General features: G+C 73.7%; 95 protein-coding genes and 2 pseudogenes (2 of these 97 running past the window's edge). 44 read left to right on the top strand and 53 right to left on the bottom strand.

Annotation, left to right across the window (positions count from 1 at the left end; all coding sequences use genetic code 11):
* A protein-coding gene (locus ACFY00_RS09220; protein ID WP_388028945.1) for a M56 family metallopeptidase crosses the window boundary here: on the top strand, positions 1-79 show its end. It extends 902 nt beyond the left edge of the window; 79 of the gene's 981 nt are visible here — the last part of the coding sequence; its start codon lies off the left edge, out of view; it ends in the stop codon at positions 77-79.
* Positions 80-271: 192 nt separating this feature from the next.
* Positions 272-1654: a GAF domain-containing protein gene (locus tag ACFY00_RS09225; RefSeq protein ID WP_388028947.1), complete on the top strand. Its 1383-nt coding sequence runs from the start codon at positions 272-274 to the stop codon at positions 1652-1654.
* On the opposite strand, the gene ACFY00_RS09230 is transcribed toward ACFY00_RS09225, so the two are convergent.
* Positions 1573-2073, bottom strand: coding sequence for an SsgA family sporulation/cell division regulator (locus tag ACFY00_RS09230; RefSeq protein WP_388028948.1), 501 nt, complete (start codon positions 2071-2073; stop codon positions 1573-1575). The genes ACFY00_RS09225 and ACFY00_RS09230 overlap by 82 nt on opposite strands.
* A 305-nt stretch (positions 2074-2378) precedes the next feature.
* Here ACFY00_RS09230 and ACFY00_RS09235 point away from each other — a divergent pair, with 305 nt between their 5' ends.
* Positions 2379-3305, top strand: coding sequence for a hypothetical protein (locus ACFY00_RS09235; protein WP_388028950.1), 927 nt, complete (start codon positions 2379-2381; stop codon positions 3303-3305).
* Positions 3306-3443: 138 nt separating this feature from the next.
* Here the strand turns inward: ACFY00_RS09235 and pepN (ACFY00_RS09240) are convergent, their stop codons facing one another.
* Positions 3444-5936 (bottom strand): aminopeptidase N, encoded by a 2493-nt coding sequence (gene pepN / locus ACFY00_RS09240; protein WP_388028953.1) that lies wholly within the window; start codon positions 5934-5936, stop codon positions 3444-3446.
* Positions 5937-6074: 138 nt separating this feature from the next.
* Here pepN (ACFY00_RS09240) and ACFY00_RS09245 point away from each other — a divergent pair, with 138 nt between their 5' ends.
* The 4 genes from ACFY00_RS09245 to ACFY00_RS09260 all read left to right on the top strand — a co-directional run bounded on the left by ACFY00_RS09245 (position 6075) and on the right by ACFY00_RS09260 (position 9541).
* Entirely contained in the window at positions 6075-7295 is a 1221-nt protein-coding gene (locus ACFY00_RS09245) for a TerD family protein (RefSeq protein WP_388029204.1), read from the top strand.
* Between the two features lies 1 nt (position 7296).
* The gene (locus ACFY00_RS09250; RefSeq protein ID WP_388028955.1) at positions 7297-8208 is read left to right on the top strand and encodes a hypothetical protein; all 912 of its coding nucleotides are present in this window, start codon (positions 7297-7299) and stop codon (positions 8206-8208) included.
* 88 nt (positions 8209-8296) lie between these two features.
* Positions 8297-8860 carry a class IV adenylate cyclase gene (gene cyaB, locus ACFY00_RS09255; RefSeq protein ID WP_388028958.1) on the top strand — a complete coding sequence of 188 codons (564 nt, stop codon included), beginning with the start codon at positions 8297-8299 and terminating at the stop codon, positions 8858-8860.
* Positions 8861-8992: 132 nt separating this feature from the next.
* Positions 8993-9541, top strand: coding sequence for a hypothetical protein (locus ACFY00_RS09260; RefSeq protein ID WP_388028960.1), 549 nt, complete (start codon positions 8993-8995; stop codon positions 9539-9541).
* Positions 9542-9683: 142 nt separating this feature from the next.
* Here the strand turns inward: ACFY00_RS09260 and ACFY00_RS09265 are convergent, their stop codons facing one another.
* Together ACFY00_RS09265 and pruA are read right to left on the bottom strand one after the other, a co-directional pair.
* Positions 9684-10613: a proline dehydrogenase family protein gene (locus ACFY00_RS09265; protein ID WP_388028963.1), complete on the bottom strand. Its 930-nt coding sequence runs from the start codon at positions 10611-10613 to the stop codon at positions 9684-9686.
* 87 nt (positions 10614-10700) lie between these two features.
* The gene (gene pruA / locus ACFY00_RS09270) at positions 10701-12329 is read right to left on the bottom strand and encodes an L-glutamate gamma-semialdehyde dehydrogenase (protein ID WP_388028966.1); all 1629 of its coding nucleotides are present in this window, start codon (positions 12327-12329) and stop codon (positions 10701-10703) included.
* A gap of 277 nt (positions 12330-12606) precedes the next feature.
* Here pruA and ACFY00_RS09275 point away from each other — a divergent pair, with 277 nt between their 5' ends.
* The gene (locus tag ACFY00_RS09275; protein WP_388028969.1) at positions 12607-14217 is read left to right on the top strand and encodes a PucR family transcriptional regulator; all 1611 of its coding nucleotides are present in this window, start codon (positions 12607-12609) and stop codon (positions 14215-14217) included.
* A gap of 83 nt (positions 14218-14300) precedes the next feature.
* Here ACFY00_RS09275 and ACFY00_RS09280 read toward each other — a convergent pair whose 3' ends face one another.
* Positions 14301-15788, bottom strand: a complete 1488-nt coding sequence (locus ACFY00_RS09280) for an alkaline phosphatase PhoX (RefSeq protein ID WP_388028970.1) — start codon at positions 15786-15788, stop codon at positions 14301-14303.
* Between the two features lie 142 nt (positions 15789-15930).
* On the bottom strand, positions 15931-17043 hold the full coding sequence (locus ACFY00_RS09285) for a hypothetical protein (protein WP_388028972.1): 1113 nt from the start codon (positions 17041-17043) through the stop codon (positions 15931-15933).
* Positions 17044-17256: 213 nt separating this feature from the next.
* Between ACFY00_RS09285 and ACFY00_RS09290 the strand changes: the two genes are divergently transcribed.
* Positions 17257-18918, top strand: a complete 1662-nt coding sequence (locus ACFY00_RS09290; RefSeq protein WP_388028974.1) for a hypothetical protein — start codon at positions 17257-17259, stop codon at positions 18916-18918.
* 228 nt (positions 18919-19146) lie between these two features.
* Positions 19147-20469: an MFS transporter gene (locus ACFY00_RS09295; protein WP_388028975.1), complete on the top strand. Its 1323-nt coding sequence runs from the start codon at positions 19147-19149 to the stop codon at positions 20467-20469.
* Between the two features lie 45 nt (positions 20470-20514).
* Here ACFY00_RS09295 and ACFY00_RS09300 read toward each other — a convergent pair.
* The 9 genes and pseudogenes from ACFY00_RS09300 to ACFY00_RS09340 form a co-directional block, all read right to left on the bottom strand.
* Positions 20515-20928 (bottom strand): annotated as a pseudogene (locus ACFY00_RS09300) (RICIN domain-containing protein); the annotation flags it as partial.
* Between the two features lie 91 nt (positions 20929-21019).
* Positions 21020-21307, bottom strand: a complete 288-nt coding sequence (locus ACFY00_RS09305; RefSeq protein ID WP_051055973.1) for a metal-sulfur cluster assembly factor — start codon at positions 21305-21307, stop codon at positions 21020-21022.
* Positions 21308-21465: 158 nt separating this feature from the next.
* Positions 21466-21918, bottom strand: coding sequence for a Fe-S cluster assembly sulfur transfer protein SufU (gene sufU, locus ACFY00_RS09310; protein WP_285735340.1), 453 nt, complete (start codon positions 21916-21918; stop codon positions 21466-21468).
* Positions 21919-21928: 10 nt separating this feature from the next.
* Positions 21929-23191, bottom strand: a complete 1263-nt coding sequence (locus ACFY00_RS09315) for a cysteine desulfurase (RefSeq protein ID WP_388028978.1) — start codon at positions 23189-23191, stop codon at positions 21929-21931.
* Positions 23188-23952, bottom strand: a complete 765-nt coding sequence (gene sufC / locus ACFY00_RS09320) for a Fe-S cluster assembly ATPase SufC (protein ID WP_388028981.1) — start codon at positions 23950-23952, stop codon at positions 23188-23190. The genes ACFY00_RS09315 and sufC overlap by 4 nt, the downstream gene beginning before the upstream one ends.
* Before the next feature lie 7 nt (positions 23953-23959).
* Positions 23960-24277, bottom strand: a complete 318-nt coding sequence (locus ACFY00_RS09325) for a non-heme iron oxygenase ferredoxin subunit (RefSeq protein WP_033252501.1) — start codon at positions 24275-24277, stop codon at positions 23960-23962.
* Positions 24274-25506, bottom strand: a complete 1233-nt coding sequence (gene sufD / locus ACFY00_RS09330) for a Fe-S cluster assembly protein SufD (RefSeq protein WP_388028984.1) — start codon at positions 25504-25506, stop codon at positions 24274-24276. The genes ACFY00_RS09325 and sufD overlap by 4 nt, the downstream gene beginning before the upstream one ends.
* Before the next feature lie 58 nt (positions 25507-25564).
* A complete protein-coding gene (gene sufB, locus ACFY00_RS09335; protein ID WP_388028986.1) occupies positions 25565-26977 on the bottom strand; it encodes a Fe-S cluster assembly protein SufB in 1413 nt (470 codons plus the stop codon).
* Positions 26974-27831: a helix-turn-helix transcriptional regulator gene (locus ACFY00_RS09340; RefSeq protein WP_388028987.1), complete on the bottom strand. Its 858-nt coding sequence runs from the start codon at positions 27829-27831 to the stop codon at positions 26974-26976. Before ACFY00_RS09340 ends, sufB begins: the two co-directional genes overlap by 4 nt.
* A 124-nt stretch (positions 27832-27955) precedes the next feature.
* Here ACFY00_RS09340 and ACFY00_RS09345 point away from each other — a divergent pair, with 124 nt between their 5' ends.
* Both ACFY00_RS09345 and ACFY00_RS09350 read left to right on the top strand, forming a co-directional pair.
* Positions 27956-28873 carry an ABC transporter ATP-binding protein gene (locus tag ACFY00_RS09345; protein ID WP_388028990.1) on the top strand — a complete coding sequence of 306 codons (918 nt, stop codon included), beginning with the start codon at positions 27956-27958 and terminating at the stop codon, positions 28871-28873.
* A complete protein-coding gene (locus ACFY00_RS09350; RefSeq protein WP_388028993.1) occupies positions 28870-29640 on the top strand; it encodes an ABC transporter permease in 771 nt (256 codons plus the stop codon). The genes ACFY00_RS09345 and ACFY00_RS09350 overlap by 4 nt, the downstream gene beginning before the upstream one ends.
* Positions 29641-29717: 77 nt before the next feature.
* On the opposite strand, the gene ACFY00_RS09355 is transcribed toward ACFY00_RS09350, so the two are convergent.
* Complete coding sequence (locus tag ACFY00_RS09355) at positions 29718-31022, bottom strand: choice-of-anchor A family protein (RefSeq protein WP_388028996.1); 1305 nt, start codon at positions 31020-31022, stop codon at positions 29718-29720.
* Between the two features lie 253 nt (positions 31023-31275).
* Between ACFY00_RS09355 and ACFY00_RS09360 the strand changes: the two genes are divergently transcribed.
* A complete protein-coding gene (locus ACFY00_RS09360; protein ID WP_388028998.1) occupies positions 31276-32226 on the top strand; it encodes a heme A synthase in 951 nt (316 codons plus the stop codon).
* A gap of 77 nt (positions 32227-32303) precedes the next feature.
* Here ACFY00_RS09360 and ACFY00_RS09365 read toward each other — a convergent pair whose 3' ends face one another.
* On the bottom strand, positions 32304-32636 hold the full coding sequence (locus ACFY00_RS09365; protein ID WP_388029001.1) for a hypothetical protein: 333 nt from the start codon (positions 32634-32636) through the stop codon (positions 32304-32306).
* Between the two features lie 9 nt (positions 32637-32645).
* Positions 32646-33890: an FAD-dependent monooxygenase gene (locus ACFY00_RS09370; protein ID WP_388029003.1), complete on the bottom strand. Its 1245-nt coding sequence runs from the start codon at positions 33888-33890 to the stop codon at positions 32646-32648.
* Between the two features lie 83 nt (positions 33891-33973).
* Here ACFY00_RS09370 and ACFY00_RS09375 point away from each other — a divergent pair, with 83 nt between their 5' ends.
* The gene (locus ACFY00_RS09375; RefSeq protein WP_388029005.1) at positions 33974-34618 is read left to right on the top strand and encodes a DUF2461 domain-containing protein; all 645 of its coding nucleotides are present in this window, start codon (positions 33974-33976) and stop codon (positions 34616-34618) included.
* 25 nt (positions 34619-34643) lie between these two features.
* Here the strand turns inward: ACFY00_RS09375 and ACFY00_RS09380 are convergent, their stop codons facing one another.
* Positions 34644-35588 (bottom strand): heme o synthase, encoded by a 945-nt coding sequence (locus ACFY00_RS09380; protein WP_388029205.1) that lies wholly within the window; start codon positions 35586-35588, stop codon positions 34644-34646.
* Between the two features lie 402 nt (positions 35589-35990).
* On the opposite strand from ACFY00_RS09380, the gene tkt reads away from it, so the two are divergent.
* The 5 genes from tkt (at position 35991) to pgl (ending at position 42820) form a co-directional block, all read left to right on the top strand.
* A complete protein-coding gene (tkt, locus tag ACFY00_RS09385) occupies positions 35991-38087 on the top strand; it encodes a transketolase (RefSeq protein WP_388029008.1) in 2097 nt (698 codons plus the stop codon).
* A gap of 96 nt (positions 38088-38183) precedes the next feature.
* The gene (gene tal / locus ACFY00_RS09390; RefSeq protein ID WP_388029010.1) at positions 38184-39323 is read left to right on the top strand and encodes a transaldolase; all 1140 of its coding nucleotides are present in this window, start codon (positions 38184-38186) and stop codon (positions 39321-39323) included.
* Positions 39324-39393: 70 nt separating this feature from the next.
* Positions 39394-40953 carry a glucose-6-phosphate dehydrogenase gene (gene zwf, locus ACFY00_RS09395; protein WP_388029207.1) on the top strand — a complete coding sequence of 520 codons (1560 nt, stop codon included), beginning with the start codon at positions 39394-39396 and terminating at the stop codon, positions 40951-40953.
* Entirely contained in the window at positions 40950-42080 is a 1131-nt protein-coding gene (gene opcA / locus ACFY00_RS09400; protein WP_388029012.1) for a glucose-6-phosphate dehydrogenase assembly protein OpcA, read from the top strand. The genes zwf and opcA overlap by 4 nt, the downstream gene beginning before the upstream one ends.
* The gene (pgl, locus tag ACFY00_RS09405; RefSeq protein ID WP_388029014.1) at positions 42077-42820 is read left to right on the top strand and encodes a 6-phosphogluconolactonase; all 744 of its coding nucleotides are present in this window, start codon (positions 42077-42079) and stop codon (positions 42818-42820) included. The genes opcA and pgl overlap by 4 nt, the downstream gene beginning before the upstream one ends.
* Positions 42821-42892: 72 nt before the next feature.
* Here pgl and ACFY00_RS09410 read toward each other — a convergent pair whose 3' ends face one another.
* The 11 genes from ACFY00_RS09410 to uvrA form a co-directional block, all read right to left on the bottom strand.
* Positions 42893-43180: an RNA polymerase-binding protein RbpA gene (locus tag ACFY00_RS09410; RefSeq protein WP_014138616.1), complete on the bottom strand. Its 288-nt coding sequence runs from the start codon at positions 43178-43180 to the stop codon at positions 42893-42895.
* Between the two features lie 162 nt (positions 43181-43342).
* Positions 43343-43576: a preprotein translocase subunit SecG gene (gene secG / locus ACFY00_RS09415; RefSeq protein WP_388029017.1), complete on the bottom strand. Its 234-nt coding sequence runs from the start codon at positions 43574-43576 to the stop codon at positions 43343-43345.
* An 88-nt stretch (positions 43577-43664) separates the two neighbouring features.
* Entirely contained in the window at positions 43665-44450 is a 786-nt protein-coding gene (gene tpiA / locus ACFY00_RS09420; protein ID WP_388029020.1) for a triose-phosphate isomerase, read from the bottom strand.
* 7 nt (positions 44451-44457) lie between these two features.
* Positions 44458-45663 carry a phosphoglycerate kinase gene (locus ACFY00_RS09425; protein WP_388029022.1) on the bottom strand — a complete coding sequence of 402 codons (1206 nt, stop codon included), beginning with the start codon at positions 45661-45663 and terminating at the stop codon, positions 44458-44460.
* A 161-nt stretch (positions 45664-45824) separates the two neighbouring features.
* Positions 45825-46832, bottom strand: coding sequence for a type I glyceraldehyde-3-phosphate dehydrogenase (gene gap / locus ACFY00_RS09430; RefSeq protein ID WP_388029025.1), 1008 nt, complete (start codon positions 46830-46832; stop codon positions 45825-45827).
* 229 nt (positions 46833-47061) lie between these two features.
* Positions 47062-48042 (bottom strand): DNA-binding protein WhiA, encoded by a 981-nt coding sequence (whiA, locus tag ACFY00_RS09435; RefSeq protein WP_014138611.1) that lies wholly within the window; start codon positions 48040-48042, stop codon positions 47062-47064.
* Positions 48033-49082 carry a uridine diphosphate-N-acetylglucosamine-binding protein YvcK gene (gene yvcK, locus ACFY00_RS09440; RefSeq protein ID WP_388029026.1) on the bottom strand — a complete coding sequence of 350 codons (1050 nt, stop codon included), beginning with the start codon at positions 49080-49082 and terminating at the stop codon, positions 48033-48035. The genes whiA and yvcK overlap by 10 nt, the downstream gene beginning before the upstream one ends.
* A gap of 62 nt (positions 49083-49144) precedes the next feature.
* Entirely contained in the window at positions 49145-50023 is an 879-nt protein-coding gene (gene rapZ / locus ACFY00_RS09445; RefSeq protein WP_388029208.1) for an RNase adapter RapZ, read from the bottom strand.
* Between the two features lie 2 nt (positions 50024-50025).
* A complete protein-coding gene (gene uvrC / locus ACFY00_RS09450; protein ID WP_388029028.1) occupies positions 50026-52017 on the bottom strand; it encodes an excinuclease ABC subunit UvrC in 1992 nt (663 codons plus the stop codon).
* 208 nt (positions 52018-52225) lie between these two features.
* Positions 52226-52669, bottom strand: a complete 444-nt coding sequence (locus ACFY00_RS09455) for a Rieske (2Fe-2S) protein (RefSeq protein ID WP_388029031.1) — start codon at positions 52667-52669, stop codon at positions 52226-52228.
* Positions 52670-52769: 100 nt separating this feature from the next.
* Positions 52770-55646 (bottom strand): excinuclease ABC subunit UvrA, encoded by a 2877-nt coding sequence (uvrA, locus tag ACFY00_RS09460; RefSeq protein WP_388029033.1) that lies wholly within the window; start codon positions 55644-55646, stop codon positions 52770-52772.
* Positions 55647-55909: 263 nt separating this feature from the next.
* Here uvrA and ACFY00_RS09465 point away from each other — a divergent pair, with 263 nt between their 5' ends.
* Together ACFY00_RS09465 and ACFY00_RS09470 are read left to right on the top strand one after the other, a co-directional pair.
* Complete coding sequence (locus ACFY00_RS09465; protein ID WP_388029035.1) at positions 55910-56671, top strand: maleylpyruvate isomerase family mycothiol-dependent enzyme; 762 nt, start codon at positions 55910-55912, stop codon at positions 56669-56671.
* A 48-nt stretch (positions 56672-56719) separates the two neighbouring features.
* Positions 56720-57373 (top strand): MBL fold metallo-hydrolase, encoded by a 654-nt coding sequence (locus ACFY00_RS09470; RefSeq protein ID WP_388029037.1) that lies wholly within the window; start codon positions 56720-56722, stop codon positions 57371-57373.
* A gap of 58 nt (positions 57374-57431) precedes the next feature.
* Here ACFY00_RS09470 and ACFY00_RS09475 read toward each other — a convergent pair whose 3' ends face one another.
* From ACFY00_RS09475 to zapE, 4 genes are all read right to left on the bottom strand, one after another.
* Positions 57432-58415 (bottom strand): TerC family protein, encoded by a 984-nt coding sequence (locus ACFY00_RS09475; protein ID WP_388029039.1) that lies wholly within the window; start codon positions 58413-58415, stop codon positions 57432-57434.
* A gap of 244 nt (positions 58416-58659) precedes the next feature.
* Positions 58660-59244, bottom strand: coding sequence for a TerD family protein (locus ACFY00_RS09480; protein ID WP_388029210.1), 585 nt, complete (start codon positions 59242-59244; stop codon positions 58660-58662).
* Between the two features lie 213 nt (positions 59245-59457).
* Positions 59458-61548 carry an excinuclease ABC subunit UvrB gene (uvrB, locus tag ACFY00_RS09485; RefSeq protein ID WP_388029041.1) on the bottom strand — a complete coding sequence of 697 codons (2091 nt, stop codon included), beginning with the start codon at positions 61546-61548 and terminating at the stop codon, positions 59458-59460.
* 38 nt (positions 61549-61586) lie between these two features.
* Positions 61587-62543 (bottom strand): cell division protein ZapE, encoded by a 957-nt coding sequence (gene zapE, locus ACFY00_RS09490; RefSeq protein WP_388029211.1) that lies wholly within the window; start codon positions 62541-62543, stop codon positions 61587-61589.
* 179 nt (positions 62544-62722) lie between these two features.
* Here zapE and ACFY00_RS09495 point away from each other — a divergent pair, with 179 nt between their 5' ends.
* The 4 genes from ACFY00_RS09495 (at position 62723) to msrB (ending at position 66044) form a co-directional block, all read left to right on the top strand.
* Positions 62723-63499 (top strand): pyrimidine reductase family protein, encoded by a 777-nt coding sequence (locus ACFY00_RS09495; RefSeq protein ID WP_388029043.1) that lies wholly within the window; start codon positions 62723-62725, stop codon positions 63497-63499.
* A gap of 133 nt (positions 63500-63632) precedes the next feature.
* Positions 63633-64097 carry an indole-3-glycerol phosphate synthase gene (locus ACFY00_RS09500; protein ID WP_388029045.1) on the top strand — a complete coding sequence of 155 codons (465 nt, stop codon included), beginning with the start codon at positions 63633-63635 and terminating at the stop codon, positions 64095-64097.
* A gap of 99 nt (positions 64098-64196) precedes the next feature.
* Positions 64197-65603, top strand: a complete 1407-nt coding sequence (gene murC, locus ACFY00_RS09505) for a UDP-N-acetylmuramate--L-alanine ligase (protein WP_388029048.1) — start codon at positions 64197-64199, stop codon at positions 65601-65603.
* Positions 65604-65639: 36 nt separating this feature from the next.
* Positions 65640-66044 carry a peptide-methionine (R)-S-oxide reductase MsrB gene (gene msrB / locus ACFY00_RS09510; protein WP_285735374.1) on the top strand — a complete coding sequence of 135 codons (405 nt, stop codon included), beginning with the start codon at positions 65640-65642 and terminating at the stop codon, positions 66042-66044.
* 71 nt (positions 66045-66115) lie between these two features.
* Here the strand turns inward: msrB and ACFY00_RS09515 are convergent, their stop codons facing one another.
* On the bottom strand, positions 66116-66925 hold the full coding sequence (locus ACFY00_RS09515) for an alpha/beta fold hydrolase (RefSeq protein WP_388029050.1): 810 nt from the start codon (positions 66923-66925) through the stop codon (positions 66116-66118).
* Between the two features lie 164 nt (positions 66926-67089).
* On the opposite strand from ACFY00_RS09515, the gene ACFY00_RS09520 reads away from it, so the two are divergent.
* Positions 67090-69240: a restriction endonuclease gene (locus ACFY00_RS09520; protein WP_388029053.1), complete on the top strand. Its 2151-nt coding sequence runs from the start codon at positions 67090-67092 to the stop codon at positions 69238-69240.
* A 189-nt stretch (positions 69241-69429) separates the two neighbouring features.
* Here ACFY00_RS09520 and ACFY00_RS09525 read toward each other — a convergent pair whose 3' ends face one another.
* On the bottom strand, positions 69430-70350 hold the full coding sequence (locus ACFY00_RS09525; protein ID WP_388029055.1) for a GNAT family N-acetyltransferase: 921 nt from the start codon (positions 70348-70350) through the stop codon (positions 69430-69432).
* Positions 70351-70549: 199 nt separating this feature from the next.
* Between ACFY00_RS09525 and ACFY00_RS09530 the strand changes: the two are divergent.
* From ACFY00_RS09530 to ACFY00_RS09540, 3 genes and pseudogenes are all read left to right on the top strand, one after another.
* A pseudogene (locus tag ACFY00_RS09530) lies at positions 70550-71819 on the top strand (DUF692 domain-containing protein).
* Between the two features lie 187 nt (positions 71820-72006).
* The gene (locus ACFY00_RS09535) at positions 72007-73077 is read left to right on the top strand and encodes a TIGR04222 domain-containing membrane protein (protein WP_388029057.1); all 1071 of its coding nucleotides are present in this window, start codon (positions 72007-72009) and stop codon (positions 73075-73077) included.
* Positions 73078-73157: 80 nt separating this feature from the next.
* Positions 73158-73919, top strand: coding sequence for a TIGR04222 domain-containing membrane protein (locus ACFY00_RS09540; RefSeq protein WP_388029059.1), 762 nt, complete (start codon positions 73158-73160; stop codon positions 73917-73919).
* Here the strand turns inward: ACFY00_RS09540 and ACFY00_RS09545 are convergent.
* From ACFY00_RS09545 to hemG, 3 genes are all read right to left on the bottom strand, one after another.
* Positions 73916-74320: a bleomycin resistance protein gene (locus tag ACFY00_RS09545; protein ID WP_388029060.1), complete on the bottom strand. Its 405-nt coding sequence runs from the start codon at positions 74318-74320 to the stop codon at positions 73916-73918. The two genes, ACFY00_RS09540 and ACFY00_RS09545, sit on opposite strands and share 4 nt — an antisense overlap.
* 127 nt (positions 74321-74447) lie before the next feature.
* Complete coding sequence (gene hemQ, locus ACFY00_RS09550; protein ID WP_388029062.1) at positions 74448-75158, bottom strand: hydrogen peroxide-dependent heme synthase; 711 nt, start codon at positions 75156-75158, stop codon at positions 74448-74450.
* Positions 75155-76558: a protoporphyrinogen oxidase gene (gene hemG, locus ACFY00_RS09555; RefSeq protein ID WP_388029063.1), complete on the bottom strand. Its 1404-nt coding sequence runs from the start codon at positions 76556-76558 to the stop codon at positions 75155-75157. Before hemG ends, hemQ begins: the two co-directional genes overlap by 4 nt.
* Positions 76559-76742: 184 nt before the next feature.
* On the opposite strand from hemG, the gene ACFY00_RS09560 reads away from it, so the two are divergent.
* The gene (locus ACFY00_RS09560) at positions 76743-77813 is read left to right on the top strand and encodes a DUF4349 domain-containing protein (protein WP_388029065.1); all 1071 of its coding nucleotides are present in this window, start codon (positions 76743-76745) and stop codon (positions 77811-77813) included.
* A gap of 18 nt (positions 77814-77831) precedes the next feature.
* On the opposite strand, the gene ACFY00_RS09565 is transcribed toward ACFY00_RS09560, so the two are convergent.
* The gene (locus tag ACFY00_RS09565) at positions 77832-78182 is read right to left on the bottom strand and encodes a hypothetical protein (protein WP_388029068.1); all 351 of its coding nucleotides are present in this window, start codon (positions 78180-78182) and stop codon (positions 77832-77834) included.
* Positions 78183-78254: 72 nt separating this feature from the next.
* A complete protein-coding gene (locus ACFY00_RS09570; protein WP_388029069.1) occupies positions 78255-80123 on the bottom strand; it encodes an FtsX-like permease family protein in 1869 nt (622 codons plus the stop codon).
* Positions 80124-80266: 143 nt separating this feature from the next.
* On the opposite strand from ACFY00_RS09570, the gene ACFY00_RS09575 reads away from it, so the two are divergent.
* A complete protein-coding gene (locus tag ACFY00_RS09575) occupies positions 80267-81577 on the top strand; it encodes a sensor histidine kinase (protein ID WP_388029071.1) in 1311 nt (436 codons plus the stop codon).
* A complete protein-coding gene (locus tag ACFY00_RS09580) occupies positions 81505-82179 on the top strand; it encodes a response regulator (RefSeq protein WP_388029073.1) in 675 nt (224 codons plus the stop codon). The genes ACFY00_RS09575 and ACFY00_RS09580 overlap by 73 nt, the downstream gene beginning before the upstream one ends.
* Before the next feature lie 22 nt (positions 82180-82201).
* Here ACFY00_RS09580 and hemE read toward each other — a convergent pair whose 3' ends face one another.
* Positions 82202-83281 (bottom strand): uroporphyrinogen decarboxylase, encoded by a 1080-nt coding sequence (gene hemE / locus ACFY00_RS09585; RefSeq protein ID WP_388029075.1) that lies wholly within the window; start codon positions 83279-83281, stop codon positions 82202-82204.
* 185 nt (positions 83282-83466) lie between these two features.
* On the opposite strand from hemE, the gene ACFY00_RS09590 reads away from it, so the two are divergent.
* From ACFY00_RS09590 to ACFY00_RS09615, 6 genes are all read left to right on the top strand, one after another.
* Complete coding sequence (locus tag ACFY00_RS09590; RefSeq protein WP_388029078.1) at positions 83467-84120, top strand: DUF3000 domain-containing protein; 654 nt, start codon at positions 83467-83469, stop codon at positions 84118-84120.
* A gap of 373 nt (positions 84121-84493) precedes the next feature.
* Positions 84494-85234 (top strand): LuxR C-terminal-related transcriptional regulator, encoded by a 741-nt coding sequence (locus ACFY00_RS09595; protein ID WP_388029079.1) that lies wholly within the window; start codon positions 84494-84496, stop codon positions 85232-85234.
* Positions 85235-85459: 225 nt separating this feature from the next.
* Positions 85460-86695, top strand: a complete 1236-nt coding sequence (locus tag ACFY00_RS09600) for an HRDC domain-containing protein (protein ID WP_388029082.1) — start codon at positions 85460-85462, stop codon at positions 86693-86695.
* 137 nt (positions 86696-86832) lie between these two features.
* Positions 86833-88050 (top strand): acetyl-CoA C-acyltransferase, encoded by a 1218-nt coding sequence (locus ACFY00_RS09605; RefSeq protein WP_285735392.1) that lies wholly within the window; start codon positions 86833-86835, stop codon positions 88048-88050.
* 2 nt (positions 88051-88052) lie between these two features.
* Positions 88053-90179: a 3-hydroxyacyl-CoA dehydrogenase NAD-binding domain-containing protein gene (locus tag ACFY00_RS09610; protein ID WP_388029085.1), complete on the top strand. Its 2127-nt coding sequence runs from the start codon at positions 88053-88055 to the stop codon at positions 90177-90179.
* Between the two features lie 122 nt (positions 90180-90301).
* The gene (locus tag ACFY00_RS09615) at positions 90302-90886 is read left to right on the top strand and encodes an alpha/beta fold hydrolase (RefSeq protein ID WP_388029088.1); all 585 of its coding nucleotides are present in this window, start codon (positions 90302-90304) and stop codon (positions 90884-90886) included.
* A gap of 234 nt (positions 90887-91120) precedes the next feature.
* On the opposite strand, the gene ACFY00_RS09620 is transcribed toward ACFY00_RS09615, so the two are convergent.
* The 6 genes from ACFY00_RS09620 to ACFY00_RS09645 all read right to left on the bottom strand — a co-directional run bounded on the left by ACFY00_RS09620 (position 91121) and on the right by ACFY00_RS09645 (position 99520).
* Positions 91121-92638 carry an ArnT family glycosyltransferase gene (locus ACFY00_RS09620; RefSeq protein ID WP_388029091.1) on the bottom strand — a complete coding sequence of 506 codons (1518 nt, stop codon included), beginning with the start codon at positions 92636-92638 and terminating at the stop codon, positions 91121-91123.
* A 135-nt stretch (positions 92639-92773) separates the two neighbouring features.
* Positions 92774-94675: a 1-deoxy-D-xylulose-5-phosphate synthase gene (dxs, locus tag ACFY00_RS09625; protein WP_388029093.1), complete on the bottom strand. Its 1902-nt coding sequence runs from the start codon at positions 94673-94675 to the stop codon at positions 92774-92776.
* A gap of 201 nt (positions 94676-94876) precedes the next feature.
* Positions 94877-96130, bottom strand: coding sequence for a sugar ABC transporter permease (locus ACFY00_RS09630; protein WP_388029095.1), 1254 nt, complete (start codon positions 96128-96130; stop codon positions 94877-94879).
* Positions 96127-96915: an ATP-binding cassette domain-containing protein gene (locus tag ACFY00_RS09635; RefSeq protein ID WP_285735398.1), complete on the bottom strand. Its 789-nt coding sequence runs from the start codon at positions 96913-96915 to the stop codon at positions 96127-96129. Before ACFY00_RS09635 ends, ACFY00_RS09630 begins: the two co-directional genes overlap by 4 nt.
* A gap of 156 nt (positions 96916-97071) precedes the next feature.
* A complete protein-coding gene (locus ACFY00_RS09640) occupies positions 97072-98169 on the bottom strand; it encodes a sugar ABC transporter substrate-binding protein (protein ID WP_388029098.1) in 1098 nt (365 codons plus the stop codon).
* Between the two features lie 181 nt (positions 98170-98350).
* The gene (locus ACFY00_RS09645) at positions 98351-99520 is read right to left on the bottom strand and encodes an ROK family protein (RefSeq protein WP_388029099.1); all 1170 of its coding nucleotides are present in this window, start codon (positions 99518-99520) and stop codon (positions 98351-98353) included.
* A gap of 163 nt (positions 99521-99683) precedes the next feature.
* On the opposite strand from ACFY00_RS09645, the gene pepN (ACFY00_RS09650) reads away from it, so the two are divergent.
* The gene (gene pepN, locus ACFY00_RS09650; protein WP_388029100.1) at positions 99684-102248 is read left to right on the top strand and encodes an aminopeptidase N; all 2565 of its coding nucleotides are present in this window, start codon (positions 99684-99686) and stop codon (positions 102246-102248) included.
* Positions 102249-102444: 196 nt separating this feature from the next.
* Here pepN (ACFY00_RS09650) and ACFY00_RS09655 read toward each other — a convergent pair whose 3' ends face one another.
* Both ACFY00_RS09655 and ACFY00_RS09660 read right to left on the bottom strand, forming a co-directional pair.
* Positions 102445-103866 (bottom strand): sensor histidine kinase, encoded by a 1422-nt coding sequence (locus tag ACFY00_RS09655; protein ID WP_388029214.1) that lies wholly within the window; start codon positions 103864-103866, stop codon positions 102445-102447.
* Between the two features lie 110 nt (positions 103867-103976).
* Complete coding sequence (locus ACFY00_RS09660; protein ID WP_388029103.1) at positions 103977-104681, bottom strand: response regulator transcription factor; 705 nt, start codon at positions 104679-104681, stop codon at positions 103977-103979.
* A gap of 180 nt (positions 104682-104861) precedes the next feature.
* Between ACFY00_RS09660 and ACFY00_RS09665 the strand changes: the two genes are divergently transcribed.
* Genes ACFY00_RS09665 through ACFY00_RS09675 form a run of 3 tightly spaced genes read left to right on the top strand, consistent with a single transcriptional unit; the run spans position 104862 to position 107404 of the window.
* Positions 104862-106205, top strand: a complete 1344-nt coding sequence (locus ACFY00_RS09665; protein WP_388029106.1) for a ferric reductase-like transmembrane domain-containing protein — start codon at positions 104862-104864, stop codon at positions 106203-106205.
* Between the two features lie 12 nt (positions 106206-106217).
* Positions 106218-106676 carry an FMN-binding protein gene (locus ACFY00_RS09670; protein WP_388029109.1) on the top strand — a complete coding sequence of 153 codons (459 nt, stop codon included), beginning with the start codon at positions 106218-106220 and terminating at the stop codon, positions 106674-106676.
* Positions 106677-106711: 35 nt separating this feature from the next.
* On the top strand, positions 106712-107404 hold the full coding sequence (locus ACFY00_RS09675) for an FAD:protein FMN transferase (RefSeq protein ID WP_388029216.1): 693 nt from the start codon (positions 106712-106714) through the stop codon (positions 107402-107404).
* A 268-nt stretch (positions 107405-107672) separates the two neighbouring features.
* On the opposite strand, the gene psbW is transcribed toward ACFY00_RS09675, so the two are convergent.
* Positions 107673-107894: a photosystem II reaction center protein PsbW gene (gene psbW / locus ACFY00_RS09680; RefSeq protein ID WP_388029111.1), complete on the bottom strand. Its 222-nt coding sequence runs from the start codon at positions 107892-107894 to the stop codon at positions 107673-107675.
* Between the two features lie 21 nt (positions 107895-107915).
* Positions 107916-110069: a 4-alpha-glucanotransferase gene (gene malQ, locus ACFY00_RS09685; RefSeq protein ID WP_388029113.1), complete on the bottom strand. Its 2154-nt coding sequence runs from the start codon at positions 110067-110069 to the stop codon at positions 107916-107918.
* A 297-nt stretch (positions 110070-110366) separates the two neighbouring features.
* Between malQ and ACFY00_RS09690 the strand changes: the two genes are divergently transcribed.
* A complete protein-coding gene (locus ACFY00_RS09690) occupies positions 110367-114191 on the top strand; it encodes a beta-N-acetylglucosaminidase domain-containing protein (protein WP_388029116.1) in 3825 nt (1274 codons plus the stop codon).
* A 99-nt stretch (positions 114192-114290) separates the two neighbouring features.
* On the opposite strand, the gene ACFY00_RS09695 is transcribed toward ACFY00_RS09690, so the two are convergent.
* Positions 114291-114902, bottom strand: coding sequence for an HNH endonuclease (locus ACFY00_RS09695; RefSeq protein WP_285735408.1), 612 nt, complete (start codon positions 114900-114902; stop codon positions 114291-114293).
* A 309-nt stretch (positions 114903-115211) separates the two neighbouring features.
* Here ACFY00_RS09695 and ACFY00_RS09700 point away from each other — a divergent pair, with 309 nt between their 5' ends.
* On the top strand, positions 115212-115343 hold the 5' end (the start) of the coding sequence (locus tag ACFY00_RS09700) for a mechanosensitive ion channel family protein (RefSeq protein ID WP_388029118.1). 936 nt of this gene lie beyond the right edge of the window; only the first 132 of its 1068 coding nucleotides appear in the window; it begins with the start codon at positions 115212-115214; its stop codon lies off the right edge, out of view.

Below are 115343 nucleotides of genomic sequence, written 5' to 3' on the forward strand. Positions count from 1 at the left end.
CACCACCACCACCTGCGCCGCCGCCGAAGCGGGCCACGACTTCCACCACGCCGTCGAAACCGCCCAGGGCGACCGCTGACCGCCAGACCCGCCCGGCCCGCGGACAACCACCCGCGCCCCCGGCGCGCGCTCCGGCGCGCGGCGGGCGTGGAAACGGGAAACCGACCAGTCTGCATCATCTCCGGGGGCCCGGACGACTCTTTTTCCCGCCCCGGCGTGTCCGCCCGGAGCCCCCGTAGGCTGGCAGCCGGACGGGAGACGGGGGGATGCCATGCGGCGGGTCGGAGGCGGCGGCACGCCGCCCGCCCGGGCCGGGGGCCGGGGGCCGGAGCAGGTGCCGCAGCGCGGCGTCCGCCCGGAGATCGGGGACTCCTGGGCCCGGCTGCGCCGCCTCGGGATGGACCCGGATCGCGGCCAGGAGCCCCCGCGGCTGGGGGCCGGGGAGCTGGAGGAGGCCCGCCGGGCCACCGGCCTGGAGCAGGTGCTGCCGGTGCTGCGCTCCACCCTGTTCCTGCCGGGCGACGCCTCACCGGTGGTGCTGACGGTCTCCGACCCGAAGGCCCGGGTCCTGTGGTGGGACGGCGAGCGGAAGCTGAAACGGGACGCCGACTCGATCGGCTTCGGGGCGGGCGCGCTCTGGTCCGAGGACGAGGTCGGCACCAACGGCATCGGCCTGGCCACCCGCACCGCCCGCGCCAGCACGGTGCACTCCGTCGAGCACTACCTGCGCAGCCACCGCGGCTGGAGCTGCGTGGCCGTCCCGGTCCGGGACCCGCGCACCGGACGGCTGGCCGGAGTGGTCAACCTGAGCAGCCCGGCCGCCGAGAGCCACCCGCTGCTGCGGCAGTTGACGCTGTCCGCCGCCCGGCTCGCCGAGACCGAACTGCGGGCCGGGCACCTGGAGGCGCTGCACCGGCTGCGGACGGTCGCGGTGCCGCTGCTGGCCCGCTTCGGCGGCCCGGCGCTGGTGGTGGACGGCGCGGGCTGGACGGCCGCCGCGACCGGCCTGCCGGGGCCGCCCCGGCTGGCGCTGCCGCCGGACAGCTGGGGCGCGGGCGGGGTGCACTGGGTGCCGACGCTCGGCGAGTGCGCGGTGGAACCGCTGGCCGACGGCTGGCTGGTCCGCCCGGCCGCGCTGCTCCCGGCCGAGATCGCCGAGCGGGCCGAGTCCGCGGTGCTGGAGCTGGACCTGCGCCGTCCGAACGGCCCGGAGCTGCGGGTGCGCGGCAGCGCGGGCGCCTGGTCGCACTCGCCGACCCCGCGGCACGCCGAACTGCTCCTGCTGCTGGCCCTGCACCGGGACGGCCTGAGCGCCGCGCAGCTCGCCGAGGCGCTGTTCGCCGACCCGGCCCGCACCGTCACGGTCCGCGCCGAACTCTCCCGGCTGCGCCGGTACCTGGGCGCCCTGCTGGAGGCCCGGCCGTACCGGCTGGCGGCCTGCGCGGAGGTCACGGTGCTCGGCCCGGACGACCCGTACGACCTGCTGCCCGGGTCGGACTCGCCGACCGTGCGGCTGCTGCGGGCCGACCTGGCGCGCGGCGTGCTAAGGCTGCCGGACCGGGGCGACGGCGGTCAGCCCTCGGCCAACAGTTCGGCCAACTCCTCGTCGCTGGGCAGCAGTTCGGCGGCGGTGCCGTCCGGCACCAGGGCATAGGTGCGTTCCAGCCAGGCTCGCACCTGCGGCCGGGACGCCTCCAGCAGGGCGCTGCCGTGCGGGGACTCCAGCGCCAGGTGCAGGGTCGCCCCGTGGCAGGGGCAGTGCGCGGGCCACAGCTTGACGTCGCCCTGGCCGCTGAGCGACTCCAGGCCGTCCCGCAGCAGGTCGCGGGAGAAGACCCAGTCCGCTTCGTCGAGGCGCCCCAGGTGGAAGGTCAGGCGCACCTCGTGCGGCGCGGCGGCCGCGTACCGGAACCGGGTGCGCACCTCACCGACCAGGTCCTGCTCCAGCGCGATCCGCAGCACCAGCACCTCCTCCACCACCGAGGGGGGCACGGTGGCGCCGTCCCGGCCGCCGCCCGTGGGGGTGGCGGCGATCGGCTGGTCGGAAGGGGCGGACAGCGGGTCGCACGGCATGACGATCTCTCCGAAGCGGCTGGGTACGGCACCAGCGTGCTCCGGCGCGCGGCCGCCCGCAACGGTTGCAGGGGGTTGCACGGGGGCGCGCGGACGGTCCTGCCGGGCCGGTGGCGGCACCACCGGTGTGCCCCAACTCACCCTTCCGGCAAGGGACTCGATTTGACCGCCGGGTTTCGCCCGGGATCTGGCGGTCCGTCAGACCGCTGGTAGTCTCGTCCCTCCCGCCCCGTTCGTCCGGGCCCTTCCGGTCCGCGCACGGGGTGCGGCTACGCGTGCGGACCTGTACCAGGAAGGGGAGCCCGGTGGCGCTCCGCGAGCACTCCAGGCCCGTCACCGCGGGCCGGTCGGGGCGGCACGGCCGCCCCAGGCCCTTCGTCGGGTGGCTGCGGCTGCCCACCGTCCGGTTCTCCGGCGCGGCGATGGCGATGTCCACGGTGGTCGGGATCAGCCTCGCCACCACCTGGCTGCTGAACGAGCAGCAGCAGGTCGGCCGCCGCGCCGACGTCACCGTCGGCGGCCCGCCCGCGCCCAGCCCCGACGCCACGCCCAGCGAGACCCCGGCGCCCGCGCCGGGCACCACCGTGCAGGCCGCCCCCGCGACGGCGGGCGGCGCCGCGACCGGGGGCGCCCCGTCCGGGAGCCCCGGCGGCGTCCGCCCCGCCGAGGCCACCACGCCCGCCCCGCCGGTCCGCCCCGCCGAGGCCGCCGCCACCACCGCCCCGGCCGCCCCGGCCGTCACCGCGAACCCGTCCCCCTCGCCCGCGGACACCCCGTCGGCCCGGCCGGTGTCGCCGACCGCGCGCCCGTCGGCCCCCGCCCCGTCCGCGCCCCCGTCCCCCAGCGCCTCCGCACCCCTGCCGCGCACCCTGCTCGGCACCGCCCGGACGGACCTGATCGGCCCCACCGGCACCCGGCACACCCTGCGGCTCGACCTCGCCGAGACGATGACGGCCCTGCAGGTCGAACTCCGACTGAACCGTCCCACCAGCCTCCCCGGCACCGCCCCCGCCACCGACCTCCCGGACGCGGTCGTCACCATCGCCGCGGAGCGCGACACCCTGGTCTACCGCTTCGCCGCCCCCGCCGACCTGCCCCCCGGCCGCTACACCTTCACCGTCACCGGCGCCCTCCCCGCCCCCACCGCAGCCCCCACCGCCCCCGAAACCTGGACCGCCTCCGCCTTCGCCCTCCCCACCACCCGAGCCCTCGCCACCCGCGGCACCTTCTGACCCCCACCCGAGCCCCGTCAGGGGCCCGGGGAACGGCGGGCTCAAGCTGCTACCGGCCGGAGCCCACCGAAGGCCCGAGCTGCTTCGGGCCAGGACACCAACCCGAAGCAACCCGCACCCGCCCTCGACCCCGACCCCCTAGAAAGCCCCTCGCACCGCCCGCGCCCGCCGCAGGTCGTCCGTCGAGTCCGACAGGTTCCGCCGCAGCGAGGGCGTCAGCGCCGGATCGGCGAGCACCGCCTCCGCCGCCGCCACCACCTCGGGCGTGGCCTGCGCGTCCGGGAAGAGGGTCTGGCCCAGCAGCCGGGCGACGATGTCGCTGCGGCCCGCGGCCTCCACGATCCGCTCGAAGAAGCGCAGCGCGTACGCGTGCTGCAGCTCGGGCTCCCCGGAGGCCCAGAAGCCGCGGGCGGTGGCCTCCAGGACCCGGTTGGAGGTGGTGCCCGAGGAGTCGAACAGCAGCTCCCAGGCGCGGGCCTTGGCCGTCTCCCCGGGCCGGGCCGCCAGGGCCCTGGCGGCGCCGAACTCGGCCTCGCTGCCCGGTTCGCGCTCCACCTCGGCGGCGATCGCGTCCTCGTCGAGCTCGCCGAGCGCCGCCAGCCGGGCCAGCGCGGCCCAGCGCAGTTCCGGTCCGACGGTCAGCCCGTCCGGCAGTTCCTTCCCGGCCAACCAGCTCCGCAGCTCGGCGAGTTGCTCCTCACCGCTGCTGCTCTCGACCGCGACGCGCAGCGCGGCCAGCCGCAGCCCGTGGCCGCCGTCCCCGGCGAGCAGGGCACGGGCGGTGCGGCTGACGGCGGCCAGCGCCTCGGGGCGGCGCTCCGGGGGCAGGTAGTGGCCGACGACGTGGGTGCGGGCGAAGGCGAGGACGCGTTCGACGATGGCGTCGGAGGTTTCGGCGGGCAGGTGCCGCTCCACCAGGCCGAGGTAGGCGGCGGGGGCGAGTTCGGCGTCCCGGACGAGGTCGCGGGCGTGCTCCCACAGGACGGCGCGGGTGATCTCGTCCTCGACGGTGGAGAGCGACTCCTCGACGGCCCGCCAGGAGTCCGGGTCGAGCCGGATCTTGGCCCAGGTGAGGTCGCCGTCGTTGGGGACGACCAGGGTCGCCCCGGCCTCGACCAGGGCGGGCACGGCGACCCGGCGGCCGGGGCCGATCTCGACCGGGACGCGGCCGACGGGGACGAGGCGGCCGTGCTCGCTGCGGTAGCCGCCGATCTCGACCAGGTGCGGCCGGCTGCCCTCGTTGACGACGGTCAGCGCGGTGAGGGTGCCGTCGGCGGCCCGCTCGGTCTCGGCGCGCAGCGTGTCGACGCCGCTGGTGCGCAGCCAGGCGTCCGCCCAGGCGTGCACGTCGCGGCCGCTGCTGGCGCTCAACGCGGCCAGGAAGTCCGGGAGTTCGGCGTTGCCGTAGAGGTGGTCGGCGAAGTACGCGTTGAGTCCGGCGAAGAAGGCCTCGTCGCCGAGCCAGGCGACGAGCTGGCGCAGCGCGCTGGCGCCCTTGGCGTACGAGATGCCGTCGAAGTTGACCATGGCCTCGGCGACCGAGCGGGTGCCGTTCCCGGCGACGGGGTGGGTGGAGGCGCGCTGGTCGGCGTCGTAGCCCCAGCCCTTGCGCTGGGCGGAGAAGCCGGTCCAGGCGCCGGTGAAGCGGGTGGCCTCGGCGGCGACCCGGTAGCCGAGCATCTCGGCGAAGGACTCGTTCAGCCACAGGTCGTCCCACCAGCGCATGGTGACCAGGTCGCCGAACCACATGTGGGCCATCTCGTGGCAGACCACCATGGCGCGGCGTTCGTGCTCGGACTCGGTGGCCGGGGAACGGAACAGCATCTCGTCGCGGAAGACCACGCAGCCGGGGTTCTCCATCGCGCCCCAGTTGAACTCGGGGACGAACGCCTGGTGGTACTCGCCGAACGGGTAGCGCTCGTCGAAGAGTTGGTGCAGCCGGTCCAGCGAGGCGGCTGTCACCTCGAACAACTCCGGCGCCTCGCGGTCGAGTTCGGCGGCCAGCGAGCGGCGGGCGTGCAGGCCGAGCGGGATGCCGTCGTGCTCGCCGTGCACCGAGTGGAGCGGGCCGCCGACCACGGTGAACAGGTAGGTGGAGATCGGCTTGGTCGGCGCGAACTCCCAACAACCGTTCTCTCCACGGACCTTGGCGCCGTTGCCGACCAGGCTCCAGTCCGCGGGGGCGGTGGCGGTCAGCGTGAACGGGGCCTTCAGGTCGGGCTGGTCGAAGCAGGCGAACACCTTGGCCGCGAGGTCCGGCCCGCAGGTGGCGTACACGTACACCGCGCCGTCGGCCGGGTCGGTGTAGCGGTGCAGGCCCTCGCCGGTGCGCGAGTAGCGCATCTCGGCCTCGACCAGCAGTTCGTTCTCCGCGCGCAGGCCGGGCAGGGCGAGCCGGTTGCCGTCCAGGTCGGCGGGGTCCAGCGGCTGCCCGTTCAGGACGGCGCGCCGCAGCAGCGCCGGTTCGACGTCGACGAAGCTGTCGGCGCCGGGTTCGCCGCACCGGAACCGGATCGCGGTGGTGCTGACGAACCGGTCCGGGCCGTGGGTGAGGTCGAGGTCGACGGTGTAGCCGTCGACCTCCAGCAGGCGGGCACGGACAGTTGCTTCGGATCGTTGCAGTGCTGGCATGTCCGCATGCTCGCCGAGGTCACCCGGGGCGGGCAAGCGGGCCCGGGCCGGATTCGCTCGCGGCGTACCCCGGCGGGCACAACGGTCCAGCTAGGCTGGGAGCGGCGGCGATTCGAGGAGGAGCACGTGACGGCTGTTCTGGTCCAGGGCGGGAACGCACCCCTGGGGTCGACCCGGGTCGTGGTCGAGGTCACCGCGCCCAGGCAACTGGACGTGTCCGGGCTGCTGTTGACCGTGGCGGGCAAGGTCCGTTCGGACGCCGACTTCGTCTTCTTCAACGCCCCGCACGGCCCCGGCGTGACGCACCGCCCGGCCACCGGCGGCGGGCCCGACGCGATCGCCGTGGACACCGCGGCGGTGCCCGGCGACATCACCCGGATCGTGGTGACCGCCTCGCTCGACGACCGGCAGGCCACCTTCGCCGGGACGGAGCCCACCGCGACGATCCGGGACGCCGACACCGGCCGCGAACTGTTCACCTTCACCCCGCCGCGGCTCTCCCGGGAGACCGCCCTGGTGGTCGTCGAGGTCTACCGGCGTGGCGCCGAGTGGAAGGTCCGCGCGGTCGGCCAGGGGTACGCCAACGGGCTGGCGGGCATCGCCACCGACTTCGGCGTCTCGGTCGAGGACGCCCCCTCGACCGCCGCCGCCCCCGCTGCCGCGCCCGCCCCGCCCGCGGCGCCGCCCACCGCCCCGCCGATGCCCGGCAGCGCACCCCGCGGCGCGGCGCCCCAGGCCCCCGCCGGCCCGCCCCCGATGCCGTCCGGCTCGCCCGCCGTCGGCAAGATCACCCTGGACAAGGGGCGGGTCAACCTGGTCAAGGGCGGCTCGGTCTCGCTGGAGAAGGGGGGCAAGCCGCTGCTCTCCTCGGTCCGGATGGGCCTGGGCTGGGAGCCCGCCGGGCACGGCCGCAGCATCGACCTGGACGCCTCGGTGATCGCCTTCGACGCCCAGCGCAACAAGATCGACACCGCCTGGTTCATGAAGCTCGCCATCTTCAACGGCGCGATCGCGCACTCCGGCGACAACCTGACCGGCCGGGGCGGCGGTGACGACGAGGCCATCACCGTCCACCTCGGCGGGCTGCCCCCCGAGGTCTGCGGCCTGGTCTTCGTGGTCAACTCCTTCTCCGGGCAGAAGTTCACCGACATCAAGAACGCCTACTGCCGTCTGGTCGACGCCGGCACCGAGCAGGAGCTGGTCCGCTTCGACCTGGCCCAGTCCGAGCCGCACACCGGCGTCGCCATGTGCAAGCTGGTGCGCCAGTTCTCCGGCGAGTGGGTGATGACCGCCCTCGGCGAGTACGTCGACGCCAAGACCGCCCGCAGCATGGTCAAGCCCGCCGCCGCGATGCTCTGACGTGCCCTCCGGCGACCGCACCCGCTTCCACGTCCGCCTCCGGCCGCCCACCGTCCCGGCCCCGCCGGAGGAGCTCGACCCCTGCGACGAGGGGCCGTACGACCACACCGTCCTCACGATGATCGGCTGCTCCGACCTCGCCGCCACCGACGCGGCCGCCGAGGCGGGCGGCTTCGGCGCGCCCTGGCACTTCGACGTCTCCTACGACCTCTCCGCGTTCCTGGAGGACCTCGACCGGTTGCTCACCGCCTTCCACGACCGCACCCCGTACGCCCTGGACCTCTACCCACAGGGCGTGGAACGCACCCTCACCTTCACCTTCCCCGCCCCCGACCTGGTCGCCGTCCACTGCGCCTCGCGCACCGACTGGGTCCCCTCCCCCGCCACCGAGCACCACCCGTACGACCGGCTGCACTCCCAACTGACCACCCTGGCCCGCACGTTCGCCACCGCCCTGGAGACCGCCGGCTCCCGCACCGCCGCCCACCCGCCCTTCCCCGCCTGGCGCGCCGGACACTTCGCCCCCACCCCCGTCACCCTCGTCCACCCGGACGACCTCCCCCGCGTCCTCGCCGCCCGCGCCCCCGCCCGCCACCACCGCGTCGGCACCACCGGCGCCGCCTCCCTGGACGACCTCTACGACGCCGTCCGCCGCACCCTCCCCCTCGACCCGCCGCTGCACGGCCACAGCAGGAGCTGGGACGCCCTGGACGACTCCCTCTTCGGCGGCCTGCACGCGGACGACGACCGCGCCCCACTGATCACCTTCACCGACCTCTCCGCCCTCCCTCCCCTCGAACTCCGCTTCGTCCACCACGAGTTCACCTCCCTGGCGACCTCCCTCGCCAACCCCGCCCACACCCGGGGCCGCCCCACCCACGTCCAGTTCCTGATCGGCCGCACCGACGCCTGACCCCCGGTGGTCCCTCGTGGGGCGGACCGACCGGGCTGTTCGACGCCACGGTCGAGGACAGCACCCGCATCATCCGACGGAGGACCAGGTGGCCATCGAAGCCGAGCTGAAGGCGATCGTCCGCGACCCCGAGAGCGTGCTGGCCGCGCTGGAGAGGACCGCCGGGCCCGGCCGGGTCGAGGTGTACCGCGACACCTACTACGACGACGCCGCAGGTGCCCTGATGGACGCAGACCGCGAACTGCGGATCCGTACCGTCCACGGCCCGGACTCCACCCGCACGGTGCTCACCTACAAAGGCGCCCGCGTGGACGAGGAGTCCGGTTCGAAGCCGGAGTTCGAGACCCGGCTCGACGACCCGGGCGCCGGGCACGAGATCTTCCGCGGCCTCGGATACGTGCCCCGGATCGCGTTCGAGAAGCGCTGCCGCACCTACGAGTTCGAGCAGGACGGCCGCCAGGTGCTCGCCACGCTGGTCCGGGTCCCCGAGATCGACGGCACCTTCCTGGAGGTCGAGACGGCCGCCGCGGACGAGGCGGGGCTGCCCGCCGCACTCGCCACGGTGCGCGACGTGCTGCACGGGCTCGGCGTCACCGACGACGACCTCACCACCGAGCTGTACACCGACGCGGTGGCCGCCGCCCGCCCGTAGCCCGAAGGCACGACACCGCCCCGCCCGTTCCTCCGGAGGCCCGGCGGAGTGGTGTCACGAGTTGGGCACGCCAGCTCCACGCGACGTACCCGGCCGGTAGCGTCCCTTGCACACCAACCGCCAGGGGAGATCATGCGCCGCGCCACCATCGTCGCCACCGTCATCGGCGTCGCCGTAGCCGTGACCGGCTGCTCCAGCTCCGGCAGCCACGAGGCACCGGCCACCACCCCTGCCGCGAAAGTACCGTCGCGGGCCGCCGCCGACACGGCCGCACCGCAGCCCGCCCCCGCCGCGCCCCGCGACGCGAAGCTCGCGGTCGCGGCGCTCACCACCGCCGCACCCACCATCAAGGCCGTCAAGACGTACACCGTCGACGACGACCCGAACCACCTCCTCGGCCGCCCGCACCAGTACATCTCCAAGACAGCGTTCACCGATGCACGCATCCAGGCCGCGGACGTCACGGGCGAGGACGAGGACTCGGTGGCCCGCGGCGGGAGCGTCGAGGTGTTCGCCACGGAAGCTGACGCGAAGGCCCGAGTCGACTACATCGCCGGCGTCATCAAGAACATGCCCGTGTTCACCGAGTACGACTACGTGCACGGCACGGAGGTACTACGGGTGTCGAAGTTCCTGACGCCGGCCCAGGCGGAAGGGCTGGAAGCGGCACTGAAGGGCTGAGCGCTCCGACGAGTCGAAACGGATCCCCATCCAGGCTCTACGGCAGCCTGGGCTGTCGCCCTCCGGTCCAAGTGGTCAAGGCGCCTTCCATGACGAGCGGCGGGGCCGAATCCGACTCCGCCGCCGGTCATGTGGCCCGCCGTCAGCCGCGGGTGGCCATCGCGCGCAGGAAGAAGGTCAGGTTCGCGGGGCGCTCCGCGAGGCGGCGCATGAAGTAGCCGTACCACTCCTGGCCGTAGGGCAGGTACACGCGCATGGTGTTGCCCGCCTCGGCGAGGCGCAGCTGCTCCTCGGGGCGGATGCCGTAGAGCATCTGGTACTCGAACGAGGAGACGTCGCGCTTGTTCCACTCGGCGAGCTGACCGGCGATCTTGATCATGTTGGGGTCGTGCGAGGCGACCATCGGGTAGCCCTCGCCCGCCATCAGGACCTTGAGCGCGCGGACGTACGCGAGGTCGACGTCGCGCTTGCCCTGGAAGGCGACCGACTCGGGCTCCTTGTAGGCGCCCTTGCAGATGCGCACCCGCGAGCCCGCGTGGGCGAGGTCGCGGCAGTCGGCCTCGGTGCGGCGCAGGTAGGCCTGCAGGACGACGCCCAGCCAGGGGAAGTCGGCGCGCAGCTCGCGGGCGATGGCGAGGGTGGAGTCGGTGGTGGTGTGGTCCTCCATGTCGAGGGTCACGGTGGTGCCCGCGTCGGCGGCGGCCTCGCAGATGCGGCGGGCGTTCTCCAGCGCGATCTTCTCGCCGTCCACCGGGAGGAACTGGCCGACGGCGGAGAGCTTGACGGAGACCTCGGCGTTCGCGGCGAGGCCGGTCTCCTTGAGGGCGGTCAGCAGGTGCTCGTAGGCGAGGGCGGTGCCCGCGGCCTGGTCGGCGTCCTTGGTGTCCTCGCCGAGGTGGTCGAGGGTGACCTTGCGGCCGCTGGCCACCAGCTTCTCGGTGGCGGCCACGCCCTGGTCGAGCCGGTCACCGGCGACGAAGCGCTCGACGATCGCGTGGGTGGGCGGGAACTTCTCGACCATGGTGCGCACCTGCGGGGAGCGCGAGGCGGCGAGGAGGGCGGAACGGAGCATCGTGGACTCCCGGCGAAGCGGATCAGCTGAAGGAGAAGGGGGGACGGCCGGCCGGGGGTGGCGGCCGGCCGTCGGGGAGCGGGCTGGTCAGCCCATGTGCGGGTAGCGGTAGTCCGTCGGCGGGACGAACGTCTCCTTGATGGAGCGGGTGGACGTCCAGCGCATCAGGTTCTGCTTGGCCCCGGCCTTGTCGTTGGTGCCGGAGGCCCGGCCGCCGCCGAAGGGCTGCTGGCCGACGACGGCGCCGGTCGGCTTGTCGTTGATGTAGAAGTTGCCCGCGGCGTTGCGCAGGACGTGCATGGCGTGCTGCACGGCCTCGCGGTCCTGGGCGATGATCGAGCCGGTCAGGCCGTACGCGGACACCGACTCCATCTGCGCGAGCATCTCGTCGTACTTCTCGTCCTCGTAGACGTGCACGGCGAGGATCGGGCCGAAGTACTCGTCCTTGAAGTACTCGGCGGCCGGGTCCTGGCAGACCAGCACGGTCGGGCGGACGAACCAGCCGACCGAGTCGTCGTACGTGCCGCCGGCCAGCACCTCGACCTGCGGGTCGGCCTTGGCGCGGTCGATCGCGGCCTTGTTCTTGGCGAAGGAGCGCTCGTCGATGACGGCGCCCATGAAGTTGGCCAGGTCGGTGACGTCGCCCATGGTGAGCCACTCGACCTCGTCGCGGAAGTCGTCCTTGATCTCGGCCCAGATCGAGGCCGGGACGTACGCGCGGGACAGCGCCGAGCACTTCTGGCCCTGGAACTCGAAGGCACCGCGGGTCATCGCGGTCTTCAGCACGGCCCGGTCGGCGGACGGGTGGGCGACCAGGAAGTCCTTGCCGCCGGTCTCGCCGACGATCCGCGGGTAGGTGCGGTACCCGGCGATGTTCTCGCCGACGGTGCGCCACAGGTGCTGGAAGGTGGCGGTGGAGCCGGTGAAGTGGATGCCGGCCAGCGCGGGGTGCTTCAGCGCGACCTCGGAGACGGCCAGGCCGTCGCCGGTGACCATGTTGATGACGCCCTTGGGCAGGCCCGCGGCCTCCAGCAGCCGCATCAGGTAGTGCGCGGCGAACTGCTGGGTGGGGGACGGCTTCCAGATCACCACGTTGCCCATCAGCGCGGGCGCGGTGGGCAGGTTGCCCGCGATCGCGGTGAAGTTGAACGGGGTGATCGCGTAGACGAAGCCCTCCAGCGGGCGGTGGTCGGTGCGGTTCCACACGCCGTCCGAGGAGATCGGCTGCTCGGCCAGGATCTGCCGGGCGAAGTGCACGTTGAAGCGCAGGAAGTCGACCAGCTCGCAGGGGGTGTCGATCTCCGCCTGCTGGGCGGTCTTCGACTGGCCCAGCATGGTGGCCGCGGCGAGGGTCTCCCGCCACGGCCCGGCCAGCAGGTCCGCGGCGCGCAGGAAGATCGCGGCGCGGGAGTCGAAGGAGAGCGCCTGCCAGGCCGGTGCGGCAGCCAGTGCGGTGTCGATGGCCTCGCGCGCGTCGTCCTGGGTGGCGTTGCGCAGCGTGCCGAGCCTGGCCGCGTGGTTGTGCGGCTGCACGACGTGGATCTCGGAGCCGCCGCCGAGGCGGTGCTCACCGTTGATCGTCATGGTGAGCTGGATCGGCCCCTGGCCGCCCAGCTCCTTCAGCTTGGCCTCCAGCCGGGCCCGTTCGGGGCTGCCGGGGGCGTAGCTGTGGACCGGCTCGTTCACCGGCGCGGGGACCTGGGTCACAGCATCCATGGCGCGCACGCTCTCCTTCTCGTCATGGGAAGCCGGTGGGGGTCGCACACCGGCCGTGAAGAAACGCTATTCCCCGCTGCTACCCGCTTCTGTTGGCCGGGCCGCCAAATTCCCCCGCACGCCGTTGTCCGCCCGGACGAACAGCGTCACGCCCCGGTCACGGCCGCCGCCTCCTGTCCGTCTCGCTAAACTCGACCCCCGGATCTTGTCCGCCCCGCCGAACCCGCCCCGACCTCCCGAACGCCCCCGCCGAAGGACCCACCCGAAGGACCCGCCGATGACCGGCCTCCCGCTCCGCCAGCTGCTGATGTCGCTCGGCGAGCCCCTGGTGGAGCTGCAGGCCGCTCCCGCCGGGCTGGACGTCCCGGTGCGGCACGTGTCGATCCTCGACCCGGAGGACCCGCCCACCGCCGCCCCGGGCGAGCTGGTCCTCGCCATCGGCGCCCGCGGCCGGGCCGCGCTCCCCGCGCTGCGCGCCGCCGGACGGGCCCGGGCCGCCGCCGTCGCGGTCAAGCTGGACGGGCCGGGGCAGGCCGACGCGCTGCGCGAGGCCGCCACCGAGGCGGGGGTGGCGCTGCTGTCGGTGCGCCGGGAGACCCGCTGGGAGCACCTCGACTCGCTCGCCCGCACCCTGCTCTCCGGCGCGGACGACCCGGACGGCACCGGCGGCACCGGGCCCGGCGGGCCCGCCACCGGCGACCTGTTCTCGCTGGCCCAGACGGTGGCGGTGCTGACCGGCGGCATCGTCTCGATCGAGGACACCTCCAGCCGGGTGCTGGCCTACTCCCGTACCTCGGAGACCGACGAGGTGGACGACCTGCGCCGCCTGTCCATCCTCGGCCGCCAGGGTCCGGAGCCTTACCTGGCCAAGCTCCGCGAGTGGGGCGTCTTCTCGCACCTGCGCGGCTCCGAGGGCGCGATCGAGATCGCCGCCCACCCGGAGCTGGGCATCCGCCGCCGCCTGGCCATCGCGATCCGCTCCGGCGCGCAGCCACTGGGCACCATCTGGGTGCAGGAGGGCTCCCACCCGCTGACCGACACCGCCGAGCAGGCCCTGGTCGGCGCCGCCCGGGTCGCGGCGGGCCAACTGGTGCGCCGCCGCCGCGAGTTGTCGGCCGACACCCGGCTCACCCAGACCCTGCTGACCGGCCTGCTGGAGGGCTCCACCGGCCCGCAGTCACTGGCCACCCACCTCGGACTGGACCTGCGCCGCCCGGTCACCGTCCTCGCCTACGCCCCCGCCGCCACCGACGGACGGGACGCCGAACTCTCCCGCGAGGAGGTCACCGGCCTGATCTCGGTGCACACCGCCGCCCGGCACCGCGGCGCCCTGCTCGCCCCGGTCGACTCCCGGGTCTACGTCCTGCTGCCCGAACTCCCGCCCGGCCTGCCGCCCGCCACCCTGCGCGACTGGACCCGGGAGACCGTCGACGCCGCCCGCGACCACCTCGCCATCCCGCTGCGGGCCGCGATCGGCCCCACCGTCCCCGGCCTCGCGGACGTCCCCGCCTCCCGCGCCCAGGCCGACCGGATCCTCGACGCGATGGGCCGCGGCGGCGTCGTCCCGGACGTGGCCGCCCTCCAGGACGTCCAGGCCGAGGTGCTGGTCTCCGAGGTCCTCGCCCTGCTCCAGGACCGCCCCGAACTCCGCGACCCCCGGCTGACCGCCCTCACCGCCTACGACGCCCGCCACCACACCCGCCTGGCCGAGTCCGTCCTCGCCTACCTCGACGCCCTCGGCGAGGTCCGCACCGCCGCCGACGCCCTGCACATCCACCCCAACACCCTCCGCTACCGCGTCCGGCGGGCCGAACAGCTCACCGGCCTCGACCTCGCCCAACCCCAGCAGCGGCTCCTCGCCATGCTCCAGCTCCGCCTCCCCGACTGACGGCCTCCGCCCCCGCCAACGGCAGGGTCCGCCCGCGGAGAGCAGACCCCTCCGCGGGCGGACCCCCACCGATCAACGGCGCGTCACATCCGGTGCCACGGCCCCGTGATCGCCAGCATGATCCCCGGCTCCTGGATGTTCGCGAACAGCGTCCGCCCGTCGTGCGAGAAGGTCACGCCGGTGAACTCGCTGTACTCCGGCGCCTCCGCCGTCCCGTTGTTGAGCTCGTTGCGCGCCAGCGCGTACGTCCGCCCGTCCCTGGTGGTGCCGAACAGGTGCTGCAGGCCGTTGCCGTCCTCGGCGATGATCAGGCCGCCGTGGGGCGAGACGGTGATGTTGTCGGGGCCGTCGAAGTTGCCCTGGTCGGTCCAGATGTCGTTGTTGACGCCGAGGATGACCTTCAGCGTCAGGGTGCGCCGGACGGGGTCGTAGAACCAGACCTGCCCGTCGTGCTGCAGCGGCGACTCCTCGCGGGCGAAGGAGGAGACGAAGTAGATGCCGTTGTCACCCCACCACATGCCCTCCAGCTTGCGGGCCCGGGTGATCTCGCCGTCCTTGAACTGCTTGCGGATCGAGGTGGTGCGGGCGTCGCGGTCCTGGACCTTGACCCAGTCGGCGCCGTACGTGGTGCCGGGCTTGGTGGCCCGGGACAGGTCGTCGACCAGCTTGCCCCGGGAGTCGAAGGCCTTGAGCGCCTCCAGCACGCCCGCGTCGGCGGCCAGGGTGCGCAGTCGGCCCTTGCCGTGCCGGAAACCGGCCGGCGGGGTCCAGCGGTAGAGCAGGCCGTTGGGCTTGGACGCGTCCTCGGTCAGGTAGGCGTGGCCGCGCTTCTCGTCGATGACGACGGCCTCGTGGGCGAACCGGCCGAAGGCCTTGATCGGCTGCGGGTCCCGGTTGGCGTCCTGGTCGTGCGGGTCGACCTCGAAGACGTAGCCGTGGTCCTTGGTGAAGCCGTTGGTGCCCGCCTTGTCCTCGGTCTCCTCGCAGGTCAGCCAGGTGCCCCACGGGGTGGCGCCACCGGCGCAGTTGGTGGCGGTACCGGCGATGCCGACCCACTCGCGGACCTGCCGCCCGCCGTGCCCGTGCCCCTTGCCGTGCTCGTCGCCGTGCCCGTTGCCGTGTCCGGAGACCTCGACGACGGTGCAGCCACCGGCCGCGGCCGGGTCGTAGACGTGGCCCTCCAGCAGCGGCACGGGGTGCGCCCACTTGGAGCGCGGCCCGGCCAGCTCGTGGTTGTTGACCAGCAGGGTCGCCCCGTGGCGGCCCTCGAACGCGGCGGTGCCGTCGTGGTTGCTGGGGGTGGACTCGCCGGTGACCAGGGTGGTCCGGCCGGTACGGGTGATGACCTCGTACGAGAAGCCCTTCGGCAGCGCCAGGATGCCCTCGGGGTCGGACACCAGCTCGCCGTAGCCGACCGCGGTGTGCCCGCCCTTGGCGAGCGCGGCGTCCCCGCCCGCGGGGGCGGCGATCGCGCCGGGGGCGGTGGCCAGCACCTCGGCGCTGCCGGCGATCAGGACGCCTGCCCCGAGCATGGTCGAACGGTTCACGAAGTCCCGGCGGGACAGCGACATGACGGTCACTCCTGGAGGAGGGGGTGTGCTTCGGTGACCGTCAGGTTCCGGGCCGCGCGTGAACCGCGCGTGAATCGGACGCGGCGTCAGCGTGCCGATTTACCGACCATAGGACAATCAATGACCCACTCTTTACCGCTCTTCACCGCCTGACCCGGTGCTGGGTGCGCTCGACCCGCCACTGCTCCCAGGCGGTCAGCCAGGCCTCCTCGGTGCCTGAGGGCAGCTCGGGCGTGCCGCCCGCCCACAGCCGCTCCCAGGCCCGCTGCGCGGGCAGGCTCGGCACCTCGCTGGCGAAGGCCGTGTACCGGACGACCTCCTCCACGGCGGCCGCGCCCTCGATCGTGCCGCTCACCCAGTCCGCGTGGTGGGCCAGTCGGCTCAGGTGGTTGACCATCGAGGTGACGGCCTCGTCGGCCTCCTCCCGGGTCTCCGAGGCCAGCCGCATCTGCTGCCGCACCGCGCTCTCCCAGCGGGCCTGCCGGTCCTCCCCGCGCAGGCGCCGGGGCAGCCGGGCCGAACGCCCGGCCCGCAGCTGGGCGAGCATCGCGGCGGAGCGCTCGACGGCCTGCAGGACGAGTTCGCGGTGCGCCTGCAGGCCCAGCTCGGCCGGTTCCGGCTCGGGCTCGGCGGGGCGGCGGCCGGCCCGCAGCGCGGCGACCTGCCGCAGCATCACCGTCCGGCCGACGATGTACCGCTCGAAGTCGGTGATCCGGCGCAGCTCCACCGAGCCGGGCGCCAGGCCGCGCCCGGTCACCGTCACCGTGGTGGCGCCGACCCGCAGCCGGCCCGCCCAGACGGTGCCGTGCCCGGCCGCGGTCCGCGAGTCCTCGTGGACCTGCACCGGGTGCGGCTCGCCGTCCACCGTGATCCACTCGCGCAGCGCCCGCACGCCCCCGGCGATGTCGCCCTCGTCCACGCCCAGGTGCTCGTAGACCCGGTCGCGCTCGTCCTCGACCACGTCCTCCAGGTCGGGCAGCAGGGTGGTCAGTTCGGCCCCGGCCCGGTGGGTGCGGACCGTCACGTACGGACCGTGCACGGAGCTCCAGTCGCCCGAGCGGACCTCCACCGACTCCAGTTCGCCGTTGGCGACCCCGTACTCGGCCAGTACGTCCCAGCCCGGCACCCCGCCCGCCCCGTGCACCCAGCCGAACACCGGGAACCCCGCGCCCGCCAGCACCCGGCGGCCGTACGCCTCCTGGTCCGCATACACCGCTTCGAGGTCCCAGTCCCCGCTCGTGCCCTGCCGCTTCATCCCTCGCCGCACCCCCGGCCGCTCACCACTCCGACGCCGCCTTACCTTACGGCCCAACGGAGCTGTCGAGCCATCAGATGGACGGGGAGGGCTTGCGAAGACCCTGCGCCGGAAGCCCGCACGGCCCCCGCTGCCCCGCTACGCGCCCTGCGCGCGCAGCGAGCGCGCCTTGACCGCCGCGCGCCGGGCCTCCTTGGCGACCCTGCGGTCCAGGTGCAGTTCGCCGACGGCCTCCAGCACCTCGACCGTCATGGGGTGCGGCACCCGCCAGACCTCGCCGAAGTAGCTGGCCGGGTTGTCGGTCACCGGCAGGTCCGCGACCAGGGCCTGCAGGCGGCCGCCCTCGCCCGCGCTGAGCAGCATGACCGCGGCCATCGAGTCGACGACCCGCCAGAGCGCGACCTCGCGCTCCGCCGCGGCGACGTCCGCGCCGCGGGCGCGCAGCCACTCGCGGGCCAGCCCGCCCAGCTCGGGGTCGTCGACCACCTCCAGCACCGCGGCGGTGGCCTCCTCGCCGATCTCGCCCAGGCCCAGCGCGCAGTAGTAGCGGCGCACCGGCGACTGCACGTCGCGGCCGCGGGCCCCGGCGAGCAGGTCGCGGGCGGCGTCCAGCGGGGCCCGGGCGTCGATCCAGGCCTTCAGCTCGGCCTCGGCGAACAGCGGCCCGTCCTCGGCGAGGGCGCGCAGCAGCGCCGAGCCGTCCCGGTCGGCGAGGTCGCCGACCAGCGGGGCGTCGTAGCCCTCGGCGAGCAGCCACTCGCGGACGGCGTACTGGCCGAGCGGGGTGAGCCTGACGGTGCCGAAGCGGGCGGCGTCCTCGTCGGTGAGCGGCCGGTCGGTGTCCACCACCTCGGCGGCCTCGCCGTCCTCGCCCTCCTCGAACAGGTCGGGGTCGATCGGGCGGTGCTCGACCAGGCCGAGCTCGGCGAGGTCGCCGAGCATCGGGTCGAGGACGACCATCAGGTCGGTGATCTCGCCGAGCATCTCCTCGTCCGGCTCCTGCCCGTCCGGGACGACCAGCAGCGCGGCCAGCACGCCCAGCGGGACGGTCTCGGCGCCGGGCTCGGCGAACGCGGTGGTCTCGTAGAGGGTGTGCAGCGCCTCGTCGAGGATCTCGGCGGCCTGGTCGCGGGCGTCCTCGACCTCGGCCAGGCCGTCGGGGTCGTCGAGCCCGCTGCCCTCGACCACCTCGGGGTCGACCGACTCGGCCTCGGCGGCCAGCTCGCGCACCAGCTCCGCGGCCTCGAACCACAGGCCCAGGACGGCGGTGGGCTCGCCCGCCTCGATCGCCTCCAGGTCGGGGCCGGGGATGGCGACGTGCGCGCCCTCCGCGGTGGTGCCGGTCTCCACCAGGTCCAGGTCGCAGGCCAGCGCCCAGGCCCGCATCGCCTCGACCACGTCCTCCTCGCCCGGGTCCTCGGCGCCGAGCATCCGGGCGGCCTGCACCCGGTCGGCCTCGCCGAGGTCGCCGTGCTCGTCGACCTCGCGGTGCGGGGCGATCCAGCGGGCCAGCGCGACCACCCGGGAGATCAGCGGGACGGCGAGGGCGGCGGCGGCCAGCTCGGCGTCCGGGGGCAGGACGATCGGCGGGACGAGGACGGCCGTGTCGTCCGGGTCCTCGTCGGCGCTCTGCGCGCCGTACAGGTCGGCGAGGTCGTAGTCGGCGGGCAGCAGGCCCTCGGCCTCGGACGGCTGCTGATCAGGGGTGTTTCGGCTACGTCCGGCCATCGCGCGCGTTCTCCCGGGTGCGTCGCAGGGCACCGCCGCCCGTGGCGCGGCCCGCCCGGGGGGCGGCGGACGCGGGGAGCGGCGGAGCGGGCCGGTGCGTGTCGGCCCGTAAACCCAGCGTATCGGCCGCCACCGACACCCGCCTGAGCTGCGGGGGCGCCCGCCCGAACGAGTGGGGAGGTGCGTCCGAACGAGTGCCCGGGGCACGTATCCTTCGGTGGGCGACGCGCACCACCCCCGCGCGCGCCCCCCGGAACCCGGAGCGACGGCGCTCCGCGCTCCGCGTACCACGTGCACACCCGCACCGTCCGGGCCGCGCCGCCACACCCTGGTCCGGCGACGCCCTGCGGCGCCTTGCCACAGGAGACCCCTGCCATGGCGGACCTCTCCCCCGCCGGCCCCGGCCTGAGCACCGCTCAGTACGCCGGACGCCGACTGTCGGAGGCCCTGCTCCCGCTGGAGCTCGCGCCCCGCAAGCAGCTCCAGCTCGCCGCGATCAGCCGCTGGAACGCGCTGCGCGGCATCCGCGTCGGCCTGGTCGCCGCCGCCCTGCTGCTGATGCTGGTCGGCGCGAACCTCGCCACCCCCCTCTACCCGGTGCTCCAGCAGCGCCTGGGGCTGAACCCGCTCGACACCACCGTCCTGTTCACGGTCTACGTGTTCGCGCTCGTCCCGGTACTCGCCGCGGTCGGCCACTGGTCCGACCACCTGGGGCGGCGCGCCCTGATCCTGCCCGCGGTCCTCCTGGCCGCCGCCGGGGACGCCGTCTTCGCCACCGCCGGGTCCTTCTGGCAACTGGCCGCCGGACGGGCCGTCCAGGGCGTCGCGGTCGCTCTGTCCACCGGCGCGGCCGGTGCCGCCCTCGGCGACCTGCTGCCCGACCGGCCCACCCTGGCCGCCAAGCTCACCCTGGCCTGCTCGGCGGGCGGCGTCGCCCTGGGCCCGCTGGTCGGCGCCGCGCTGACCGACGACGCGCACCCGCTGCTGGGCCCGTTCCTGCCGCACGCCGTCGCGCTGCTCGCGCTGTGCGTCCCGCTGGCCCTGGTGCACCCGCGGATGCCCGGCCCGCACCGGCCCCCGGCCTCCCCGCCGCGCGTCACCACCCCCGCCCACCTGCGGCCCCGCCGCCTGCGGCTGCCCCGCACCGGACGCCGCGAGTTCCTGCTCGCGGCCACCGCGGGCTTCCTCTCCTACGCGGTCTTCGGCGTCTACCTGTCCCTGGCCCCGGCCTTCTCCGCCACCCTGCTGCACACCCGCTCCCCGCTCGCGGGCGCGGCCGTCGCCGCCCTGCTGCTGGGCTCCTCCGCCGCCGCCCAGCTGCTCGTCCCGCCCACCTCCGACCGGATCGTGGTCGCGGCCGGACTCACCGGCCTCGCCGCGGGCCTGGGCCTGCTCACCGCAGCCGCGGCCACCGGCACCCCCGCCCTCCTCTTCGTCGGCAGCGTGCTGGCGGGCGCCTGCCAGGGCGTCGCCTTCCGCTCCCTGTTCACCACCGCCGTCGCCGCCCTCGACCCCGCCCGCCGCGGCAGCGAGCTCTCCGCCCTCTGGGTGGTCGTCTACCTCGGCTCCTCGGCCCCGATCGTCGCCGTCGGCGCCCTCGTCCGCGCCCACGGCCTGCTCCCCGCCGTCACCGCCTTCGCCCTCACCGCCGCCACCGCCACCCTCGCCCTGGCCGCCACCGTCCTGCGCAAGGCCTGACCGCCCCCTGGCGCCCCGACGGAACCGCCCGGCGGGGCGCCGGATCTTCCAGGCCGTGGTGGCCGTGGCCGGGTGGCAGGTCCACTGCCGGACGGTGGCGCCGTTGTCCAGGCCGGAGCTCTCGACCTCCGGGCACTTGCCGCTATTGGCGTTGCGGATCTCCCAGCCCCCGGCGGTGCCGTGCAGCACCCACTGCACGGTGGGGTTCGAGGAGTACGTCCGCTGCTGGGCCCGGCCGCCGTCGGCGGTGGTGGAGTCGGCGATCTCCAGTGCCTTGCCGCTGTTGGCGTTCAGGATCCCGCCGCGCAGGTCGGCGGGCGGGGCCGAACCGGCCCTGCCCGCAGGCGAGTTGGCGGGCCCTGCCGAGGACGCGGAGGCCGACCACGGCCGCGATCCGCAGCCGCTTGCGCCGCAGGCCCTCCTGCTCGCGCTGCTCGGCCATCGCCCCCCGGAACCCATGGATCCGCAGTCCGGTTCGGGCCCGGAGCGCCGCAACGACCAGGGACGGACCCCCGGAGGCGCCCGTCCCTGGTCGTTGCGGCCCGACGGCTCAGACGTTGAAGCCGAGCGCGCGCAGCTGGTCGCGGCCCTCGTCGGTGATCTTGTCGGGGCCCCACGGCGGCATCCAGACCCAGTTGATCCGCAGGTCCTTGACCAGGCCGTCGGTGGCGGTGCGGGCCTGGTCCTCGATGACGTCGGTGAGGGGGCAGGCTGCGGAGGTCAGCGTCATGTCGACGGTGGCGGTGTCGTCCTCGTCGATGTGCAGGCCGTAGATCAGGCCGAGGTTGACGACGTCGATGCCCAGTTCGGGGTCGACGACGTCCATCAGGGCCTCCATGAGGTCCTCGGTGGAGACCGTCCCGGCGCTGGTGAACGCCCCGGGGCTGTCGGTGGCCTCCGCGGCGGTGGCCTCGGCGGCAGGAGCCTCCGCGGCGGTGGCCTCGGCGGCCTCGGCCGTCTCGTTCTCGCTCATGTGTACCAGTGTCCTTACGGGCGTCAGTCGGTGAGGGGGGGCTGGCCGCCGAGCGCCTTGGCGGTGGCGTCCTTCCAGGCCATCCAGCTGAGCAGGGCGCACTTGACCCGGGCCGGGTACTTGGAGACCCCGGCGAAGGCGACGGCGTCCTCCAGCAGGTCCTCGTCGCCCTCGGACTGGCCCTTGCTCTGCATCAGTTCGAGGAAGGCCTCCTGGATCTGCTGGGCCTCGCCGACCGGCTTGCCGACCACCAGGTCGTTGAGCACGGAGGCGGAGGCCTGGCTGATCGAGCAGCCCTGCGACTCGTAGGAGACGTCCGCGACGACGGCGCCGTCGAGCCGCACCCGCAGGGTGATCTCGTCCCCGCAGGTGGGGTTGACGTGGTGGACCTCGGCGTCCCCGTCCCGCAGCCCCTTGCCGTGGGGGTTGCGGTAGTGGTCCAGGATGATCTCCTGGTACATCGAGTCGAGCTTCATGGCAGCCACCTCAGCCGAAGAAGTTGCGGACGTGGTGGAGGCCGTCGATCAGCGCGTCCACCTCGCCGGGCGTGGAGTACAGGTAGAACGACGCCCTGGTGGTCGCCGGAATTCCGTACCGCAGGCAGACCGGCCGCGCGCAGTGGTGGCCGACCCGGACCGCGATGCCCTGCTCGTCGAGGACCTGGCCGACGTCGTGCGGGTGGATGTCGCCGAGCGTGAAGGAGATCGCCGCGCCGCGGTCGACGGCCGTGCGCGGGCCGATGATCCGCAGGTCGGGCACCTCGGTGAGGCGCTCGATGGCGTACGCGGTGATCGCGTGCTCGTGCGCGGCGATCTTGTCCATGCCGATCGCCGACAGGTAGTCGATGGCGGCGCCGAGGCCGACGGCCTGGGCGATCGGCGGGGTGCCGGCCTCGAACTTGTGCGGCGCGGGGGCGTAGGTGGACGAGCCCATCGTGACGGTCTCGATCATCTCGCCGCCGCCGAGGAACGGCGGGAGGTCCTCCAGCAGCTCCTGGCGGCCCCACAGCACGCCGATGCCGGTCGGGCCGAGCATCTTGTGTCCGGTGAAGGCGACGAAGTCGGCCTCCAGCGCCTGCACGTCGAGCACGGCGTGCGGGGCGGCCTGCGAGGCGTCGACGCAGACCAGCGCGCCGACCGACTGCGCCTTGCGGACGATGGCGTCCACCGGGTTGACGGTGCCCAGCAGGTTGGAGACCAGCGTCACCGAGACGATCTTCGTCTTCTCGGTGATCAGCTCGTCCATGTTGGACAGGTCGAGCCGGCCCTCGTCGGTGAGCGAGAACCACTTCAGCTTCGCGCCGGTGCGCTGCGCGAGCAGCTGCCACGGCACGATGTTGGAGTGGTGCTCCATCTCGGTGATGACGATCTCCGAGTCGGCGTCGACCCGGTACGGCTCGTCGGCCCACCCCAGCATGTTGGCCACGAGGTTGAGCGACTCGGAGGCGTTCTTGGTGAAGATCACCTCGTTGCGGCTGGGCGCGTTGACGAAGGCCGCGACCTTGTCCCGGGCGCCCTCGTACAGCGCGGTGGCCTCCTCGGCGAGCACGTGCACGCCGCGGTGGACGTTGGCGTTGTGCTGCTCGTAGTAGGCGTTGAGCGCGTCCAGCACCTGGCGCGGCTTCTGCGAGGTCGCCGCGTTGTCCAGGTACACCAGGGGCTTGCCGTCGTGCAGCTGCCGCGACAGGACGGGGAAGTCCTTGCGGATGGCGTCGGTGTCCAGCAGTCCGGTCAGATGGGAATGGGTCACTCGGAAGCGCCGCCCTTCACGTAGCTCTCGTAGCCCTCTTCCTCCAGCTTGTCGGCGAGCTCGGCGCCGCCGGACTCGACGATCTTGCCGCCCGCGAAGACGTGCACGTAGTCGGGCTTGATGTAGCGCAGGATGCGGGTGTAGTGGGTGACCAGCAGGGTGCCGACCTCGCCGGTGGAGCGGACCCGGTTGATGCCCTCGGAGACGATCCGCAGCGCGTCGACGTCCAGGCCGGAGTCGGTCTCGTCGAGGATCGCGACCTTCGGCTTGAGCAGCTCCAGCTGGAGGATCTCGTGGCGCTTCTTCTCACCGCCGGAGAAGCCCTCGTTGACGTTGCGCTCGGCGAAGGCCGGGTCCATCTGCAGGGCGGCCATCGCCTCCTTGACCTCCTTGACCCACAGCCGCAGCTTGGGGGCCTCGCCGCGGACGGCGGTGGCGGCGGTGCGCAGGAAGTTGGAGACCGAGACGCCGGGCACCTCGACCGGGTACTGCATGGCCAGGAAGAGGCCGGCCCGGGCGCGCTCGTCGACGGACATCTCCAGCACGTCCTCGCCGTCCAGCAGCACCTGGCCGCCGGTGACGGTGTACTTCGGGTGACCGGCCAGCGAGTAGGCCAGGGTCGACTTGCCGGAGCCGTTCGGACCCATGATCGCGTGGGTCTCGCCCTGCTTGACCGTCAGGTCGACGCCGCGCAGGATCTCCCGCGGGCCGCCCTCAGCGTTGACGGAGACGTGCAGGTCGCGGATTTCAAGCGTTGCCATGGGGTACTCAGTTCTCCTGGTTGACGGAGACGAGCACATCGTCCCCTTCGATCTTTACGGGGTAGACGGCGACCGGCCGGGTCGCGGGCAGCCCGGACGGCTTGCCGGTGCGCAGGTCGAAGCTGGAGCCGTGCAGCCAACACTCGATCATGCAGTCCTCGACCTCGCCCTCGGACAGCGAGACGTTGGCGTGCGAGCAGGTGTCGTTGATCGCGAACACGCCCTCGTCGGTGCGGACGATCGCCACCGGGACGCCGTTCAGCTCCACCTTCTTGGGCACGTCCTCCTGCAGGACGCTCAGCGCGCAGGCGCGGACGTAGCTCATGCCACGGTCTCTTCCAGCTCGGCCTCGATCTTCTCCAGCAGCCGGTCCTGGATCTCGGCGACGCCGATCTGCTGGACCAGCTCGGCGAAGAAGCCGCGCACCACCAGGCGGCGGGCCTCGTCGGCCGGGATGCCGCGGGACTGCAGGTAGAACAGCTGCTCGTCGTCGAAGCGGCCGGTGGCGGAGGCGTGGCCGGCGCCGACGATCTCGCCGGTCTCGATCTCCAGGTTGGGGACGGAGTCGACCCGGGCGCCGTCGGTGAGCACCAGGTTGCGGTTGAGCTCGTAGGTGTCGGTGCCGAGCGCGGCCGCGCGGATCAGCACGTCGCCGATCCACACCGCGTGCGCGTCCTGGCCCTGCAGCGCGCCCTTGTAGGCGACGTTGGAGCGGCAGTGCGGGGTGTCGTGGTCGATCACCAGGCGGTGCTCCAGGTGCTGCCCGGCGTCCGCGAAGTACAGGCCGAACAGCTCGGCCTCGCCGCCGGGGGCCGCGTAGGTGACCCGCGGGTGCAGGCGCACCACGTCGCCGCCGAAGGTGACGACCACCGACTTGAACGAGGCGTCCCGGCCGACCAGCGCGTTCTGCTGGGCGACGTGCACGGCCTCCCGCTCCCAGTCCTGCACGGAGACGAAGGTCAGCTTGGCGCCGTCGCCGACCAGCAGGTCGACGTTGGCGGCCCGGGTGCCGGTGCCGGTGTGGCCCAGCACCACGACGGCCTCGGCGAACGGCTTGACCTCGACCACCAGGTGGGCGAAGGCGGTGCCGCCCTCGCCGTGGACGTCGATCCGGACCGGCTCGGTGAGCACCGTCTCCTTGGGGACGGTCACCACCAGGGCCTGCTCGAAGGCGCTGAACGCCTGCGCGGCGACCCGGTCCACCGGGGTGCCGGCCTTGCCGACCCGGGCGTCGTCCCGGCCGACCAGCTCGGAGGTGACGCCCTCCGGCAGGCCCAGCTCGATCTTGTCCTCGCCCTTGGCGGCCGTGGCCGCCGTGCCGTCGTGCAGCCCGCCGAGGCGGTGCAGCGGGGTGAACCGCCAGTCCTCCTCGCGGCCGGTCGGCACCGGGAAGTCGTTGACGTCGAAGGACGGCTTGACGGCGACCCGGGCGTCGATCGGCTGCCGGACGGTGTCGCGCCCGGTGCCGGGGCCGGCGAGCTGCTCTCCGGCGCCGGCGGTGCCGACCTCGATCGAACCGGCGGTGGTGGAGCCGGGGGTGTTCTGCTCAGCCATGGCTGTTCGTGTTGCTCTCTTTCGGGAATGGTCGGCGGGTGGCGGGGCTGACGGCGCGTCAGCCGACCGCGCCCTCCATCTGCAGCTCGATCAGCCGGTTCAGCTCCAGCGCGTACTCCATCGGCAGCTCGCGGGCGATCGGCTCGACGAAGCCGCGCACGATCATCGCCATCGCCTCGGTCTCGCTCAGGCCGCGGCTCATCAGGTAGAACAGCTGGTCCTCGGAGACCTTGGAGACGGTCGCCTCGTGGCCCATCGACACGTCGTCCTCGCGGACGTCCACGTACGGGTAGGTGTCCGAGCGGGAGACGGTGTCCACCAGCAGCGCGTCGCACAGCACGTTCGACTTGGCGCCGTGCGAGCCCTCGCCGATCTCGATCAGGCCGCGGTAGGAGGTGCGGCCGCCGCCGCGCGCCACCGACTTGGAGACGATGTGCGAGGAGGTGTTCGGCGCCATGTGGACCATCTTCGCGCCGGCGTCCTGGTGCTGGCCCTCGCCCGCGAAGGCGATCGACAGGGTCTCGCCCCTGGCGTGCTCGCCCATCAGGTAGACGGCCGGGTACTTCATGGTGACCTTGGAGCCGATGTTGCCGTCGATCCACTCCATGGTCGCGCCCTCGTACGCCACGGCGCGCTTGGTGACCAGGTTGTAGACGTTGTTCGACCAGTTCTGGATGGTCGTGTAGCGGCAGCGGCCGCCCTTCTTGACGATGATCTCGACCACCGCGGAGTGCAGCGAGTCCGAGGAGTAGATCGGCGCGGTGCAGCCCTCGACGTAGTGGACGTAGGCGTCCTCGTCGACGATGATCAGCGTCCGCTCGAACTGGCCCATGTTCTCGGTGTTGATCCGGAAGTAGGCCTGCAGCGGGATGTCCACGTGCACGCCCTTCGGCACGTAGATGAACGACCCGCCGGACCACACCGCGGTGTTCAGCGCGGCGAACTTGTTGTCGCCGGCCGGGATGACGGTGCCGAAGTACTCCTTGAAGAGCTCCGGGTGCTCCTTGAGCGCGGTGTCGGTGTCCAGGAAGATGACGCCCTGCTCCTCCAGGTCCTCGCGGATCTGGTGGTAGACGACCTCGGACTCGTACTGGGCGGCGACACCGGCGACCAGGCGCTGCTTCTCCGCCTCCGGGATGCCCAGCTTGTCGTAGGTGGCCTTGATGTCGGCGGGCAGGTCCTCCCAGGACTCGGCCTGCTTCTCGGTCGAGCGCACGAAGTACTTGATGTTGTCGAAGTCGATGCCCGACAGGTCGGAGCCCCAGGTCGGCATGGGCTTCTTGCCGAACAGCTTGAGGCCCTTGAGTCGGAGGTCGAGCATCCACTCGGACTCGTTCTTCTTCGCCGAGATGTCGCGGACCACGTCCTCGCTCAGACCGCGCTTGGCGGTGGCTCCGGCGGTGTCCGAGTCGGCCCAGCCGTACTCGTACGTGCCGAGGCCTTCGAGCTCGGGGTGTGCGATGTCAGTCATGCGAGGTTCCTCCGCGCGGACGAGCCGTTTTCGATGGGGGACGTACCGGCAGTCGGCGCGGCACCGGGCGTCCGGGGGGACGACGGTGCGGCACCGGGTGCCGGCACATACGTGGTGCAGACCCCGTCGCCGTGGGCGATGGTGGCCAGCCGTTGCACATGGGTGCCCAGGAGCTGGGAGAAGACCTCGGTCTCCGCCTCGCAGAGCTGCGGGAACTGCTCGGCGATGTGCGCGACCGGGCAGTGGTGCTGGCAGAGCTGGGCGCCGGCCGGTGCGGCGGGCGCCGCGGCGGCGGACGGGACCCGCCGCACCGTGGCAGCGTACCCGTCGGCGCTGAGCGCCTCGGCCAGTGCCTCGGCGCGCCGCTCGGCGGCGGCCGCGGCCAGCGCGTCCTGGTAGCGCTCGCCCTGCTTGGCGAGCCGGGCCCGGGCGAAGGCGGCGACCGCCTCCTCGCCCGCGCTGCCGCCGCCGGCCGTCTCGGAGATCCAGCGCAGCGCGTCGGCGGCGAGCTGGTCGTAGGCCTGGTAGAAGGCGTCGCGCCCGCCGTCGGTGAGCGCGAACACCTTGGCCGGGCGGCCCCGGCCGCGGCTGCCGTAGACCCGCTGCTCGCGGGCGTGGACCAGCCCGGCGGCGGCCAGGCCGTCGAGGTGGCGGCGGACGGCCGCCGGGGTCAGGCCGAGGCGGCTGGCCAGGTCGGCGGCCGAGGAGGGGCCGTGGTCGAGGATCGAGCGGGCGACCCGGTCCCGGGTCGCCAGGTGGGCCTCGGCCAGGGCTTCCGGGGCCGTCGCGGGCACGGCACAGCCGGGAGCGTCGGGCTCCCCGGACTGGGTCGCGTGCTCGCGGATGTTTTTCACAACACGATTGTTGCGTAATTCGCCGACCGGAGACAAGCCGTGATCCACGCCTCACCGGTGGCGTCCGTCACGAAAGGCAAGCCTTACCCGAGGGGCGCCGTGAACTCCTCCTAGACTCGCCGGTATGCATGCAGACCCCGCCGTCGAGGTGACCGCACTGGTCAAGCGGTACGGCGACAAGACCGCCGTGGACGGGCTGAGCCTGACCATCGCCCGGGGCACCGTGACCGCGGTGCTGGGCCCCAACGGCGCGGGCAAGACCACCACGATCGAGACCTGCGAGGGCTACCGCCGCCCCGACGCGGGCACCGTCCGGGTCCTCGGCCTGGACCCGGTCGCCCAGGCCGCGCGGCTGCGGCCGCGGATCGGCGTGATGCTCCAGTCGGGGGGCGTGTACGCCGGTGCGCGCGCCCTCGAAATGCTCCAGCACACCGCCAAGCTGTACGCCCACCCGCTGCCGGTCGGCCCGCTCGCCGAGCGCCTCGGCCTGGACTCCTGCGGCCGCACCCCGTACCGCCGGCTCTCCGGCGGCCAGCAGCAGCGCCTGGCCCTGGCGATGGCCGTGGTCGGCCGCCCCGAGCTGGTCTTCCTGGACGAGCCCACCGCCGGCCTCGACCCGCAGGCCCGCCGCGCCACCTGGGAGCTGGTCACCGAACTGCGCGCCGCGGGCGTCACCGTCGTCCTCACCACCCACCAGATGGACGAGGCCGAGCAGCTCGCCGACGAGGTCGCCGTCGTCGACCGCGGCCGGGTCATCGCCCAGGGCTCCCCCGACGCGCTGCGCGGCACCGAGGCCCAGCTGCGCTTCGACGGCCCGCCCGCCCTCGACCTGGCCTCGCTGCGCAAGGTCCTCCCCGACCGGGCCGTGGTCACCGAGCCCGCCCCCGGCTCCTACCGCGTCGAGGCCGAACTCGACGCCGCCCTGCTGGCCGCCGTCACCGGCTGGTGCGCCGAGGCCGGGGTGATGCCCGACAAGCTCGCGGTGCAGCGCCGCAGCCTCGAAGACGTCTTCCTCGACCTGACCGGACGGGACCTGCGATGACCGCCACCGACCTCACCCCCCGCCCGGGCGCCGCCCCGGTCGGCCGGATGCTGCTCGCGCAGACCGCCCTGGAGACCAGGATGCTGCTGCGCAACGGCGAGCAGCTGCTGCTCACCGTGGTCATCCCGACCGTGCTGCTGGTGCTGTTCTCCGCGGTCGACGTGGTGGACGTGGAGGGCCCGGGCGAGCGGGTCGACTTCCTGGCCCCGGGCCTGCTGGCGCTGGCGGTGATGTCCACCGCGTTCACCGGGCAGGCCATCGCCACCGGCTTCGAGCGCCGCTACGGCGTGCTCAAGCGGCTGGGCGCGACGCCGCTGCCGCGCTGGGCGCTGCTGTCCGCGAAGACCGGCTGCGTGCTGGTCACCGAACTGCTGCAGGTGCTGCTGCTGTCCGGCATCGCGCTGGCGCTGGGCTGGTCCCCGCACGGCAACCCGCTGGCGGTGCTGCTCCTGCTGGTGCTGGGCACCGCCGCCTTCTCGGGCCTGGGCCTGCTGATGGCGGGCACCCTGCGGGCGGAGGCCACGCTGGCCGGGGCCAACCTGGTGTTCGTCCTGCTGCTGCTGGCGGGCGGCGTGGTCGTCCCGCTGTCGAAGTTCCCCGGCGCGGTGCGCCCGGTGCTGGAGCTGCTGCCGATCTCGGCGCTCTCCGACGGCCTGCGCTCGGTCCTCCAGCTCGGCGGCGGCGTCCCCTGGGCCGACCTGGGCGTCCTGGCCGGCTGGTCGGTGCTGGGCCTGGCCGCCGCGTCCCGCTTCTTCCGCTGGGAGTAGCCCTCGCCCCCGCCCCCGCACGGAGAACGGCCCCGGGAACACCGCTCCCGGGGCCGTCGTCCTTCTCGACTCACCGCTCAGGAGGCCCCGTTGGCCTTCTTGCGGCGCGCCGCGTAGACGATGCCGCCGCCCGCGGCGAGCACCACGATGCCGCCGACGGTCAGCGTGGTGATGCCCTCGGCGCCGGTGAACGCCAGGCCGCCACCGCCGCCACCGCCGCCGTTCGAGCCGCCGCCGGTGGAGCCGGTGCGGCTCGCCGACGGGGACGGGGCCGCGCTGCCCGACCCGCTCGCGCTCGGCTGCGGGCTCGCCGAGCCGCCGGGCGTCGCCGGGGCGCTGCCGGACGGGGCCGGGCTCCCGGGGGTGCCGGGGGTGCCGGTGCCGGTGCTCGCCGACGGCGAGGGGCTGCCCGAGGGCACGGTGGTGGTGGTGCCGGGCAGGCAGCCCGCGAACGGGTAGTGGTGGGTCTCGGCGCCGCCGCTGCCGGTCAGCGACTTGGCCCACACCGACCCGTTGACCGGGCCGCCGGTGCCGAGGTCGAACGCCGCGTTCGGGGCGAGGATGCTGCCCGGCCAGGCGTTGCCGCTGCGCTTGGTGACCGAGGTCGCGGTCGGGAAGTTCCACAGCAGCTTCGCGCGCTCGGCGCCGCCGTCCGCGGACTGCGACTTGTCGTCCTGGACGTACGCCGACTTGGCGTGGTCCCGGATCCAGAACCCGGTGGTCGGGCCCTTGTTCTGGTCGTACGCGCCGCCCGTGACGTTGATGACCGTGGTGGAGCCGGCCGGGACGTCGAGGTAGACGTCCCCGGCCTTCTGCAGCACCTCGGCGCTGACGGTGAACACGTTGGTGGTCGCGTCGGTGCCGGTGAAGGTGATCTTCTTGTCCTGGGAGACCGGGGCGCCACCCGTGGTCTTCGCCAGTTCGGTGGAGACGTGCCGCAGGTTGGCGAACTCCTTGCCGAAGTCGATCGGCGAGCTGCCCTTGGAGACGCCCTCCAGCTGGCCGCCGCCGACGACCTTGCCGGCGTAGACGCCCTTGCCCTTCATGACCTGGACGTGGGCGCCCTTCTGGATCAGGTCGCCGCCCACCACCAGCGCGTAGCCGCCGGGCAGGGCGTCGACCTCGGCCTTGGTGAGCTCGTTGCCCACGGTGAAGCCGGACTTGCTGAAGTCGGCGTTGCCGCCGATCGCGACCGCGCCCTCGGCGTCCGGGCTGTGGGTGTCGTCGCCCTCGATGAACTCGCCGTACTTCCCGGCGACCCCGAGGTCGAAGCAGGTGCCGCCCGTCGCGGGGGCGGCGGTCGCGGCGGTCGGGACGACCAGGGCCGCGAGGGCGAGCGAGCCGCCGAGCGCCACGGCGGCAGCGGATATGGACTTGCGCATGTGCAGGAGACTCCGCGTGTGGGTCCGGGCAGGAGTGTGAGATGAGCCAAACCCGGAAAAAGGTATGGACCAGGGCGCACTCTCCCGGCCGGTGACTCGGCAGGTCAAGGCCGTTGACCGACACGCTCGAAATGATCCTTTTTGTCTCCCGCCCGTACCGGAACGTTTCGCCCCCGGCCGCCCTCGGCCGCCCTCCGCCCGCACCGCCGCGCCCGCGGCCGGAGCACCGCGTAAGCCCGCCTACGATGGTCCGGTGACCAACCCGCTCTCCCTCCTCGCCGCCCGCTGGCACCCGACCCCGCAGCACGTCCGCCGGGCGGCGCTGGCCGCCCTGGTGATGAGCGTGGTGATCGTGGTGACCGGCGGCGCCGTCCGGCTGACCGACTCCGGCCTGGGCTGCACCACCTGGCCCGCCTGCACCGACGGCAGCGTGACGCCGACGCCCGAGATGGGCGTGCACGGCGTCATCGAGTTCACCAACCGGATGCTCACCTACGTGCTGTCCGCCGCGATCGGCTGGTTCATCCTGGCCGCCCGCTGCGCGAAGCCCTGGCGCCGCTCGCTGACCAGGCTCGGCTGGGCCCAGTTCTGGATGGTGGTCGCCAACGCGGTGCTCGGCGGCATCACCGTGCTGACCGACCTCAACCCGTACGTGGTGGCGCTGCACATGGTCGCCGCGCTGGGCCTGGTCTGGGCGGCCGTGCTCGGCTGGGAGCGCGGCAAGGAGGGCGACGGCGCGCCGCACCCGCTGGTGGCGCCCGGGATCCAGCGCTTCGCGCAGGTGCTGGTGGCCTCGATCGGGGCGCTGGTGCTGGTCGGCACGCTGGTCACCGGCGCGGGCCACCACCCGGGCTCGGCCGGCACCTGGCGCATCCCGCTCGACTACGACCGCCTCGCCCAGGCCCACGCCGACCTGGTGTTCCTCGCGGTGGGCCTGACGCTGGCCGCGCTGCTGGTGTTCGCCGCGGTCAAGGCCCCGCCCGCCGCCCGGGCCCGGGTGCGGGAGCTGTTCGTGCTGCTGCTGCTGCAGGGCCTGCTCGGCTTCGTCCAGTACTTCACGGACGCCCCGGAGGTCATGGTCGGCCTGCACATGCTGGGCGCCGCGGTGATCTGGGGCGCCGCCCTGCGCGTCCCACTGGCCCTGCGCACCCGGGCGGGCATCCCGGCCCAGTCCGCCGCCCCGTCCGCCGAACTGGTCGCCTGAGGCCCGGGCACGACGGAGGCCCGCCGGGTCCTTGGGTCCAAGGGGTTCCCGGCGGGCCTCCGTCGTGTGCGGGCGGGTCAGATCTGGATGCCCGCCATCCGCTTCCACTCGTACGGGCCGGTCTTCACCTTCAGGCCCAGCTCGCCCTCGAAGCTGTCGTGCAGGGTGATCCCGGCCAGCTCGGCGGCCCGCCGGCCGACCGGGTAGCTGGGCGCGACCTGGTCGCCCCAGGCGCCGTCCGCGCCGACCAGGACGATCCGGGTGGCGGCGGCGCCGACGTACTCCACGACGCCGTCGGCGCTGCCGCCGTGCCGCGCGGCGAAGCTGCTCAGGTGCTTGGCAATGCGCTTGGCGCGGCGCTCGGCGCGGGCGTCCGGCGCGGGGGTGGTGGCGGTGTCCGCGTTGGTCATGCCCGCATGCTACCGAGGGGTAGCGCCGGTGGCGACGGCTGCGCGCTGTGCCGGAGCCCACACCTCCGCGGCGAGCAGCTCCCCGGCCCCGGCGTAGGCGCGGGCGAAGGCGGTGGCCTCCGGACCGGGGCGGGCGATCCGGTGGATCCGCTCCAGCCGCAGCCGCAGCGCGAACTCGCGCTGCTCGGGCGGCAGGCCCGCGGGCAGGTGGAGCAGGTCGAGCAGTCCGTCGGAGAACTCCTGGGTGCGCCAGGCCGCCGCCAGCCGGCGCCGCTGGTAGCCGTCCAGCGCGCCGCCGTCGCCGTCGCCGTCGAGGTCCGCCAGCAGCGCCCCGGCCAGGTCGACGACGTCGGCGACGGCCGAGTTGAGGCCCTTGGCGCCGGAGGGGGTGACGGTGTGCGCGGCGTCCCCGGCCAGCAGCAGCCGCCCGTGCCGCATCCGGCGGGCGACCCGGCCGCGCATCCGCAGCACGCCGGTCTCCAGCAGCTCGCCGGGCACCGGGTCCGCGCCGCCGAGCTCCAGCCGGTGCGCCAGCTCGGCCCGGATCCGGTCCGCGTCCCAGCCGTCCAACCGCTCCCCGGCGGGCACCTCCAGGTAGAACCGGCCGATGTCGGCGGTGCGCGGCATCATCCCGGCGAAGCCGTCGGCGTGCACCGCGTAGCGGATCGTCCCCACCGGCCGGTCGATCCGGGCCAGCACGGTCAGCCAGTCGTACGGGTAGCGGCGGGCGGGCCCCTCGGCGCCGTCGGGGAGGGCGGTGGCGACCGGGCCGCGCGCGCCCTCGCAGCCGACCGCCCAGGCGGCGCGCAGCTCCCCGTCCGCGGTGCGCAGCACGGGCCTGCCGTCGCCGTCCACCGCCACCGCGCCGACCGGCGAGGAGAAGGCGATCGTGCCCCCGTCCGCCTCGTAGGCGGCGATCAGGTCGCGGACCAGCAGTTGCTGCGGGTAGACCCAGTGCCGGGCGCCGCCGGAGAGCGCGCCGTAGTCGACGGTGACCTTCTCGCCGAGGCAGGTGATCTCGCACCGCCCGTGCCGCTCCCCCGCCGCGACCAGCCGGTCCGCGAGTCCCAGCCCGCGCAGGTGCTCCACCACCCGGTGCTCCAGCACCCCGGCCCGGGCGGCGCCCTCCAGTTCGGCCCGGGAGAGCCGCTCGTGGACGGCGACGTCGACGCCCGCCCGGCGCAGCAGGTGCGCGAGCACCAGCCCGGCGGGCCCGGCGCCGACGATCGCGACGGTGGTGGTGCGGGGCGTCATCGGCGCTCTCCCGGTGCTCTCGGCGGACGTCCGCAACCTAGCACCTGACGGCGGGTCAGGTGCCCGGCGTGAATACTGTCCGAGTGAACGATTTCCGTGGCTGGCCGGCCGAGGCGCTGGAGTTCTACGAGCACCTGGAGGCCGACAACTCGAAGACCTTCTGGGCCGCGCACCGCGCGGTGTACGACGAGGTGGTGCGGGCGCCGATGGAGGCGCTGCTGGCGCGGCTGGAGCCGGAGTTCGGGCCGGGGAAGATCTTCCGCCCGAACCGGGACGTCCGGTTCTCCGCCGACAAGTCCCCGTACAAGACGCACATCGGCGGGTACCTGGAGTCCGGCGGCTACGTGCAGCTGTCGGCGGACGGGCTGGCCTGCGGGCTGGGCTACTACCACCTGGCGAGCGACCAACTGGCGCGCTACCGCGCCGCGGTGGCCGAGGACGTGCCGGGCGCCGAACTGGAGCGGGTGGTGGCGGCCGTCCGCGCGGCCGGTCCGCAGGTGGTGGGACGGGACAGCCTGAAGACCGCGCCGCGCGGCGTCCCCAAGGACCACCCGCGGATCGAACTGCTGCGCCACAAGGGCCTGATCGCCTGGCAGGAGTGGGAGCCCGCGGCCTGGCTGGGCACCGCGGAGGCGTACGGCCGGATCACCGGTTTCCTGCACGCGGCACAGCCGCTGCACGCCTGGCTGGAGAACCACGTCGGCCCCAGCGAGCTTCCGCCGCGCTGAGGCCGAGGGGTCGAGCAGGAGGGGGTCAGCCCACGAAGGGGTCGATCGCGACGACCAGGAACAGCAGGGTCAGGTAGGTGATCGACCAGTGGAACAGCCGCATCTCCTTGAGCTTGGCGCCCACGATGCCCGCCCTGGCGCGCGACTGGAGGGCGTAGGCCTCCTTCATCCACAGCGCGCCGAGGACCGCGGCGACGGTCGGGTACAGCCAGCTGGTGTGCGCGGCGGGCCACAGCAGCAGCGAGGTCGCGACCATCACCCAGGAGTAGGCGACGACCTGCTTGGCGACGCCGATGTTGCCGCGGATCACCGGCAGCATCGGCACCCCGGCCTTGGCGTAGTCGTCGCGGACCTTCATCATCAGCACCCAGGTGTGCGGCGGCGTCCAGAAGAACACCACCAGGAACAGCACCAGGGCCGCCCAGGACAGCGAGTCCGTGACCGAGGACCAGCCGACCAGCACCGGCATGCACCCGGCGATGCCGCCCCACACCACGTTCTGCGAGGTGCGGCGCTTGAGGCCGAGGGTGTAGACGAAGACGTAGAACAGCAGGGCGCCCAGCGCGAGCGCCGAGGAGAGCCAGTTGACCAGGACGCCGAGCCACAGGGTGGAGACCACGGCCAGCGTGACGCCGAAGACCAGCGCCTCGCGCGGGGAGACCATGCCGGTGACGATCGGACGCCGTTCGGTGCGGGACATCACCGCGTCGATGTCCCGGTCGATGTACATGTTGAGCGCGTTGGCGCCGCCCGCCGAGAGGTAGCCGCCGACCACGACCGCGAGCACCCGCCACAGGTCGGGGACGCCGCCCTGGGCCAGGAACATCACCGGCACCGTGGAGATCAGCAGGAGTTCGATGATCCGGGGCTTGGTGAGGGCCACGAAGGCCCCGACGCGGGCCCCGAACGGCCGGGGCGCGGTCCTCGTCCCTACCACCACCCCTGCGGGGCGGGATTCGACGGCGGTCACGGACACCTCAACAGTCGATGAACTTCCACAGGCGACCCGGAGAACCCGCAGGGTGCCCGCCGTCCGCTCTGCGCGTACCACGCAACCATAGACGTTCCATATCTCCCGATCCGCCCCGGGGTCCCCGGCGAGCCGTGCCCGCTCCCGTCCTGCCCAACGGGACGGGCAAACCCTCCCCGTACGGGTGAAGGTGGGACAGAGCGATTGACGACCCGGCGGTGGAATGCGACGCCGCCGTCTCACGTTGCCCCGGCACAGAGGGTGAGGTGCGCCGCAAACGGTAGGCTCGCACGGAGAAGCGGGATCAACCCTCCGTGATCTGCACCAGCCACAGCGGCGTGGCCGACCGGTCCTCTTCACGGGGTCACACTTCACAGAATCCGGAAGGAGCCCTGAGTCAGGGTGAGCACCACGCCGAACGTCTTTGAGTGGAGCGAGTCGGACCAGCGGGCCGTCGACACGGCCCGGGTCCTGGCGATGGACGCCGTGCAGAAGGTGGGGAACGGGCACCCCGGCACGGCCATGTCGCTGGCTCCCGCCGCGTACCTCATCTTCCAGCGCTTCCTGCGCCACGACCCGACCGACCCGACCTGGGTGGGCCGGGACCGCTTCGTGCTCTCCCCCGGGCACACCTCCCTCACGCTGTACACCCAGCTGTTCCTGTCCGGCTACGGGCTGTCGCTGGACGACCTGAAGGCCTTCCGGGTCGCGGGCAGCCGCACCCCCGGCCACCCCGAGCACGGCCACACCGCGGGCGTCGAGACCACCACCGGCCCGCTGGGCCAGGGCATCGGCAACGCGGTCGGCATGGCGATGGCCGCCCGCTACGAGCGCGGCCTATTCGACCCGGACGCGGCGCCCGGCACCTCGCCGTTCGACCACACCGTCTGGGCGATCGTCTCCGACGGCGACCTGGAGGAGGGCATCTCCGCGGAGGCGTCCTCGCTGGCCGGCCACCAGAAGCTGGGCAACCTGGTCGCGGTGTACGACGACAACCACATCTCGATCGAGGGCGACACCGCCACCGCGTTCTCCGAGGACGTGCTGGCCCGCTACGAGGCGTACGGCTGGCACGTCCAGCGGGTCGCCCCGAAGGCCGACGGCGACATCGACGTGGCCGCGCTGGCCGCCGCGCTGGAGGCCGCCCGGGCCGAGACCGGCAAGCCGTCGATCATCGCGATGCGCACCATCATCGCCTGGCCCGCGCCGAACGCCCAGGACACCGCCAAGGCGCACGGCTCGGCCCTCGGCGACGCCGAGATCGCCGCCACCAAGAAGGTGCTCGGCTTCGACCCGGACAAGACCTTCGAGGTCTCCGACGAGGTCGTCGCGCACGCCCGCAAGGTCGTCCAGCGCGGCCAGGCGGCCCGCGCCGCCTGGGACGCCGAGATCGCCGACTGGCGCGCCGCCAACCCGCAGCGCGCCGCCGAGTTCGACCGGATCCAGATCGGCGAGCTGCCCGACGGCTGGGAGAAGGCGATCCCGGTCTTCCCGGCCGGCAAGGACGTCGCCACCCGCAAGGCCTCCGGCGACACCCTCAAGGCGGTCGGCAAGCTGGTCCCCGAGCTCTGGGGCGGCTCCGCGGACCTCGCCGAGTCCAACCTGACCACCATCGACGAGGAGTCCTCCTTCCTCCCGGAGGGCAACCCGCTCAAGAGCGCCTCGCCGTACGGCCGCACCATCCACTTCGGCATCCGCGAGCACGCCATGGGCTCGGTGATGAACGGCATCGCGCTGCACGGCCGCACCCGCGTCTACGGCGGCACCTTCCTGGTGTTCTCCGACTACATGCGCCCCGCGGTCCGGCTCGCCGCGCTGATGAAGCTGCCGGTGGTCTACGTCTGGACGCACGACTCGATCGGCCTCGGCGAGGACGGCCCGACCCACCAGCCGGTCGAGCACCTGGCCGCGCTGCGCGCCATTCCCGGCCTGGCCGTGGTCCGCCCGGCGGACGCCAACGAGACCGCCGTGGTGTGGCGCACCGTGCTGGAGCGGCAGACCAGCCACCCCGGCCCGGTCGGCCTGGCGCTGACCCGCCAGGGCGTGCCGACCTTCGACCGCGAGGTGTTCGGCTCCGCCGAGGGCGCGGCCAAGGGCGGCTACGTGCTGGCCGAGGCCGAGGGCGGCGAGCCCAAGGTCATCCTGATCGGCACCGGCTCCGAGGTGCAGCTGGCCGTGCAGGCCCGCGAGGTGCTGCAGTCCGAGGGCGTCCCGACCCGGGTGGTCTCGCTGCCGTCGGTGGAGTGGTTCAACGAGCAGGACCAGGCGTACCGCGACAGCGTGCTGCCGCCGAACGTCCGGGCCCGGGTCTCGGTCGAGGCGGGCATCGCCCAGGGCTGGCGCGAGCTGGTCGGCGACGCCGGTCGGATCATCAGCCTGGACCACTTCGGCGCCTCCGCCGACTACCAGGTGCTGTACCAGGAGTTCGGCATCACCGCCGACGCGGTCGCCAACGCCGCCCGCGCCTCGCTGCGCACGGTCGAGGCCGTCTCCCGCTGACGCGGTGACCCGCCCGGTCCGGGGTATCCGCACAGCCCCGGACCGGCTCCCCGAACTCCACCAGACGTACGAAAAGAAGAAGAGGGACTGAGCACCATGACCGACGCTTTGAACCGCCTCAGCGAAGAAGGCGTGGCGATCTGGCTCGACGACCTGAGCCGGGAGCGCCTGAACTCCGGCAACCTGGCCGAGCTGGTGCAGGAGAAGCACGTCGTCGGCGTCACCACCAACCCGACCATCTTCCAGAAGGCCATCGGCAGCGGCAGCGCCGCCTACGACGGCCAGCTGACCGACCTCGCGGTCCGCAAGGTCACCACCGAGGAGGCGATCCGCATGATCACCACCTCCGACGTGCGCGACGCCGCCGACGTGCTGCGCCCCGTGTACGACGCCTCCAACGGCCGCGACGGCCGGGTCTCCATCGAGGTCGACCCGCGCCTGGCCCACCGCACCGACGCCACCGTCGCCGAGGCCAAGCAGCTGTGGTGGCTGGTCGACCGCCCCAACGTGCTGATCAAGATCCCCGCCACCATGGGCGGCCTGCCCGCGATCAGCCAGGTGCTGGCCAAGGGCATCAGCGTCAACGTCACGCTGATCTTCTCGCTGGAGCGCTACAAGGCCGTCATCGACGCCCACCTGACCGGCCTGGAGCAGGCCAAGGCCGCCGGCCTCGACCTCTCGCAGATCGAGTCGGTCGCCTCGTTCTTCGTCTCCCGCGTGGACACCGAGATCGACAAGCGCCTGGACGCGGTCGGCACCCCCGAGGCCAAGGAGCTGCGCTCCAAGGCCGCCGTCGCCAACGCCCGCCTCGCCTACCAGGCGTACGAGGAGGTCTACGGCTCGGTGGACGGCTCCAAGCCGGCCTCGGCCCGCTGGGCGGCCCTGGAGGCGGCCGGCGCCAAGCCGCAGCGCCCGCTGTGGGCCTCCACCGGCGTCAAGGACCCGAACCTTCCGGACACCCTCTACGTGACCGAGCTGGTCGCCCCGGGCACCGTCAACACCATGCCCGAGGCCACCCTGGACGCCACCGACGACCACGGCCAGGTCACCGGCGACACCATCACCCCGAACTACGCCGACGCCAAGGCCGTGCTCGACGCGGTCGCCGCCGCGGGCGTGGACTACGACGACGTGGTCCAGGTCCTGGAGGACGAGGGCGTGCAGAAGTTCGAGGCGTCCTGGACGGAGCTGCTCGAAACCGTCACCGCGGCGCTCGACGCGCACGGCAAGAACTGACTCCTGCTCACGAACTGACGTCACGGAAGCGGAGCACACCACAGTGAGCAACACCCAGCCGTACCCGGATGTGGAGGGCACGGAACCGGCCGCGGGCGACACCCCGGACCGGCCCGTCAACCCGCTGCGCGACCCCGCCGACCGGCGGCTCCCGAGGATCGCCGGCCCGTCCGGACTGGTGATCTTCGGCGTCACCGGCGACCTGTCGCGCAAGAAGCTGATGCCGGCGGTCTACGACCTCGCCAACCGCGGCCTGCTGCCGCCGGGCTTCTCGCTCGTCGGGTTCGCCCGCCGCGAGTGGGAGGACGAGGACTTCGCCAACGAGGTGCACGACGCCGTCAAGGAGCACGCCCGCACCCCCTTCCGCGAGGAGGTCTGGCAGCAACTGGCGAAGGGCATGCGCTTCGTCCAGGGCGACTTCGGCGACGACGAGGCCTTCGACACCCTGCGCCGCACCATCGAGGACCTCGACCGGGCGCAGGGCACCGGCGGCAACTTCGCGTTCTACCTGTCGGTGCCGCCGAAGTTCTTCCCGACCGTGGTCCAGCAGCTCAAGAAGCACGGCCTGACCGACCCGCCGGCCGGGTCGTGGCGCCGGGCGGTCATCGAGAAGCCGTTCGGCCACGACCTGGCCAGCGCCCAGGAGTTGAACCGGATCGTCCACGAGGTCTTCCCCCGGGACGAGGTCTTCCGGATCGACCACTACCTGGGCAAGGAGACCGTCCAGAACATCCTGGCGCTCCGCTTCGCCAACCAGATGTTCGAGCCGATCTGGAACCGGTCGTACGTCGACCACGTGCAGATCACCATGGCCGAGGACATCGGCATCGGCGGCCGGGCCGGCTACTACGACGGGATCGGCTCCGCCCGTGACGTCATCCAGAACCACCTGCTGCAGCTGATGGCGCTGACCGCCATCGAGGAGCCGGCGTCCTTCCACCCGAAGGCGCTGGTCGCCGAGAAGCTGAAGGTGCTCAGCGCCGTCAAGCTGCCCGCCGACCTGGGCGCGCACACCGTGCGCGGCCAGTACGCGGCGGGCTGGCAGGGCGGCGAGGAGGTCGTCGGGTACCTGGACGAGGACGGCATCGACCCCGAGTCCCGGACCGACACCTACGCCGCCATCAAGCTGGAGATCAACAACCGGCGCTGGGCGGGCGTCCCGTTCTACCTGCGCACCGGCAAGCGGCTGGGCCGCCGGGTCACCGAGATCGCGGTGGTCTTCCAGCGCGCCCCGTACCTGCCGTTCGACTCCTACGCCACCGAGGAGCTCGGCCAGAACGCCCTGGTGATCCGCGTCCAGCCGGACGAGGGCGTCACCGTGCGCTTCGGCTCGAAGGTCCCCGGCACCGCGCTGGAGGTCCGCGACGTCACGATGGACTTCGCCTACGGCGAGTCCTTCACCGAGTCCAGCCCCGAGGCGTACGAGCGCCTCATCCTGGACGTCCTGCTGGGCGACGCGAACCTCTTCCCGCGGCACCAGGAGGTCGAGCTGTCCTGGCAGATCCTCGACCCGATCGAGCAGTACTGGGACGCCAACGGCAAGCCCGCGCAGTACCCGGCCGGCACCTGGGGGCCGGTCGAGGCGGACGAGATGCTCGCACGAGACGGCAGGAGCTGGCGCCGGCCATGAAGATCGACCTGACGGACACCACGTCCAGCAAGATCAACGCTGCCCTGATGGACGCCCGCCGGTCCAGCGGCTCGACCGCCGCCGGCATGGTGCTGACCCTGGTCATCGTGACCGACGAGGGCAGCGCCTACGACGCCCTCAAGGCCGCCAACGACGCCTCCCGCGAGCACCCCTCGCGGACGCTCGCCGTCATCAAGCGGGCCGGCCGCTCCCCCCGCGCCCGGGCCGAGACCCGGCTCGACGCGGAGATCCTGGTCGGCACCGACGCGGGCAGCGGCGAGACGGTCATCCTGCGCATGCACGGCGAACTCGCCGCGCACGCCCAGTCGGTGGTCCTGCCGCTGCTGCTGCCCGACGCCCCCGTGGTGGTCTGGTGGCCGGACAACGCCCCGCTCAACCCCGCGCAGGACCCGCTGGGCGCGCTCGCCCAGCGCCGCATCACCGACGCGGTGACCGCGGAGTCCCCGGTCGGCCAGCTCGCCCAGCGGGCGGCCGGCTACACCCCCGGCGACACCGACCTCGCCTGGACCAGGATCACCGGCTGGCGCTCCATGCTGGCCGCCGCCCTGGACCAGCGCGAGGTCACCATCACCGGCGCCGTGGTCGAGGGCGAGTCGTACAACCCCAGCGTCGAACTGCTCGGCCTGTGGCTGCACAACCGCCTGCGCGTCCCGGTCGAACGGGTCGTCACCGGCGGCCCCGGCATCACCGCGGTGCGGCTGCGCACCGCGGACGGCGACATCACCCTCGACCGCCCCGACGGCCTGCTCGGCACGCTCTGCATGCCCGGCGCGCCCGACCGGATGGTCGCGCTCAAGCGCCGCGACACCGCCGAACTGATCGCCGAGGAGCTGCGCCGCCTCGACCCCGACGACATCTACGCCACCGCCGTCCGCACCCCGGTCGACCGGCTGCGCGAGCGGATCGCCGGAGTCGAGCACGCGGGCCCCGGCGGCACCGTGGAGGCCGAGGCCCCCGCGGCGGCGGAGGAGCCCAAGGTGGTCGAGGCCGCGGTCGCCAACCCGACCCGGGTCACCGCCAAGCTGCCGGCCAAGACCGCGGCGGCCAAGCGGACCACGGCCAAGAAGGCCGCCAAGGCCGCCCCGCGCAAGCGGAGCGGCCAGTGAGCGGCGGGCAGCGGGTCCTGGTCCACCGGGACGCCGCGCTGCTGGCCCAGGCGGCCGCCGCCCGGCTGCTCACCGCCCTGGTCGACGCCCAGTCCGCCCGCGGCACCGCCCACCTGGTGCTCACCGGCGGCCGCAACGGCAACGCCCTGCTGGCCGCGCTCGCCGCCCACCCGGCGCGCGACGCGGTCGACTGGGCGCACGTCGACCTGTGGTGGGGCGACGAGCGCTACCTCCCGGCCGGCGACCCGGACCGCAACGCCGTCCAGGCCGCCGCGTTCCTGGACGCCGTCCGGCCGCTCGGCGCCCGGGTGCACGAGATGCCCGCGGACGGCGGCGGATCGGCCGAGGACGCCGCGGGCCGCTACGCCGCCGACCTGGCGGCCGCGGCCGACGGCGGCGCGCAACTGCCCGTCTTCGACGTCCTGCTGCTCGGCGTCGGCCCCGACGCGCACGTCGCCTCGCTCTTCCCCGGCCACCCCGGCACCGAGCGCACCGACGGCACCGTCATCGCCGTGCACGACTCGCCCAAGCCCCCGCCCACCCGCTTCTCGCTGACCCTCCCCGCCCTGCGGGGGGCCCGCCAGGTCTGGCTGCTGGCCGCGGGCGAGGACAAGGCCGAGGCGGTCGCCCTGGCCCGCACCGCCCCCGGAGCCGCCACGGCCCCGGCCGGCGCGGTCCGCGGCACCGAGCAGACCCTGTGGTTCCTCGACGAGGCCGCCGCGGGCAAACTCGCCCACTAGGGGCTCGCCCCCGTACGCGCGAAGGGCGCCACCGGTGACCGGTGGCGCCCTTCGCGTCGTGCTCCGCTCCGCTCAGATCTCGCCGCGCAGCTTGGCCAGCGCCTCGGCGAGGATCGCCTCGCCGTCCGCGTCGGTGCGACGCTCGCGGACGTAGGCGAGGTGGGTCTTGTAGGGCTCGTTGCGGGCCGGGGCGGGCGGGTTGTGCTCGTCCTGGCCGGCCGGGAAGCCGCAGCGCGGGCAGTCCCAGGTGTCGGGGATGGCCGCCTCGGCGGCGAAGCTGGGGCGCGTTTCGTGCTTGTTCGCGCACCAGAAGGAGATGCGGTTGCGCGGGGCGGACTCGCCGCGTTCCGCCTCGCCCATCGGGCCGGCGCCGACTCTGCTGCCCCGGATCGCGTTGCCACTTGCCACGGTCTGACTCCCTGCGTGCTGGTGCCGTCCGGCCGCGGCTGGGCGGACGGTGGCGAAGTCGTCCTAGTGTAAGCGGGAGTTAAGCCTTCGCCACCATCGCCCGCCGACTTCGTCTCAGTTGGTCTTGAGCAGCAGCCCGAGGACCACGATGCAGGCGAACCAACCGATGCCGATGATCACGGTGATGCGGTCCAGGTTGCGCTCGGCCACCGCGGAGCCGCCACCGGTCGAGGCCGCGCCGCCACCGAACATGTCGGACAGGCCGCCGCCCTTGCCCTTGTGGAGCAGCACCAGCAGGATCATCAGCAAGCTCAGGATGATCAGAGCAATCTCGAACCCGAGAACCACGACGGGACCAACTCTCTCGAATCTTCGGCGAAGGGGCCGGGCCCGCTCCACGCGGTCCGGCCCCAAAGCCTACGTTGCCGCAGGGGCGTTAGCCTACTGCCTGCTCACGGTAGCGCACGATCTTGATGAACTCGTCGGCGTCCAGCGAGGCGCCGCCGATCAGGCCGCCGTCGATGTCGGGCTTGGCCATCAGACCGGCCGCGGACGAGGACTTCACCGAACCGCCGTACAGCACGCGGACCTTGTCGGCCAGCTCGGCCCCGTACAGCTCGGCCAGCCGGGCCCGGATCGCGCCGCAGACCTCCTGCGCGTCCTCGGGGGTGGCGACCTCGCCGGTGCCGATCGCCCAGACCGGCTCGTACGCGACGACGATGCTCTCGGCGTCGCTCGCCGGGACGCCGTCCAGGGCGCCGTCGAGCTGGGCGAGGGTGTACGCGACGTGGGTGCCGGCCTTGCGGATCTCCAGCGGCTCGCCGATGCACAGGATCGGGGTGATCCCGTTGCGGTAGGCGGCCTTGACCTTGGCGTTGACGATCTCCTCGTTCTCGCCGTGGTACTGGCGGCGCTCGGAGTGGCCGATGACCGCGTAGGCGACCTTCAGCTTCGCCAGCATCGGGCCGGACACCTCGCCGGTGTAGGCCCCGCCGTCGTGCTGGGAGATGTCCTGCGAGCCGTACTTGAGCTTCAGCTTGTCGCCGTCGACCAGGGTCTGCACCGAGCGCAGGTCGGTGAACGGGACCAGGACGGCGACCTCGACGGCCTCGTAGTCCTTGTCGGCCAGCGAGAACGCCAGCTTCTGGGTGTGCTGGATGGCCTCGAGGTGGTCGAGGTTCATCTTCCAGTTGCCCGCCATCAGCGGGAGACGCTCAGTCATGTCTTTCTCAGTCCTCCAGGGCGGCGAGACCGGGGAGGGTCTTGCCCTCCAGGTACTCGAGGCTGGCGCCACCGCCGGTCGAGATGTGTCCGAACTTCGTCTCGTCGAAGCCCAGGGTGCGGACCGCCGCCGCCGAGTCGCCGCCGCCGACCACGGTGAACGCGTCGGAGTCGAGCAGCGCCTGGGCGACCGCCTTGGTGCCGTCGGCGAACGCCGGGTGCTCGAAGACGCCCATCGGGCCGTTCCAGAACACGGTCCGCGCGTCGGCGATCTTCTCCGCGAACAGCCGCGCGGTCCGCGGGCCGATGTCCAGGCCGATCGCGCCGTCCGGGATCGCCTCCACGTCGACGACCGCGAAGTCCTCGACCGGGGCGCCGCCCTTGACGTCCGGGAAGCTGCCGGAGACCGCGGTGTCCACCGGGATCACGAACTCGACGCCCTGCTCGGCGCCGCGCTTCAGGTAGTCCTGGACGACCGGGATCTGGTCCTCCTGGAGCAGCGAGGCGCCCACGCCGTGGCCCTGGGCGGCGATGAAGGTGTACATCATGCCGCCGCCGATCAGGATCCGGTCGGCCTTGCCGAGCAGGTTCTCGATCACGCCGACCTTGTCGGAGACCTTCGAGCCGCCGAGCACCACCACGTACGGGCGGGCCACGTCCTCGGTGAGGCGCTTGAGGACGCCCACCTCGGTGGCGATCAGGTCGCCGACCGCGTGCGGCAGCCGGGCCGGGAGGTCGTAGACGGAGGCGTGCTTGCGGTGCACCGCACCGAAGCCGTCGCCGACGTACAGGTCCGCCAGGGCGGCCAGCCGGTCGGCGAACGCGCCGCGCTCGGCGTCGTCCTTGGAGGTCTCGCCGGCGTTGAAGCGCAGGTTCTCCAGCAGCGTGACCTCGCCGTCGCCGAGGGCGGCGACGGTGGCCTTCGCGCTGTCCCCGACGGTGTCGGTGGCGAAGGCCACCGGGCGGCCGAGGATCTCGCCGAGGCGGACGGCCACCGGCGCGAGGGAGAACTTCGGGTCCGGCTCGCCCTTGGGACGGCCCAGGTGCGAGGCGACGACCACGCGGGCGCCGCGCTCGACGAGCTTGGCGATGGTCGGCGCGACGGCGCGGATCCGGCCGTCGTCGGTGATGGTGTCACCGGACAGCGGCACGTTGAGGTCGGCGCGGACGAACACCCGCTTGCCGGAGACCTCCAGGTCTTCGATCGTCTTCACGGTCATGCTCCTCAGGGGTGGAACGGTGCGCAGACGGCGACACGACGGCGGGCCACCGGTAAGGGGGGTAGGACGGACGAGGGGGCGCAGCGGCAGGGCCCGGTCGGCGTAAGACAGCCGTCCGGGCCCTGCCCCTTACGTCACGTCAGCTACCGCTGGGGTCAGAGCTGGTCGCCGACGAGGGAGACCAGGTTGACGAGGCGGTTGGAGTAGCCGAACTCGTTGTCGTACCAGCCGAGCACCTTGACCTGGTTGCCCTGGACCATCGTCAGCTGCGAGTCGAAGATGCAGGAGTGCGGGTCGTTCACGATGTCCGAGGAGACGATCGGGTCCTCGGTGTACGCCAGGTAGCCCTTGAGCGGGCCCTCCTGGGCGGCCTTCTGGAACGCGGCGTTGACCTCGTCCTTGGTGACCTCGCGCTCGAGGGTGACCACCAGGTCGGTGATGGAGCCGGTCGGGACGGGGACGCGCAGCGAGGTGCCGTCCAGCTTGCCCTTCAGCTCCGGCAGGACCAGGGCGGTGGCCTTGGCGGCACCGGTCGAGGTCGGGATGATGTTCTGCGAGGCGGCGCGGGCGCGACGCAGGTCCTTGTGCGGGAAGTCCAGGGTGACCTGGTCGTTGGTGAAGGCGTGCACGGTGGTCATCAGGCCCTTGACGATGCCGAAGTTCTCGTGCAGGACCTTCGCCATCGGCGCCACGCAGTTGGTGGTGCAGGAGGCGTTCGAGATGACGTCGTGCGCGGCGGCGTCGTACTTGTCCTCGTTGACGCCCAGGACGATGGTGATGTCCTCGTCGGTGGCGGGCGCCGAGATGATGACCTTCTTCGCACCGGCGGTGATGTGCTTCTTCGCAGCATCGGCCTTGGTGAAGATGCCGGTGGACTCGACGACGATGTCGGCGCCCAGCTCGGCCCAGGGAAGGTTGGCGGGGTCGCGCTCGGCGGTGACCTTGAAGGTGTGACCGTCGACGGTGATGCTGTCCTCGGTGTGCGAGACCTCGCCGGGGAAGGTACCGAGAGTGGTGTCGTACTTGAGCAGGTGAGCCAGCGTCTTGGTGTCGGTCAGGTCGTTGACACCGACGATCTCGATGTCAGCGCCCTGGGACTTGACCGCACGGAAGAAGTTGCGGCCGATGCGGCCGAACCCGTTGATGCCTACCCGGATCGTCACGAACCGATCTCCTCTTAGGTACGCCGGGCCGGAGCCCGACGGGGGTGAAATTTGGGTTGTCCCCGACCACTGCTGACCCTACCTCCCCCAAGTGTCGCAAGGCACATCGCCTCACCGGTTGGGACGGGACGGTCCGGGTGCGCGAAAGGGGCGCGCGCAGCGGGCGCGGCGGCTGCCGCGACCTGCTCCGCACGCCCCTCGGGTGCGCCGTCGGCCGGTTGACCGGCCGTCAGTTCAGGGCCATCTCCTCGGTCAGGTTGGCCTCGGTGTTCGGCAGGCCGAGCTCGGCGGCCCGCTTGTCGGCCATCGCCAGCAGGCGGCGGATCCGCCCGGCCACCGCGTCCTTGGTCAGCGGCGGGTCGGCGAGCGCGCCCAGCTCCTCCAGCGAGGCCTGCTTGTGCTGCATGCGCAGCGCGCCGGCCGCGGCCAGGTGCTCGGGCACCTCCTCGCCGAGGATCTCCAGGGCGCGCTGCACCCGGGCGCCCGCGGCGACCGCGGCGCGGGCCGAGCGGCGCAGGTTGGCGTCGTCGAAGTTGGCCAGCCGGTTGGCGGTGGCCCGCACCTCGCGGCGCATCCGGCGCTCCTCCCAGGCCAGCACGGACTCGTGCGCGCCGAGGCGGGTGAGCAGCGCGCCGATCGCGTCGCCGTCGCGGATCACCACCCGGTCGACGCCGCGGACCTCGCGGGCCTTGGCCGGGATGCCGAGCCGGCGGGCCGCGCCGACCAGGGCGAGCGCCGCCTCCGAGCCCGGGCAGGTGATCTCCAGGGAGGAGGAGCGCCCGGGTTCGGTCAGCGAGCCGTGCGCCAGGAAGGCGCCGCGCCAGGCCGCCTCCGCGTCGCAGGTCGCGCCGGACACCACCGCCGGGGGCAGACCCCGGATCGGCCGTCCGCGTCCGTCCACCAGCCCGGTCTGCCGGGCCAGCAGCTCGCCGTCCTTCACCACCCGCACCACGTACCGGCTGCCGCGTCGCAGCCCGCCGGGGGCCATCACCACCAGATCCGAGGAGTGTCCGAAGATCTCCAGGAGGTCCTTGCGCAGCCGCCGTGCCGCAATGCCGGTGTCCAGCTCCGCCTCGATCACGATGCGGCCGCTCACAATGTGCAGTCCGCCCGCAAAACGCAGGATCGCCGAGACCTCCGCCTTGCGGCAGCAGGCACGGGTGACGGGAAGCCGGGAGATCTCGTCTTTCACCGCTGCCGTCATCGCCATGGGCCGATCCTTCCATGAGTCCGGAAAATCCGGTCGTACGCGGCGGCCAAGAGCTCCGCGTCGTGTCGCGGCGTCCCGTCCGCGCGGGCCACCGAGTCGAGCACCAGGGCCGCGCCCATCCGCGCGGCGGCCTGTTCCAGGCCGGCCAGGTCGGCGACCCCGAAGGCGCCGCCGCTGACCGCCCGCTCGTCCACCAGGATCGCATCCACGGCCAGCTCCGGGGCGTGGTCGGCGATCACCTCCAGGTGGCGCTGCGGGGTGAATCCCTCGGTCTCGCCGGGCTGCGGGGCCAGGTTGAGGGTGAGCAGGCGGCGGGCCCGGGTCTCGGTGAGGGCCTTGGCGAGCTCCGGGACGAGCAGGTGCGGCAGCACGCTGGTGAACCAGGAGCCGGGGCCGAGCACCACCCAGTCCGCCTCCAGGACGGCCTGCACGGCCTCCGGGACGGCCGGGGGGCCGTCCGGCAGCAGCCGGATCGACTGCACGGTGCCGGGGGTGATCGCGACCGCGGCCTGGCCGCGCACCGCCGACACCTCGGTGGGGCGCAGCGGGTCGTGGCCGCGCACCTGGGCCTCGATGTCCAGCGGGACGGCGGACATCGGCAGCACCCGGCCCTGCACGTTCAGCAGCCGGCCGACCCAGTTCAGCGCCTCCACCGGGTCGCCGAGCTTCTCCCACAGCGCCACGATCAGCAGGTTGCCGACCGCGTGGCCGCCGAGCTCGCCGCTGCCCGCGAAGCGCTGCTGGATCACCTCGGACCACGTCCGGCCCCAGTCGTCGTCGCCGCACAGCGCGGCCAGCGCCTTGCGCAGGTCGCCGGGCGGCAGCACGCCGAGTTCGGCGCGCAGCCGTCCGCTGGAACCGCCGTCGTCCGCGACGGTGACCACGGCGGTCAGTTCGGTGGTGAGCCGGCGCAGCGCGGACAGCGAGGCGGACAGGCCCTGCCCGCCGCCCAACGCGGCGATCTTCGGAGCCCCGGGGCGCGGGGCCCGCTCCGCGGGTCTGGTCCGGAGCTGCTGCCGCGCTGGCACGTATCCCGTCACGCCGACACCGTGTTCCTGTCTCGTGCTCGACCGGGGCGGCGGTACGGGTGGTTCCCGGCCGCTTACTCCCGGCCCATGTCCCGGTGGACCAGCACCGTCTCGACCCCGTCCGCGATCAGACGCTTGGTCAGCTGCTCGGACATCGCCACGCTGCGGTGCTTGCCTCCGGTGCAGCCTACGGCAAGCGTCATGTAGCGCTTCCCCTCCCGGCGGTAACCCTCGGTGATGATCCGGAGCAGCTCGGTGTAGCCGTCCACGAACTGCTGCGCCCCGGGCTGCTGGAACACGTACTCTGCCACCTCCGGGTCGGTTCCGGTACGGGCGCGCAGCTCGGGGACCCAGTGCGGGTTGGGCAGGAAGCGGCAGTCCACCACCAGGTCGGCGTCGACCGGCAGGCCGTACTTGAAGCCGAAGGACATCACGGTGGCGCGCAGCTCCGGCTCGTCCTGGCCGGCGAACTGGGCGTCCATCTTGGCGCGCAGCTGGTGCACGTTGAGGTTGGAGGTGTCGAACACCAGGTCGGCCTCGCCGCGCAGCTCGCGCAGCAGCTCGCGCTCCCGGGCGATGCCGTCGACGATCCGGCCGTCGGCCTGCAGCGGGTGCGGGCGGCGGACCGACTCGAAGCGGCGCACCAGCGCGTCGTCCGAGGAGTCCAGGAAGAGCACCCGCAGCCGGACGCCGCGCTTCTCCAGCTCCTCCAGCGAGGTCAGCAGGTCGTCGAAGAAGGTGCGGCCGCGGACGTCGACCACGGCGCCGATCCGCGGCACCGCGCCCTGCGAGCGGGCGCCCAGGTCGACCATGGTGGGGATCAGCGCGGGCGGCAGGTTGTCGACCACGAACCAGCCGAGGTCCTCCAGGCACTTGGCGGCGGTGGAGCGCCCCGCCCCGGACATGCCGGAGATGATCACCAGCTCGGGGGTGGTCTCTCCCCCGTTGGACACTGTCACGTCTCTTCCCCGCTTCTCGGTACTGCTGTGGCCGTGCTGTCTTCGATGATCTCGCCCGTCGCGGTGTTGACCGCGAATGCGGCAGGTGTACGGGAGGCCAAGGCTGCGGCAACAGTCTCGGCGGTGCGGCGCCCGATCCCGGGGACCTCGCACAGCTCGTCGACGGTCGCCGCGCGCAGCTTCTTCAGCGAACCGAAGTGCTTGAGCAGGGCCCGGCGGCGAGTCTCGCCCAGCCCGGGGACGGAGTCCAGTTCCCCCGCCGTGAGCCGTTTGGCGCGCTTGGCCCGCTGGTAGGTGATGGCGAAGCGGTGCGCCTCGTCGCGCACCCGCTGCAGCAGGTAGAGGCCCTCGCTGGAGCGCGGCAGCACCACCGGGTCGTCCTGGCCGGGCAGCCACACCTCCTCCAGCCGCTTGGCCAGCCCGCACACCGCGACGTCGTCGATGCCCAGTTCGCCCAGCGCCCGCACGGCGGCGGCGACCTGCGGCTGCCCGCCGTCGACCACCAGCAGTTGCGGCGGGTAGGCGAAGCGCTTGGGGCGGCCGTTCTCGTCGGTCAGCGCCCCGTCCTCCTCGGGCACCGCCCACTCGCCGGTCTGCTCGCGCTCCTGGAGGTAGCGGCGGAAGCGGCGGGTGATCACCTCGTGCATCGAGCGGACGTCGTCCTGGCCCTCGAAGGACCTGATCTGGAAGCGGCGGTACTCGCTCTTGCGGGCCAGGCCGTCCTCGAAGACCACCATGGAGGCCACCACGTCCTCGCCCTGGAGGTGCGAGATGTCGAAGCACTCGATGCGCAGCGGGACGGAGTCCAGCTCCAGGGCGTCGGCGATCTCCTGCAGGGCGCGGCTGCGGGTGGTCAGGTCGGAGGCGCGCTTGGTCTTGTGCAGCGCCAGCGCCTGCTGGGCGTTGCGCTGCACCGTCTCCATCAGGTCCTTCTTGTCGCCGCGCTGCGGGACGCGCAGGTCGACCTGGGCGCCGCGCAGGGCGGCCAGCCACTCGTGCACGGCCGCGTCGGGCAGCGCGGGGACGAGCACCTCGCGCGGGACCTGCTCGCTGCCCTCGCCGTACAGCTGCTGCAGGGCGTGTTCGACCAGGCCCGCGGTGTCCACGTCCTCGACCTTGTCGGTGACCCAGCCGCGCTGGCCGCGGACCCGGCCGCCGCGGACGTGGAAGATCTGCACGGCGGCTTCGAGTTCGTCCTCGGCCAGGGCCAGCAGGTCGGCGTCGGTGCCGTCGGCGAGGACGACCGCGTTCTTCTCCATCGCGCGCTGCAGGGCGCCGAGGTCGTCGCGCAGCCGGGCGGCCTTCTCGTACTCCATCTCGGCGGCGGCCCGCTGCATCTCCTGCTCGACGCGGCGCAGGTGGCCGCCCGTCCGCCCGGCCATGAAGTCGCAGAACTCCTCGGCGAGTTCGCGGTGCTCGGCGGCCGTCACCCGGCCCACGCAGGGCGCCGCGCACTTGCCGATGTAGCCGAGCAGGCAGGGGCGGCCGACCTGCTGGGCGCGCTTGAACACGCCGTTGGAGCACGTCCGCACCGGGAAGACCCGCAGCAGCAGGTCGACCGTCTCGCGGATCGCCCAGGCGTGCCCGTACGGGCCGAAGTAGCGCACGCCCTTCTTGTGCGCCCCGCGCATCACCTGGACGCGGGGGAACTCCTCGTCGAGGGTGACCGCCAGCTCCGGGTAGCTCTTGTCGTCCCGGTACTTGACGTTGAACCGCGGGTCGAACTCCTTGATCCAGGAGTACTCCAGCTGCAGCGCCTCGACCTCGGTGGAGACCACCGTCCACTCCACCGAGGCCGCGGTGGTCACCATCGTCGCGGTGCGCGGGTGCAGGTTCGCCACGTCCTGGAAGTACGAGGAGAGCCGCTGGCGCAGGCTCTTCGCCTTGCCCACGTAGATGACCCGGCCGTGCGCGTCGCGGAACTTGTAGACCCCGGGCGAGGTCGGGATCGCCCCCGGCGCCGGTCGGTAGGTGGACGGGTCTGCCATGCCCCTACCGTACCGACTGCCGGTGACAGCACGGCGCGGACGCCGTCAGTCGGACTCCGCCGGCCGCTCCCCGCTCAGGCCGAGGCGGTCTCGGTGACGGTGCCCGCGGAGCCGCGCCAGTGCGGCGCGCCGTCCCTCGTCGTGCACGGTCGGCGATTCATCCTGCCGTTCCCCCCTCGTTCCGTTCTTCCCCCGCACCGACGGGCCGTCAGCCCTTGGTGACCTGCAGGTTCCCGTTCTGCACCGCGACCTGGTAGGCGGGCAGCGGCTTCGGCGCGGGGCCGTCCTGGACGGCGCCGTCGGAGATCCCGAAGCGGCTGCCGTGGCACAGGCACTGGATCTGCTCCTTGACCACCCCGTTGACCAGGCACCCGGCGTGCGTGCACTTCGCGCTGAACGCCTTGTACTCCCCCGCGGCGGGCTGCGTCACGACGACGGCCTGCTCCCGGTAGACCTTCCCGCCCCCGACCGGCACGTCCGCGGCCGGGCCGAGGTCGATCGGCCCGGCCGACTTCGGCTCCTCCTTGCCACTGCCGCCGCTGCCGGAGGAGGGGGAGGGGGACGAGGAGCTGCAACCGGCGGCCGTGGCCCCCGCGAGCGCGACGGCCGCGCAGCACAGGACGGTACGGCGGGAGGCGGTGGGCTCGGTCATCGGGGCTCCTCGGTGCGGGATTTGGCGCCAGAAACCTAGCACGCGCGGACGGGTCCGCCCGGGGGGCGCGTGCTCCCCGGGCGGACCCGTCCGCGTGCGGCTACTTCTTCCTGCGCTTCGCGGGCGCCGCGTCCGAGACGCCCGGCAGGATGTCGCGCAGGAACTTGCCGGTGTGGCTGGCGGTGGAGGCCGCGACCTCCTCCGGGGTGCCCTCGACGACCACGCTGCCGCCGCCGGAGCCGCCCTCGGGACCCATGTCGACCAGCCAGTCGGCGGTCTTGATGACGTCCAGGTTGTGCTCGATGACGATGACGGTGTTGCCCTTGTCGACCAGGCCCTCCAGGACCTTGATCAGCTTGCTGATGTCCTCGAAGTGCAGGCCGGTGGTGGGCTCGTCCAGGACGTAGACCGTCCGCCCGGTGGAGCGCTTCTGGAGCTCGGCGGAGAGCTTGACGCGCTGGGCCTCGCCGCCGGAGAGGGTGGTGGCGGGCTGGCCGAGCCGGACGTAGCCGAGGCCGACCTCCTTGAGCGTCCTGAGGTGGCGGGCGATCGCGGGGACGGCCTCGAAGAAGTCGAGCGCCTCCTCGATCGGCATGTTCAGCACCTCGGCGATGGACTTGCCCTTGTAGTGGACCTCCAGCGTCTCCCGGTTGTAGCGGTCGCCGTGGCAGACCTCGCAGGGGACGTAGACGTCCGGCAGGAAGTTCATCTCGATCTTGATGGTGCCGTCGCCGGAGCAGTTCTCGCAGCGGCCGCCCTTGACGTTGAACGAGAACCGGCCGGGCAGGTAGCCGCGGACCTTGGCCTCCTGGGTCTCCGCGAACAGCTTGCGCACGTGGTCGAAGACGCCGGTGTAGGTGGCCGGGTTGGAGCGCGGGGTGCGGCCGATCGGCGACTGGTCGACGTGCACCACCTTGTCGACCTGGTCGGTGCCGGTGATCCGGGTGTGCCGCCCGGGGACGCTGCGGGCGCCGTTCAGCTCGCGGGCCAGGTGCGCGTACAGGATGTCGTTGACCAGCGTGGACTTGCCGGAGCCGGAGACGCCCGTGACGGCGGTGAAGGTGCCGAGCGGGAAGGCGACCGTGACGTCCTTGAGGTTGTGCTCGCGGGCGCCGTGCACCACCAGCTGGCGCTTCTTGTCGCGCGGGCGGCGGGCGGCCGGGATCGGGATGGCGCGCTTGCCGGAGAGGTACTGGCCGGTCAGCGACTCCTCGTTGGCCAGCAGCTCCTTCAGCGAGCCGGAGTGCACCACCTTGCCGCCGTGCTCGCCCGCGCCGGGGCCGATGTCGACGATCCAGTCGGCGGTCTTGATGGTGTCCTCGTCGTGCTCGACGACGATCAGGGTGTTGCCGATGTCGCGCAGCCGGACCAGCGTCTCGATCAGGCGGTGGTTGTCGCGCTGGTGCAGGCCGATGGACGGCTCGTCCAGCACGTACAGCACGCCGACCAGGCCGGAGCCGATCTGGGTGGCGAGCCGGATGCGCTGGGCCTCGCCGCCGGAGAGCGTCCCCGCGGCGCGGTTGAGCGAGAGGTAGTCGAGGCCGACGTCGACCAGGAAGCGCAGTCGCTCCAGCACCTCCTTGAGCACCCGCTCGGCGATCTGCTTGTCCCGGCGGTCCAGGCGCAGCGCGCCCAGGAAGTCCGCGCAGTCGCTGATCGACATCGCGGAGACCTCGGCGATCGAGCGGTCCATCACCGTCACGGCGAGGACCACCGGCTTGAGCCTGGTGCCCTTGCAGGTCGGGCAGGGCACCTCGCGCATGTAGCCCTCGAAGCGCTCGCGGCCCGCGTCGCTCTCCGACTCGGAGTGCCGGCGCGTGACGAACGGGACGGCGCCCTCGAAGGCGGTGGTGTAGGAGCGCTCGCGGCCGTAGCGGTTGCGGTAGCGGACCTCGACCTGGGTCTTGTGCCCGTACAGCAGCGCCTTCCTGGCCCGGACCGGCAGCCCGGCCCACGGAATGTCGGTGCGGAAGCCGAGCTCGGCGGCCAGCGCGTTGACCAGCCGCTGGAAGTACTCCTTGGTGGCGCCCTGCGACCAGGGGTGGATGGCGCCCTCGTCGAGCGACTTCTCCTCGTCGGGGACGAGCAGCTCCGGGTCCACCTCCATCCGGTTGCCCAGGCCCGAGCAGTCCGGGCAGGCGCCGAACGGGGAGTTGAAGGAGAAGGAGCGCGGCTCCAGCTCCTCGAAGGAGACGTCGTCGTACGGGCAGTAGAGGTGCTCCGAGAACATCTTCTCGCGCTCGGGGTCGTCCTCCGGCAGGTCGACGAAGTCGAGCACCACCATGCCGCCGGCCAGCTTGAGGGCGGTCTCCACCGAGTCGGTGAGTCGGCGCTTGGCGCTCGACTTCACGGTGAGGCGGTCGATGACCACCTCGATGGTGTGCTTCTCCTGCTTCTTCAGCGTCGGCGGCTCGGTCAGCTGGACGGTCTGCCCGTCCACCCGGGCCCGGGCGTAGCCCTTGGACTGCAGGTCGGCGAAGAGGTCGACGAACTCGCCCTTGCGCTCCCGGACGACCGGGCTGAGCACCTGGAAGCGGGTGCCCTCGGGCAGCTCCAGCACCTTGTCGACGACGGCCTGCGGCGACTGCCGGGCGATCGGGCGGCCGCAGTGCGGGCAGTGCGGCTTGCCGATCCGGGCGAACAGCAGGCGCAGGTAGTCGTACACCTCGGTGATGGTGCCGACGGTGGAGCGGGGGTTGCGGCTGGTGGACTTCTGGTCGATCGAGACGGCCGGGGAGAGGCCCTCGATGAAGTCGACGTCCGGCTTGTCCATCTGGCCGAGGAACTGCCGGGCGTACGAGGACAGCGACTCGACGTAGCGCCGCTGGCCCTCGGCGAAGATCGTGTCGAAGGCGAGGGAGGACTTGCCGGACCCGGAGAGGCCCGTGAAGACGATGAGGGAGTCCCGGGGCAGGTCGAGCGAGACGTTCTTGAGGTTGTGCTCGCGTGCACCACGGACGACGAGGCGGTCTGCCACTGCTACTGGCGCCTTTCTCCGGGTCGAAGGGGAGGAGGGGTGTGCTTCTTCGTGCTTCTTCCAGGATGCGCCCGCCAGCGTACTGGCTCATTCGTTCGAATCTGAGCCTGTCCAGCGGGGACCACCCGGACGGGTGAACGGCACCCTCGCTCGACGGTAGCGTCAACGACTGACAACCGGCCCGGGCAACGCCCGGACCGCCACCGCACCGCCACGAACCGCACCGCGAACCGCACCACCGACCGTCGAAAGGCACCGCCCCGATGAGCGACCCCACGACCGCCGCCGCTGCCGCCGCCGAGCAGCTGCGGGCCACCGCGGAGAGCACCGAGCTGCTGCTGCACACCCTCGCCGAACTGGACCCGGCCGAGCTGTCCGGCCCGTCCGGGCTGCCCGGCTGGACCCGCGGGCACGTGCTCGCGCACCTCGCCCGCAACGCGGACTCCCTGGTCAACCTGCTGACCGGGGCCCGCACCGGCGAGGACATCCCGCAGTACCCCACCCCGGAGAGCCGGGAGGCCGGCATCGCGGCCGGGGCCGGGCGCCCGCTGGCCGAGCAGGTGGCCGACATCCGGGACAGCCAGCGGCGCTTCCTGGACGCCGCCGCGCTGCTGGCCCCCGAGCACTGGACCGTCGAGATCACCCACCGCACCGGCTACGTCTTCCCGGCCTGGCAGATCCCGGCGAAGCGGCTGGCCGAGCTGGAGTACCACCACGTCGACCTGAACGCCGGATACACCCCCGCGCACTGGCCGGAGCCGTTCGCGATCGCCGAGTTCCGGCGCCTGGGCGAGCACTTCGGCGGCGCGGAGGAGCTGCCCGGCGTGCTGCTGGTCGCCGAGGACGCCGGGCTGGAGGCCCGGATCGGCGGCGAGGGGGCCGAGCTGACCGCGGAGGGCCCGGTGCGGGCGCTCACCGGCTGGCTGTCCGGCCGTTCGAACGGGGACGGCCTGCAGGTCCACCGCGGCGACGAGGGCCTCGTCGACCCCCGTTCCGCGCTGCCCGAGCTCCCCCCGATGGGATGATGGTGACCGGTTGACGCGAGAGCCCGACAGCGAGCGAGGAGCGGCCTGATGACGTACCACGGAGCGGTGAAGGTCGGCGGGGCCCCTGACGTCCGGGAGCTGGCCCACCTGATCGTCACCAAGGTGGCGGTCGGCCCGCACGACAACAACGCCTACCTGCTGCGCTGCCGGGCCACCGACGAGCAGCTGCTGATCGACGCGGCGGCCGACGCGCCGGTGCTGCTGGAGACCGTCGGCCCCCGGCTGGCCGCGGTGGTCACCACCCACCGGCACCGCGACCACTGGGGCGCGCTGGCCGAGGTGGTGGCCGTCACCGGCGCCCGCACCATGGCCGGGCGGATCGACGCGGAGGGCATCGACGTGCCCACCGACCTGGCCCTGGAGGACGGCTCGGTGCTGCGCTTCGGGCAGGTCGAGCTGACGGTGCGCCACCTGGTGGGCCACACCCCCGGCGCGATCGTGCTGCTCTACGACGACCCGCAGGGCCACCCGCACCTGTTCACCGGCGACTGCCTGTTCCCGGGCGGGATCGGCAACACCTGGGGCGACCCGGCCGCGTTCGACTCGCTGTTCCGGGACGTCAACGAGAAGGTCTTCGACGTGCTCCCGGACGAGACCTGGGTCTACCCCGGCCACGGCAACGACACCACCCTGGGCGCCGAGCGCCCGCACCTGGCGGAGTGGCGCGAGCGCGGCTGGTGACGCGCAGCGCGGGGCCCCGCCGGATCCTTCCCGGCGGGGCCCCGCGCTGCGCCCGGGCTCAGGCGTCGATCTTCTCCGGCTCGGCGGCCGCCGCGGCCTCCTGCCTCCTCGCGGCCACCAGGCTGGTGACCGTGGTGACCGCCAGCACCACCACGATGAAGCCCAGCGAGAGGGGGATGCCGATCTCCGGCACGTGCACGCCGCTCTCGTGCAGCGCGTGCAGCACCAGCTTGACGCCGATGAAGCCGAGGATCACCGCCAGCCCGTAGGACAGGTGCACCAGCTTCTTCAGCAGCCCGCCGATCAGGAAGTACAGCTGCCGCAGGCCCATCAGCGCGAAGGCGTTGGCGGTGAGGACGATGTACGGGTCCTGGGTGAGGCCGAAGATGGCCGGGATCGAGTCCAGCGCGAACAGCACGTCGGTGGTGCCGATCGCCAGCATCACGATCAGCATCGGCGTCATCAGCCGACGGCCGCCCTCCCGGACGAACAGCCTGGTGCCGTGGTACCGGTCGGTGGACGGGAAGCGCCGCTCGATCGACTTGAGCAGGCGGTTCTCCTCGAACTCCTCCTCTTCCTCCTCGGCGCGGGCCTCCTTGATCAGCTTCCAGGCCGTCCAGACCAGGAGGGCGCCGAAGCCGTAGAACACCCAGGAGAACTGGGAGACCAGCGCCGCGCCGCCCGCGATGAAGACCGCCCGCAGCACCAGGGCGATGATCACGCCGAACATCAGCACCCGCTGCTGGTAGATCCTCGGCACCGCGAACTTGCCCATGATCAGGATGAACACGAACAGGTTGTCGACGCTGAGCGACTTCTCGGTGATGTAGCCCGCGAAGAACTCACCGGCGGGCTTCCCGCCGCCGTACCACCAGAGGAAGCCGCCGAACAGCACGGCCAGGGCCACCCAGACCGCCGTCCAGATGCCGGCCTCCTTGACGGAGACCTCGTGCGGCTTGCGGCCGCCGATGAAGAAGTCGGCCACCACCAGGGCGACCAGCACCGCGATGGTGCCGCCCCACAGGCCTGCGGATACGTCCATGTCTGCTCCTCCGGCAGATAGGCGAACAATCGTCACTGCCGGAGGTCTCTTCCGCCGCGCGGCCCGCGTGCCGCGGGCGCCGCGCGGCCAGCGCCCCGGGGCGCCGCGACGGGCGCCCGTGATGACGGGGTCACTGAACGGGGAATACTCCCCTCCGCTCCCAGAAGGTTAACAGGAAGACCAAGGGAAGGTAAAGAAGGTAAAGAAGTCCCTGTGAAGTTCGATCAGCCGATCATCGGAACGATCAGAGGAACGGCTCGATGAAGGGCAGCATGTCCCGGAAGGTGCGGCCGCTGGCGGGGGCGCCGATCGCGGTCATCTTCCAGCCGCCGTCGCCGTCCCGCTCGACCTTGGCCATGATCTGCCCGGTGTGCGGGCCGCCGCCGGTCAGCTCGTAGCGGGCCAGCTCCTTGCCGGTGGTCTCGTCGACCAGCCGGCAGTGCGCGTTCTGCACCTCCAGGAAGTTCTGTCCGGTGTACGAACTGACGGTGAAGACGATCTGGGTGACCCGGCGCGGCACCTTGGTCAGGTCGACCATGATGCTCTCGTCGTCGGCGCCCGCGCCCGCCCCGCCGACCAGGTTGTCGCCGTTGTGCTGCACCGAGCCGTCGTTGCTGACCAGGTGCGAGAAGAACACCACGTCGCTCATCACCTTGCCGTCGTACAGCAGGGCGGACGCGTCGAGGTCGATCTCCTTGGGACGGCGGCTGAAGAAGCCGCGCTTGCCGGGGGCGGACTTCCAGCCGAGGCCCATCCGCACCACGCTCAGCGTCTCGCCGGTGGACTTCAACAGGCTCACGCTCTGGCCCTTGGCCAGGTTCACGGACACGCTGCCGACCTCTGCTTCCTCCGGGCCCCGCCCGGCGTCCTCGTCGCCCATCCGACCGTCCCCGGAGCGGGCGAGCTCCGGGCAGACCGCGCCCCACCCTACGCCGCCGCCCTTCCGCCGCGGCCCGGGAGGAGCGGACTGTGGCCAAACTACGACACGACGACACCCGCCGGACGGTGAATTACCACCGCCCGGCGGGGACCGGGCTCCGGATCAGGCCATTCCCGCCTCCCGCATCTGGCGCAGCTCGCGCTTGAGTTCCTTGACCTCGTCGCGCAGCCGGGCCGCCACCTCGAACTGCAGCTCGGCCGCGGCGGTGTGCATCCGGTCGGTCATGTCCTGGATCAGCTGGGCGAGTTCGGCGGCGGGCAGGCTCTTGGCGGGCTTGCGGTCGATGCCGAGCGCCGGGACGGGCGCCTTCCCCTTGCCCTGCTGCCGGTAGCCGGTGGCGAGCAGCTCCTCGGTGTCGACGTCCTCCCCCGCCATGGTGGAGAGCAGGTCGCCGATCTTCTTCCGCAGCGGCTGCGGGTCGATCCCGTGCTCCTCGTTGTACGCCTGCTGGGCGGCGCGGCGGCGGTTGGTCTCGCTGATCGCCAGCTCCATCGCCGGGGTGATCTTGTCGGCGTACATGTGCACCTGGCCGGAGACGTTGCGCGCGGCGCGGCCGATGGTCTGGATCAGCGAGGTGCCGGAGCGCAGGAAGCCCTCCTTGTCCGCGTCCAGGATCGCGACCAGCGAGACCTCGGGCAGGTCGAGGCCCTCGCGGAGCAGGTTGATGCCGACCAGCACGTCGTACTCGCCCGCCCGCAGCTCGCGCAGCAACTCGATCCGGCGCAGCGTGTCGACGTCGCTGTGCAGGTAGCGGACCCGGATGTCGAGGCCCAGGAAGTAGTCGGTGAGGTCCTCGGCCATCTTCTTGGTCAGCGTGGTGACCAGGACCCGCTCGTCCTTCTCCACCCGCTGCCGGATCTCGTGCACCAGGTCGTCGATCTGGCCCTCGGTGGGCTTGACGATCACCTCGGGGTCGATCAGGCCGGTCGGGCGGATGATCTGCTCGACCTGGCCGTCGCCGCGGGCCAGTTCGTACTTGCCCGGCGTCGCCGACAGGTAGACGGTCTGGCCGATCCGCTCCTGGAACTCCTCCCACTTCAGCGGCCGGTTGTCCATCGCCGAGGGCAGCCGGAAGCCGTGCTCGACCAGCGTGCGCTTGCGCGAGGCGTCGCCCTCGTACATCGCGCCGATCTGCGGGACGGTGACGTGCGACTCGTCGATGACCAGGAGGAAGTCCTCCGGGAAGTAGTCGAGCAGGGTGTTCGGCGGGGAGCCGGGCTCGCGGCCGTCGAAGTGCATCGAGTAGTTCTCCACGCCCGAGCAGGTGCCGATCTGGCGGAGCATCTCGATGTCGTACGTGGTGCGCATCCGCAGCCGCTGGGCCTCCAGCAGCTTGCCCTGCTTCTCCATCCGGGCCAGGCTCTGCTCCAGCTCGGCCTCGATGCCGTTGATCGCCCGCTCCATCCGCTCCGGGCCCGCCACGTAGTGCGAGGCCGGGAAGACGTAGACCGAGTCGTCCTGGCTGATCACCTCGCCGGTCAGCGGGTGCAGCGTGTAGAGCGCCTCGATCTCGTCGCCGAACATCTCGATCCGGACGGCGAGCTCCTCGTACACCGGGAAGATCTCGATCGTGTCGCCCCGGACGCGGAAGGTGCCGCGGGTGAAGGCCAGGTCGTTGCGGGTGTACTGGATGTCGACGAAGCGGCGCAGCAGGGCGTCCCGGTCGACCTCCTCGCCGACCTTCAGGCGCACCATCCGGTCGACGTACTCCTGCGGGGTGCCGAGGCCGTAGATGCAGGAGACCGAGGCGACGACCACGACGTCCCGCCGGGTGAGCAGGCTGTTGGTGGCGGAGTGGCGCAGCCGCTCGACCTCCTCGTTGATCGAGGAGTCCTTCTCGATGTAGGTGTCCGTCTGCGGGACGTAGGCCTCGGGCTGGTAGTAGTCGTAGTACGAGACGAAGTACTCGACCGCGTTGTTCGGCAGCAGCTCGCGGAACTCGTTGGCCAGCTGGGCGGCCAGCGTCTTGTTCGGCGCCATCACCAGGGTGGGGCGCTGCAGCTTCTCGATCATCCAGGCCGTGGTGGCCGACTTTCCGGTGCCGGTCGCGCCGAGCAGGACGACGTCCTTCTCACCTGCGCGGATCCGGCGCTCCAGCTCGGCGATGGCCGCCGGCTGGTCGCCGTTGGGCTGGTAGGGGCTGACGACCTCGAAGGGCGCCACGGACCGCTCGATACTCGTGATGGGACGCACGCCCTCCACCGTACGACCGGCCACCGACAGAGCGGGTGCTACTTCGCGGAGTCCCGGGCCAGCGCGACCAGCCGGGAGACCGCCCGCAGGTACTTCTTGCGGTAGCCGCCGCGCAGCATCTCCTCGGTGAACACCTGGTCGAACGGCACGCCCGAGGCGGTGACCGGCAGCTCCCGGTCGTACATCCGGTCGGCCAGCACCACCAGGCGCAGCGCGGTCGCCTGGTCGTCCACCTGCCGCACGCCGCGCAGGAACACCGCGCCGACCTCGTCCAGCAGCGCGCCGTACCGGCTGGGGTGCACCTCCTTCAGGTGCTCCAGCAGGGCGTCGAAGTCGTCCAGCGAGGCGCCCGGGGTGCGGGCCGCGCGGGCGGTGACCTCGGCGTCGTCGTACGGCGGCGGGGCGGCGGGCAGGCCGCGGTGGCGGTAGTCCTGGCCGTCGATCCGCACCGGGCGGAAGTGCGCGGACAGGCCCTGGATCTCCCGCATGAAGTCCGCGGCGGCGAACCGGCCCTCCCCCAGCTTCTCCGGCAGCGTGTTCGAGGTCGCGCACAGCTTGACGCCGTTCTCCACCAGCCTGGCCAGCAGGGTCGACACCAGCACGGTGTCGCCCGGGTCGTCCAGCTCGAACTCGTCGATGCACAGCAGCCGGTGCGAGCTGAGCGTCTTCACCGCGCCCTGGAAGGTCAGCGCGCCCACCAGGTTGGTCAGCTCGACGAACGTCCCGAACGCCTTCGGGCCCGGCACGGCGTGCCAGAGCGAGGCCAACAGGTGGGTCTTGCCCACGCCGTACCCGCCGTCCAGGTAGATCCCGGCCGGTCCCGCGGGCACGGGCGCCGAGCGCCGGAACCAGCCGCGCCTGGGCGGCTCGGCGGCGCCGTTCAGCCCGGCGGCGAAGGACTCCAGGATCTGGACGGCCTCGTACTGGCTCGGCTGCGAGGAGTCCGGCAGGTAGCTGCCGAAGCTCACCCCGGCGAAGCGCGGCGGCGGCACCATCTCGGCCACCAGCCGCTCGGCCGGCACCACCGGACGGCGGTCGGTCAGGGCTATCGCGGTGCGAATATCGGACTCCGAGGCAGCAGACACGAAACAACAGGGTACTCGCGCCGCCGGGACGCGGAACCGGGGGACGCGGAGCCGGGGGCGGTGCGCTCCCGGCTGAGAGACTCGGAGGCATGGAGCAACTGATCGGTGACACCTCCGGAACCCCCGGCGAGCTGGAGTGGCTGGCGCAGGCGTACGCGTACCCCGCGGAGGGCGCGTGGCTGCGGGCGAACATGGTGGCCTCGCTGGACGGGGCGGCCCGGCTGGACGGCCTCTCGGAGGGGCTGTCCAGCGAGGCGGACAAGCGGATCTTCGGGGTGCTGCGGGCGCTGTGCGACGTGGTGCTGGTGGGGGCCGAGACGGTGCGGGCCGAGGGGTACCGGCCGGCGCGGGCGCGGCCGGACTTCGCGGCGGCGCGGGCGGCCGCGGGCCAGTTGCCCGCGCCGGTGATCGCGGTGGTGTCGCGGAGCCTGGAACTGGACCTCTCGGCGCCGCTGTTCACCGAGCCGCTGGTGCCGACCGTGGTCCTCACCACGGTGGACGCGCCGCCCGGGAAGCTCGCCCGGGTCGCCGCCGCAGCCGATGTGATCACCGCAGGAACGGGCTCGGTGGACCTCCCCCGGGCGGTGGCCGCGCTCACGGAGCGTGGTTGGCGCCGCCAGCTCACGGAGGGCGGCCCCCGCCTGCTCGGACAGCTCGCGGCGGACGGTCTGCTGGATGAGCTGTGCCTGTCGGTGGCGCCCCTGGTGACGGGCGGTGATTCACCGAGGATCGTGAACGCTCCGCGAATCCCGGACGTCCGACCGATGCGGCTGGTGTCATTGATCGAGGAGAAAGGTTTCCTCTTCACCCGCTATCTGCGGCCGACCGATCCGGACCGCTCCCCGAGCGTCCCCGCCCGCACCTGAGCCGCATCCTGACCGATGTGGATCATGTGATCCGTGTGGCGCGTGTGCAGCGTGAGGAATCCTTCCTCCGGGCACTATGAAGGAGGGGAGCAGGGAGCCGGACCCGGGGGCCCGCACCAGCGAAGGGACTCACGTGTTCAAGACCGTACTGATGATCGAGAAGGCACTCTCCGACGCCGACGTGGAGCTGGTCACCACGCTCCACGGCGAGGAGAAGGTCTCCTTCGTCGTCCTGATGCAGCCCCGCGGCAAGCAGGACGAGTTGCTGCGCGCCCTGGACGACGTGGCCCTCGGCCATCTGGACCAGGCGGTGCACGAGCACGACGACGGCGCGGAGGCCGCGCCCACCCTTGCGGGCGAATCCCTGGAGCACAGCCTGCGCCACCTGCAGCGGGCCGGGGCCGAGGCGGTCGGCGAGGTGGTCGAGGCGCACCCGCTGGCGCGGCTGCGCGAGGTGGTGGAGGAGAACCGGGCCGACGAGGTGCTGGTGCTGACCTCCCCGCACTTCGTCGAGGAGTTCTTCCACCGGGACTGGGCCTCCCGCGCCCGGCACGAGGTCGGCGTCCCGGTGCTCAAGCTGTTCGCCAGCGAAGCCTGACCGGCCCTTCGACTAGGGCAGAATCGTCCTGTGGCTCCGTGAAGCGTTTTACGGAGCCGCAGGACGATTCCGCCTCCTCACGCCCGTACGGAGCCAGCCTTGAACGACGCCGCCCACGACCTGCACGCCCCGCACTTCATCGGCATCGGCGGCGCCGGCATGTCCGGTCTGGCGAAGATCCTCGCGGTGCGCGGCGCCACCGTCTCGGGTTCCGACGCGAAGGAGTCGGAGACCGTCCGGGCGCTGCGCGAGCTGGGGGCGACGGTGTTCGTCGGGCACGCCGCGGAGCACCTCCCGGCCGGGACGAGCAGCGTGGTGGTCTCCAGCGCGATCCGGGCCGACAACCCGGAGCTGGTGGCGGCCCGCGAGCGCGGGGTGCCGGTGGTGCACCGGTCGGACGCGCTGGCGGCGCTGATGGGCGGGCGCCGGGCGCTGGCGGTGGCCGGGACGCACGGCAAGACCACCACCACCTCGATGCTCGCGGTCAGCCTGGGCGAGCTGGGCCTGGAGCCCTCGTACGCGATCGGCGGCGACCTGGACGCGCCGGGATCGAACGCGCACCACGGGGCGGGCGAGATCTTCGTCGCGGAGGCGGACGAGAGCGACCGCAGCTTCCACAAGTACGCGCCCGAGGTGGCGATCGTGCTGAACGTGGAGCTGGACCACCACGCGAACTACGCGTCGATCGAGGAGATCTACGAGTCCTTCGAGACCTTCGTCGGCCGCATCCAGCCCGGCGGCACCCTGGTGGTCTCGGCCGACCACGAGGGCGCCCGCGAGCTGACCCGCCGGGTGGCGGGCCGGGACGGGCTGAACGTGGTGACGGTCGGCGCCGCCGAGGACGCGGACGTGCGGGTGCTGGAGGTCGCGGCGCGCGGCATGACCAGCGAGGTGACGGTCGAGCTGGGCGGCGAGCGGCTGGTGTTCACCGTCTCGGTGCCCGGTCGGCACTACGCGCACAACGCGGTCGCGGCGCTGGCCGCGGGCGTCGCGCTGGGCGTCCCGGCCGAGGGGCTGGCGAAGGCGCTGGGCGCGTACACCGGGGTGCGGCGGCGGCTGCAGCTCAAGGGCGAGGCGCGCGGCGTGCAGGTGATCGACTCGTACGCGCACCACCCGACCGAGATGGCGGCCGACCTGGAGGCGATCCGGGAGGCGGCGGGCCCGGGCCGGGTGCTGGTGGTCTTCCAGCCGCACCTGTTCTCGCGCACCCAGCAGCTGGCCGAGGAGATGGGGCGGGCGCTGGCGCTGGCCGACGCCTCGGTGGTGCTGGACATCTACCCGGCGCGCGAGGACCCGATCCCGGGCGTCACCGCCGAGCTGATCATCGACGCGGCGCGCCGGGCCGGTGCGGACGTCCGGGCCGAGCACGACTTCGCGGCCGCCCCGGCGCTGCTGGCCGCGCTGGCCGCCCCCGGCGACCTGGTGCTGACCATGGGCGCGGGCGACGTGACCAACCTGGGCCCGGAAATTCTGGCCGCCCTGGCGGACGTTGCACCTGCTGTCTGACGTCCCCGTTCCGAGCTGGAGAGCTGGAGAGTCGCCGTGAGCTACGAGGTCCAGAAGTCCGACGCCGAGTGGCGCGCCGAGCTGACCCCGGAGGAGTACCACGTGCTCCGCGAGGCCGGCACCGAGCGTCCGTTCGTCGGCGAGTACACCGACACCAAGACGGTCGGCGTCTACAGCTGCCGGGCGTGCGGCGCCGAGCTGTTCAGCAGCGAGACGAAGTTCGACTCGCACTGCGGCTGGCCGTCGTACTACGCGCCGCTGGCCGGTGACTCGGTGGAGTACCTGGAGGACACCAGCCTCGGCATGCGCCGGGTCGAGGTGCGCTGCAAGAAGTGCGGCAGCCACCTCGGGCACGTCTTCGAGGGCGAGGGGTACGACACCCCGACCGACCAGCGGTACTGCATCAACTCGATCTCGCTGAAGCTGAAGCCCGCCGAGTAGCGGCCGTCCCCACCCGCGCGAGGGCCCTTCCCGGCAGTCGGGAAGGGCCCTCGGCAGCTTTGGTTGCGCGGTCAGGCCGGGAGCCGGGTGCGGAGGAACTCCAGCAGCGCGGCGTTGAAGCGTTCGGGCTGTTCGACGCCCGGGAGGTGCCCGGCGTCGGGGACGACGGTCAGCACGGCGTGCGGGACGAGGGACCGGATCGCCTCGGCGTCGGCGACGGGGGTGTAGACGTCGTCCGCGCCGACCAGGAGCAGGGTCGGGACGGTGACGGTGCGCAGGGTGTCGCGGTAGTCGGGGCGCTCGGCCCGGCCGCGGAGCGCGGCGGCGGCGCCGCGCGGGTCGGTGGCGCGCATCATGCCGAGGACGCGGGCGGCGGTCTCCGGGAGGGCGGCGACGTTGTAGGGGGCGAGCATCTTGTCGATCACCTCGTCCGCGTAGCCGCCCATGCCCTCGGCGAGCAGCCGGTCGGCGAGGCGGTTGCGGAAGGCCCGGCCCTCCGCGGTCTCGGCGGGGGCCGAGGTGTCGGACAGCACGAGCGCCAGCACGCGCCGCGGGTGGCGGAGGTGGAACTCCATCGCGATCTGGCCGCCCATCGAGACGCCGCCGACCACCGCGCGCCCGATGCCCAGCCGGTCGAGCAGGGCGGCGGTGTCGTCGGCGAAGTCGGCCGGCAGCACCTTGCCGGGCGTCACCTCGCTCTCGCCGTAGCCGCGCAGGTCGGGGGTGATCACCCGGTACCCGGCCTCGGCGAGCGCCCGGACCTGCGGGGCCCACAGCGTGCGGTTGAACGGGTGCCCGTGGAGCAGGACCACCGGCGTCCCGTCGGCGGGCCCGGCTTCGTCGTGGTGCAGCGTGGCGCCGTTCACCGTCGTGCGGCTCATCGCGGGCCTCCCCCGTCTCGCTCCCCGCTGCCGCGGTCGGCCGGGGTGTCCGGCCAGGGTACGGCGGCGGGTGCTGCGGGTACCGTCCGCGTGGAAGACTGATCGTCTTCCGAACGGACTTGGACGTGGGTGGGGCGGGCGTGGCGCGGCGGCGGTCTTCCGGGGTGTGGTCGGTACTGGCCGAGGCGCAGCGCGAGCAGCACCGGCGCGCCGAGGCGCAGCGCAGGGCGGCGGCCGCCGCGCAGCGCGAGAACGAGCGGGCGCGGCGGGAGGCGCAGCGGGCCGCGGCCCGGGGCGAGCGGGAGGCGCTGAAGGCGTACCAGCAGGGGCGGGAGTCGGACGCGGCCCGGCGGAGCGCCGAACTGGACGCCCGGGTCGCCGAGTTGCGCGGGGTGCTGGCGACGGGACTGGCCGGTCCGGGGTTCTCGACGGCCGCGGGGGGCCGTCCGGTGGTGCCGCCGTTCGACCCCGGTCCGCTGGGCGTGCCGGTGCCGATGCCGGACCAGAACTGGTACCTGGTGCCGCCCCCGGCGGGCCCGCAGGCGTACCACCCGGGGGCGCGGCGGCAGTGGGAGGAGCAGTCGGCGCAGGCCCGGGCCGCCTTCGAACGGGACTGGCAGGCGGCCTGGGCGGCCGAGCAGCAGCGGCAGTACCGGCTCGCCGAGTACCGCGCCCAGTACGAGGCGTGGGCGGCCGAGCGGCACCGGCTGCTGGCCGGGCAGGCGGCGCAGGCCGGGCAGTTGGCGGCGCGGCTGCGGGCGGGCGAGGCGGCGGCGGTCGCCGAGTACTTCGAGGCGGTCGTCGACTGGCGCGAGGACTGGCCGGACGGCTTCCCCGCCGACGGCGAGACCTCCTGGGACGCGTCGGCCCGGCGGCTGGTGGTGCGCTGGGAGCTGCCGCCGTACGAGGTGGTGCCGCCGGTGGGCCGGTACCGGTACGTCCGCTCCGAGGACCGCGAGGACGAGGTGGCCCGGCCGGTCGGCCAGCGCCGGGAGCTGTACCGCGAGGTGCTGGCGCAGTGCGCGCTGCGGGTGCTGGCGGAGGTGTTCCGGGCCGACACCGACGGGCTGCTCGCCTCGGTGGGGCTGAACGGGGTGGTGGTCGCCACCGACCCGGCGACCGGGCGGGAGGGCGAGCGCTGCCTGCTGGCCGTGGAGGTCGGGCGGGAGGTCTTCGCGGGCCTGGCCCTGGACCGGGTCGCCCCGCTGGACTGCCTGGTCGACGCCCTCGGCGGGCGGATCGCGGCCCGGCCGGACAGGGGCGGGACGGTGGCCGAGGTGCCGACCTCCGCCGTGGCGGGGGCCCCTGTCTCCGTTCCCGTCCCTGTCCCTGCCCCCTCCCCGGTGGCGGACGGCGAGGAGCCCGACCTGTTCGAGATGGACCCGCTGGAGTTCGAGGAGCTGATCGCCGAACTGTTCCGCCGCCGGGGCCTGCGCACCAGCACCACCGCGCGCAGCGGCGACGAGGGCGTGGACGTGCTGGCCGAGGACCCGGACCCGATCACCGGCGGGAAGATCGTCATCCAGGCCAAGCGCTACCGGAAGACGGTGCCGCCGAGCGCCGTCCGCGACCTGGAGTCCACCATGCGGCGGCAGGGCGCCAACCGGGGCATCCTGGTCACCACGGCGGGCTTCGGGCCGGGCTCCCGCAAGCACGCCGAGGGGCAGCCGCTCACCCTGGTCGACGGACCGATGCTGCTCGCCCTGCTGCGCGAGCAGGGCCTGCCGGGGCGGCTCGGCCCTGCTCCTGCCCCGGCTCCTGCTCCTGCTCCTGCTCCTGCTCCGGTGATACCCGTGCAGCGGAGCGCCTCCGCCGTTGCCGTCGAACTGGTGCCGGGTCAGAACCTGGTGCTGCCGGGCGAGGAGGTGCGCGTCCGGTTCCGGTCGGACGGCGCGGAGGCCGACCTGACGCTGCTGCTGCTCGACGCGGACGGCCGGGTCCGCCGCGACGAGGACTTCGTCTTCTACCACCAGCCGACCGCGGAGGACGGCGCCGTCACCCTGCGCCCGGACGACCGCAGCGCGACCGTGCGCACCGGCCGACTCCCGGACGCGGTGCGGCGGGTGGCGATCTCGGTCAACCTGGACGCGGACGGCGACGGCACCTGCGCGGACCTGGTCGACCCGGCGGTGGAACTGACCTGCGGCAGCGGCCACTGGGTCTTCCGCCCGCCCGCCGACCCGGCGGTCTCCGCGATGCTGGTCGCCGAGGTCTACCGGCGCCCGGCGGACGGCTGGAAGCTCCGCGCAGTGGGCCAGGGCTGGTCCGACGGCCTCGCGGGCCTGGCCCGCGACCACGGCGTGGACGTCGCGTAGCCGCCTCGGGCGCAGCCCGCCCAGGGGCGCGGGGAACTGCGCGAGCGACCGGGCACCCACCGCACGATCGCGAGCGGACATCGACTCACCGCCCTCCCCGCGACCTCGCGGACGTTCACCTGCCGCCGCGCGCCGTTCCCCGCGCCCCTGGACGCACCGTCCCGCTCGTCAATCCCGCGCCCCGCGCGGCTATGCGTCGAGCGTCCGGGTGTGCTTCCACTCGGCGGCGCACTCGCGGTAGCCGAGCCAGGCGTTGATCGCGAGCATCGGGGCGTTGCCCGCGTCGTTCTGGGTGTACGCGGCGGTGAGGCCGCGGGCCTTGGCGCGGTGCAGGGAGTGGGCCTTGGCGAGTTTGGCCAGGCCGCGGCCGCGGTGGGTGGAGCGGGTCGCGGTGAAGGCGGACCAGTAGGTGCGGTGGCCGTCGGTCTGGGCGGCGGAGAACGCGACGGCCTCGCCGTCGACCAGGACGACCGCGGTGAGGGTGTGGTCCTGGTCGGGGCGCTGCCAGATCTCGGCGAGCCAGCCCTCGTACGGCTGGTCGTCGAGGACGAGGTCGCCGGGTTCGGCGCGGGTGCCGTCGATGTCGATCAGGTAGATCGGGTACGGGTCGTCCAGGAAGTCGGCGGCGGTGCGCAGTTCGACGCCTGGCGGGGTGGGCGGCAGCGGGGGCAGCGGGGCGGTGAGGTCGAGGCCGGAGAAGCGGCCGGCCCGGCCGCTCCTGCGGTAGCCGCGGGCGGCGGCGAAGGCGAGGGCCTCGGGGGTGTCGTCGACCCACCCGTGCGCGTCCCGGACGCCGAGGGCGGTGAGGTCCCGTTCGGCGGCGGTGAGCAGGGCGGTGCCGATGCCCGCGCCGCGGTGCTCGGGGAGCACGCTGACGGTGAGGAAGCCCTGGTGGGGGGTGGTGCTCTCGGGCACCGGACCGAACCGGGCGGTGCCGACGACCCGGCCGGCCCGCTCGGCGACCAGCAGGTGGTAGTGCGGCAACTCGGCCTGCCAGGCGACCACTTCGGGGGTGGTGACCAGGTGCGGGCGACCGGCCCGGTAGGCCTCGGCGGCCCCGGTGGCGTCAGCGGGTACGAACGGGCGGATGCGGTACGGCGTCGAAGTCATAGGCATGTCACGTTAGCCAGTCATTCGTCCGTGCGCTGCTGAATTTTCCCCCACCCGGACGGGAGTTCGTTCGGCGGGGGTGAAACCTCAAGTTCAGCTCTGAGTTTCCGGTGTCCCGCTTGGCATCGGCGCGCCGTGGATACACCCTCGGCTACGGGGGATCGGGGTGACCGGAAAACCCCGTGAAAGGGGGTGGAATATGTCTTCGTCCGATATTCCGCGATTGGGCACCGGGCTGGGCTGGCGCCCGGAGATCGACACCGCGGTGGAGCGGATGCCCGGCCTGGACTGGGTGGAGGTGGTCGCCGAGAACGTCTGCGCCGACCACCTGCCGCCCTCGCTGGTCGAGTTGCGGGCCCGCGGCGTCACCGTCGTCCCGCACGGCGTCTCGCTCGGCCTCGGGGACGCCACCGCCCCCGACCCGGCCCGGCTGGCCCGGCTGGCCGCCGTCACCGAGGCGCTCGGGGCGCCGCTGGTCAGCGAGCACCTGGCGTTCGTCCGGGCGGGCGGCCTGGAGGCCGGGCACCTGCTGCCGGTGCCGCGCACCCGGGAGGCGCTGCGGGTGGTGGCCGCCAACGTCCGGATCGCCCAGCGGGAGCTGCCCGTACCGCTGGCGCTGGAGAACATCGCCGCCCAACTCGCCTGGCCCGGAGATGAGTTGACCGAGGCGCAGTTCCTGGCCGAACTGGTCGAACGCACCGGCGTCCGCCTGCTGGTGGACGTCGCCAACCTGCACACCAACCACGTCAACCTGGGCGTCGACCCGGCCGCCGAACTCGACCGGCTGCCGCTGGAGGCCCTCGCCTACGTGCACGTCGCGGGCGGCGTCGAGCGGGACGGCGTCTGGCACGACACCCACACCCACCCCGTCACCGCGCCCGTGCTGGACGTGCTGGCCGCGCTCTGCGCCCGCGCCGACCCGCCCGGGGTGCTGCTGGAACGGGACGGCGCGTACCCGCCGCCCGCCGAACTGTCCGCCGAACTCGACGCCATCCGCCGCGTCCAGCACCTCCACCGCAGGGAGACCGCCCGTGTCTGAGCAGCACGAGTACCTGATCCGCGACCGCGATGACGCCGAACTCGTCCTCGCTCGCGTCCAGTTGGCCCACCGGCAGGAACAGCTGCTGGCCGCCCTGGTGGCGGGTGCTCCCGCCCCCGCGGGCTTCGACCCAGAGCAACTGCGCGGCCAGGCCGAGGGCCTGCTCGCCAAGCGGCGGGAGACCGTCGGCCACCTGCTGCCCGAACTCCCCGACCTGCTCGGCCCCGACTTCGCCCCGCTGTTCACCCGCTACGCCACCGGCCGACCGCTCACCGGCGGCCACCGCGCCGACGCCCGGGCCTTCGCCGCCTGGGCCCTCGACACCGCCCCCGACGCCCCCTGGTACCCCGCACTGCGCCGCCTGCTGCACCCCGCCCCCTCCCGCTGGAGCCGCCTGCTGCCGCGCCGGACGGCGAAGACGCACCCGTAACCACCCCACCGCGCGCGGCCACACTTCGCTCCGCACCGCACCGTCCCGGGCGGCCACACTTCGCTCCGCACCGCACCGTCCCGGGCCGCCACACTTCGCTCCACACCACACCATCCCGCACCACCACACTCCGCGCAGCGCCGCACCAACCCCGCGCCGCGCCGCCCACAGAAGGGATCCACGGGGGATGTGGAACTTCCGGTTCTTCCTGGCCTTCGCGCTCGTCGCGCTCTCACTCGCCGTCGCCGCCGTCTTCAACTGGCGCAGCCGCCGGGTCACCGACCCGAAGGGGCTGCCCGGGCGCGGCCTGCCGCTGTTGGACGTCGCCTTCCTGGCCGGCGGCCCGGCCCGGGTCGTCGAGACCGCGCTGGTCCGGATGGAGCGCGAGGGCCGGGTGGTGGTCTCCCGGGCCCATCGGGTCACCGTCACCTCCGAGGGGACGTCCGACCCGGTCGAGCGCGTCCTGGTCACCGCCGTCGGCGGCCGGGCCGGACGCGACCTGTCGGTGCTGCGCGCCTCCGTGACGGGCAGCCCCGAGGTGCAGCGGATCGGCGACGCGCTCGCCGCCCGCGGCCTGATGCGCCACCCCGCCGCGCTGAAGGCCGCCTGGCGGGCCCGCAAGCTGGTGGTGCTGGCCCTGCTCGTGACGGTGGTGCTCGGCGCCGTCTCCACCGTCCAGTGGCTGGACGACCCGGAGTGGGCCACCACCGCGCCCCCGTTCCTCCCGTACGGCGTGCTGGTGCTGTTCACGGTGGTCAGCCTGATCGCCAACCGCCCCGCGAGGAGCCGGATCACCCCGGCCGGGCGGCGCCAGTTGCTGCTCGTCCGCGGCAGCACCCCGTGGCGGCCGCGCGAGGTCGCCGCCGAGCACGCCGAGTTGGTCGGCGCGTTCGCCCTGGACGGCGTCCTCGCGCTCCGCGGCTCCGAGCACCGGGCGCTGCGCGAGGCGCTGGCCGGCCCTTACTCCTCCACCCGCCCGCCCCGCTCCTCCTGGCGCTCCGGCTCCCGGACGGACAGCGGCTCGGACTTCGCGGGCGGCGCGGGCGCCGGGACGGCGGCCTGGTGCGGGATGACCCCCGCCTCCTCCTGCGGTTCCTCGGGCGGCCACGGCTCCTCGCACCACTCCTGCGGCGGGTCGTCCTCCCACCACTCCTGCGGGTCGTCCTCGCACTCCTGCGGGTCCTCGTCGAGCTCCTGCGGGTCGTCGAGTTCGTGCGGTTCGAGCTGCGGCGGTGGCGGCGGGTGCGGCGGTTCCTGAGCCCGCTCCGTGTCACAGTTCGGTATCGCGGCCCGGGTATGCGTTCCGTTCCCGGCGCGCACAGGACTAGAACAAAAAGCATGTGGGTGCTGCTGTTGATCCCGTCCTGTGCCGCCGCGGTGTACTCCTGCCTCCGCCTGGTACGGGTCGCCGCGATCGCCGACGCCCTGACCGGACGGTCCCCGCACCCCGCCCACCGGCTCTCCGGCGTGGGCCTCTACGAGACCGCGTACCTGGCCGGCGGGCCCGGCCGGGTGGTCGACCTGGCGCTGGTGCGGATGGCCGGGGTGGGCCGTCTGCACCTCGCCCACACCGGCTGGACCACCGTCGTCGACCCGCGGGGCCGCGGCCGCCTCGAACGGGCCCTGATCGGCGCGATCGGCCCCGAGGGCCAGTGCCGCACCGCCCAGCTCAAGGCCGCGCTGGCCGCGCACCCCACCGTCCGCGACATCGGCGACCGGCTCACCACGGCGGGGCTGGCGACCCCGGCCGTCGTCCGCGACCACGCGCTGCGGGCGGTCCGGCTGGTCCGCTACGCGCTGGTCGGCGCGGCCGCGATGCTGCTGCTGACCGTCCTGCTCACCGCCCCGGACGGGGACACCGCCCGCACCGCCGCCGCCTGGTACGCCCTGCCGCTGGTCCTGACCGGCGGCACCCTGCTGATGGCCCGGGTCGACGTCCACGCCTACACCGCGTGGGCCGCCCCGGCCGGCCAGACCCTGCTGCGGGCCCTCCCCTGCCGCCACACCCCCGTCACCGACGACGACCTCCTCACCGCCGTCGCCATCTCCGGCACCGCCGCCGTCCGGGACCCGCGCCTGCGCGCGGCGCTCGACTCCTAGACCGGCGGCCCCTGGAGCCCACCGGCGGCGCGCGGGGAGCCGACGCGGTGCAGGGTGCCGTCCGGGTCGACGTAGCCGAACTCGCGCAGCCCGTACGGGGTGTCGGCCGGTTCGGTCAGCCGTCCCGGCGGGTCCGCCGCCGCCCACTCGGCGTGCACCGCGTCGGCGTCCGACACGTACAGGTAGACCACCGCGCCGGTGCGCAGCGGGTCGTGTTCCGCCCACTCGGTCAGGTGGAGTTCCACCGCGTCGCGCGAGACGAAGCCGTACCGGGAGCCGTCCTCGTACGGTTCGGTGGTGAACCCGAGGCGGTCGTAGCGGGCCAGGGCGGCGGCCAGGTCGCGGACCGGGACGACCGGGGTGACCCGTTCGAACGCGACGGGGCCGGGTGGTGCGGACACGCGCTCCTCCGGGGGGCAGGCGGTGGGTGCGCCCGGACCGGACGCGTCCCGCGGGAGGGGCGTCCGGTCGGGCCCTGGTGCCGTTCGTCCTTCTCCGGTGCGGGCCCGGTACCGGCCCGGTAGCGGCCTAGTACAGGCCGGAGAGCAGCTCGGCGACCGGCTTGCGGCGGCCGGTGAAGAAGGGGACCTCCTCGCGGACGTGCAGGCGGGCGCGGGAGGGGCGCAGGTCGCGCATCAGGTCGACGATGCGGTGGAGTTCGTCGGCCTCGAAGGCCAGCAGCCACTCGTAGTCGCCGAGGGCGAAGGAGGCGACGGTGTTGGCGCGCACGTCCGGGTAGCCGCGGGCCATCATGCCGTGCTCGGCGAGCATCGCCCGGCGCTCCTCGTCGGGGAGCAGGTACCACTCGTAGGAGCGGACGAAGGGGTAGACGCAGACGTACTCGCGGGGCCGCTCGTCGGCGAGGAACGCCGGGATGTGCGACTTGTTGAACTCGGCGGGGCGGTGCAGCGCCATGTTGGACCAGACCGGCTCCAGGTGGCGGCCGAGCGCGGTGCGGCGGAAGCGGTTGTACGCCTCCTGCAGGTCGTCGGAGTCCTCGGCGTGCCACCAGACCAGGATGTCGGCGTCGGCGCGCAGGCCGGAGACGTCGTAGGTGCCGCGGACGACGACGTCCTTGGCGGCGAGCTGCTCGAAGAGGCCGTCGACCTCGGCGGCGAGGGCGGTGCGGTCCTCGGGGAGGGCGTCCTTGAGCTTGAACACCGACCACATGGTGTAGCGGATGACCTGGTTGAGGTCGCGGGCCTTCTTCTTCACGGGCTGCTCAGTGCTTTCGGTCATGAGCCCATTGTCCCTTCTGCGCGGGGGGTGCCGGTGCCGGGGGTGAGGAGCTCCGCGGCCCGCCGGGCCCCGGCGATGACGGCGGGGATGCCGACGCCGTCGTACGCGGCGCCGCAGACGGCGACCGCGCCGAGCGCGTCGAGGTGGGCGCGGATCCGGGCGACCCGGTCGAGGTGGCCGACGGGGTACTGCGGGAGTCCGGCCCGCCAGCGGGTGACGGCGTGGTCGTACGGGGTGGCGCGCAGGCCGACGGCGGCGTGCAGGTCGGCGAGGGAGCGGGCGACGAGTTCGGCGTCGTCCAGGTCGAGGGCGGCGTCCTCGCGGTGGCGGCCGAGCGAGGTGCGCAGCAGGAAGGCGTCGGGGGCGGAGCGTTCCAGCCAGCCCCACTTGTTGCTGGAGAAGGTGGAGGCCTTGATGCTGCGCCGGTCGACCGGGGGGACGAGGAAGCCGCTGCCGGTGAGCGGGCTGTCCGCGAGGTCGGCGCGGCGGAAGGCGAGGGTGACCAGGGCCATGGACGCGTACTCGACGGCGCGCAGTTCGGCGGCGGCGCCGGGGGCGTCGGCGGCGAGCAGTTCGGCGGCCTGCGGGGCGGGGACGGCCAGCACGACGGCGTCGGCGGCGAGTCGGCGTCCGCCGGTGGTGACCAGCCAGCCGTCGGGGGTGCGGCGCAGGGCGTCGACCCGGTGGCCGGTGAGCAGTTCGGCGCCGTGCGCGCGGTCGTGGGCGGCGACGGCCTCGGGGAGGGTGCCGAGTCCGCCGCGCAGGCCCTGGAAGACCGGCCCGGTGGCGGTGGCGCGGCTGGTGAGGTCGCGGATCGCGGTGGTCAAGGAGCCGCCCTGCTGGGCGAGTTGGAGAAGTTGCGGGACGGCGGCGCGGATCGAGATCTCGTCGGCGTGCCCGGCGTACACGCCGCCGAGCAGCGGTTCGACGAGCCGGTCGACGACCTCGCGGCCGAGCCGGTCGGCGACGTAGCGGCCGATCGGGGCGTCCTCGCCGATCTCGGCGGGCTGCTCGCGGGAGGCCCGCTCCAGGCCTTCGGGGGTGAGCACGCCGGAGGCCTTGAGTGCGTCCAAGTCTCCTGGTACGCCCATGAGTTGGCCGCCGGGTAGCGGGCGCAGGCCCTCCCTGGTCCAGATCGCGGCCTTGGCGGTGGTGGGCGGTTCGAGCAGTTCGCCGAGGCCGACCCGGCGGGCCAGGTCGACGGCCTCGGGGCGGCGGGCGAGCATCGACTCGGCGCCGAGGTCGACCCGGACGCCGCCGACCTCACCGCCGTGCAGCTTCCCGCCGAAGCGCGTCGACGCCTCCAGCACGGTCACCCGTACCGCTGCGTCTCCGAGGAAGGCGGCCGCGGCCAGGCCCGCGATGCCGCCACCGATCACCACGACGTGAGGTTTCGCCATGTCGATCAGTCTCCCAGCCCTTATCCGGATCGCCGGGATCGGCCCCGCGACCCTCCGAGACCGGGACGAGTCCGCGGCGTGATCGATCCGGTACCGCGGGGACGGGTCCGGTCCGGGGGCCGCCGCGTCACAGCTGCGTGGGGGTGGGCGACCGGCCCGCCCCGGACCACGGGGAGGATGCGACATGGACCTGCGGGTACGCAGAGCGGGCGCGGCGGGCGCGGCGGGGGCGGTGGCCGCGGTCCTGCTGCTGACCGGGTGCGGCGCGGACTCCGGCCGCTCGGAGTCGGCGGCGGTCCCGGCGGTGGCCCCGGCGGCCCAGCCGGAGGGCGGCCAGGCCCAGGACAAGGCCGCGGCGGCCCCCGGCAACGGTGACGGCGCCGTCGGCAGCGGGGCCGGGCCCGGCTCCGGGAGCAAGCCCGGCTCCGAGGGCGGCACGTCGAACGCCGCGGGCACCGCCGGCACCGCGCAGCTGACGGACCGCCAGATCGCCTACCAGGCCAAGCTGACGCTGCGGGTCGACGTCGTGGACGACGCCCGCGCCAAGGCCGTCGACCTGGTCACCCGGGCGGGCGGCTACGTCGCCGGGGAGAACCTGCGCGGCGGGAAGGGCGAGGGCACGCTGTCCACGCTGACCCTGAAGGTCCCGTCCGCCTCCTACCAGGCCACCCTGGACGGGCTGGGCGGGCTCGGCACCCGGCTCGCCCTCAGCAGCCAGGCCGACGACCTCACCCAGCAGATCGCCGACGTCGACAGCCGCCTGAAGTCGATGCGGGCCAGCGTGGACCGGGTGCGGGCGCTGATGGCCGACGCGAAGAGCCTGTCCGAGGTGGTGTCGCTGGAGAGCGAACTGACCCGCCGCGAGTCCGACCTGGAGTCGCTGCAGCGCCGGCAGCAGGAGCTGTCGGCCCGCACCTCGCTGTCGACCGTGACGCTGGAGCTGATGACCCCCTACCAGCCCGTCCACGACGAGCCGGAGGAGAAGGGGACCGGCTTCTGGGCCTCCGTCGGCCACGGCCTCTCGAACGGCTGGCACGCGCTGGTCGCCGTGGTCCGCGCCCTGCTGGTGGCCCTGGCCGCCGTGGCGCCCTTCCTCGTCCTGCTCGCCCCGCTCGCCTGGCTGTTCCGCCGCCGCCTGCGCGCCCGCCGCGCCGGGGCCCCCGCCGTCCCGCCCCGCCCGACGCACGCGCCGGGTGTCGACGCGGACGCGGACTCCGACGCGGGCGCCGGGGAAGGCGCCGACGGCAGGGCGTGACCCGGGGCGGCGGGCCGGTCAGCGGGGGATCGCGTCCGGCCCGGCCCCGTCGGGGTCAGCGGGATCGGCCGGAAGCCCGTCCGGGCCGGCCGGGGGCCCGTCCGGGTCGGCCGGGGGCCCGTCCGGGTCGGCCGGGGGCCCGGCGGGGGCCTCCTGCTCCGCCTCCGCCCGGCGCCGGTCGCGCTCCCGGGCCGCCGCGGCCTCCTGCTGGTGGCGGGCCTCGCTCCGGCCCACCTGGTCCGCGACGAACAGCACGAAGGTCGACAACGGGATGACCAGCCCGGCGAGCGACCAGTCGTCGCCGAAGACCCCCATGCCGAACATCCACAGGATGCCCGCCAGGCCGAGCAACCGCAGCAGACAGCTCATGGCCCCTCCCCGTAATGCACGGTAGTCGCCCGGAAGCTCCGCGTAAACAGGCCCGACGCCACCCCTGGTCGTCTAACTGGCTTCCACCGCACGGCCCTTGGTCGCCCGCAGGGCCGCCAGGGCCGCGCAGGGGACGGTGATCAGGGCGCAGAGCAGGGCGGTGCCGCCGAGGGCCGTCCAGGGGAGGGCGAGGGGGACGGGGGCGCCCGCGCGGTGGAGGGCGGCGCCCATGGTGGCGAGGGTGGTGAGGGTGGCGGCGGTGCCGAGCAGGGCGCCGACCGCCGTGACGAGGAGCGTCTCGGCGGCGACCAGCCGCAGGACGCGGCCGCGGGTGGTGCCGACCAGGCGGAGCTGGGCGAGTTCGCGGCGGCGGTCGGTGGTGGTGGTGAGCGCGGTGTGGGCGAGGGTGATCGCGACGTAGAGCAGGGCGAGGCCGAGGACGGCGGCGATCCGGCGGATCCGCTTCGGGTCGTCGGCGGGGTAGTGGGCGTCCAGCCAGGCCGCGCGGGTCTGCACGGTGGCCCCGTGCGCCCGGGCGGTGGCGGCCGCGTCCGCGGCGGCGTCGCGGACCTCGATCCGGTCGGTGCGGGCGCCGGGCGCGTTGCGCGGGGTGACGTACACCGGGTTGCCGCCGGTGCCCTCGCGCAGCACGGCGGCGACCCGCAGCTCCCGCCGGGTGCCGTCGGCGAGCACGACCGGGACGCGGTCGCCGACCTGCGGGTCCCCCCATTCTTCGGCGAGCACCACACTGTCGTCGTCGAGCGCCGCCGGGTCGCCCGCCAGGACGGGCAGCCGGGTGGTGGCGGTCAGCGCGGCCGGGTCGGCGACCGCCCGGCCCTCGGCGCGGACGGCCGTGCCGTCGGCCTCGACGACGGCGAGCGGCGTCGCGGCGCTGGGCGAGACGACGGCCCCGGGCAGCGCCCGCAGCGCGGCCGTCAGCGCGTCGGCCCCCTCGCCGCCGGGGGCGGGGGTGAGGACGAGGTCGGCGGCGGCCGTGCTGCGGGCTTCGGCGGCGCGGGCGGCGGCGACGGTGGCGGGGGCGCCGACCAGGGTGCCCGCGAGGGCGGTGGCGAGCAGGACGGGCGCGACGGTGGCGCCGGTGCGGCGCAGGCCGCCGAGCGCGGCGGCCCGGACCAGCCGGGGCGGCCGGGTGACGGGGCGGGTGAGCAGGCGCAGCAGCGGGCGGGCCAGGACGGGGGCGAGCAGGGCGGTGGCGGCGATCAGCAGCATCGGCTGGAGGGTGTAGGTCTTGCGGTGCAGCAGCTCGGCCGGGTCCCCGGCGAGCGCGGCGGCCACCACGGCGGCGTACGTGCCGAGCAGGGCGAGGCCGCCGAGCCAGCGGCCCGCGGTCATCACCTTCAGGTCGACGTCGGCCTCGCGGAGCGCTTCGAGCGGGCGGACCCGGCCGGCCCGCCGGGCGGCGACGGCGGTGCCCGCGAGGGCGACCAGCGGGCCGGTGCAGAACGCGGTGACCAGCGGCCAGCCGGGGGTGCCGATCCGGAAGCCCGCGGGGGCGAGGTCGGCGGCGGTCAGCGCGCGGGCCAGCAGCGGGGCGGCGGCGCGGCCGAGCGCGCTGCCGGTGGCGGCGGCCAGCAGGCCCAGCAGCAGGGCCTCCAGCAGGACGGTGCGGGTGAGTTGGCCGCGGGTGACGCCGGCCAGCCGCAGCAGTCCGAACTCGCGGCGGCGCCGGGCGACCGCGTAGGAGGAGGTGGCGGCGACCACGAACCCGGCGGTGAAGAGGCTGACGCCGCAGGTGGTGCCGAGTTGGGCGAGCAGCGCGGTGCGGTCCTCGCCGGGCGGCAGGGCGGTGCCCGCGGCGAGGCCGAGCAGGGTGGCGGCGATCAGCGCGACGCCCAGGGCGAGCGCGGTGAACGCCCCGAGCAGGGCGGTCCGTCCGGCGTTCAGGGAGCGCACGGCGATCCTGGTCAGTGGGGTGGTCATGGCTCCGAGTCAACCGGCGCCGGGCGGTTCGCACATGGACGCCCGCTCCACCGCGAAGAGTGGAGCCAGCTCTACCGACACCGGCCGGGGCGGCGGCCTAGGGTCTGTCCTGGTGAAAGGACCTGGTGAAAGGAGGTGCCCCGATGTCCGACTGCTGGCAGGCGCTGCGCCGGCCCGGGTTCCTGCGGACGGCCTGGCCGTGGCGCTCGGCGGCGTACCTGCTGGCGTGCGCGCTGGCGGGGGAGGTGCTGTGCGTGGTGCTGCTGCTGTGGGCCGCGGTCGGCGAGGCGCTGTCGGTGCTGCTGGTGGGGGTGCCGCTGCTGGCGGCGCTGCCGTTGGCGGGGCTGGCCTCCGGGGCGGGCGAGCGGCGGCTGCTGCGGCTGATGGGCGGGGCGCCGGTGCCCGATCCGCACCGGGTGCCGGACGGCCCGGGCCTGTGGGCCTGGCTGCGCGTCCGGTACGCCGAGGGGGCGACGTGGCGGGAGGCCGGCGGCGCGGCGCTGTCGGCGTTCCTGCTCTGGCCGTTGGAGCTGCTGGTGGTGGCGGGCGCGCTGCTGGTCCCGGCCTGGCTGGTGACGACGCCGCTCCAACTGGCCCTGGACGGCGAGCAGGTGAACGTGCTGAAGGTCTGGCAGGTGCACGCGCCGGGCCAGGCCTGGGCGGTGGCGGCGGGGGGCGCGGCGCTGCTGGCCCTGGCGGGCTACCCGCTGGCGGTGGCGGCGGGCGCCCGGGCGGCGCTGGCCCGGGCGCTGGCGGGCGGTCAGGAGCGGGTCGGCGAGCTGGTCCGCTCCCGGGCCCGCCTGGTGGACGCGTTCGAGGCCGAGCGCCGCCGGATCGAACGGGACCTGCACGACGGCGCGCAGCAGCGGCTGGTCGCCCTGTCGATGTCGCTGGGCCTGGCCCGGTTGGACGCGCCGCCGGGCGGCCCGCTCGCCCACCGCCTGGCCGCGGCGCACGCCGAGGCCGACGCGGCGCTGGCCGAGCTGCGCGAGCTGGTGCACGGCATCCACCCCCGGGTCCTCGCCGACCGCGGCCTGCCGGACGCCTGCGCGGACTTGGCGGACCGCTCGGTGCTGCCGGTCGTGGTGGACGTCTCCCTGCCGGGCCGGCTGCCCGCGGCCGTCGAGTCCGCGGGCTACTTCGCGGTCGCCGAGGCGTTGGCGAACGCGGCCAGGCACGCCGGGGCGTCCGCGGCCCGGGTGCACGGCCGCTGGTCCTCGGGCCGCCTGCGGCTGGACGTCTCGGACGACGGCACCGGCGGCGCCGACCCCGCCCGCGGCAGCGGACTGACGGGGCTGGCCGACCGGGTCGCGGTGGTCGACGGCAGACTGTCCGTCAGCAGCCCGCCGGGCGGCCCGACCCTGCTGCGTGTGGAGATCCCGTGCACCCCGACGACCGACCCCCGCTCCGCCTCGTCCTCGCCGAGGACTCCGTCCTCCTCCGCGAGGGCCTGATCAGCCTGCTGGAGCGCTTCGGCCACACCGTCGTGGCCGCCGTCGGCGACGCGGACGCCCTGCTCGCCGCCGTCGCCGAGCACCGCCCCGACCTGGTCCTGACCGACGTCCGGATGCCGCCGGGCCTCACCGACGAGGGCCTGCGCGCCGCCCTGCGCCTGCGCACCGAGCGGCCGGGCCTGCCGGTGCTGGTCCTCAGCCAGTACGTCCAGCGCTCGTACGCCGCCGACCTGCTGGCCGGCGGCGACGGCGCGGGCGTCGGCTACCTGCTCAAGGACCGGGTCGGCCACGTCGAGGAGTTCCTGGCCGCGGTGGACACCGTCGCCGCGGGCGGCACGGTGGTCGACCCGGAGGTGGTCCGCCGCCTGCTGGCCCGCCGCCGCGACCCGCTGGAGCGCCTGACGCCCCGCGAGCGCGAGGTCCTCGAGCTGATGGCCCGCGGCTGCTCGAACGCGGAGATCTGCCGCCGCCTGACGGTCTCCGAAGCGGCGACCGCCAAGCACATCGGCAACATCCTGCTCAAGCTCGACCTCCCCCCGGCCGAGGACACCCACCGCCGCGTCCTGGCCGTCCTCGCCTACCTCGGCGACGGGGAGGGCTGAGCGGGGCGCGGGACCGGGGCGCCTACCGGGCGCTGGCCTCGTGGACGAAGGCGACGAGGCGGGTGAGCGCGTCCGGGTCCATGGTGGGCATGACGCCGTGGCCGAGGTTGAAGATGTGGTGGCTGCCGCCGAGGGCCTGGGCGGCGTGCAGGACCTCGCGGGCCTTGGTCTCCACGACGTGGGTGGGGGCGTAGAGGACGGCGGGGTCGAGGTTGCCCTGCAGGCCCTTGCCGGGGCCGACCCGGTTCGCGGCCTCGTCGAGCGGGACGCGCCAGTCGACGCCGACGATGTCCGCGCCGGCCTGGCTCATCAGGCCGAGGAGTTCGCCGGTGTTGACGCCGAAGTGGATCCGCGGGACGCCGTAGGGCTCGACCGCGTCGAAGACCTTGGCGCTGGCGGGCATCACGGAGCGGCGGTACTCGTCGGGGGCGAGCGCGCCCGCCCAGGAGTCGAAGAGCTGGATCGCCGAGGCGCCGGCCTCGATCTGGATCTTCAGGAAGGCGGCGGTGATCTGCGCGAGCCGGTCGACGAGTTCGGCCCACACCTCGGGGGCGCCGTACATCATCGCCTTGGTGTTCTCGTACGACTTCGAGGGCCCGCCCTCGACCAGGTAACTGGCCAGGGTGAAGGGGGCCCCGGCGAAGCCGATCAGGGGGGTGGCGCCGAGTTCGGCGACCAGCAGGCCGACCGCCTCGGTGATGTAGGGCATGTCGTCGGGTTCGAGCGGGCGCAGCCGCTGGAGGTCGGCGGCGGTGCGGATCGGGTCGGCGATGACCGGGCCGACGCCGCCCTTGATCTCGACGTCGATGCCGACGGCCTTGAGCGGGACGACGATGTCGGAGAAGAAGATGGCCGCGTCGACCTTGTGGCGGCGCACCGGCTGGAGGGTGATCTCCTTGACCAGCTCGGGCTGCATGCAGGCGTCGAGCATGGGGACGCCCTCGCGCACCTTCAGGTACTCGGGCAGCGAGCGCCCGGCCTGCCGCATGAACCACACGGGGGTGTGCGGCACCGGCTCGTTGCGGGCGGCGCGCAGGAAGACGGAGTCGTACGCGGCGCCGCGGGGCCGCTGACCGGACTGGGCTGCGGGGGTCTCACTCACGGGTCACATCCTCGCACGGGGCCGGTGCGCTCCCGTCCGGGCGGGTGGCGTGGTCAGGCAAAACGGACACCTCGGGCGGTGGCCGTCGGGGCGGGGTCCACGGCCCGGTCGTTTTCCGGGTTTTCGGCACGCCGGAGGGACGAAAGTGCTCGGCTTGCGGGTCCGCGCCGCCTAGGCTTCCGGTCATGGCAGCGGTCGGCGGGCAATCCGCACAGGGTGGAGGAACGGGCAGGGAGTCGGCGCCGATCGAGTTCCGCGACGCGGTCGAGGCGCTGACCGGGGCGCGGTTGCGCCCCGAGGTACGGCTGTCCCCGCAGCCCGCCCCCCGCCGGCTGGCCCCGTACACCTTCGCGTTCTCCGCCTCGGTCGAGGTGGACGGCGAGGAGTTGGCGGACGGCACCCTGGTGCTGCTGCACGACCCGTCCGCGCCGGAGGCGTGGAACGGGGACTTCCGGGTGGTCACCATGACCCGGGCCGAGCTGGAGCCGGAGATGGCGGGCGACCCGCTGCTGTCCGAGGTCGGCTGGAGCTGGCTGCTGGACGCGCTGCAGGCGCAGGCCGCCGGGTACGCGGAGCCGTCCGGCACGGTGACCAGGTGCCACTCGCAGTACTTCGGCGCGCTGGCCGAGCGCGGTTCGTCCACCGAGATCGAGCTGCGGGCGTCCTGGACGCCGGCCGACCGCCGCTTCGAGCGGCACCTGGCCGCCTGGGCGGACCTGCTGTGCGTGTGCGCGGGGCTGCCGCCGTCCGCCCCGGCGCCGCTGCCCGCGGACGGGTCGGGCGGACTGGGCGGGGTGGTGCCGATGCCGGCCCGCCGCCGCCCGCGCAACTCGCACTGACGCCTCCGGCGCGCTCACCCGCCCCCGGCCGCCGAGCGGCCGTCAGGCGTTCCCGACACCTCAGGGGGACAACCCCGCGCTCCGGGTCCGGCGCCACCCGCAGGACTGACGGATTGTGACTTCACAGGCACTCTGGGTCAATTACCTGCACGTTCACGATCGACTCGGCATCGACAGTGATCGATTCTGTGCGATTTCCAGGCATGTCGTACCGGTCACCTGCACGATTTGTCCGTATTGTTACTCACTAGATCGTGATCACCCGCTAAAGCCGGGCACGGTTGATGCCGAAGGTGTCAGTGACCCTTTCCAGACGCGGAACACTCCGACCGCCCCCTCGGGGTTCGTCCGCCACTCCCCCCGGAGGCCTCAGGTGTCGGTCCTTCTCGAGCACCCCGCAAGCGTGGTCGCCTACCGTCCGACGAAGCCCACCGCCATGGTGGTCATCGCAGATCCCCGGGTCCGGAACACGGTCACCCGGCACCTATGGGCGCTCGGCGTCCGTGACGTCATCGAGGTCTCCTCGATCGCCGAGGCCCGTCCCCGGGTCTCCACCCCGCGCGACATCTGCATCGCCGACGTCCACCTGCCCGACGGTTCCGGCCTGACCGTCCTGGCCGAGACCCGCGCCGCGGGCTGGCCCAACGGCCTGGCGCTGTCCGCCGCCGACGACATCGGCGCGGTCCGCTCGGCGCTGGCCGGCGGCGTCAAGGGATACGTGGTGACCGGTACCCGCACCAACATGCCGATGCCCGGCCGCCCCGGCCTGCCGATCGGCGCCGGCCTGGCCGGGCGGATGCGCCGCCCCGGCATCCCCGGCCACTACCACCCCGGTGCGCCCGGCCACCACGGCGCCCCCGGCCAGCCCGGTGCCGTCCCCGGCGCGCCCGGTGCGCCCGGCGCGCAGCCCTCGGCGTACCGGGAGCTGTCCGGCCGCGAGGTGGAGGTGCTGCGGTTGGTCGCCGAGGGCCAGTCGAACAAGGCGATCGGCGTGGCGATGGGCCTGTCGGCGCTGACGGTGAAGAGCCACCTGGCGCGGATCGCCCGCAAGCTGGGCACCGGCGACCGGGCGGGCATGGTGGCGGTGGCGCTGCGCACCGGCATCATCCACTGATCCGCATCGTCCCTGGTGGCGGCCCGGAGGAACGTTTCCTCCGGGCCGCCGTCGCGCCCGCCCCCGGGCACTGGGCCCGCCGCCCATGACGGCCCGTCAGCCCGCCCGCGCGCTGCGCCTGGGCGGCGGCCGGACGCCGCGCCGACCCGGGCTGGCATATGTCCGAACATGGTCCGACCAGTCAGACAACACTCCCGGCGGCGACGCACGACGTACCCTTGGGGGGTGACCGACGCCGTAGCCTCCCTCCCCGAAGAGACCGCCCCGGTTCCGCTCCTCGAACCCAGGGACGGAATCCCACCGGTGGTGGCGGACGACGCGACCCTCGCCGCCGTCGTCGAGTCCTTCCGCGGCGGCACCGGGCCGGTCGCCGTCGACGCCGAACGCGCCTCCGGCTACCGCTACGGCCAGCGCGCCTACCTGATCCAGCTGCGCCGCCAGGGCGCGGGCACCGCGCTGATCGACCCGATCGCCTGCCCCGACCTGACCGGTCTGAACGCCGCGCTCGCCGACACCGAGTGGGTCGTGCACGCGGCCACCCAGGACCTGCCCTGCCTGTTCGAGGTCGGCATGCACCCGGGCGTGCTGTTCGACACCGAGCTGGCCGGGCGGCTCGCCGGGTTCGCCCGGGTCGGGCTCGGCCCGATGACCGAGAACGTGCTGGGCCTGTCGCTGGCCAAGGAGCACTCCGCGGTCGACTGGTCCACCCGCCCGCTGCCCGAGCCCTGGCTGCGCTACGCCGCGCTGGACGTCGAGGTGCTGGTCGACCTGCGGGACGCGCTGGAGGCCGAGCTCGACCGGCAGGGCAAACTCGACTGGGCGCACCAGGAGTTCGCGGCGCTGGCGGCCGCGCCGCCGCCCGCGCCGCGGGTCGACCCCTGGCGGCGCACCTCCCAGCTGCACAAGGTCCGCCGCCGCCGCCAGCTCGCCGCCGTCCGCGAGATGTGGCTCACCCGGGACCGGATCGCCCGCGAGCGGGACGTCTCCCCCGGCCGGGTGCTGGCCGACGCCGCGATCGTGAACGCCGCCCTCGCCATGCCGGCCAACGCGCCCGCGCTGATCGCGGTCCAGGGCTTCGGGCCGCGGGTGAACCGCCGCCAGTTGGAGCAGTGGCTGGCCGCGATCGAGCGCGCCCGGGAGATCCCGGAGGCCGCGCTGCCGCCCGCGACCGCCCCGCACGACGGCCCGCCGCCGCCGCGCGCCTGGGCCGAGAAGGACCCGGTCGCCGCGGCCCGGCTCAGCGGCGCCCGGGCCGCCGTCACCGCCCTCGCCGAGCGGCACCACCTGCCCGCCGAGAACCTGATCACCCCCGACCTGGTCCGCCGGGTCTCCTGGGAGCCCCCGGCCGACCCGGCCGCCGACGCCATCGCGGAGGCGCTGCGGGCGCTCGGGGCCCGGGCCTGGCAGACCGAGCTGGTCGCCCCGGCGCTGGAGCGGGCGTTCCGGGAGGCCGCGGCCTGAGCGGTGGCGCCCGGGCGTCGCCCGGGTCACTTCCGCAGCTCCTTGCCGGGCGTTGTTACTCGTGGGTAGATTGGTGGGCGTAGCGGCGCCGCTCGTGCGCGCGCTCATCGTCATGTCCCCCTGGGAGGAGAGCCCCCGTGCCTCGTACCGCGAGGGACGTCGTCTTCGTCGACGGCGTCCGCACCCCGTTCGGCAAGGCCGGCCCGAAGGGCATCTACCACGAGACGCGCGCCGACGACCTGGTCGTCAAGTGCATCCGTGAGCTCGTGCGCCGCAACCCGAGCCTGCCCGTCGAGCGGATCGACGAGGTCGCCGTCGCCGCGACCACCCAGATCGGCGACCAGGGCCTGACCATCGGCCGCACCGCCGCGCTGCTCTCCGGCCTGCCGAAGTCCGTCCCGGGCTACGCGATCGACCGGATGTGCGCCGGTGCGATGACGGCCGTCACCACCACCGCGGGCGGCATCGCCTTCGGCGCGTACGACGTCGTGGTGGCCGGTGGCGTCGAGCACATGGGGCGGCACCCGATGGGCGAGGGCGTGGACCCGAACCCGCGGTTCGTCTCGGAGAAGCTGGTCGACGAGTCCGCCCTGTTCATGGGCATGACCGCGGAGAACCTGCACGACCGCTTCCCGCACATCACCAAGGAGCGCTGCGACGCGTACGCGGTGCGCTCGCAGGAGAAGGCCGCCAAGGCCTACGCCAACGGCGACATCCAGCCGGACCTGGTGCCGATCGCGATCCGCAACACCAACCCCGAGGTCGGCGAGACCGGTTGGGGCCTGGCCACGGTCGACGAGCCGCTGCGCCCGGGCACCACGATGGAGTCGCTGGCGGGCCTGAAGACCCCGTTCCGCCCGCACGGCAACGTCACCGCGGGCAACGCGGCCGGTCTCAACGACGGCGCCACCGCCTCGCTGCTGGCCGCCGAGGACGTGGCCCGCGAGCTGGGCCTGCCGGTCAAGATGCGCCTGGTGAGCTACGCCTTCGCGGGCGTCGAGCCCGAGGTGATGGGCATCGGTCCCGTCCCGGCGACCGAGAAGGCGCTGGCCAAGGCCGGGCTGACCATCGAGGACATCGGCGCGTTCGAGGTCAACGAGGCCTTCGCCGTGCAGGTGCTGGCCTTCCTGGACCACTACGGCATCGCGGACGACGACGAGCGGGTCAACCCGTACGGCGGCGCGATCGCGTTCGGCCACCCGCTGGCCTCCTCGGGCGTGCGCCTGATGACCCAGCTGGCCCGCCGCTTCGAGCAGCGGCCGGACGTCCGCTACGGCATCACCACCATGTGCATCGGCTTCGGCATGGGCGGCACCGTCATCTGGGAGAACCCCCACTTCGAGGGTGGTAAGTGACCATGAGCACCACTGAACTGCTGCAGCGCGCCGCCGAACTGTTCCCCGGCGAGGTCGTCACCACCGCGCACGTGCGCCACCTGGACCTGCCGCTGCGGGCCGGCAAGCTGGCGCTGATCACCCTGGACAACGGCTTCGACCACACCAAGCCGACCACCTTCGGCCCGGGCTCGCTGGCCAAGCTCGCCGAGGCGCTGGACCGGGTCGAGGCGGAGGCGGCCGCGGGCGAGGTGGTCGCGGTCGCGATCACCGGCAAGCCGTTCATCTTCGCGGTCGGCGCCGACCTCAAGGGCGTCGAGCTGCTCAAGGAGCACTCCGACGCGCTGGCCATCGGCAAGGGCGGCCACGACGTCTTCAAGCGGATCGCCGCGCTGCCCGTCCCGTCCTTCGCGTTCTACAACGGCGCGGCGATGGGCGGCGGCGTCGAGGTCGGCCTGCACTGCACCTACCGCACCGTCAGCGCGGGCGTCCCGGCGTTCTCGCTGCCCGAGGTCTTCCTCGGCCTGGTGCCCGGCTGGGGCGGCTGCACCCTGCTGCCGAACCTGATCGGTCCCGCCAAGGCGGTCAAGGTCATCGTCGAGAACGCGATGGCGCAGAACAAGCAGCTCAAGGGCAAGGACGTCTTCGAGCTCGGCATCGCGGACGCGATCTTCGAGCCGGCCGACTTCCTGGAGCAGTCGCTGCTGTGGGCCGCCAAGGTCCTCACCGGCGAGGTCGCCGTCGAGCGCGAGGAGTTCGACCGCGGCAAGGCCTGGGACGACGCCGTGCTGTGGGGCCGCTGGGTCGCCGACGCCAAGGTGCACGGGGCCGCCCCGGCCGCGTACAAGGCGCTCGACATCATCCAGCAGGTCAAGGACGGCGACCTGCAGGCCGGTTTCGACGCGGAGGACGCCGCGCTCGCCGACCTGATCATGAGCGGCGAGCTGCGCGCCGGGCTGTACGCCTTCAACCTGGTGCAGCGCCGCGCCAAGCGGCCGTTCGGCGCGCCGGACAAGTCGCTGGCCCGCCCGGTGAGCAAGGTCGGCGTGGTCGGCGCCGGCCTGATGGCCTCCCAGCTGGCGCTGCTGTTCGCGCGCCGCCTGGAGGTGCCGGTGGTGCTCACCGACATCGACCAGGAGCGGATCGACAAGGGCGTCGGCTACGTCCACGCCGAGATCGACAAGCTGCTCGACAAGGGCCGGATCGGCAAGGACAAGGCCAACAAGCTCAAGGGCCTGGTCTCCGGCCACCTCGACAAGGCCGTCGCGTTCGGCGACGCCGACTTCGTGATCGAGGCCGTCTTCGAGGAGATGGGCGTCAAGCAGAAGGTGTTCGCGGAGCTGGAGGCGGTGGTCTCGCCGACCGCGATCCTGGCCACCAACACCTCCTCGCTGTCGGTCACCGAGATGGCCTCCAAGCTCCAGCACCCGGAGCGCGTGGTCGGCTTCCACTTCTTCAACCCGGTCGCGATCCTCCCGCTGCTGGAGATCGTCCGGGCCGAGAGGACCGACGACGCCTCGCTGGCCACCGCGTTCGGCGTGGCCAAGAAGCTGAAGAAGACCGCGGTGCTGGCCAAGGACGCCCCCGCGTTCGTGGTCAACCGGATCCTGACCCGCTTCATGGGCGAGATCCAGAGCATCATCGACGAGGGCACCCCGTTCGAGACCGTCGAGGCCGCGGTGAAGCCGCTCGGCCTGCCGATGTCCCCGATCGCCCTGCTCGAACTGGTCGGCCCGGCCATCGCCCTGCACGTCTCCGAGACCCTGCACGGCGCCTTCCCGGAGCGGTTCGCCGTCTCCGCGAACCTCGGCAAGGTCGTCGAGGCCGGCAAGCGCGGCTTCTACGTCTGGCAGGACGGCGCCCAGGTCCTCGACCCCGAGGTGCTGGCGCTGCTCAGCTTCGGCGACAGCGTCCTCACCGAGGAGCAGGTGCGCGCCCGCGCCCTGGAGGCCGTCGCCCAGGAGATCGGCCTGATGCTGGAGGAGGGCGTGGTCGGCGAGGCCCAGGACATCGACCTCTGCATGATCACCGGCGCCGGCTGGCCCTTCCACCTCGGCGGCATCACCCCGTACCTCGACCGCGAGGGCGTCTCCGAGCGCGTCAACGGCAAGAAGTTCCTGGCCCCCGGCCTGGCTTCGGTCCCCGCCTGACGCACCGCCTCCCGCACCGCCCGCCGGGCGGCGCCTCGTTCCTGACGGGACGGGGTGCCGCCCGGCGGCTTTTCTCTGTACGCTGCCGGTCTTTCGGGGCGTGCGGAGGAGCGGAGGGGCGCGTGCTGGTGCTGGTGCACGGCGGGCTGTGGGACGAACCGATGGACGCGGCCGCGTTCTGGGAGCGGCCCGGGGTGGTGGACGGCCTGCGGGCGGCCGGGGTCGCGGTGGCCGCGCCCGACCGGGCGATGCGGGCCGGGAGCTGGGCGGCGGAGGCGGCGCACCTGGCCGCGCGGCTGCCGGACGGGCCGCCGGTCGTCCTGGTCGGCGGCTCCAACGGCTGCTCGGCGGCGGTCCGGCTGGCCCTGGCGGTGCCGGAACGCGTCCGGGCCCTGGTCCTGGCCTGGCCCGCCACGGCGGGCGACGGGCGGCTGGACGGGCGGATCCGCGCGGCGCTGCCGGAGGCGGCCGGGCTGCTCGCCGGGGAGACGCTGCGGGGCGTCACCGACGCGGAACTCGCCGGGCTGCGGCTGCCGGTGGCGGTGCTGCCCGCGACCCCGGAGAACCCCGTCCACCAGCGCCGCACAGCCGACGCGCTGCTGGGCCTCGTCCCCGGCGCGGTGGAACTGCCGGGCTGCCCGGAACCGCCGCACCCGGCGTTCCGGGCGGAGCCGCTGGTCGCTGCGCTGGCCGGGTGGGCCGCCTAGGCGGCCGGGGGCACAACCAGGGGCCCGGGGAACGACGGGCCCGGGGCTGTCGGCGGTTCACTGCCGGTGCGTGCCGTGGCTTCGGGTTCTGTCACTACGGCCCGAAGCAGCACGGCCCTCCGGTGGGCTCCGGCCGTCAGCAGCTCGGACCCGCCGTTCCCCGGGCCCCTGACGGGGCCCTCGTGCAGGGGCGTTCGTGCAGGGGCGTTCGTGCAGGGGCGTTCGTGGCGGAGCCTATTTCTTCTTGAGGCGGTAGATGACCGTGTCCCCGGTGACGCCGACGACCTCGTAGTAGGTGTCGAGGAGGCTGGCGATGCGGGGGACCTTGTCGGGTTGGTAGGGGGCGGTGCCGGAGTCGTCGACGAAGACCTCGGGGAGGCCGTTGGTGGTGATCTCGTTGTCGAAGGTCTGCCAGGCGTCGGAGACCGAGTACTGTTCGCCGACCTTCTCGCCGCCCTTGCCGCCGCTGAAGTTGGTGAGGAAGCCGGCGGTGAGGTAGCGGCTGGCGGGGCGGCGGTCGGCGAGCCAGTAGAGCTCGGGGTGCATGCCCCAGACCAGGACGGTGTCCTTGGGGGTGGTCTGGGCGGCGACGGCGGTGGCGACCTCGGTGGTCTGGGTGAGGCGCTGGCCGGGCCAGAAGACCGCGAGGGCGAGGAAGACGGTGCTGGCGAGGGCGGAGTAGGCGGCGACGGGGCGCCAGGGGACGGCGGAGGTGGCGACGGCGCCGATGCCGAGCAGGACCAGCGGGGGCATCAGCTGGAGGTAGTAGTGGCCGAAGAAGTGGAAGCCGACCGAGACCGCGATGACCGAGGAGAGCAGCCACACCCACAGGTCGGCGGTGGAGCCGCGCTCGGGGCCGCGGGCGGGCACGGGGCGGTGGCGGTGGCGCAGCCACAGGCGGTGGGCGTAGGGCAGCAGGAAGGCCAGTCCGGCGCTCATCAGGATGGCCGAGTTGCCGAGGGCGCGGCCGAGCATCTGGGGCCAGTTGGAGCCGAGCCCGGCGTAGTCGCCGGAGCCGGTGACGACCCAGAAGAGGAAGCCCTTGGGCTTGGTGAGGATGGCGGCGACGAGCGCTATCGGGAGGGCGAAGCCGAAGCCGATCTTGGCGAGGGCCGAGGGCCAGGGGACGCCGCGGCGGCGGGTGTCCTGCAGGAGCATCCACAGGACGGGCAGCATGACGGCGCCGCCGGTCTGCTTGGTGAGGGAGCAGAGGGCGACGGCGATGCCGGCGGCCAGCCAGCGGCGGCGTTCCGCGTAGCGGAAGGCGAGCACCATGGCGGGCAGCATGAAGACCTCGAAGGTCGCGGCCTGGGTGTCCTCCGGGGAGAGGCCGATGGAGACCAGGAGGTAGAAGACGCCCGCGTAGCGTCCGGCCCGGTCGCCCCAGCGGCCGCGGGCGATGGAGGCGAGCAGGACGGCGGTGGTGAGGTGGGCGCCGATCGCGAGGGCGCGCAGCGGCCAGAGCGAGACGGAGCCGAACAGCGCGAAGCAGGCCTCGTACAGCCAGGGCAGCAGCGGGGGCTTGCGGTCGACGACGGTGTCGTAGAGGACGCCGCCGTCGGCGAGCATCCGGGCCTGGGTGGCGAGGTAGCCCTCGTCGGGGCTCCACACGGGGCGCAGGAAGGAGGGGAAGTGGGTGACGGTGGCCAGCACCGCGAGCAGCGGGACCAGTCTGGTCCAGTACCCGGCGCGGACGTGCCCGTGGAGGCGGTCGGCGAGGGCACGTGGGCGGCTCGTGGTGGTGATGGGCACGGGTGACAACCTACCGGGCGCGAACGGGCGGAGGGGTGCCGGTCCGGGAATGGGTGTGACGGTCCGACAGTGGGCGCACCGTCCGGGAGCCGTCGTGCGGTTCCCGGACGGTGCGCCCACGGAGGTTCCGGAGGGTCAGCTCCGGGCGAAGGAACGGGCGCTGATCAGCGCTTCGATCTTCTGGGCGATCGCCGGTCCGGTCAACCCGATCTCCGCCATGATCTCGGCGCGCGAGGCGTGGTCGAGGAACTCCTGCGGGATGCCGAAGTCGCGCAGCGGGACGTCCACGTCGGCGTCGCGCAGCGCCTGGGCGATCGCGGAGCCGACGCCGCCGGCCCGGCCGTTGTCCTCGACGGTGACCACCAGGCGGTGCTGGGCGGCCAGGCCGGGCAGCGCGGCGTCCACCGGCTTGACCCAGCGCGGGTCGACGACGGTGCTGGTGACGCCCCGTTCGGCGAGCAGTTCGGCGGCCTCCAGGCAGATCGGGGCCATTGCGCCGACCGAGACGATCAGCACGTCGGCGGCCTCGTCCGCGGAGCCGCCCTCGCTGCGGCGGAGCACGTCCATGCCGCCGACCTGGCCGACGGCGGGCACCGCCGGGCCGACGTTGCCCTTGGAGTAGCGGACCACGGTGGGGGCGTCGGCCACCTCGACGGCCTCGCGCAGCTGCAGGCGGACCTGCTCGGCGTCGCGCGGGGCGGCCAGTCGCAGGCCGGGGACGACCTGCAGGATCGACATGTCCCACATGCCGTTGTGCGAGGCGCCGTCGGTGCCGGTGACGCCGGCCCGGTCGAGCACGAAGGTGACGCCGAGCTTGTGCAGCGCCACGTCCATCAGGACCTGGTCGAAGGCCCGGTTCAGGAAGGTCGCGTAGACCGCGACGACCGGGTGCAGGCCGTTGGTGGCCAGGCCGGCCGCGCAGACCGCGGCGTGCTGCTCGGCGATGCCGACGTCGAAGGTCCGCTCGGGGTAGGCCTTGGCGAACGGGGCCAGGCCGACGGGGTGCAGCATCGCGGCGGTGATCGCGACCAGGTCGCGGCGCTCGCGGCCGAGCGCGACCATCTCCTCGCCGAACACGGACGTCCAGTCCTTGCCGGCGGTCTTCACCGGCAGGCCGGTGTCGGGGTGGATCACCCCGACCGCGTGGAAGCGGTCCTCGTCGTTGTTCTCGGCGGCGTGGTAGCCGCGGCCCTTCTCGGTGATGCAGTGCACGATGACCGGGCCGCCGAAGCCGCGCGCCTTGGTGAAGGCGGACTCCAGGGCCTGCAGGTCGTGGCCGTCGATCGGGCCGATGTACTTGAGGCCGAGGTCCTCGAACATGCCCTGCGGGGCGATGAAGTCCTTCAGGCCCTTCTTGGCGCCGTGCAGGGTGTCGAACATCGCCTGGCCGACCACGGGGGTGCGCTGCAGCGCCTCCTTGCCCCAGGACAGGAAGCGCTCGTAGCCCTGGGTGGTGCGCAGGGTGGAGAGGTGGTTGGCGAGGCCGCCGATGGTCGGCGAGTAGGAGCGCTCGTTGTCGTTGACGACGATGACGATCGGCAGGTCGCGGCTGTCGGCGATGTTGTTGAGCGCCTCCCAGGCCATGCCGCCGGTGAGCGCGCCGTCGCCGATCACCGCGACCACGGGGCGGTCCTTGTGGCCCTGGATCTTGTTGGCCTTGGCCAGGCCGTCCGCGTAGCCGAGGACGGTGGAGGCGTGCGAGTTCTCGATCACGTCGTGCTCGGACTCGGCGCGCGAGGGGTAGCCGGACAGGCCGCCCTTCATCTTGAGCCGGGAGAAGTCCTGGCGGCCGGTCAGCAGCTTGTGGACGTAGCTCTGGTGTCCGGTGTCGAAGAGGATGCGGTCGCGCGGCGAGTCGAAGACCCGGTGCATCGCGAGCGTCAGCTCGACCACGCCGAGGTTGGGGCCGAGGTGGCCGCCGGTCTTCGAGACCTCCTCCACCAGGAAGCCGCGGATCTCCTCGGCGAGCGCCGACAGCTGCGCGGGCGTGAGTCGATCGAGATCGCGCGGTCCCCGAATGCGGGTCAGCAGGGCCACCCGTTCCTCCTCGTCCAAGTTCTCGCGCCCGCATGGGCCCGGAGGGCGTACGCCCCGCTTGAGTCTAATGTCCATTACCGGTCCGTAGTGCGGCGGGCAACCCGTCCAGCTCTTCGGGTGGCCGTGGGCCGAACGCGCCGAACCGCGCGACCGGCCCCTGGTATGGGGCGCGGCTCGCGCGGTTCGGGGTCGGGCAGGGGGTCAGCCGCGGCCGTGGGACTTCTGGGTGCGGCGGGAGACCGAGTCCAGGACCACCGCGGCCAGCAGCACCGCGCCGGTGATCATGTACTGGATGGCCTGCTGCGCGTGGACCATGTCCAGGCCGGTGGTGATGGACTGGATGACCAGCGCGCCGAGCAGCGCCGACCAGGTCTTGCCGCGGCCGCCGAAGAGGCTGGTGCCGCCGATGACGGCGGCGGCGATGGCGCTCATCAGCACGTTGCCGCTGCCCAGCGCCTTGTCCGCGGAGCCCTGCTGGGAGGCGATGAACAGGCCGCCGAAGCCGGCCAGGCCGGCCGAGATCATGTAGACCGAGATCCGGACCCAGGCGACGTTGATGCCCGCGCGGCGGGCCGCCTCGATGCCGCCGCCGACCGCGAAGATCTGCCGGCCGTAGCCGGTGCGGCGCAGCACGAAGTCGCCGAGCGCGACGACGCTGACCAGGATCACCAGGGGCAGCGGCAGGCCGCTGTCCTGGTTGAGCATGTAGGCGGCGACCAGCAGCACGACGCCGATGACGCCGGTGCGCAGCGCGATCTCGCTGAGCGGGCGGGAGGGCAGGCCGGCCGCGGAGCGGCGGCGGGAGTCGAGCAGCTGGCCGCCGGCGAACAGCACGATGGCGAGGATCGCGAACAGCCAGGCCCAGACGATGTCGCCGTCGCCCAGGAAGTAGGTGTCCAGGTTGGCGACCACGCCGTCCATCGGGTTGTTGACGGTGCCGAGCTCGCCCAGGACGAGCATCTGCAGGCCGTTCCAGGCCAGCATGCCGGCCAGGGTGACGACGAACGCGGGGACGCCGATCTTGGCGAAGAAGTAGCCGTGCAGGGCGCCGATGGCGATCGCGGAGGCGATGGCCAGCACGATGGCGAGCCACTCGTTCAGTCCCTGGCGCACCGACAGCACCGAGGTGATGGCGGCGGTGGCGCCCGCCACCGAGCCGAGCGAGAGGTCGATCTCGCCCAGCAGCAGCACGAACACCACGCCGACCGCGATCAGGCCGGGGCCCGCGATCCACTTGGTGATGTTGGTGAGGTTGTTGGCGTTGAGGAAGGTGCCGGTCTTGAACTGGAAGATCGCGGCGATGATGATCAGGCCGACGACCACCGGCAGCGAACCGAGCTCACCGCTGCGGATCTTGCGGGTGAACTCGTCGAAGTAGCCGGCCAGGCCCTCCTTGCGGACCAGCAGGCGCGGGTCCACCGCGGGGGCGGGAGTGGTGGGGGTCTCGGTGCTCACTTGGCTTCCTCCGCGATTCGGGCCTGACGACGTGTCACCGCGTTGTCGGTGGCGCCGGTGATGGCGGAGATGATCTCCTCGTGCGAGGTGCTGGCCACCTCGAAGCTGCCGTTGTTGCGGCCCAGGCGGAGCACCGCGACGGTGTCCGCGACGGCCTTGACGTCGGCCATGTTGTGGCTGATCAGGATCACGCCGAGGCCGCGCTGGCGGAGCCGCTCGACCAGGTCCAGGACCTGGGCGGTCTGCTCGACGCCGAGGGCCGCGGTGGGCTCGTCCAGGATGACGATCTTGGGGTCGCCGACCAGGGCGCGGGCGATCGCGACCACCTGGCGCTGACCGCCGGAGAGGCCCGCGATCGGGATGCGGACGCTGGGGATGCGGATCGACAGGGTGTCGAGGAGCTCGCGGGCGCGCTTCTCCATCGCGACCTCGTCCAGGGTGCCGAAGCGCTTGAGCTCGCGGCCGAGGAAGAGGTTGCCGACCACGTCGAGGTTGTCGCAGAGCGCGAGGTCCTGGTAGACGGTGGCGACGCCGAGCTGCTGGGCGTCCTGCGGGCGGTTGATGTTGACCGCCTTGCCCTCCCACTCGATGACGCCCTCGTCGATCGGGTGGACGCCCGCGATGGTCTTCACCAGGGTGGACTTGCCGGCACCGTTGTCGCCGACCAGGGCGACGACCTCGCCCGCGTGGACCTCCAAGTGCACGTCGGTGAGCGCCTGAACGGCACCGAAGCGCTTGGAGACCCCGCGCAACGCCAGTACGGGTGCGCCTGTCACGTGAACCAACTCCTTGAGTCCCGTACCGGACCTGACGTTTCCGGCACGGCCGTCCCGCGTGCCGGGCCGGGCACGCGGGGTAGTGCGTAGTGCGTGGTGCTGGGGGGGTGGAGCAGGTGCGGGCGGGGGCTCCCGGGTGGTCAGGGAGCCCCCGCCCGGCGGCTGCTACTGCAGGCCGGCCGCGGTGCAGGCAGCGGCGTAGTCGGCGGTGCAGATGTCCGCGACCTTGTAGAGGCCGTCGGCGACCACGGTGTCCTTGATGTTCGCCTTGGTGACGACCTTCGGGTCCAGCAGCTTGGCCGGGATGTTCTTGTCGGTGTCGCTGTCGATGGTCGACGAGGCCACGGACTTGATGTCCTTGCCCTGCAGCAGGTCGACGGCGAGCTCGGCGGCCGAGTCGGCCAGCGGCTTGTAGGCCTTGTAGATGGTGTAGGCCTGGTCGCCGGAGACGAGGCGCTGGATGGCGTCGAGGCCCGCGTCCTGGCCGCCGACCGGGACGTTGATGCCCTGGGACTTCAGCTGGGTGATGATCGCGGCGGCCATGCCGTCGTTGGCGGAGTAGACGGCCTGGAAGCCGTCCTTGCCGAGCTGCGAGATCGCGGCGCCGACCTTCTGGCCCGCGACGGTGGGCTTCCACTCGCCGCTCTGCTCGTAGACGATCTTCTTGACCTTGCCGTCCAGGACCTTGTGCGCACCGGCCTTGAACTTGCCGGCGTTCGGGTCGGCGTCGTCACCGTTGATCATCACGACGTTGGCGTCGGCGGCCTTGGCGCCCAGCGCGTCGACCAGGGCCTGGCCCTGCAGCTCGCCGACCTTCTCGTTGTCGAAGGAGACGTAGGAGGAGACCGGGCCGGTGGCCAGGCGGTCGTACGCGATGACCTTGACGCCCTTCTTCGCCGCGTCGGCCACCCAGGCCTGGGTGGACTTGGCGTCGAACGCGTCGAGGATGATCACCTTGACGCCCTGGGCGATCAGGGTGTCGAACTGCTGCTTCTGCTTGGCCGCGGAGCCCTCGGCGTTGTTGTACTCGACCTTGCAGTCGGCGCACAGCTCCTTGACCTTGGCCTCGATGAACGGCTTGTCGAAGGACTCGTAGCGGGTCGAGGACGCGTTCTCCGGCAGGAGCAGGCCGATCGACTTGTTGTTGCTCGAACCTGCGTCGCTGCTCTTCTTGTCGTCGCCGGCCTTGCCGCAGGCGGCCATGGTCAGAGCCATCGAAACAGCGACAGTGCCGACGGCGACGCGACGCATCATTGCGTTCATGGTGGGGGGAGCCTCCCTGACAGAGCCGCGAACTGTTGCGGCGAGGTGGGCAGGAGTCAACCCCGTTAACAAGCTTGACGTCAATAAGTAAAACCGGGAGGCCCCGGATCCAAACCCTTTCGTTATCTTCCTGAAGGCTCACTCGATACCGAGCGAGCCTTCCGACCGGTCGGCGGGTGACTCAGAGCACCCCCGTCTCCCCCATCTCGCTCATCACCAGGGCCAGCGCGCCGAGCACCTCGGCCCGGCCGCCCAGCGTCCCCGGGACGACCGACAACTGCCGGGCCGCGCTGGGGATCGCGTACCGCGCCACCGAGTCCCGGATCGGGGAAAGCACCAGGTCACCGGCCTCGGCGAGGTCGCCGCCGAGGATCACCCGGCGGGGATTGAGCAGGTTGCACAGGGTCGCCACGCCCATGCCGATCTGCCGTCCCGCGTCGGCGATCACCCGGCGGCAGCCCAGGTCGCCCCGCTGGGCCAGCTGCACCACCTTGCTCAGGCTCAGCTCGCCCGGGTGGTTGGCGTTCAAGAGGTTGAGCAGGTAGCGGGAGCCCACGAAGGTCTCCAGGCAGCCGCGGTTGCCGCAGCGGCACACCGGCCCCGCCTCGTCCAGCACGATGTGCCCGATCTCGCCCGCGGTGCCCCCCGGGCCCCGGTAGATCTGGCTGTTGATGACCAGGCCGGCGCCCACGCCGCTGGCCACCTTGATGTACGCCAGGTCGCCCAGGCCCCGCCCGGCGCCCCAGACCAGCTCGCCCAGCGCGCCCAGGTTGGCGTCGTTGTCCACGTGCACCGGCATGCCCAGCCGGACGGACAGCTCCTGGCCCGGCATCACGCCCGTCCAGCCCGGCAGGATCGCGGTCGAACCCAGCGCCCCGGTCTCCACGTCGATCGGGCCCGGCACGCCCAGGCCCACCCCGATCACCTTGTCCGCCGGGAAGCCGGCCTGGGCCAGCAGCCGCTCCACCATCCGCTCGGCCCGGTCGAAGCCCTGCTGGGCGGAGACGTCCACGTCCAGCGGCTCGCTCTCCTCGGCCAGCACCCGGTGCGCCAGGTTGCCCACCGCCACCCGCAGGTGGGTGTGCCCGAAGTCCACGCCGACCACGATCCCGGCGTCCCCGCTCAGCGACACGCTGCGCGCCCGCCGCCCGCCCGAGGAGGTGTCGGCCACCACCACGGTGCCGGACTCCTTGAGCTCGCGGACGATGTTGGACACCGTCGCGGCCGACAGCCCCGTGCCCCGGGCGATCTCCGCCTGGGTCAGCGAACCGGCCATCCGCACCGCTCGCAGCACCCGTTCGAGATTCGCCCGGTGCAGCGAGGACTGCGATCCCGGTGTGTCCGTCGACATGTTCCACCCTCCAGGGCGCGCTTGCTGTTCGTGAGAAGTTCAGCTTCAACTTCTGAACTCTATGCTCCGGCACTGCTCGCAGGGGGAGTCAAGCCCGAACACGGATCGTTACTCGCATGGGAGGATTCCCGGTAACCCGAGCCCTGACGAAGGAGTCCTGCGAGTGCCTGGCACCAACTTGACCCGTGAGGAGGCCCGCACCCGGGCCGCACTCCTGGCCGTGGACGCGTACGAGATCGAGCTCGACCTGAGCTCCGCGCGCGCGGGCGGCACCTTCCGGTCCACCACCGTGGTCCGGTTCACCGCCGCCGAACCCGGCGCCTCCACCTTCATCGACCTGGTCGCCCCCGCCGTGACCGAGATCGTCCTCAACGGCCGCGCCCTGCCGCTGGAGAACTTCTCCGACAGCCGCATCGCGCTGCCCGACCTGGCCGCCGAGAACGAGCTGCGGGTCGTCGCCGACTGCGCCTACACCAACACCGGCGAGGGCCTGCACCGCTTCGTCGACCCCGCCGACGGCGAGACCTACCTCTACACCCAGTTCGAGGTGCCCGACGCCCGCCGCGTCTTCGCCAGCTTCGAGCAGCCCGACCTCAAGGCCACCTTCGCCTTCACCGTCACCGCCCCCGCCGGGTGGGTCGTGGTCTCCAACTCCCCCACCCCCGAGCCCGTCGGCGACGGCGACACCCGGGTGTGGACCTTCGAGCCCACCCCCCGGATGTCCACCTACATCACCGCGCTGGTCGCCGGACCGTACGTCGGCGTCTTCGACAGCTACGACAACGGCGCCCAGCACGTGCCCCTCGGCGTGTACTGCCGTCCCTCGCTGCGCGAGCACCTGGACGCCGACGCGATCTTCGCGGTGACCCGGCAGGGCTTCGACTACTTCCAGGAGAAGTTCGACTTCCCCTACCCGTTCGCCAAGTACGACCAGCTGTTCGTCCCGGAGTTCAACGCGGGCGCGATGGAGAACGCGGGCGCCGTCACCTTCCGCGACCAGTACGTCTTCCGCTCCAAGGTCACCGACGCCTCCTACGAGGCCCGCGCCGCGACCATCCTGCACGAGCTCGCCCACATGTGGTTCGGCGACCTCGTCACCATGGAGTGGTGGAACGACCTGTGGCTGAACGAGTCCTTCGCCACCTTCGCCGAGGTCGTCTGCCAGGCCGAGGCCCCCGGCTCCAAGTGGCCGCACTCCTGGACCACCTTCGCCAACCAGATGAAGACCTGGGCGTACCGGCAGGACCAACTGCCCTCCACCCACCCGATCATGGCGGAGATCAACGACCTGGAGGACGTCCAGGTCAACTTCGACGGCATCACCTACGCCAAGGGCGCCTCGGTGCTCAAGCAGCTGGTCGCCTACGTCGGCCAGGACGCCTTCTTCCAGGGCGTGCGCGCCTACTTCAAGCGCCACGCCTGGGGCAACACCCGCCTCGCCGACCTGCTCGGCGCCCTGGAGGAGGCCAGCGGCCGCGACCTGCGGACCTGGTCCAAGGCCTGGCTGGAGACCGCGGGCATCAACGTGCTGCGGCCCGAGCTGTCGGTCGCCGCGGACGGTACCGTCGAGTCCTTCGCCGTCCTGCAGGAGGCCCCCGCGCTGCCCGCCGGCGCCCGCGGCGAGGCCGTACTGCGCCCGCACCGGATCGCGGTCGGCCTGTACGAGCTGGTCGACGGCAACCTGGTGCGCACCGACCGGATCGAGCTCGACGTCGACGGCGAGCGCACCGCCGTCCCGCAGTTGACCGGCCGCAAGCGGCCCGCCGTGCTGCTGCTCAACGACGACGACCTCTCCTACGCGAAGGTCCGGCTCGACGCCGACTCGCTCGCCGTCGTCACCGCGCACCTCGGCGACTTCGCCGACTCGCTGCCGCGCGCCCTGTGCTGGGCCTCCGCCTGGGACATGACCCGCGACGGCGAACTCGCCACCCGCGACTACCTCGCGCTCGCCCTCTCCGGCCTGCAGCGCGAGAGCGACATCGGCGTGGTCCAGTCCGTGCAGCGCCAGGTCAAGCTCGCCCTGGAGCTGTACGCCGACCCCGCCTGGCGCGAGACCGGCCTGCAGCGCTGGGCCGCCGCCGCGGAGAGCGCCCTGCGCGCCGCCCCCGCGGGCAGCGACCACCAGCTCGCCTGGGCCCGCACGCTGGCCGGCGCCGCCCGCACCGACGAGCAACTCGCCCTGCTGGCCGGGCTGCTGGACGGCAGCGTGGAGATCGACGGCCTGGCCGTCGACACCGAACTGCGCTGGAGCCTGCTCGGCCGGCTGGTCGCCACCGGGCGCGCCGACGAGGCGGCGATCGAGGCCGAACTCGCCCGCGACAACACCTCCTCCGGGCAGGAGCACGCCGCGACCTGCCGCGCGGCCCGGCCCACCGCCGAGGCCAAGGCCGAGGCCTGGGAGTCGGTGGTCGACTCCGACACCCTGACCAACTACGTCCAGGAGGCCGTGATCGCGGGCTTCCAGCAGCCCGACCAGCGGGAGCTGCTGGCCCCCTACACCGAGAAGTACTTCGCCTCGGTCAAGCAGGTGTGGGAGACCCGCAGCCACGAGATCTCCCAGCAGATCATCGGCGGGCTCTACCCCTCCTACGCGGTCTCGCAGGCCACCCTGGACGCCACCGACGCGTGGCTCGCCTCCGCGGACCCGGCTCCGGCGCTGCGCCGCCAGGTCGTCGAGGCCCGGGCGGGCGTGGAGCGGGCGCTGAAGGCGCAGGCCGCGGACCGCTGAGGAACCAGGGGCCCGGGGAACGGCGGGCCCGGGGCTGCCGGCGGTCCACCGCCGGGGCGTGCGGTTGCTCCGGGTTCTGTCACCACGGCCCGGAGCAGCACGGACCCCCGGTGGGCTCCGGCCGCCGGCAGCTCGGACTCGCCGTTCCCCGAGCCCCTGTTGTGCGCGCTCGTCCGCCGAAGAGTTCCCCGAGCCCCTACGTGTTTCCCAGTGTCACCGTGAAGGTGGTGCGGCCCGGGGTGCTGTCGAGGGTGACGGTGCCGCGGTGGGCGTGGACGACGGCCTGGACGATGGCGAGGCCGAGGCCGGTGGAGCCGGTGCGGCGGGAGCGGGCGCGGTCGCCGCGGGTGAAGCGCTCGAAGACGTGGGGGGCGAGTTCGGGCGGGATGCCGGGGCCGTCGTCGGTGACGGTGAGCCGGCCGGCGGGGTCGAGGCGGAGGGTGACGGTGGTGCCGTCGGGGGTGTGGGTGCGGGCGTTGGCCAGCAGGTTGGTGACGACCTGGGCGAGGCGGTGCGGGTCGCCGGGGACGGTGACGGGTTCGGCGGGCAGTTCGAGCAGCCAGCGGTGGCCGGGGGCGGCGGCCCGCGCGTCGGCGGTGCAGTCGAGGGCGATCCGGGTGAGGTCGGTGTCCTGGACGGCGAGCGGGCGTCCGGCGTCCAGGCGGGCGAGCAGCAGCAGGTCCTCGACGATGGTGCCCATCCGGCGGGACTCGGCGCTGATGCGTTCCAGCGAGTGCCGGACGGGCGCGGGGACGGGGCCGGGGTGCCGGAGGGCGAGTTCGGCGTGGCCGCGGACGGTGGCGACCGGGTTGCGCAGTTCGTGGCTGGCGTCGGCGGCGAACGCGCGCAGCCGCTCCTCGACGTTCTGACGGCGGGTCAGGGCGTCCTCGACGTGGCCGAGCAGGCGGTTGAGGGCGGTGCCGACCCGGCCGACCTCGGTGCGCGGGTCGTCGTCGGGGACGCGTTCGGCCAGGTCGACCACGCCGTTGGCGAGCGGGCGGGCGGAGACCCGTTCGGCGGTGGCGACGACCCGGTCCAGGGGGCGCAGGGCGATCCGGACGGCGAGGGTCCCGGCGGCCGCGGCGGCGGCGAGGGCGGCGGCGAAGACCACGAGTTCGATCCGCAGCAGGTGCCGGACGGTCTCGTCGACGGGGTGCAGCGGCAGGCCGGTGACCAGGGTGTCGTGGTCGTCCCCGGCGACGGCGGCGACCCGGTAGGGGCCGAGGCGGGAGAGCCGGAGGTCGCGGGGGCGGCCGTCGACGGGCAGGGCGCGCAGGGCGCCCAGGTCGGCGGCGGCGAGCGGGACGGCGGCGTCGGCCTCCCCGGTGCTCTCGGTGTCGTCGGCGTGGTCGTCCTCGTCCCCGGCCATCGCGCCGCAGACCACCGAGGCGTGGGTGACGCCGCCGTCGACCAGGCGGGCGCCGAAGGTGCCGGGGGCCTGGCCGCGGGTGTCGTGGCCGTCCTGGCCGGGGTGTTCGAGGCTGGCGGCGTAGCGGCCCCCGGCGGCGGAGAGCTGCTGGTCGAGGCGGACGACCAGGAAGTGCCGGAGCGCCTCGCACGTGGCCACGCCGATGCCCGCGCAGATCAGGGCGAGCAGGACGAGCAGGCCCGCCACCATCCGGGAGCGCAGCGTGCGGGGGCGGAGCCGGCGCCCTCGCCGGGCGGGGCGGGCGGCGGTGGCGGAGGCGGTGGTGTCGGGGGCGGCGGGGCGGGGGGCGGCGGGGCGGTTCATCCGGCGGCCGCCCGCAGGACGTACCCGGCGCCGCGGACGGTGTGGATCATCGGGGTCCGGCCGGCGTCGATCTTGCGGCGCAGGTAGCTGATGTACAGCTCGACCACGTGGGCCTGGCCGCCGAAGTCGTAGGACCAGACGGCGTCCAGGATCTGCGCCTTGCTGAGCACCTGACGGGGGTGCTCCATCAGGTAGCGCAGCAGGGCGTACTCGGTGGGGCTGAGGTCGACGGGGTCGTCGCCGCGGCTGACCTCCCGGCTGGCGGGGTCCAGGCGCAGGTCGCCGACGGCGAGGGTGCCGGGGGTGGTGGGGCCGGGGGGCGCGGCGCGGCGGAGCAGGCCGCGCAGGCGGACCACGACCTCCTCCAGGCTGAACGGCTTGGTGACGTAGTCGTCGCCGCCCGCGCTGATCCCGGCGATCCGGTCCTCGACGGCGTCGCGGGCGGTGAGGAACAGGACGCGGACCTCGGGGGCGGTGGTGTGGATGCGGCGCAGCACTTCGAGCCCGTCGAAGTCGGGGAGCATCACGTCGAGCACCACGGCGTGCGGCTGCCAGTCGGCGGCGGTGGCGACGGCGTCCAGGCCGCCGGTGACGCCACGGGCCTGCCAGCCCTCGTAGCGCAGGGCGCCGCAGAGGACCTCGACCAGGTCGGGTTCGTCGTCGACCACCAGGACCCGCCAGGGGGTGTCCGCGTGCTGCATGGGGCCATTCTGCCGTTCCGGGATGAGAAAGCGGTGAGATCATCGGACCGCCCCGAGCCCTGGTAGCAGGCCTCCGAGCTGCGCGGACACCCTTCGCAGACCATCGATCGGACGATCTGTTCATAGGGAACTGAGAACTTCCGGTGCGACCGTGACCCGGTACCACCGAAGGAGGGCCCGTTGACCGCACTTCCCACCCCCGCCCGGGCCGCCCGGCACCGCACGCCGCACCCGGACACCGTCCGCCTCGGTGCGGTCGTCCTGGTCGCGCTCGGTGCGCTCGGCGTCCTCGCGCTCTGGTGGGCCGACACCCCGCGGGTGGCGGGCGCCGCCGACTGGCTCACCGGCGCGGGCCGGATCACCGGGCTGCTCGCCGGGTACGCCGCGCCCGTCCTGCTGCTGATGATGGCCCGGATCCCGCTGCTGGAGCGCGAGGTCGGCGCCGACCGGCTGGCCCGCTGGCACGCGTACGGCGGCCGCTACCTGGTCTCGCTGGTCACCGCGCACGTGCTCACCGTCGTCTGGGGCTACGCGCTGACCGACGGGCGGGGCCTGTGGGGCCAGACCGTGGAGATCGTGTTCCACTTCCCCGACATGCTGAAGGCCACCGCCGCGACCCTGCTGCTGCTCGGCACCGGCGCGGTCTCCGCCCGGGCCGCCCGCCGCCGGCTCAGCTACGAGGCCTGGTACTACCTGCACCTGGCCACCTACCTGGCCGTCGCGCTCGGCTTCGCCCACCAGCTCACCACCGGCGCTGACCTGGTCGACGGCCCCGCGAAGGCCGGCTGGTACCTGCTGTACTTCGGCACCGCCGCCGTCCTGGCCCGGTACCGGCTGCTGGGCCCGTACCTGCGCGACCGGCGGCACCGGCTGGAGGTCGCCGAGGTCCGGGCCGAGGGCCCCGGCGTGGTCTCGGTGTTCCTGACCGGGCGGCGCCTGGAGGAGCTGCGGGCCGAACCCGGGCAGTTCTTCCGGCTCCAGTTCCTCACCCCGCAACTGCGCTGGGCCGCCAACCCGTACTCGCTCTCCGCTCCCCCGCACCCGCGCTTCCTGCGCTTCACCGTCAAGGGCCTGGGCGGCCACAGCGCGGCGCTCGCCGCGCTCGCCCCCGGCACCAGGGTCCGCGCCGAGGGCCCGTACGGGGCGTTCACCGCGCGGCGGCACCGCGGCGGGCCGGTGCTGCTGCTGGGCGCGGGCGTCGGCGTCACGCCGCTGCGGGCGCTGGCCGAGACCCTGCCCGGGCCGCTCACCCTCGTCCAGCGCGCCCGCCGCCCCGAGGACGTGCTGTTCCGCCGCGAGCTGGCCGCCGTCGCCGCGCAGCGCGGCGTCCGCGTGCACGAACTGCTCGGCGGCCGGGCCGAGGTCGGCGACCTCGGCGCGGCCCTGCGCCGGCTCGTCCCCGGTCTCGCCCGGCACGAGGTCTACCTGTGCGGCCCCGAGGAGTTCACCGCCGACGCCGTCCGCGCCCTGCGCGCCGCCGGGGTCCGGGCCGACCGCATCCACCACGAGTCCTTCGCCCTCTAGGAGTCCCCCACCATGCGACGCGCCGTCATCACCGCCTCCGCGACCGCCGCCGGGGTCGTCCTGCTGCTCTCCCTCAAGCCCCACGACCCCGCCGCCACCCACGCCATCTCCTCCGCGAACGCGAACGCGAACTCCGGCGCCGGGGGCGGCGGCGGGAGCAGCACCGCGGACACCGCGCAGGGCACCGACGCGTCCACCCGGACCGTCACCGGCAGCGCGGTCGACACCCGGTACGGGCCGGTGCAGGTCAAGGTCACCCTGACCGGCGGGCGGATCAGCACGATCGACGTGGTCCAGTACCCCACCCGCGACCGCCGCGACCGGGAGATCAACGAGTACGCCGTCCCCGTCCTGAACCAGGAGGCGATCGCCGCGCAGAGCGCGGACATCGACGTCGTCTCCGGCGCGACGTACACCAGCGAGGGCTACACCCGCTCGCTGCAGAGCGCCCTCGACCAGGTGAAGCAGTGACGGGCCGGACGGCCGCGAAGCACGTCGAGCACGTCATGGGGACGGTCTTCTCCTTCACCGTCCGCGATCCCGGGCCGGGGACCGGCCCCGCGCTCCGGCGTGCCGTGCAGCGGCTGCACCGGATCGACGCGCTGTTCTCGACGTACCGGCCGGAGAGCGAGATCAGCCGGCTCGACTGCGGGGAACTCACCCTCGCCGAGGCCGACCCCGAGGTGCGGTGGGTGCTGGAACGCTGCGCGGAACTCGGCGCCGAGACCGGCGGCTACTTCACCGCCCGGCCCGGCGGACGGCTCGACCCCAGCGGCTACGTCAAGGGCTGGGCCGTCAAGGAGGCCGCCCGGACGCTGCGCGGGTCCGGCTCCGCGCAGCACTGCGTCAGCGGCGGCGGGGACGTCCAGACCGCGGGCGGGCCCTGGCGGATCGGCATCGCCGACCCGCACCGCGAGGGGGCGCTCGCCCGCGTCGTCACCGGCCACGACCTGGCCGTCGCCACCTCCGGCACCGCCGAGCGCGGTCCGCACGTCATCGACCCGCACACCGGCCTGCCCTCCGCGTCCTTCGCCTCCCTCAGCCTGGTCGGCCCGCACCTCACCCGCCTGGACGCGCTCGCCACCGCCGCGTTCGCGATGGGCGCGCCGCGGGCCCTGCCGTGGCTGGCCGCGAAGGGCGTCCGGGCCCTGGCGATCCACCCGGACGGGCGGCAGGAGACGACGGAGGGGTGGAGCTGAGGCCGGGCTCCCGGAGGGGCCCTTCAGGGGCTCGGGGAACGGCGGGCCCGGGGCTGCTGCGGGTGCACTACCGGTGCGTGCCATTGGCTTCGGGTTCTGTCACTACGGCCCGAAGCAGCACGGACTCGCCGTTCCCCGAGCCCCTGATGGCGCATCCCGCCGTTCTCCCCGAGCCCCTGGCGGGGCCCTCCGGACACGCGAAGGCGACCGCCGGGTCTCCGAACCGGGTCGGGATCCGGCGGTCGCCGTCGTCCGGCTGCGGGGCCGGTTACTTCTTCTTGCTGCCGGGGATCATGCAGAGGCCCGCGATCACCGCGAAGGCGAGGATCGGGAGGCCGACGAACAGGCCCAGGGTCTGACCGACGCTCAGGCCGGTACCCGGGTCGTCGCCGTCGTCGCGCACGAAGGCCATGGCGGGCGACGACATCAGCATCATCAGCGTGGCCGCCGCGGTGACCGCACCGGCGCGCATTGCGTTCCTCTTGTCCACGTTTCCCAAGGTACCGGCCCCCTACACGGTCGCGCCCGGCGGGGTGCGCCTGTCGGCGTGTCCCGGTGGCGGCGCGGTGAGCGGGGCGAGGGTGGCGGCGATGCCCGCGGTGCCGGGGGCGGTGGCGAGGGCGTCCAGGGTGCGGGGGGTGCCGGTGGCGTCGGCGATCGGCAGGCGCCAGTTGGGGTACTGGTCCCAGGTGCCGGGGAGGTTCTGCGGGCGGGGGTCGCCGACGGTGTCGGGGAGCCAGACGCCGACCAGCTTGGCCGGGGTGGCGAGCAGGTAGGCGTACAGCGCCTCGGGGGTGGTGGGTTCGCCCTCGGCGAGCAGTCCGATCCGGACCAGTTCGCGCTGCCAGTCGGCGAGTTCCCCGGCCGCGGCGTCCTGTTCCTCGCTCAGCGGGCGGGCCAGCAGGCCGAGGCGGTGGCGGAGTTCGACGTGCTCGCCGGTGAGCCGGGCGGCGGTGGAGGGCAGGTCGTGGGTGGTGAGGGTGGCCAGGCAGCCGGGGCGCCAGCGTTCGGGGGGCAGCACGGCGCCGCCCGCCCGCCAGTCGCGTTCGAACCAGAGCACGGAGGTGCCCAGCACGCCGTGGTCGGCGAGGCGTTCGCGCACGCCGGGCTCGACGGTGCCGAGGTCCTCGCCGATCACGGCGGTGCCGGCCCGGTGGGCCTCCAGGGCGAGGACGGCGAGCATCGCCTCCGCGTCGTAGCGGACGTAGGTGCCCTCGGTGGGGCGGGCCCCCTCGGGGACCCACCAGAGCCGGAACAGGCCCATCACGTGGTCGATCCGGATCGCCCCGGCGTGCCGGGCGGAGGCCCGGATCAGTTCGGCGAACGGGGCGTACCCGGCCTCGGCGAGGGCGTCGGGCCTCCAGGGCGGCAGGCCCCAGTCCTGGCCGTGGGCGTTGAAGGCGTCCGGCGGGGCGCCGGTGGAGATGCCGGGGGCCAGCACGTCCTGCAGGGCCCAGGCGTCGGCGCCGTCGGGGTGGACGCCGACCGCGAGGTCGTGGATCAGGCCGAGCGGCATGCCCGCGTCGGTCGCGGCCCGCTGGGCGGCGCCCAGTTGTTCGTCGACCAGCCAGGCGAGCCAGCGGTGGAACTCGATCCGGTCCTTCAACTCGGCCTTGGCCGCGGCCACGTGCGGGTCGGCGGGGTGGCGCAGGCCCTTCGGCCAGGAGTGCCAGCCGCCGCCGTGCACCTCGGCCAGCGCGTTCCACACCGCGTACCGCTCCAGCCACTCGCCCTCGCGCCGGACGAACGCCCGGTACGCGGCCTCCCGGCCGACGCCGCGGGGCACGGTGTGCAGCAGTTCCAGGGCCTGGCGCTTGAGCGACCAGACCGAGTCGCGGTCGATCAGGGCGTCGTGCTCCAGCACCTCCTCGCGCAGCAGCCGGGCCCGGCGGGAGAGGTCGCGGACCTCCTCGTGCCGGGCGTACTCGGGGATCGCCTCGATCCGCAGGTGCACCGGGTCGGCGAAGCGGCGCGAGGACGGGCGGTACGGGGACGGGTCGGAGGGGGCGCCGGGCATGCCCGCGTGCAGCGGGTTGATCTGCAGGAAGCCCGCGCCGAGTTCGGCGCCGGCCCACTGGGCGAGCTCGGCGAGGTCGGCCAGGTCGCCCATGCCCCAGGACCGTTCGCTCAGCACCGAGTACAGCTGGGCGAGGAAGCCCCAGCTGCGCCGCTGCGGCTCGGGGATCCGCAGGGGGGCGACGACCAGGGTGGCGCGGCCGGTGCGGCCGTCCGCGCGGACGGCCAGGACGTGTCGCCCGAGCGGCAGGTCGGCGGGCAGCCAGTGGGCGTGCTCGCCGGTCAACTCCCAGTCCTCGCCGCCCTGTTCGAGCTCGATCCGGACCTCCGCCCCGGCGGGCAGGTCGAGTGCGGTGCGCCGCCCCCGCCAGGCCACCACGGTCGGCGGCAGCAGACGCTGCGCGCTCTGCGCGCGGTGCCGCTCCAGGGCCCGGGCGGCCAGCTCCGGCGTCCCGGCGTCGACGCCGAGCGCGGCCAGCACCGAGGTCAGCGTCCGCGCCCCGACCTGGACCGGGCCGGACCCGGCGTCGTAGCTGCTGTCCACCCCGTGCGCGTGCGCCAGGGCCACCAACTCCGGTGGGGCGGGCGGGTTGTCCTCCGCCGGGACCTGCTCGAAACCCGCCTGCTCGCGGTCAAGGTATGCGGCCACCCAGCGCACTCCGTCCTCGCTGCTCCCGAACGCCATCAGGCACAGTCCTACCCGCGCCGCCCGCCCCCGACCCCGACCGACACGACCCGTGCCCCGCACCGGTCGGGTGAACGTTCCGCCGCCCGGTTGCCGCGACGGTCGACCTCCGGCCTTTTCGGGTGATAACGGACATAGCCGCCAAGGGCGTTGACAGGGACGCGGGGAGCTGGTGGGGTGGGCCGGGCCGGACGGCCGCGGGGGGTCGGGTCCGGTCGGCGGGGGGCCGTTGAGCTGGGCGTTTCGGGCGAGGAGGCTCCGGTGCAGGCGCGGGTGTCGGTGGCGGCCGGGCGTCGGCTGCGGCAGGGTCTGGAGCGGAGTGCGGCCCTGCGCGAGGTGCTGTACCACCCGGCGGCGCTGGCGGCCCGCCGGACGGCGGCCCGGACGGCGCGGCAGGTGGCGCCGCGGGCCGCGGACCGCTTCATCGCGGACGTCAAGGGCACCGAGCCGCTGCTGGCCTCGGTGCGGGCCGAGCGCCGCACCGGTCGGCGGGCCCGGACGCTGCGGGCCGCGGCGACGCTGTCGGCGGCGGCGGTGGTCGGCGGGCTGCTGCTGCCGACGCCGGGCTTCGCCGCGGAGGCGGCCGTCCGCCACGACCCGGTCGCCTCCGCGCCGGACACCGCGGAGCCCGCGGCCGCCGCCGAGGCCCCGCTGCCGCTGGGCTCGCTGACGGATCCTCAGGTGTTCCCGCGCCCGCAGGAGTTGCGGACGGGCGGTAGGCCGGTGGCGGTGCCCCGGCAGGTGACGCTGGTGCTGGCGGACTCCGCGGACGGCCCGGCGGTGGACGCGGTGCGGGCGCTGCTGGCCAGGGCGGGCGCGACCCAGGTGGTGGCCGCGGCGCAGGCGCCCGAACAGCCCGCCCCCGGTTCGCTGGTGGTCCACGTGGGCGGCCCGTACGAGGGCGCGGGCGGGACGGTCGACCGGGCGCTGCGGCTGCTGGCGGCGGCGAACGGGCGCAAGGACACCGAGGTGCCGCAGCTGGCGGGCCTGCCCTCGGGCGGCTACCTGCTGGCCTCCGGCCAACTGCCCACCCCGGGCGGCTCGTACGGCGCGGTGGTGCTGGCGGGCGTGGACGGCGCGGGCACCTTCTACGCGGCGCAGAGCCTGGCGCAGCTGCTGTCGCCGGTCGGCCCGGGCCAGGGGCAGGGCGGCGAGGGCGACCGGGGCTTCCCGGGGGTGCTGCTGCGCGACTGGCCCTCGGGCGCGGCGCGGCGCGGCACCGCGGAGTCGTTCTACGGGGCGCCGTGGAGCAGCGCGCAGCGGCTGGCGGTGGTGGACTTCCTGGGCCGCACCAAGCAGGACTACTTCCTGTACGCGCCGGGCGGCGACCCGTACCGCTCGCAGCGCTGGCGGGAGGCCTACCCGGCGCGGCAGGCGGCCGAGCTGGCCGAGCTGACGGCCCGGGCGCGGGCCAACCACGTGACGGTGGGGTACTCGATCGCGCCGGGGCAGTCGTTCTGCTTCTCCTCCGGCAAGGACGTGGACGCGCTGGTCGCCAAGCTCGACGGGCTGCGCCAACTGGGCGTGCAGGCCTTCCAGTTGGACTTCCTGGACGTCTCGTACGACGAGTGGCACTGCGGGGCTGACCGGCGCAGGTTCGGCACCGGGCCGGTGGCCGCGGCGAGGGCGCAGGCCGCGCTGACCGCGGCGGTGCAGCAGAAGCTGGCGGCGAAGCGCCCCGGGGCGGTGCCGCTGTCGGTGGTGCCCACCGAGTACCTGAAGCAGGGCACCTCCCCGTACCGGGCAGCGCTGGCGGCCGGGCTGCCGGACGGGGTGCGGGTGGTGTGGAGCGGCGGCGCGGCGATCCCGGAGCGGGTGACGGGCGAGCAGATCGACGCCACCGCGGGCCTGTTCGGGCGTCCACTGGTCACGCTGGACAACTACCCGGTGAACGACTCGGCGCCGGACCGGCTGTTCCTGGGCGGCTACGCCGGGCGGGACGCCGAGGTGGCGCGGCGCTCGGCGGTGCTGCTGACCGCGGCGATGAGCCAGCCGGTGGCGTCCCGGATCCCGCTGGCGACCGCCGCGGACTTCGGCTGGCAGCCGGACGGCTACCGGCCCGAGCAGTCGCTGGCCGCCGCGCTGCGGCTGCTGACCGCGGGGCCCGCGCAGCAGGCCGCGGCGGCGGCGCTGGCGGGCAACAGCGCGTCCTCGCCGCTGGGCGGCGAGGAGTCGGCGTACCTGGTGCCGCTGGTGGAGGCGTTCTGGGCGGCGGCCGAGCCGGCCTCCGGCGCGCCGGCCGACCCGGCGCAGCTGCGGGCGGCCGCGCAGCCGCTGCGCGAGGCGTTCACGGTGATGGCGGACGCGCCGCGGACCCTGGCCGGGGACCCGCTGGCGGCGGACGCCGCGCCCTGGCTGGCCCGGCTGTCGGCGTACGGCGCGGCGGGCCGGGCGGCGGTGGACATGCTGCTGGCGCAGCAGGGCGGCGACGGCACCGCGGCCTGGCAGGCCCGGCTGGAGCTGGGCCGGCAGCGCGGGGTGCTGGAGCAGAACCCGGTGACGGTCGGCAGGGGCGTGCTGGACGCGTTCCTGGACCGGGCGGTGAAGTCCGCGGACACCTGGTCGGGCATCACCGCGGGCGCGTCCCCGACGACCACCCTGGGCACCGCGCACGACCACGGCCCGGCGCTGATGGCGGACGGCTCCGCGGAGACCTTCTACTGGTCGTCGGCGCAGCCGCAGGTCGGCGACAGCTTCGGCCTGGACCTGGGCACCCCGAAGCCGCTGGGCTCGGTGACGGTGCTGATGGGCGGCTCGGGCGACGACCCGGACTCCCGCTCGGCGGCCGACGACTACCTGCACGACGGGGTGCTGGAGTACTGGACCGGCTCGGGCGGCTGGCACCGGCTGGCGACGGTGCACGGGCAGCGGACGGTCCGGGCGAGCGCCCCGGCGGGCACGGTCGCCAAGGCGGTCCGGCTGCGCGCCACCGGCGGGCAGCAGACCGCCGTGGCGGTGCGGGAGTTCACCGCCGCCGCGCCGGACGCGGTGGACGCCGCGGTCTCCGGCCCCCCGGCCGCGCCGGGCTCCTCGCCGGAGGCGGTGCTCTCCGGCGACCCGGACTCCGCCTTCCGGGCGGCCGCGCCGCCCACCGCGGGCGACGCCCCGCTGACGGTGGAGCTGGGCGCGGCCCGGCCGCTGGACCGGCTGACCGTGCTGACCGACCCGACGGTGCGGGCCGAGGCGACCGCGCAGGTGCGCCGCCCGGACGGCAGCTGGGCGGACCTGGGCCCGGTGCGGCCCGGCTACAACGAGCTGCGGGCCGACGGCGGGCCGGTGGAGGCGCTGCGGCTGGTGTGGCGGCCGGGCGGCGAGGCCCCGGTGGTCAACCAGGTGATCCCGTGGTGGGCGGACGTCCCGGCGGCCCGGCTGACGCTGGCCCAGCCGACCTTGGACGTGGTGGCGGGCGCGAGCGCCCCGGCCACCGCCCGGGTCACCGTGGAGTCGGGGCGGCCGGACGCGCTGACCGGCGCGCTGAAGGCCGAGGTCCCGGCCGTGGCGAAGGGCCTGGTGGTGGCCCCGGCCCCGGCGGTGACGGTGCCGCGCGGCGGCCGGGCGGGCGCGCCGCTGCAGGTCACGGCGGCCGCGGACACCCCGTCGGGCACCTACCGGGTGCCGGTGGTGTTCACCGCGGGCGCGCTGAGCGTCCGCCAGGAGCTGCTGGTGCACGTCGTGCCGCCGGTCGGCGGGCCGGACCTGGCGCCGACCGCGACCGCGTCCGCCTCGGGCCAGGACAGTGCGAGGACCCCGGCGGCGGCGGTGGCCGACGGCGACCCGAAGACCTCCTGGAGCGCCCCCGCCGAGGACGACGCCTGGGTGCAGCTGCGCCTGCCGCAGCCCGTCCGGCTGGGTTCGGCGGTGCTGCACTGGGGCGGCGCGTACGCCTCCGCGTACCGGCTGGAGGCCTCCGCCGACGGCGTGGTGTGGACCACGGTGGCGGAGGTGGACAACGGGCAGGGCGGCACCGAGACGGTCCGCTTCGACGCGCCGGGCGCGCAGTACCTGCGGGTGCAGGGCGTGACCCGGGCCACCCGCTACGGGTACGCGCTGTCCGGGATCGAGCTGTACGGCGTGCAGGCGCCCTAGGGGCCCTAGGCGCACGGCGGGCCGCCGACGCTCCCGTTGCGGGGGCGGCGGCGGCCCATGAGGCGTACCGGTTGTCGTGTCGGGCAGGCCCTTGTCTGTTCAGGCGGAGAGCGGGGCGTGCTGCTCGCCGCGGCGGATCGGACGGGTGCGGACCGGGGCGGGCAGGACCGCCTCGGGATGGTCGTGGTGCTCGAAGTCGCGGAACTGGTCGAGGCCGCCGTACGGCTCCAGGTAGGGCCGCCAGCGCGGGTCCTTGATCCCGGTGCCGATGACCCGCCAGGCCAGGCCGCTGGGCGCGGCCGGGGGGCGCTTCATCCGCCAGCCGAGGTCGGCGAGGTGCCGGTCGGCCTTGGTGTGGTTGCAGCGGCGGCAGGCCGCCACCACGTTGTCCCACCGGTGCTGGCCGCCCCGGCTGCGCGGGATGACGTGGTCGACACTGGTGGCGGCGGCCCCGCAGTACACGCACCGGCCGTGGTCGCGGGCGAACAGCGCCCGCCTGGTCAGTGGCACGGGGCCTCGGTAGGGGACCCGCACGAAACGGGTCAGTTTGACGACGGACGGTGCCTGGACGGCACCGGTGGCGCTGTGCAGTGTGGTGCCCGCGTCCTCCAGGGCGATCGCCTTGTGGTTGAGGACGAGGATGAGGGCGCGTCGCATCGAGACGACACCGAGCGGCTCGTACGACGCGTTGAGGACAAGGACATGCGGCACGGGGCCTCCTTGGACGCCTGCGGCGCGTGGCTCGCGCCGAGTCGAGCGGGTGACCGCGCCCCGCGCGGGGCGTGATCTCCCTCAGTGTCGCCTTACGCCGTCGTACGACGCCACCATTTCTCCGTGAACGGGCCGCGCGCGTGCGGTGAGCCCCCGCACGACCCGCCATGGTCGGTATGCCCAGCTCGGGCCCCTCCTGCACGTACCGTGCGAGGGGCGGTGCGGTGCGTGTCCGGAACCGGACGGGTGCCCTGACGGGCCCTCCGAGCGGGTGAACGGGGAGGTGGGAGGGCTCGCTACAGTGGGGCGATGCTCGCCGATTCCGCCGCCGACGGCACCACGCCGACGTTCTCCATCCCCACCACCGCCGCCGATGTGACGGACACCACCCGGCAGGCGGCCGGGTGGCTGGACGAGAACTGGCAGGGCTGGGTGATCAGC

It is taken from the genome of Kitasatospora sp. NPDC001540, from assembly GCF_042894345.1.
In the GTDB taxonomy this organism is placed as follows: domain Bacteria; phylum Actinomycetota; class Actinomycetes; order Streptomycetales; family Streptomycetaceae; genus Kitasatospora; species Kitasatospora phosalacinea_C.

What these genes read in the sequence shown, in the direction of transcription:
- ACFY00_RS09225 (WP_388028947.1), top strand. Translation starts at nt 272, where the DNA reads ATGCGGCGGGTCGGAGGCGGCGGCACGCCGCCCGCCCGGGCCGGGGGC.
- ACFY00_RS09230 (WP_388028948.1), bottom strand. Translation starts at nt 2,073, where the DNA reads ATGCCGTGCGACCCGCTGTCCGCCCCTTCCGACCAGCCGATCGCCGCC.
- pepN (WP_388028953.1), bottom strand. Translation starts at nt 5,936, where the DNA reads ATGCCAGCACTGCAACGATCCGAAGCAACTGTCCGTGCCCGCCTGCTG.
- ACFY00_RS09260 (WP_388028960.1), top strand. Translation starts at nt 8,993, where the DNA reads ATGCGCCGCGCCACCATCGTCGCCACCGTCATCGGCGTCGCCGTAGCC.
- ACFY00_RS09265 (WP_388028963.1), bottom strand. Translation starts at nt 10,613, where the DNA reads ATGCTCCGTTCCGCCCTCCTCGCCGCCTCGCGCTCCCCGCAGGTGCGC.
- pruA (WP_388028966.1), bottom strand. Translation starts at nt 12,329, where the DNA reads ATGGATGCTGTGACCCAGGTCCCCGCGCCGGTGAACGAGCCGGTCCAC.
- ACFY00_RS09275 (WP_388028969.1), top strand. Translation starts at nt 12,607, where the DNA reads ATGACCGGCCTCCCGCTCCGCCAGCTGCTGATGTCGCTCGGCGAGCCC.
- ACFY00_RS09280 (WP_388028970.1), bottom strand. Translation starts at nt 15,788, where the DNA reads ATGTCGCTGTCCCGCCGGGACTTCGTGAACCGTTCGACCATGCTCGGG.
- ACFY00_RS09285 (WP_388028972.1), bottom strand. Translation starts at nt 17,043, where the DNA reads ATGAAGCGGCAGGGCACGAGCGGGGACTGGGACCTCGAAGCGGTGTAT.
- ACFY00_RS09295 (WP_388028975.1), top strand. Translation starts at nt 19,147, where the DNA reads ATGGCGGACCTCTCCCCCGCCGGCCCCGGCCTGAGCACCGCTCAGTAC.
- ACFY00_RS09305 (WP_051055973.1), bottom strand. Translation starts at nt 21,307, where the DNA reads ATGGAGGCCCTGATGGACGTCGTCGACCCCGAACTGGGCATCGACGTC.
- sufU (WP_285735340.1), bottom strand. Translation starts at nt 21,918, where the DNA reads ATGAAGCTCGACTCGATGTACCAGGAGATCATCCTGGACCACTACCGC.
- sufC (WP_388028981.1), bottom strand. Translation starts at nt 23,952, where the DNA reads ATGGCAACGCTTGAAATCCGCGACCTGCACGTCTCCGTCAACGCTGAG.
- ACFY00_RS09325 (WP_033252501.1), bottom strand. Translation starts at nt 24,277, where the DNA reads ATGAGCTACGTCCGCGCCTGCGCGCTGAGCGTCCTGCAGGAGGACGTG.
- sufD (WP_388028984.1), bottom strand. Translation starts at nt 25,506, where the DNA reads ATGGCTGAGCAGAACACCCCCGGCTCCACCACCGCCGGTTCGATCGAG.
- sufB (WP_388028986.1), bottom strand. Translation starts at nt 26,977, where the DNA reads ATGACTGACATCGCACACCCCGAGCTCGAAGGCCTCGGCACGTACGAG.
- ACFY00_RS09345 (WP_388028990.1), top strand. Translation starts at nt 27,956, where the DNA reads ATGCATGCAGACCCCGCCGTCGAGGTGACCGCACTGGTCAAGCGGTAC.
- ACFY00_RS09350 (WP_388028993.1), top strand. Translation starts at nt 28,870, where the DNA reads ATGACCGCCACCGACCTCACCCCCCGCCCGGGCGCCGCCCCGGTCGGC.
- ACFY00_RS09355 (WP_388028996.1), bottom strand. Translation starts at nt 31,022, where the DNA reads ATGCGCAAGTCCATATCCGCTGCCGCCGTGGCGCTCGGCGGCTCGCTC.
- ACFY00_RS09365 (WP_388029001.1), bottom strand. Translation starts at nt 32,636, where the DNA reads ATGACCAACGCGGACACCGCCACCACCCCCGCGCCGGACGCCCGCGCC.
- ACFY00_RS09370 (WP_388029003.1), bottom strand. Translation starts at nt 33,890, where the DNA reads ATGACGCCCCGCACCACCACCGTCGCGATCGTCGGCGCCGGGCCCGCC.
- tal (WP_388029010.1), top strand. Translation starts at nt 38,184, where the DNA reads ATGACCGACGCTTTGAACCGCCTCAGCGAAGAAGGCGTGGCGATCTGG.
- opcA (WP_388029012.1), top strand. Translation starts at nt 40,950, where the DNA reads ATGAAGATCGACCTGACGGACACCACGTCCAGCAAGATCAACGCTGCC.
- ACFY00_RS09410 (WP_014138616.1), bottom strand. Translation starts at nt 43,180, where the DNA reads ATGGGCGAGGCGGAACGCGGCGAGTCCGCCCCGCGCAACCGCATCTCC.
- tpiA (WP_388029020.1), bottom strand. Translation starts at nt 44,450, where the DNA reads ATGACTGAGCGTCTCCCGCTGATGGCGGGCAACTGGAAGATGAACCTC.
- whiA (WP_014138611.1), bottom strand. Translation starts at nt 48,042, where the DNA reads ATGGCGATGACGGCAGCGGTGAAAGACGAGATCTCCCGGCTTCCCGTC.
- uvrC (WP_388029028.1), bottom strand. Translation starts at nt 52,017, where the DNA reads ATGGCAGACCCGTCCACCTACCGACCGGCGCCGGGGGCGATCCCGACC.
- ACFY00_RS09455 (WP_388029031.1), bottom strand. Translation starts at nt 52,669, where the DNA reads ATGACCGAGCCCACCGCCTCCCGCCGTACCGTCCTGTGCTGCGCGGCC.
- ACFY00_RS09465 (WP_388029035.1), top strand. Translation starts at nt 55,910, where the DNA reads ATGAGCGACCCCACGACCGCCGCCGCTGCCGCCGCCGAGCAGCTGCGG.
- ACFY00_RS09470 (WP_388029037.1), top strand. Translation starts at nt 56,720, where the DNA reads ATGACGTACCACGGAGCGGTGAAGGTCGGCGGGGCCCCTGACGTCCGG.
- ACFY00_RS09475 (WP_388029039.1), bottom strand. Translation starts at nt 58,415, where the DNA reads ATGGACGTATCCGCAGGCCTGTGGGGCGGCACCATCGCGGTGCTGGTC.
- zapE (WP_388029211.1), bottom strand. Translation starts at nt 62,543, where the DNA reads ATGGTGCCGCCGCCGCGCTTCGCCGGGGTGAGCTTCGGCAGCTACCTG.
- ACFY00_RS09495 (WP_388029043.1), top strand. Translation starts at nt 62,723, where the DNA reads ATGGAGCAACTGATCGGTGACACCTCCGGAACCCCCGGCGAGCTGGAG.
- ACFY00_RS09515 (WP_388029050.1), bottom strand. Translation starts at nt 66,925, where the DNA reads ATGAGCCGCACGACGGTGAACGGCGCCACGCTGCACCACGACGAAGCC.
- ACFY00_RS09525 (WP_388029055.1), bottom strand. Translation starts at nt 70,350, where the DNA reads ATGACTTCGACGCCGTACCGCATCCGCCCGTTCGTACCCGCTGACGCC.
- ACFY00_RS09535 (WP_388029057.1), top strand. Translation starts at nt 72,007, where the DNA reads ATGTGGAACTTCCGGTTCTTCCTGGCCTTCGCGCTCGTCGCGCTCTCA.
- ACFY00_RS09540 (WP_388029059.1), top strand. Translation starts at nt 73,158, where the DNA reads ATGTGGGTGCTGCTGTTGATCCCGTCCTGTGCCGCCGCGGTGTACTCC.
- hemQ (WP_388029062.1), bottom strand. Translation starts at nt 75,158, where the DNA reads ATGACCGAAAGCACTGAGCAGCCCGTGAAGAAGAAGGCCCGCGACCTC.
- hemG (WP_388029063.1), bottom strand. Translation starts at nt 76,558, where the DNA reads ATGGCGAAACCTCACGTCGTGGTGATCGGTGGCGGCATCGCGGGCCTG.
- ACFY00_RS09560 (WP_388029065.1), top strand. Translation starts at nt 76,743, where the DNA reads ATGGACCTGCGGGTACGCAGAGCGGGCGCGGCGGGCGCGGCGGGGGCG.
- ACFY00_RS09565 (WP_388029068.1), bottom strand. Translation starts at nt 78,182, where the DNA reads ATGAGCTGTCTGCTGCGGTTGCTCGGCCTGGCGGGCATCCTGTGGATG.
- ACFY00_RS09570 (WP_388029069.1), bottom strand. Translation starts at nt 80,123, where the DNA reads ATGACCACCCCACTGACCAGGATCGCCGTGCGCTCCCTGAACGCCGGA.
- ACFY00_RS09575 (WP_388029071.1), top strand. Translation starts at nt 80,267, where the DNA reads ATGTCCGACTGCTGGCAGGCGCTGCGCCGGCCCGGGTTCCTGCGGACG.
- ACFY00_RS09590 (WP_388029078.1), top strand. Translation starts at nt 83,467, where the DNA reads ATGGCAGCGGTCGGCGGGCAATCCGCACAGGGTGGAGGAACGGGCAGG.
- ACFY00_RS09610 (WP_388029085.1), top strand. Translation starts at nt 88,053, where the DNA reads ATGAGCACCACTGAACTGCTGCAGCGCGCCGCCGAACTGTTCCCCGGC.
- ACFY00_RS09640 (WP_388029098.1), bottom strand. Translation starts at nt 98,169, where the DNA reads ATGAACGCAATGATGCGTCGCGTCGCCGTCGGCACTGTCGCTGTTTCG.
- ACFY00_RS09645 (WP_388029099.1), bottom strand. Translation starts at nt 99,520, where the DNA reads ATGTCGACGGACACACCGGGATCGCAGTCCTCGCTGCACCGGGCGAAT.
- ACFY00_RS09655 (WP_388029214.1), bottom strand. Translation starts at nt 103,866, where the DNA reads ATGGTGGCGGGCCTGCTCGTCCTGCTCGCCCTGATCTGCGCGGGCATC.
- ACFY00_RS09660 (WP_388029103.1), bottom strand. Translation starts at nt 104,681, where the DNA reads ATGCAGCACGCGGACACCCCCTGGCGGGTCCTGGTGGTCGACGACGAA.
- ACFY00_RS09670 (WP_388029109.1), top strand. Translation starts at nt 106,218, where the DNA reads ATGCGACGCGCCGTCATCACCGCCTCCGCGACCGCCGCCGGGGTCGTC.
- ACFY00_RS09675 (WP_388029216.1), top strand. Translation starts at nt 106,712, where the DNA reads ATGGGGACGGTCTTCTCCTTCACCGTCCGCGATCCCGGGCCGGGGACC.